Annotated in this window: 88 protein-coding genes and 1 pseudogene (1 of these 89 only partly in view); 18 read left to right on the top strand and 71 right to left on the bottom strand. The window is 39.3% G+C overall.

Translation table 11 applies throughout. The features are described 5' to 3' along the window. From KTHG_RS18830 to KTHG_RS18865, 8 genes are all read right to left on the bottom strand, one after another. Nucleotides 1-109: the 5' end (the start) of a DUF779 domain-containing protein gene (locus KTHG_RS18830; RefSeq protein ID WP_126992002.1), read on the bottom strand. 281 nt of this gene lie to the left of the window's left edge; 109 of the gene's 390 nt are visible here — the first part of the coding sequence; it begins with the start codon at nt 107-109; its stop codon lies beyond the left edge, outside the window. Between the two features lie 19 nt (nt 110-128). Continuing rightward, complete coding sequence (gene exaC / locus KTHG_RS18835; protein ID WP_126992003.1) at nt 129-1646, bottom strand: acetaldehyde dehydrogenase ExaC; 1518 nt, start codon at nt 1644-1646, stop codon at nt 129-131. Between the two features lie 104 nt (nt 1647-1750). Beyond that, entirely contained in the window at nt 1751-2113 is a 363-nt protein-coding gene (locus KTHG_RS18840; protein ID WP_139995871.1) for a DUF779 domain-containing protein, read from the bottom strand. Between the two features lie 69 nt (nt 2114-2182). Next, nucleotides 2183-2890, bottom strand: coding sequence for an ABC transporter ATP-binding protein (locus KTHG_RS18845; protein ID WP_126992005.1), 708 nt, complete (start codon nt 2888-2890; stop codon nt 2183-2185). Continuing rightward, on the bottom strand, nt 2890-3666 hold the full coding sequence (locus KTHG_RS18850; RefSeq protein WP_139995873.1) for an ABC transporter ATP-binding protein: 777 nt from the start codon (nt 3664-3666) through the stop codon (nt 2890-2892). The genes KTHG_RS18845 and KTHG_RS18850 overlap by 1 nt, the downstream gene beginning before the upstream one ends. Further along, a complete protein-coding gene (locus KTHG_RS18855) occupies nt 3659-4600 on the bottom strand; it encodes a branched-chain amino acid ABC transporter permease (protein ID WP_126992056.1) in 942 nt (313 codons plus the stop codon). The genes KTHG_RS18850 and KTHG_RS18855 overlap by 8 nt, the downstream gene beginning before the upstream one ends. Nucleotides 4601-4609: 9 nt before the next feature. Beyond that, nucleotides 4610-5488 (bottom strand): branched-chain amino acid ABC transporter permease, encoded by an 879-nt coding sequence (locus tag KTHG_RS18860; RefSeq protein WP_139995875.1) that lies wholly within the window; start codon nt 5486-5488, stop codon nt 4610-4612. A gap of 69 nt (nt 5489-5557) precedes the next feature. Beyond that, nucleotides 5558-6754, bottom strand: coding sequence for an ABC transporter substrate-binding protein (locus KTHG_RS18865; RefSeq protein WP_139995877.1), 1197 nt, complete (start codon nt 6752-6754; stop codon nt 5558-5560). Between the two features lie 243 nt (nt 6755-6997). Between KTHG_RS18865 and KTHG_RS18870 the strand changes: the two genes are divergently transcribed. Continuing rightward, nucleotides 6998-8386, top strand: coding sequence for a cryptochrome/photolyase family protein (locus KTHG_RS18870; protein WP_139995879.1), 1389 nt, complete (start codon nt 6998-7000; stop codon nt 8384-8386). Nucleotides 8387-8462: 76 nt separating this feature from the next. Here the strand turns inward: KTHG_RS18870 and KTHG_RS18875 are convergent, their stop codons facing one another. The 19 genes from KTHG_RS18875 to KTHG_RS18965 all read right to left on the bottom strand — a co-directional run bounded on the left by KTHG_RS18875 (nt 8463) and on the right by KTHG_RS18965 (nt 28152). Continuing rightward, complete coding sequence (locus KTHG_RS18875; RefSeq protein WP_126992010.1) at nt 8463-8900, bottom strand: MarR family winged helix-turn-helix transcriptional regulator; 438 nt, start codon at nt 8898-8900, stop codon at nt 8463-8465. A gap of 23 nt (nt 8901-8923) precedes the next feature. After that, the gene (locus KTHG_RS18880) at nt 8924-9679 is read right to left on the bottom strand and encodes an SDR family NAD(P)-dependent oxidoreductase (RefSeq protein WP_126992011.1); all 756 of its coding nucleotides are present in this window, start codon (nt 9677-9679) and stop codon (nt 8924-8926) included. A gap of 60 nt (nt 9680-9739) precedes the next feature. Next, nucleotides 9740-10342, bottom strand: coding sequence for a class I SAM-dependent methyltransferase (locus KTHG_RS18885; RefSeq protein ID WP_139995881.1), 603 nt, complete (start codon nt 10340-10342; stop codon nt 9740-9742). Nucleotides 10343-10883: 541 nt separating this feature from the next. Then, nucleotides 10884-11801 carry a peptidylprolyl isomerase gene (locus KTHG_RS18890; RefSeq protein ID WP_139995883.1) on the bottom strand — a complete coding sequence of 306 codons (918 nt, stop codon included), beginning with the start codon at nt 11799-11801 and terminating at the stop codon, nt 10884-10886. A gap of 124 nt (nt 11802-11925) precedes the next feature. Further along, a complete protein-coding gene (locus KTHG_RS18895) occupies nt 11926-13401 on the bottom strand; it encodes a HAMP domain-containing sensor histidine kinase (protein WP_255512510.1) in 1476 nt (491 codons plus the stop codon). After that, nucleotides 13388-14065, bottom strand: coding sequence for a response regulator transcription factor (locus tag KTHG_RS18900; RefSeq protein WP_126992014.1), 678 nt, complete (start codon nt 14063-14065; stop codon nt 13388-13390). Before KTHG_RS18900 ends, KTHG_RS18895 begins: the two co-directional genes overlap by 14 nt. A gap of 112 nt (nt 14066-14177) precedes the next feature. Then, entirely contained in the window at nt 14178-15479 is a 1302-nt protein-coding gene (locus KTHG_RS18905) for a cation:dicarboxylate symporter family transporter (protein ID WP_139995886.1), read from the bottom strand. Between the two features lie 196 nt (nt 15480-15675). Further along, nucleotides 15676-16575 carry a response regulator gene (locus KTHG_RS18910; protein ID WP_139995888.1) on the bottom strand — a complete coding sequence of 300 codons (900 nt, stop codon included), beginning with the start codon at nt 16573-16575 and terminating at the stop codon, nt 15676-15678. 1 nt (nt 16576) lies between these two features. Next, complete coding sequence (locus KTHG_RS18915; RefSeq protein ID WP_139995890.1) at nt 16577-17848, bottom strand: ATP-binding protein; 1272 nt, start codon at nt 17846-17848, stop codon at nt 16577-16579. Nucleotides 17849-18005: 157 nt separating this feature from the next. Beyond that, on the bottom strand, nt 18006-18335 hold the full coding sequence (locus KTHG_RS18920) for an antibiotic biosynthesis monooxygenase (protein ID WP_126992018.1): 330 nt from the start codon (nt 18333-18335) through the stop codon (nt 18006-18008). Further along, nucleotides 18326-18724 carry an ankyrin repeat domain-containing protein gene (locus tag KTHG_RS18925; RefSeq protein WP_139995892.1) on the bottom strand — a complete coding sequence of 133 codons (399 nt, stop codon included), beginning with the start codon at nt 18722-18724 and terminating at the stop codon, nt 18326-18328. Before KTHG_RS18925 ends, KTHG_RS18920 begins: the two co-directional genes overlap by 10 nt. Next, on the bottom strand, nt 18725-19501 hold the full coding sequence (locus tag KTHG_RS18930) for an ABC transporter ATP-binding protein (protein WP_370362826.1): 777 nt from the start codon (nt 19499-19501) through the stop codon (nt 18725-18727). Next, nucleotides 19494-20522, bottom strand: a complete 1029-nt coding sequence (locus KTHG_RS18935) for a FecCD family ABC transporter permease (RefSeq protein ID WP_139995896.1) — start codon at nt 20520-20522, stop codon at nt 19494-19496. The genes KTHG_RS18930 and KTHG_RS18935 overlap by 8 nt, the downstream gene beginning before the upstream one ends. Then, nucleotides 20522-21457, bottom strand: a complete 936-nt coding sequence (locus KTHG_RS18940) for an ABC transporter substrate-binding protein (RefSeq protein ID WP_139995898.1) — start codon at nt 21455-21457, stop codon at nt 20522-20524. The genes KTHG_RS18935 and KTHG_RS18940 overlap by 1 nt, the downstream gene beginning before the upstream one ends. Before the next feature lie 230 nt (nt 21458-21687). Beyond that, nucleotides 21688-22680, bottom strand: a complete 993-nt coding sequence (locus KTHG_RS18945; protein ID WP_139995900.1) for a HAMP domain-containing protein — start codon at nt 22678-22680, stop codon at nt 21688-21690. Nucleotides 22681-22821: 141 nt separating this feature from the next. Beyond that, the gene (locus KTHG_RS18950; protein ID WP_139995902.1) at nt 22822-24246 is read right to left on the bottom strand and encodes a YcdB/YcdC domain-containing protein; all 1425 of its coding nucleotides are present in this window, start codon (nt 24244-24246) and stop codon (nt 22822-22824) included. 118 nt (nt 24247-24364) lie between these two features. Next, nucleotides 24365-25534 carry an L-aspartate--L-methionine ligase LdmS gene (gene ldmS / locus KTHG_RS18955; RefSeq protein ID WP_126992025.1) on the bottom strand — a complete coding sequence of 390 codons (1170 nt, stop codon included), beginning with the start codon at nt 25532-25534 and terminating at the stop codon, nt 24365-24367. A gap of 1 nt (nt 25535) precedes the next feature. After that, complete coding sequence (locus tag KTHG_RS18960; protein WP_126992026.1) at nt 25536-26750, bottom strand: M20 family metallopeptidase; 1215 nt, start codon at nt 26748-26750, stop codon at nt 25536-25538. Nucleotides 26751-26973: 223 nt separating this feature from the next. After that, on the bottom strand, nt 26974-28152 hold the full coding sequence (locus tag KTHG_RS18965; RefSeq protein ID WP_139995904.1) for an MFS transporter: 1179 nt from the start codon (nt 28150-28152) through the stop codon (nt 26974-26976). 131 nt (nt 28153-28283) lie between these two features. Between KTHG_RS18965 and KTHG_RS18970 the strand changes: the two genes are divergently transcribed. From KTHG_RS18970 to KTHG_RS18980, 3 genes are all read left to right on the top strand, one after another. Continuing rightward, nucleotides 28284-29174, top strand: coding sequence for a LysR substrate-binding domain-containing protein (locus KTHG_RS18970; RefSeq protein WP_139995906.1), 891 nt, complete (start codon nt 28284-28286; stop codon nt 29172-29174). Between the two features lie 233 nt (nt 29175-29407). Beyond that, entirely contained in the window at nt 29408-30391 is a 984-nt protein-coding gene (gene guaC / locus KTHG_RS18975) for a GMP reductase (RefSeq protein ID WP_139995907.1), read from the top strand. Between the two features lie 264 nt (nt 30392-30655). Further along, nucleotides 30656-32602 (top strand): methyl-accepting chemotaxis protein, encoded by a 1947-nt coding sequence (locus KTHG_RS18980; protein ID WP_186439692.1) that lies wholly within the window; start codon nt 30656-30658, stop codon nt 32600-32602. Between the two features lie 86 nt (nt 32603-32688). Here the strand turns inward: KTHG_RS18980 and KTHG_RS18985 are convergent, their stop codons facing one another. After that, nucleotides 32689-33051: a hypothetical protein gene (locus tag KTHG_RS18985; protein ID WP_126992031.1), complete on the bottom strand. Its 363-nt coding sequence runs from the start codon at nt 33049-33051 to the stop codon at nt 32689-32691. Nucleotides 33052-33227: 176 nt separating this feature from the next. On the opposite strand from KTHG_RS18985, the gene psiE reads away from it, so the two are divergent. Further along, on the top strand, nt 33228-33686 hold the full coding sequence (gene psiE, locus KTHG_RS18990; RefSeq protein WP_126992032.1) for a phosphate-starvation-inducible protein PsiE: 459 nt from the start codon (nt 33228-33230) through the stop codon (nt 33684-33686). A gap of 24 nt (nt 33687-33710) precedes the next feature. After that, the gene (gene pgeF / locus KTHG_RS18995; protein ID WP_139995911.1) at nt 33711-34469 is read left to right on the top strand and encodes a peptidoglycan editing factor PgeF; all 759 of its coding nucleotides are present in this window, start codon (nt 33711-33713) and stop codon (nt 34467-34469) included. 41 nt (nt 34470-34510) lie between these two features. Here the strand turns inward: pgeF and KTHG_RS19000 are convergent, their stop codons facing one another. The 15 genes from KTHG_RS19000 to KTHG_RS19065 form a co-directional block, all read right to left on the bottom strand. After that, the gene (locus KTHG_RS19000; protein ID WP_139995913.1) at nt 34511-35473 is read right to left on the bottom strand and encodes a sensor domain-containing diguanylate cyclase; all 963 of its coding nucleotides are present in this window, start codon (nt 35471-35473) and stop codon (nt 34511-34513) included. Between the two features lie 3 nt (nt 35474-35476). Beyond that, nucleotides 35477-36274 (bottom strand): alpha/beta fold hydrolase, encoded by a 798-nt coding sequence (locus tag KTHG_RS19005; protein WP_126992035.1) that lies wholly within the window; start codon nt 36272-36274, stop codon nt 35477-35479. Between the two features lie 153 nt (nt 36275-36427). Beyond that, nucleotides 36428-36559: a hypothetical protein gene (locus tag KTHG_RS21985; RefSeq protein WP_255411590.1), complete on the bottom strand. Its 132-nt coding sequence runs from the start codon at nt 36557-36559 to the stop codon at nt 36428-36430. Nucleotides 36560-36914: 355 nt separating this feature from the next. Further along, on the bottom strand, nt 36915-37829 hold the full coding sequence (gene opp4C / locus KTHG_RS19010; protein ID WP_370323637.1) for an oligopeptide ABC transporter permease: 915 nt from the start codon (nt 37827-37829) through the stop codon (nt 36915-36917). Continuing rightward, nucleotides 37829-38800, bottom strand: a complete 972-nt coding sequence (locus KTHG_RS19015) for an ABC transporter permease (protein ID WP_126992036.1) — start codon at nt 38798-38800, stop codon at nt 37829-37831. Before KTHG_RS19015 ends, opp4C begins: the two co-directional genes overlap by 1 nt. 13 nt (nt 38801-38813) lie before the next feature. Next, nucleotides 38814-39641 (bottom strand): ABC transporter ATP-binding protein, encoded by an 828-nt coding sequence (locus KTHG_RS19020; RefSeq protein WP_139995915.1) that lies wholly within the window; start codon nt 39639-39641, stop codon nt 38814-38816. Continuing rightward, nucleotides 39638-40627 carry an ABC transporter ATP-binding protein gene (locus KTHG_RS19025; RefSeq protein ID WP_126992038.1) on the bottom strand — a complete coding sequence of 330 codons (990 nt, stop codon included), beginning with the start codon at nt 40625-40627 and terminating at the stop codon, nt 39638-39640. Before KTHG_RS19025 ends, KTHG_RS19020 begins: the two co-directional genes overlap by 4 nt. 20 nt (nt 40628-40647) lie before the next feature. Next, entirely contained in the window at nt 40648-42252 is a 1605-nt protein-coding gene (locus KTHG_RS19030; RefSeq protein WP_139995917.1) for an ABC transporter substrate-binding protein, read from the bottom strand. A 189-nt stretch (nt 42253-42441) separates the two neighbouring features. Then, on the bottom strand, nt 42442-43206 hold the full coding sequence (locus tag KTHG_RS19035) for a DUF1684 domain-containing protein (RefSeq protein WP_139995919.1): 765 nt from the start codon (nt 43204-43206) through the stop codon (nt 42442-42444). Then, a complete protein-coding gene (locus tag KTHG_RS19040) occupies nt 43206-44069 on the bottom strand; it encodes an alpha/beta fold hydrolase (RefSeq protein WP_139995921.1) in 864 nt (287 codons plus the stop codon). Before KTHG_RS19040 ends, KTHG_RS19035 begins: the two co-directional genes overlap by 1 nt. A 185-nt stretch (nt 44070-44254) precedes the next feature. After that, complete coding sequence (gene mqo / locus KTHG_RS19045) at nt 44255-45751, bottom strand: malate dehydrogenase (quinone) (protein ID WP_126992042.1); 1497 nt, start codon at nt 45749-45751, stop codon at nt 44255-44257. Nucleotides 45752-46201: 450 nt separating this feature from the next. Next, nucleotides 46202-46819, bottom strand: a complete 618-nt coding sequence (locus tag KTHG_RS19050) for an NUDIX hydrolase (RefSeq protein WP_126992044.1) — start codon at nt 46817-46819, stop codon at nt 46202-46204. 61 nt (nt 46820-46880) lie between these two features. Next, complete coding sequence (locus KTHG_RS19055) at nt 46881-47531, bottom strand: ankyrin repeat domain-containing protein (RefSeq protein WP_139995923.1); 651 nt, start codon at nt 47529-47531, stop codon at nt 46881-46883. A 62-nt stretch (nt 47532-47593) separates the two neighbouring features. Further along, nucleotides 47594-47776 carry a hypothetical protein gene (locus tag KTHG_RS19060; protein WP_126992046.1) on the bottom strand — a complete coding sequence of 61 codons (183 nt, stop codon included), beginning with the start codon at nt 47774-47776 and terminating at the stop codon, nt 47594-47596. Between the two features lie 38 nt (nt 47777-47814). Further along, the gene (locus KTHG_RS19065; RefSeq protein WP_139995925.1) at nt 47815-48729 is read right to left on the bottom strand and encodes a Gfo/Idh/MocA family protein; all 915 of its coding nucleotides are present in this window, start codon (nt 48727-48729) and stop codon (nt 47815-47817) included. 102 nt (nt 48730-48831) lie between these two features. On the opposite strand from KTHG_RS19065, the gene KTHG_RS19070 reads away from it, so the two are divergent. The 3 genes from KTHG_RS19070 to KTHG_RS19080 all read left to right on the top strand — a co-directional run bounded on the left by KTHG_RS19070 (nt 48832) and on the right by KTHG_RS19080 (nt 50093). After that, nucleotides 48832-49383, top strand: a complete 552-nt coding sequence (locus KTHG_RS19070) for a hypothetical protein (RefSeq protein ID WP_139995927.1) — start codon at nt 48832-48834, stop codon at nt 49381-49383. Next, nucleotides 49376-49597: a hypothetical protein gene (locus tag KTHG_RS19075; RefSeq protein WP_139995929.1), complete on the top strand. Its 222-nt coding sequence runs from the start codon at nt 49376-49378 to the stop codon at nt 49595-49597. Before KTHG_RS19070 ends, KTHG_RS19075 begins: the two co-directional genes overlap by 8 nt. Nucleotides 49598-49739: 142 nt before the next feature. Further along, nucleotides 49740-50093: a hypothetical protein gene (locus tag KTHG_RS19080; protein ID WP_126992050.1), complete on the top strand. Its 354-nt coding sequence runs from the start codon at nt 49740-49742 to the stop codon at nt 50091-50093. Nucleotides 50094-50192: 99 nt separating this feature from the next. Here KTHG_RS19080 and rlmH read toward each other — a convergent pair whose 3' ends face one another. From rlmH to yycF, 8 genes are all read right to left on the bottom strand, one after another. After that, nucleotides 50193-50672: a 23S rRNA (pseudouridine(1915)-N(3))-methyltransferase RlmH gene (gene rlmH, locus KTHG_RS19085; RefSeq protein WP_139995931.1), complete on the bottom strand. Its 480-nt coding sequence runs from the start codon at nt 50670-50672 to the stop codon at nt 50193-50195. Between the two features lie 93 nt (nt 50673-50765). Next, on the bottom strand, nt 50766-50930 hold the full coding sequence (locus KTHG_RS19090; RefSeq protein WP_126989954.1) for a CxxH/CxxC protein: 165 nt from the start codon (nt 50928-50930) through the stop codon (nt 50766-50768). A 113-nt stretch (nt 50931-51043) separates the two neighbouring features. After that, the gene (locus tag KTHG_RS19095; protein WP_139995933.1) at nt 51044-52315 is read right to left on the bottom strand and encodes a S1C family serine protease; all 1272 of its coding nucleotides are present in this window, start codon (nt 52313-52315) and stop codon (nt 51044-51046) included. 144 nt (nt 52316-52459) lie between these two features. After that, on the bottom strand, nt 52460-53248 hold the full coding sequence (locus KTHG_RS19100) for an MBL fold metallo-hydrolase (protein ID WP_126989952.1): 789 nt from the start codon (nt 53246-53248) through the stop codon (nt 52460-52462). 12 nt (nt 53249-53260) lie between these two features. Continuing rightward, nucleotides 53261-54094 carry a two-component system regulatory protein YycI gene (locus KTHG_RS19105; RefSeq protein WP_139995935.1) on the bottom strand — a complete coding sequence of 278 codons (834 nt, stop codon included), beginning with the start codon at nt 54092-54094 and terminating at the stop codon, nt 53261-53263. Then, nucleotides 54081-55454 carry a YycH family regulatory protein gene (locus KTHG_RS19110; RefSeq protein WP_255512512.1) on the bottom strand — a complete coding sequence of 458 codons (1374 nt, stop codon included), beginning with the start codon at nt 55452-55454 and terminating at the stop codon, nt 54081-54083. Before KTHG_RS19110 ends, KTHG_RS19105 begins: the two co-directional genes overlap by 14 nt. Continuing rightward, nucleotides 55454-57277 carry a cell wall metabolism sensor histidine kinase WalK gene (gene walK, locus KTHG_RS19115; RefSeq protein ID WP_126989949.1) on the bottom strand — a complete coding sequence of 608 codons (1824 nt, stop codon included), beginning with the start codon at nt 57275-57277 and terminating at the stop codon, nt 55454-55456. Before walK ends, KTHG_RS19110 begins: the two co-directional genes overlap by 1 nt. Nucleotides 57278-57283: 6 nt before the next feature. Next, nucleotides 57284-57994, bottom strand: coding sequence for a response regulator YycF (yycF, locus tag KTHG_RS19120; RefSeq protein ID WP_126989948.1), 711 nt, complete (start codon nt 57992-57994; stop codon nt 57284-57286). A gap of 294 nt (nt 57995-58288) precedes the next feature. Between yycF and KTHG_RS19125 the strand changes: the two genes are divergently transcribed. Then, nucleotides 58289-59113 (top strand): YitT family protein, encoded by an 825-nt coding sequence (locus KTHG_RS19125; RefSeq protein ID WP_370362827.1) that lies wholly within the window; start codon nt 58289-58291, stop codon nt 59111-59113. 213 nt (nt 59114-59326) lie between these two features. Here the strand turns inward: KTHG_RS19125 and KTHG_RS19130 are convergent, their stop codons facing one another. The 8 genes from KTHG_RS19130 to rpsF form a co-directional block, all read right to left on the bottom strand. Next, on the bottom strand, nt 59327-60616 hold the full coding sequence (locus KTHG_RS19130; RefSeq protein WP_126989946.1) for an adenylosuccinate synthase: 1290 nt from the start codon (nt 60614-60616) through the stop codon (nt 59327-59329). A gap of 148 nt (nt 60617-60764) precedes the next feature. Then, nucleotides 60765-62117 carry a replicative DNA helicase gene (gene dnaB / locus KTHG_RS19135; protein ID WP_126989945.1) on the bottom strand — a complete coding sequence of 451 codons (1353 nt, stop codon included), beginning with the start codon at nt 62115-62117 and terminating at the stop codon, nt 60765-60767. 15 nt (nt 62118-62132) lie between these two features. Continuing rightward, on the bottom strand, nt 62133-62582 hold the full coding sequence (gene rplI / locus KTHG_RS19140; protein WP_139995941.1) for a 50S ribosomal protein L9: 450 nt from the start codon (nt 62580-62582) through the stop codon (nt 62133-62135). Beyond that, entirely contained in the window at nt 62582-64555 is a 1974-nt protein-coding gene (locus KTHG_RS19145) for a DHH family phosphoesterase (protein ID WP_126989943.1), read from the bottom strand. Before KTHG_RS19145 ends, rplI begins: the two co-directional genes overlap by 1 nt. Before the next feature lie 11 nt (nt 64556-64566). Next, the gene (locus KTHG_RS19150; RefSeq protein ID WP_139995943.1) at nt 64567-65520 is read right to left on the bottom strand and encodes a YybS family protein; all 954 of its coding nucleotides are present in this window, start codon (nt 65518-65520) and stop codon (nt 64567-64569) included. A gap of 201 nt (nt 65521-65721) precedes the next feature. After that, nucleotides 65722-65958, bottom strand: coding sequence for a 30S ribosomal protein S18 (rpsR, locus tag KTHG_RS19155; RefSeq protein WP_126989941.1), 237 nt, complete (start codon nt 65956-65958; stop codon nt 65722-65724). A 24-nt stretch (nt 65959-65982) separates the two neighbouring features. Further along, complete coding sequence (locus KTHG_RS19160; RefSeq protein ID WP_126989940.1) at nt 65983-66561, bottom strand: single-stranded DNA-binding protein; 579 nt, start codon at nt 66559-66561, stop codon at nt 65983-65985. A 37-nt stretch (nt 66562-66598) separates the two neighbouring features. Continuing rightward, nucleotides 66599-66889, bottom strand: a complete 291-nt coding sequence (rpsF, locus tag KTHG_RS19165; protein ID WP_126989939.1) for a 30S ribosomal protein S6 — start codon at nt 66887-66889, stop codon at nt 66599-66601. Nucleotides 66890-67063: 174 nt separating this feature from the next. Between rpsF and KTHG_RS19170 the strand changes: the two genes are divergently transcribed. Then, the gene (locus KTHG_RS19170; RefSeq protein WP_139995945.1) at nt 67064-67648 is read left to right on the top strand and encodes a DUF3267 domain-containing protein; all 585 of its coding nucleotides are present in this window, start codon (nt 67064-67066) and stop codon (nt 67646-67648) included. Between the two features lie 18 nt (nt 67649-67666). Here KTHG_RS19170 and ychF read toward each other — a convergent pair whose 3' ends face one another. The 12 genes and pseudogenes from ychF to rpmH all read right to left on the bottom strand — a co-directional run bounded on the left by ychF (nt 67667) and on the right by rpmH (nt 79214). Further along, complete coding sequence (ychF, locus tag KTHG_RS19175) at nt 67667-68767, bottom strand: redox-regulated ATPase YchF (RefSeq protein ID WP_126989937.1); 1101 nt, start codon at nt 68765-68767, stop codon at nt 67667-67669. A 75-nt stretch (nt 68768-68842) separates the two neighbouring features. Then, entirely contained in the window at nt 68843-69043 is a 201-nt protein-coding gene (locus KTHG_RS19180; protein WP_126989936.1) for a DUF951 domain-containing protein, read from the bottom strand. Then, the gene (locus tag KTHG_RS19185) at nt 69043-69951 is read right to left on the bottom strand and encodes a mechanosensitive ion channel family protein (protein ID WP_139995947.1); all 909 of its coding nucleotides are present in this window, start codon (nt 69949-69951) and stop codon (nt 69043-69045) included. The genes KTHG_RS19180 and KTHG_RS19185 overlap by 1 nt, the downstream gene beginning before the upstream one ends. 117 nt (nt 69952-70068) lie before the next feature. Further along, on the bottom strand, nt 70069-70791 hold the full coding sequence (locus KTHG_RS19190; RefSeq protein WP_126989934.1) for a DUF554 domain-containing protein: 723 nt from the start codon (nt 70789-70791) through the stop codon (nt 70069-70071). A gap of 3 nt (nt 70792-70794) precedes the next feature. Next, entirely contained in the window at nt 70795-71631 is an 837-nt protein-coding gene (locus KTHG_RS19195) for a ParB/RepB/Spo0J family partition protein (protein ID WP_139995949.1), read from the bottom strand. A 721-nt stretch (nt 71632-72352) separates the two neighbouring features. Next, entirely contained in the window at nt 72353-73195 is an 843-nt protein-coding gene (gene noc, locus KTHG_RS19200) for a nucleoid occlusion protein (protein ID WP_139995951.1), read from the bottom strand. Between the two features lie 166 nt (nt 73196-73361). Next, nucleotides 73362-74078 carry a 16S rRNA (guanine(527)-N(7))-methyltransferase RsmG gene (rsmG, locus tag KTHG_RS19205; protein WP_126989931.1) on the bottom strand — a complete coding sequence of 239 codons (717 nt, stop codon included), beginning with the start codon at nt 74076-74078 and terminating at the stop codon, nt 73362-73364. Nucleotides 74079-74133: 55 nt separating this feature from the next. Beyond that, nucleotides 74134-76014, bottom strand: coding sequence for a tRNA uridine-5-carboxymethylaminomethyl(34) synthesis enzyme MnmG (gene mnmG, locus KTHG_RS19210; protein ID WP_126989930.1), 1881 nt, complete (start codon nt 76012-76014; stop codon nt 74134-74136). A 33-nt stretch (nt 76015-76047) separates the two neighbouring features. Then, entirely contained in the window at nt 76048-77433 is a 1386-nt protein-coding gene (gene mnmE / locus KTHG_RS19215) for a tRNA uridine-5-carboxymethylaminomethyl(34) synthesis GTPase MnmE (RefSeq protein WP_126989929.1), read from the bottom strand. 179 nt (nt 77434-77612) lie between these two features. Beyond that, nucleotides 77613-78464: an RNA-binding cell elongation regulator Jag/EloR gene (jag, locus tag KTHG_RS19220; protein ID WP_126989928.1), complete on the bottom strand. Its 852-nt coding sequence runs from the start codon at nt 78462-78464 to the stop codon at nt 77613-77615. Nucleotides 78465-78533: 69 nt separating this feature from the next. Next, nucleotides 78534-78914 carry a ribonuclease P protein component gene (rnpA, locus tag KTHG_RS19225; protein ID WP_139995953.1) on the bottom strand — a complete coding sequence of 127 codons (381 nt, stop codon included), beginning with the start codon at nt 78912-78914 and terminating at the stop codon, nt 78534-78536. 166 nt (nt 78915-79080) lie between these two features. Next, nucleotides 79081-79214, bottom strand: a pseudogene (gene rpmH / locus KTHG_RS19230) (50S ribosomal protein L34). 553 nt (nt 79215-79767) lie between these two features. Here rpmH and dnaA point away from each other — a divergent pair. The 7 genes from dnaA (at nt 79768) to KTHG_RS19265 (ending at nt 89750) form a co-directional block, all read left to right on the top strand. Beyond that, nucleotides 79768-81126: a chromosomal replication initiator protein DnaA gene (dnaA, locus tag KTHG_RS19235; RefSeq protein WP_126989926.1), complete on the top strand. Its 1359-nt coding sequence runs from the start codon at nt 79768-79770 to the stop codon at nt 81124-81126. A 179-nt stretch (nt 81127-81305) separates the two neighbouring features. Further along, nucleotides 81306-82442 carry a DNA polymerase III subunit beta gene (gene dnaN, locus KTHG_RS19240; RefSeq protein WP_126989925.1) on the top strand — a complete coding sequence of 379 codons (1137 nt, stop codon included), beginning with the start codon at nt 81306-81308 and terminating at the stop codon, nt 82440-82442. Nucleotides 82443-82643: 201 nt separating this feature from the next. Continuing rightward, nucleotides 82644-82862 (top strand): S4 domain-containing protein YaaA, encoded by a 219-nt coding sequence (yaaA, locus tag KTHG_RS19245; protein ID WP_126989924.1) that lies wholly within the window; start codon nt 82644-82646, stop codon nt 82860-82862. A 3-nt stretch (nt 82863-82865) separates the two neighbouring features. Then, entirely contained in the window at nt 82866-83975 is a 1110-nt protein-coding gene (gene recF, locus KTHG_RS19250; RefSeq protein WP_126989923.1) for a DNA replication/repair protein RecF, read from the top strand. 74 nt (nt 83976-84049) lie between these two features. Further along, nucleotides 84050-85969 carry a DNA topoisomerase (ATP-hydrolyzing) subunit B gene (gene gyrB, locus KTHG_RS19255; RefSeq protein ID WP_126989922.1) on the top strand — a complete coding sequence of 640 codons (1920 nt, stop codon included), beginning with the start codon at nt 84050-84052 and terminating at the stop codon, nt 85967-85969. A 24-nt stretch (nt 85970-85993) separates the two neighbouring features. After that, complete coding sequence (gene gyrA / locus KTHG_RS19260; RefSeq protein WP_139995956.1) at nt 85994-88471, top strand: DNA gyrase subunit A; 2478 nt, start codon at nt 85994-85996, stop codon at nt 88469-88471. A 187-nt stretch (nt 88472-88658) separates the two neighbouring features. After that, nucleotides 88659-89750, top strand: a complete 1092-nt coding sequence (locus KTHG_RS19265) for an HD-GYP domain-containing protein (RefSeq protein ID WP_139995958.1) — start codon at nt 88659-88661, stop codon at nt 89748-89750. The last annotated feature ends 265 nt before the right edge of the window (nt 89751-90015 follow it).

Raw genomic sequence — 90015 nt, forward strand, 5'->3', positions numbered from 1 at the left:
CTTCACAACAACCACCTGACTGATGAAAAGCTAGTCCTTTTCCATATTTATCTTTCAAAAAATGAATTAATTCAATTGCTTTATCCGTTGCAACAACACGTTCAACCATGTTGCTCTCTCCTTTCGGTTTAGAAGAAACCTTGAGGCTTACGGTTATAGCTAACTAGCAAGTTTTTCGTTTGTTGATAATGATCTAACATCATTTTGTGGTTTTCGCGACCGATACCTGATAGCTTGTAACCACCGAATGCTGCACCTGCTGGATATTGGTGATATGTGTTTGTCCATACGCGACCTGCTTGGATTGCACGACCTGCACGGTAGGCAATGTCACCTGAACGAGACCATACCCCAGCACCTAAGCCGTACTCTGTATCATTCGCAATTTCAATTGCTTCATCGTAATCTTTGAATGTTGTAAGCGATAATACAGGGCCAAAGATTTCTTCTTGGAAAATACGCATTTTGTTGTTTCCTTTGAAGATAGTAGGTTGGATGTAGAAACCATTTTCTAATCCTTCTACACGATTAGCTTCACCACCGACTAACACTTCTGCACCTTCATCTTTACCAATTTGTAAATAAGACTTGATTTTTTCTTGTTGTTCATTTGAGTTTTGTGCACCCATCATTACTTCTGTATCTAATGGATTACCAATTTTGATTGCTTTTACGCGCTCAATTGCACGCTCAATGAATTTATCGTAAATTGATTCTTGGATTAATGCACGTGATGGACAAGTACAAATCTCACCTGAGTTTAGCGCAAACATAACAAGACCTTCAATTGCTTTATCTAAGAATTCATCATCTTCATCCATAACATCTTCAAAGAATACATTAGGTGACTTACCACCTAACTCTAATGTTACAGGAATGATGTTTTCAGTTGCGTATTGCATAATTAAGCGCCCTACTGCTGTAGAACCTGTGAATGCCACTTTCGCAATTTTTTTGTTTGTTGCTAAGGCTTTACCTACTGTTGCACCAAAGCCATTAACGATGTTTACAACACCTGGTGGTAGTAAGTCTTCGATTAATTCCATTACAACCATAATCGATACTGGTGTTTGCTCTGCCGGTTTTAACACGACACAGTTACCAGCTGCTAATGCAGGAGCTAGCTTCCAAACTGCCATTAAAATTGGGAAGTTCCAAGGAATAATTTGACCAACAACGCCTAGAGGCTCTTGGAAGTGATACGCTACTGTATCATCATCTAATTGCGTAAGACTACCCTCTTGGGCACGAATAGCAGAAGCGAAATAACGGAAATGATCTACTGCTAATGGAATATCTGCATTTAATGTTTCTCGAACTGCTTTACCATTATCCCAAGTTTCAGCAACCGCAATTAATTCTAAGTTTTCTTCAATGCGATCAGCAATTTTATTTAGAATATTAGCACGTTCAGTTGCTGAAGTTTTACCCCAAGCTTCTTTCGCTTTATGTGCAGCCTCAAGTGCTAATTCGATATCCTCGGCTGTTGATTTTGCAGCTTTAGTGAAAACTTCACCTGTTACTGGCGTTACATTATCAAAATACTCACCTTTTACTGGTGCTACCCATTCGCCACCAATATAGTTATCGTATTTTTCCTTAAATTGAATTACTGCGCCTTCAGTGTTTGGATTTGCATAGATCATTACACTATCCGCTCCCTTACGATTATTTAAAACGTCAAATTCCCAGAATTTTCTGTTTCGTACATATATTATCTAACAAAAAACATATTTTTTCAAATAATAGGTCAATGGATTTCTGCTAATTCTTTTTCCTCATCTTCTGTAAAAGGTCGACTTCGCGTTAGAAATGCTTTTCCTAATTCTGCTTCAAGTGAAAAGCCACCCATCCCGTTCGTAACATCAACAATAATTTGCGTGTGCTTCATATATTCATATAAGCTTTCATGCATGTAAAATGGAATGTCCTTGTCTAATGTACCAAGCAATAAATCAACGCTTCCTTCTTTAAATTCACCCTGCTCATAGCACATCGGTGCAGTCCCATCACAGCACCCACCAGATAAGTGAAACACTAATGCTCCATGTGATGCTTTTAATTCTTGAATAACAGTCAGTGCTTCCTCAGTTACGATTACACGTTCTACCATTTCCATCACCCCTTATTTATCTTTACCCGCATTAAAAAAGGACAAGCATCATACTTGTCCTTTCTGAGTCTATAAACCACCTAAATATGCTGCACGTACTTCATCACTTTCTTGTAGTTCCTTAGCATCGCCAGATAATACAACTTTACCGGTTTCAATTACATACGCTCGCTGCGCAACTGACAGTGCCATATGTGCGTTTTGTTCAACTAATAAAATCGTTGTACCTGCTTCGTTAATTTCTTTAATAATACTAAAAATCGTTTGAACCATTAAAGGTGCTAGGCCCATCGAAGGTTCATCTAGCAACAATAACTTAGGCTTCGCCATGATCGCGCGGCCCATCGCAAGCATTTGCTGCTCACCACCAGATAATGTTCCTGCAGACTGACTTTTTCGTTCCAGCAATCGTGGAAATAGCTCATAAACTCGTTCCATATCTCTTTTAATACCATCGCGGTCTTTGCGTAAATAAGCACCTAAATCTAAATTTTCCTCTACACTCATGTTTGCAAAAACACGACGACCTTCCGGTACTTGCGAGATGCCACTCTTCACAATTCCTTGCGCTGCTTTTCCTGCGATTGAGTTTCCGAGGTATTCAATTTTGCCTTTTTTCGGTTTTAATAGGCCAGATAACGTCTTAAGTAACGTTGTTTTCCCGGCACCATTTGCACCGATTAATGTAACGATTTCACCCTCATTTACTTCTAGTGATACTTCACGCAATGCTTGAATATTGCCGTAAAATACATCGATATTTTCAACTTTTAGCATTAAACCGTTACCTCCTCACCTAAATACGCCTCGATTACTTTCTTGTTGCTACGAATTTCTTCTGGTGTGCCTGATGCGATAAGTTGCCCATGGTCTAGTACATAAATTCGCTCACAGATTCCCATAACAAGTCCCATATCATGCTCGATTAATAAAATTGTTAAATCAAATTTTTTACGAATCAATGCAATTAAATCCATCAGTGCACTCGTCTCTTTTGGATTCATACCAGCAGCTGGTTCATCTAATAATAAAAGCTTAGGCCCGGCAGCTAATGCACGTGCAATTTCAAGGCGGCGCTGCATCCCATAAGGTAAATTTTTTGCCAGCTCATCTTTATATTTATCTAGCTCGAAAATCTTTAAAAATTCGAGTGATTCCTTCTCCATTTTTGCTTCACCTTTGAAATAAGTTGGTAAACGTAATATTGAGCTTAGTACCGAATGATTTGCTAGAGAATGGTTCGCTACTTTTACATTATCAAGAACAGTTAATTCTTTGAACAGACGAATATTTTGGAATGTACGGCTCATACCACTTTTTGTTACTTGGTGTGGTAACATATTATTGGTCACTTTTCCATCAAACGTAATCTGTCCCTCTGTTGGTTTATATACACCTGTTAGCATATTAAAACTTGTCGTTTTTCCGGCACCATTTGGACCGATTAGACCGATTAGTTCTCCTTCAAATAATTCCATATCAAAGCCTTGTACAGCCTTTAACCCACCAAACTGAATACCGACATTTTCTACTTTTAAAAGAGAGTTACTCATGTGCGTCTCCTCCCTTGCGCTTACGTTTGAATAAATCTGTAATTTCTTTTGTACCCATTAAACCTACTGGGCGATAAAGCATGACAAGAATTAACACAAGGCTGTAAATAATCATTCGTGTTTCTGGGAAGTCTTGTAGGTAAAGTGAAATAATTGTTAATGCAACTGCCGCAATCACTGCACCTGATAGGCTACCAAGACCACCTAGTACAACATAAATTAAAATATCAAATGATTTTAAGAACCCGAATTGAGCTGGTTGAATGATGAAGAAATTGTGAGAGAATAAACCACCTGCAAGCCCTGCAAATAACGAACCAATCGCAAATGCGAGTACTTTATAATACGTGATATTAATTCCCATCGCATCAGCAGCAATTTCATCTTCTCGAATCGCAATACAAGCACGACCATGACGTGAGCGTGTAAAGTTCGAAATGACAATAATCGTAATTAACATGCCGAAGAATGCATACGTCCACGTTGTTTGTTGCATCACTTGCATCCCTGCCGCGCCACCAACATACTCCCAGTTTAAGAAGATAATACGGATGATTTCTGCAAAGCCTAATGTGGCAATGGCTAAGTAATCTCCGCGTAAACGAAGCGTTGGAATCCCAACGATTAATCCTGCAATCGCAGCTACAATAGCACCTGCAAGTAATCCAACGATAAATGGTAAATGTAGCTGCATCGTACAAATCGCTGAAATGTAGGCCCCTACTGCTAAAAACCCTGCATGGCCGATTGAAAACTGTCCTGTAATGCCAATAACTAAGTGAAGACTGACAGCTAACATTACATTAATCGCAATCGTAATAAGTAAATTTGAATAATACATATCTAATTGACCACTTGAAATCATCACTTGAATAATTGCATAGCCAATAATCGCTATAATCGTGTAGATCCAAAATGTTTTTGAAATTTTCATCATGACCACCTACACTTTCTCGCGCGTATTTTTACCAAAAATACCCGCTGGTTTAAAGATTAAAATTAAAATAAGAATGATAAATGCTGCTGCATCGCGCCACATTGAGAAGCCAAGCGCACTAACAACTGTCTCCACAATACCTAGCACCATACCACCTGTCATAGCACCTGGAATACTACCAATACCACCTAGTACAGCTGCAATGAATGCTTTTACGCCAGGGATAATACCCATTAATGGATCAATTTTTGTGTAGTATAAACCGAATACTACGCCAGCAGCACCTGCTAATGCAGAACCAATTGCAAACGTTGCTGAGATTGTAATATTCACATTAATCCCCATTAAGCGAGCAGCTTCCATATCATGAGAAACGGCACGCATTGCTTTACCGATTTTTGTTTTATGCACAATAAATTGTAGTAATAACATTAAAACAATTGTTGTGACTAGTATAATGATTGATTCTGAGCTAATTTGTGTACCAAAAACAGTAAATGTTTTTGAAATGACTGCATTATCAGGGTAAGCTTCCGGCTGTGCGCCGCGGAAGAAAATCGTCGTATATTCAATTAATAACGACATCCCGATAGCTGTAATTAACGCGGCAATACGCGTCGCATTACGTAAGCGTTTATAAGCAAGGCGTTCAATAACAACACCTAAAATAGAACAAATAACCATTGCGGCAAGTAACGACGGAATAAATCCGATATGCCAATGTGTTAAGCCGTAAAATCCAACAAATGCACCAATCATAAAAACATCACCATGTGCGAAGTTAATTAATTTAATGATGCCGTATACCATCGTATATCCAAGTGCAATCAACGCATAAATACTACCAATTGATATACCGTTTACGAGTTGTTGAAGCCACTCCATAATTTTCACTCCTTTTTGTCAAATTAAAAAAAGGAGGACAAGTGCCCCCCTTCATAAAAGACTTGTCACTTAAGGTTCCACTTTTGTTTTGAACACTTGTTTGCCGTCTTTAAATTCAAGAACTGTTGCCGATTTGATTGTGTTATGTTCTTCATCCACAGAAATTTCACCTGTTACAAGACTTAAATCCTTCGTCTCCGCTAATGCTTTTTGAATATCTTCACCTTTTGTTGATCCTGCTCGTTCAATCGCATCTTTTAGCCAATACACTGAGTCATAGCCCAGTGCATTGAAGGCATCCGGTGATTTATCATCATTTGCTTCTTTAAATGATTTTACGAATTTTTGGATTTTTTCATCTGGATCTTCTGCAGAATAGTGGTTTGTAAAGAAGGTGTTATCAAGTGATTTTGCACCCGCAAGCTCAACAATTTTTGGTGAATCCCAGCCATCGCCACCCATCATCGGAGCGTCAATATCAATTGAACGTGCTTGCTTCACAATTAAGCCTACTTCTTCGTAATAACCTGGTACATAAATGAAGTCAGGATTTTTTGATTTTAAGCGTGTAAGTGTTGATTTAAAGTCCGTATCTTTTGCTACATACGATTCTTCAGCCACAACCTTGCCACCATTTGCTTCAATTTGCTTTTTGAATGCTTCAGCTAAGCCTTTTGCATAGTCACTTGAGCTATCCGCAAAAATCGCTACGTTTTTCGCTTTCAAATCATTTGATGCAAAGTCCGCCGCAATTTTCCCTTGGAATGGGTCAATGAAGCATGTACGGAATGCATATTCATTTACAGCACCGTCATCATTTACTGTTACTGTTTGTGAAGTACCTGATGGTGAAATAAGTGGCATTTTATTTTGGTCCGCTACTTGTACAGCCGCCACTGTATTACCAGATGTTGCTGAACCAATTTGCGCTACTACTTTTTCTTGTGTCGCTAATTTTAATGCCGCTGATGTCGCCTCAGAGTTTTCTGATTTGTTATCAATTTTTACTGCCTCGATTTTTTTACCATCGATACCACCTGCATCATTAATTTCTTTAATTGCAAGTTCCGCACCCTTTGAAATTCCCGAACCATATGATGCTACAGCGCCTGACAGCTCTAAGTTCAAGCCTATTTTAATTGTGTTACCATCTGATGACCCACTACCTGAACCTGAATCTTTCGATCCACACGCTGTTAATGTTCCTAACAATAGTGCAGATGAAACAATCAATGCACCGTACTTCTTTAAATTGTTATTCTTCATTAAACTTCATCCCCCTTGCGCCAAATTTTATTTAATAATTCTGACTATTGATAACATAACTTTAAAATATGTTTTCTAATTCCATATTTTATATTCTAAAAACAAATAAGTAAACATAATTTTCTATTAATTCTAAAAATTAAAAAAATAATATATTAGCGTTTTTTAGAGAATTTAACTGTTTTTTCTAGAATTTAACGTTCGAATGATTTATTGCTATAATTAGATAAAGGAGGTTTCACAATGACAAAAGCGTTAATGTGGTTTCGTTATGATTTACGGTTGCATGATAATCTAGCATTACTTGCTGCAAGCGACTTTGATGAAGTCATTCCTGTGTTCATCTATGAAAAAACAAATTCAGCTGCTACTGCCTCTGATTGGTGGCTACATTATTCATTAGAAGCACTAGCAGAATCAATTAAATCATGTGGTGGTTCACTTATTATACGCCAAGGAAATCCACAACTCATTATTGAAGAATTGATGAATACATTCCAAATAGATGCCCTATTTTTCAATCGTAGTCTCCTACCTAAAGATGTACTACTTGAACAAGAACTCGTTGAAAAATATTCTACTAAAACAACATATGTGAAGTGTTTTGATGATCGATTACTATTTTATCATCATAAGATTGTTACGAAGAATCAGACACCATATAAGGTATTCTCGTCTTATTGGAAAATAGCAAAGTTGCAATATATTACTTTTCCACAAAATAAAAATAGTACTTTTTCGAAAGATACATTTGATTCTTTGGCAATAGATGACTTAAAATTAATCGATAATCATCATTGGATGAAAAAATTTGGAGCATATTGGACTCCTGGCGAACAGCAAGCCATTCAAAAATTTGAGGATTTTATCGAACAAGATTTAGCTTCTTATAATAAGCTGAGAGATTTCCCAGGAAAGCAGGGAACGTCTGATATGTCTCCTTATTTAGCTTGGGGGAATATTAGTATTCGCTCGATGTGGTACCGTGTAAAGCGATTTATTGATGAACAGCCCGAACATGCAGATGCTGCTGATAGCTATTTAAGACAACTAGCCTGGCGAGACTTTGCTTATGAACAGTTGGCACAGTTCCCTGACCTTGACCGTATTCCTGTGCGTAAAGCCTTTCAGCATTATCCATGGGCTTTCGATGAGGGTTTATTCACAGCGTGGAAAACTGGTCAAACAGGTTATCCACTGGTGGACGCTGGGATGCGTGAACTGTGGGAGACTGGCATTATACACAACCGTGTTCGAATGGTTGTAGCTTCTTTCCTTGTTAAACATCTACGCATCCCTTGGCAGTACGGCTATGACTGGTTTAAAGAAACGCTCGTCGATTTTGATACCGCAAATAATGCGATGGGATGGCAATGGGTTACCGGTAGTGGTATTGATGCTGCGCCTTATTTCCGCGTTTTCAATCCTACTGGACAAGCTCAAAAATTTGATAGTGGCGCTTTTTACATTAAACGTTGGATTCCAGAGCTAAAAGATGTTCCACTTGATGTTATCCACAGCCCTCAAAAATATGTAGCAGCGCATCAGATAAGTTATCCACAGCCAATTGTGGACCATGCAACAGCACGAAAGCTTGCACTTGAAGGCTTTGAGCATATTAAAAAACATTAAAAAAGCAGGAATCGCTCATCGGCGGTTCCTGCTTTTTTATACGCAGACATACGATTATCTTCGCTGTCTTTATATGTTATTTTTCATTACGTTGAATAGCTGCTGCAAGGAGTTTATCTTGAATATTAACATATTGTTCGATTTCTTCGTCTGTCAGTGCATCGAATAATTCTGTTTGAAACTCACGACCAAATGCTTGAGCTTCATTGAATACTTTCAGGCCTTCTTCCGTAATATCGAGCAATACATGGCGACGATCATCATCGTTATATTTACGAACTGCATAACCTGCTTTTACAAGTTTATTCGAAATATTCGTCATAGCGCCAGGTGTACAGCCAATTTTATCGGCTAATACCGTTTGCTTTTGCGCACCACTATTTCTCAATTCAGCTAATACAAGGACAGGTGTTACACCAATTTTATGAGGGAATCGTTTCATAAAGTAAACGATATTTGAATTGTTGATGATTTCTGTCGCATGAATGAGTTGAAAAATGTTTTTGTTTTTCAAAACTATGCCTCCTTCTCGCATAACTATCGAAGCATAATTGAACCGCCATCCGTCATGATTGTTTGACCAGTAATGTATTGAGAATCTTCAGAAGCTAAGAATACTGCTACGCGACCGATATCTTGTTCAACATCGCCAAAACGACCTAATGGAATTTTGTTTTTTACTGCTTCATAGTATTCAGGTTGAGCTTTAGACCATGCTTCAACGCCTGGTGAATAAGCAATTGGGCTAATCATATTAACGTTGATGCCAAATTGACCCCACTCATTTGCCGCGACACGTGAAATACCACGAATTGCTTCTTTTGCTGCTGCATACGCGCCTTGAGTTGGATCGCCTTTTAACCCTGCACCTGATGCGAAGTTAATAATATTACCTTGTGATTCTTTTAAGTAAGGGAATGCTGCTTGCATTAAATAGAAAGTTGGATAAAAACCTGTACCGAATGAAAGATCGATATCTTCTTGTGTTGTTTCCATTAATGGTTTTTGTTTTGATGCATGTGCATTATTTACTAAGACATCTAGTTTACCATATTTTTTAACAACTGTTTCGACGATGTTTCCTAAGTTATCTCGATCCATTAAGTTTGCTTGCATGAACATAGACTCTGGAGAATATTGTTGTAGTTCTTTCTCCATTGCTTTACCAGTTTCCTCGTTTAAATCGACGATTGTTACGATAGCGCCTTCTTTAACCATTGCTTTCGCCATACCGCTACCGATGCCACCTGCTCCGCCTGTGATGATAACTACTTTATTCTCTAATTTACCCATTCAAAACACTCCTTAATGTTTAATTAATTATATTTTAACATTAAAATATTTCATTTTAAACTAAAAAGCATTTCGCTCATAAATTAACAAGCGATCATTCGGTGACATAATCATTTGTGGTGGCATAAGTAGTTCTTTTACAAACTGAAAAGATGACCAATCCAGTAAATCGATGTATTCAACCATTGGGAAATAAACGATAATTTTCATATTCCGCGGATAACGTTCATAGGACTTATTGATATTTGCTAATACCTTCTCAAAAACCGCAGGGCTAAATGGATTGAAAAAGAAGAAAATAGAATCCGCTTGTTGAATACGATAATTTTGTGCTAATTGATGATGAAAGGTAATCGCTTTTTCGCCATACTTTTTACAATACAAATGTCGATTCATATTTGCTACTTCAACATATAGCTCGTCATATTCAATTCCTGTCACTGGAATACCCCAGCGGTAATTTGCATAAATAGCAACGCGTCCTTTACCACTTCCAAAATCCACAAAACTATCTTCATCTGTTACCTCTATCTCATTTGCCAATAACTCTAACACATTATAGGCAGTTGGTTCATATGAATGATTGTCTGCGAGGTGAATAGCTGCCTGACCATCTGCTGTCGTTTGAATACCCAATATTTTTTCAAATTGATAATCGTTCATGTGATTCACCTACCCTTTTTTTATTGATTATATACGAAAAACCCATCTATACATCGGTGTGCTTTCCGATGTAAGATGGGTTTTTCAAGCGTAAATATAAGTTGGGTGGGTTATTCCTGCTTACTAGCAGGTATGAAAAAATAGGCTACTCGCTGTCCTCGATGACGAGTCGATTTCATTGAGCAATCCTTCAATATTGTGTGGACATACAATATTGAAAGATAGATGAATCGTATACTAAAGTGTGCGGAAGTCATGCTTAGTGGACATTAAGCTGACTAATTTAGTAACGATTCAATGAATAGAATGAAATGTGGCTTCTTCAGTGCTCTGAAAATTTCAGTACACTCACATTTCTATAATCATTACATCGTCAAAGCATAGAATTTATAAGAGTGGACAGTCTTATAATTTGTACACTTTCACTAAGCAAGAAACCTCGTTGTTTCAATGCCGATACATAATGATTATTTTTTCTATATAAGGGCGACACTACTCTTTGTAGCAGGCACTACGTAGATACTAGTAGTCGCCCAGGGAATTATTCTTCAGTTGTTGATTTTGATGTTGTTGCTAATGTGTTATCGATATCATAATCTTTTTCTAAATCTGCTAACCAAGTTGAGTAGTTCGCATTCATTTGCTCATTTACATAAGCTGTACGAACTTCGTCTTTCACATCTGCATATGTTGCTTCCTTAGCTGATTTGATACCTGTCACTTTAATAATATGATAGCCATATGAAGATTTTACTGGATCACTGATTTCTCCTTTTTTCATAGAGAATGCCGCATCAGCAAAGTTCTCATCCATTGATGATTTATCAAAATATCCCAGGTTACCACCATCAGAAGCGTTGCTTGTATCTGTAGAATATTTCTTCGCTAATTTATTCCAATCACCGCCATCAGCAAGTAATTTGGCAACTTTTTTCGCTGTCTTTTTATCTTCAACTAAAATATGACTAGCTTTCACTTGTTTTGCTGTATCGTATGAAGATTTATTTTCTTTGAAGTATGCTTTTAATTTTGCATCTGTAATTTCTAATGTTGGTTCCATTAGTTTTTGTGTTTGAATGTATGTTTTCACGCTTTCTTCAAAATCATTCATTGTCATATTACTTGATTCTAGTGCAGATTCTAATCCTTCAGTGCCACCATATTGTGTTGCCTGAGTTTTTACTTCTGCATCAATTTCTTTTTGTGTAACTGTCACATCTTGTTTCTTCGCTTCTTGTTCAATGACACTATTTGTAATTAAAGTTTGAACGACTGTTGAGCCGTATTGCTTTTGCATCGCCTCATTTAATTCGGTTGTTGTAATCTTCGTATCGCCAACCTTCGCAACGTAATTGTTGCTATTGCCAATTAGTGCATAAACAATTACACCAACTACAATGACTGCCGCGATAATACTTGTTATAACAAGCCCTTTTTTCTTTTTAGGCTGCTTATTCATTTGGTAAAACTCCCTTCACTTCCTGTCTTTCGATACGTTTATTATATGAAGTGAATGTGTCAGGTAAATGTCAGCGAAAAAATAAAAAAAGAGATTCATATTGATTACATAAATCTCTTTACTATTATTCTGTTGTTTCTGAAATCACTTTTGGTAACGTGATTTTAAATGTTGTACCGCTTGTTGTACTTGAAATAAGTTGTAAATCTCCTTGTAAGGACTGGGCCATCATTTTACTTAATGCTAGTCCCAATCCTAATCCACGAACTGCATACTTTTTATTTTCACCGCGGTAAAAACGCTCAAATACAAAAGGTTGTTCTTCTATTGGAATGCCTTTCCCTGTATCTGCAACAAAAATTACAATATCCTTTTCTTCATCTTGCATGGTTAATTGGATATGGCCGCTGCCTTCCATTGCTTGCTTTGCATTCGTTAAAAGATTCGTCAAGATTTGCTGGAAGCGAACACCATCTAATTGTACAGTTCTTTCCTCAGGTAAGATTTCCACATCAACCTGTACGCCTTTTTCTGGCTGTGACATTGCCCATTGTACAACAGACTCTTGTACATAATGATTAATAGCGTATGGCTGAATGTGTACTGGAATAGCATTCACTGCAAATGAATTAAATGCGAGCAAGTCACCTACCATTGTTTTGAGCTTTGTCGTTTCATTCAATGCCATTTTCACAAACTCTTTTTCATCTTCTCCTGTCACAACGCCGTCCTTCACAGCTTGTAATAAGCCACTGATCGATGTGACAGGTGTTTTCAGTTCATGTGTTACACCTGCCAGAAGTTCCGTACGTGTTGCCTCGAGTTGCTTTAAACGTGCTGCCATATCTCGGAAGGATTCAATTAAATCATACACTTCTTTTTCCTTCACATCATTGGCGAGTGCCACATTATAATCACCGCTTTGAATTTGTTGGGCGGCCTGTGCAACATCTTTAATCGGTTTTGATAATCGTCGTGATAATAAATAGATGGCGATTGTTCCAATAAGAGCAAGTGCAATAATGATGGCCGCAAGCTGTGAGTATTCCTGGTCGACATGTGCTAGATTTTTTTTAGATTCTAGTAACACCACATAGCCGACCGTTTTTTTATTACTGTTAATTGCTTTTTTAACTGCATAGTAGCTGTCATTATTTAATTGAACTTTTATAATATCTTTCTTGCTAGCCATAATTGTTTTAGGCAATGTCTGCTCAAATAAAGATTCTGGTGGTGCTGGTAAATTTGGCTGCGCTTCATTCATTTTTTGCGGCGCATTTTTTGGCTCATTACTCGAAATAATATTCCCTGTTGCATTCACTAAATAGATTTTAGGATTAATTCCTAAATTCGCTAAGGGTGTACGCTCCCGAAATATACCAGGCTGTGCTTCTTCACTCGTAATACTTTCTGTAATTCGACTAGCCATTTCATCTGCTACTACTTCTAACATGTCTACGCGGTTTGTCATCGTGTTATGACGTAACCATGTAATGGATAGGATGGATACAACAAGTAAACCAATAATCAGCGCTGCTAAATAACGTAATGTCCAGTAACGTGCCAGTGGAACACGCTTCATTTCTTTATTTTTTGACACTAAATTGATACCCTAATCCACGTAATGTTTTAATTTCACCTTGTTCTTCAGGCCAGTCCTGTAATGATTTACGAAGACGTTTTACCGCTAAATCCACTGCACGGTCACTTCCGTCGTATTCCCAGCCCCACACTTTGTCGATTAGTTGATCGCGTGTAAAGGTTTGGTTTGGGTTTTCTGCTAAAAAGATAAGCACCGATAAATCCCGAGGTGTTAGTTCTACTTTATAACCGTTTAATGTAACATCATGTGATTGTAGATTAATTTCAAGTGCCCCGAATTGTTTTGTTGGCCCACTATCTGCTATTGTTCGGCGTAAAACGGCCTTGACGCGTGCCACAACTTCCTCTGCCTCGAATGGTTTGGCGATATAATCATCCGCACCTCCATTAAGACCATCCAAGCGATAATTCACATCACCAAGTGCTGTCAGCATAATGACGGGGCATTTACTCACTTGTCGAATTTCCTCAAGAATTTGCCAACCATTTTTTTCTGGTAACATGACATCAAGTAACACTAAATCTGGATTCCATGAATGAAATTTTTGCATCGCCTCTGTCCCTGTATAGGCTTGTTCCGTTAAAAATTGCACTTTTGTCAAATACGCTTTGAGTACTTGACTGATGGCAAATTCGTCTTCTACAATTAAGATTTTTTCCATCTATATCCCACCTTTTTTATCGTGCATTTATTCTAGCATCACTTTATGTCCAATGCATGTCAATAAATGCATAAAAAAAGAGCTCAGGCCGAAGCCCAAGCTCTTGGAATTGTTATTTCTGTTTGGCTGCAAGTTCAGCTGCTTCATTTTCAAAGTAATTGTTGTACTTATCCATATCAAGACGGCCTTCCCATTTCGCCATAACGAATGCTGCTAATGTGTTACCACATACGTTAACTACTGTACGCATCATATCTAGTAGACGGTCAACACCAAGAATGAATGCTAAACCTTCTAATGGAATACCTACCGCGCCAAGTGTTGATAAAAGAACAACGAATGATACGCCTGGTACACCCGCGATACCTTTAGAAGTAACCATTAATGTTAAAACTAAAATAATTTGTTCAGTTAATGTTAAATCAATATTATACATTTGAGCAATAAATAATGCTGCAATTGCTTGATATAAAGTAGAACCATCTAGGTTAAATGAATAACCTGTTGGAATAACGAATGAACCAATATCTTTTGGTACACCGGCTTTTTCTGTTTTAATCATAATACGTGGTAATACAGATTCCGAACTTGAAGTTGAGTAAGCTAAAATTAACTCATCTTTCATAATTTTAATAATACGGAACATGCTAACCCCAGCAATTTTCGCTGTAATACCTAATACGACAACAATGAAGAAAATCATTGCGAAGTATACAAGAATCATTAATTTACCTAATGGAATTAATGAAGATAAGCCAAATGTTGCTACTGTATTAGCGATTAATGCAAATACACCGATTGGAGCAAATTTCATAATTGTATTTGTTACCCAGAACATTGCATCTGCTACACCTTGTGCAAATGCTAATACTGGTTTACCTTTATCGCCAATTGCCGCTACTCCAAGACCGAACAACACAGAGAAGAAGATGATTGGTAACATATCTCCATTTGCCATTGATGACACGATGTTTGTTGGTACGATGCTAACAATTGTATCCATAATACCGTGATGCTCTTCAGCCATTTTATGTGATGAATCAACATAAGATGAAATATCACCTTTTGATAACTGACTCATGTCGATGCCTTTACCGAATTTTGTAATATCAGCTAAGAAAATACCTAAGATAATCGCAATTGTCGTAATGATTTCGAAGTAGATTAATGTTTTAAGACCTAACTTACCTACTTTTTCTAAACTACCTTGACCCGCTACACCTACGATTAATGTAGAAACAATGATTGGCACAACGATCATTTTGATCATGCTCATGAAGATTGTTCCTAGTGGGTAAACATATTTCGTAATGTTTTCGTTACCATAAAAAATGGCACCCACGATAATACCTAGGATAAGACCGATTAAAATTTGCCATGCCAGGCCTAATTTTTTACGTTTTTTCTTCTCCATCTATGAAGCCCCCTTTGAGAGTATATAATTATTTTTCATATCTACTTTTAAAACTATAATCTTATTCTATAGTTGACTTATAAAATCCGACATTATCCGACAGTTTTATTAAATAAAATTTTCAAAATAATTATTTCTTCATAGTTTTTTTTGATAATTACCGATGCATATATCTCATTATGCGATGAAATTCATCTCATTTCGAAGGCTTTCTCCTAAATTTATCCATAGAATCCACAAATAGAACTTGAATAAATTTTTTAATATTTACTTTTATCTTTTTCGGCATGGAACCGCTTTCTTGAATTTCTTTCATTGCTACACGAATTTCTGCGAAGTCAAAATAACGTGGTGCATAGTATTCGAATTCAGGATTGGTGTAGTCTACAACACCTAATGTAGCAATGTTATTCATTGCTGCAAGGATGGTACGACGAATCCGTTGCTCGATTGCTTTACTTTCTTTCGCAATCTCTGGTCCACTAAAACGTGTCTTAGAAGCAATTTCTTCATACAATCCTTTTAAAGAAGGAACTTGCATCGTTGCTTCTTCACGTTCTGATAGTAGCATAATGATTCGAACGATATCATCACTCCCTACTTCGCCGACAATTCCCATTTCACTTAGAATAGAAAGCACAACATCTTTCATTGTTAAATGTGTTTCTTCCTTTGTTTCTTCTTCAAAATGAAGAATCGATTTACGAATCGTCATCAGCGATTTTTTCAAAATAAAGCGTTCACTCGTTTTACGTAAGATACTTTGCACTTCTATACGATTGATTGGCTTGTTAATGAAAAACTCTACATCCTTTTCATAGGCTTCTCCAATCATTTCCTTATTAACTACTTGTGAAATCATAATAAAATGACCTTTAAAGCCTTGGCGACGAAGCTGGTCTATTGTTTCAATGCCATCCAAATCTGGCATTAATAAATCAATTAATACAAAATCGGGATCGCTCGAAAGAATGGGCTCTAATGCATTTTCTCCGCTATCGGCTTCTCCTAATACAACACCCATATCGCCTTCTAAAATAATTTGTTTCAACATGCGTCGACTTGCCGCATCATCATCGACAATAAAATAGCGCATTTTACTTTTCCCCCTTTTGCAAAATCATTTGCATTGGAATATCGACAATGAAAATAGTGCCCTTTTCTGGTAGCTCCACTTTAATATGGCCATTTAATGTTTGAATTACTTCTTGTACATGCGAAAGACCAATACCTGTAGCGGCTACTCCTTGTTCATTATATTTTGTCGTAAATCCTGGTTCAAAAATAATATCTAAATCTTCTGGTGGAATTCCTTTGCCATCATCTTGAATAATAAAATAAACGTTATCATTTTTTTCAAAAACTTTTAAGTCAATTGTTCCTTGTCCCTCTAATGCTTCAATTCCATTCGCAACAATATTATTTAAAATAGCGAGTAGTGGAATGTGTTGGTTTGTATAGAAATCAACAGATTGTTCCACATGAAACATTATATTTCGACCAAGCATTGCACCGTACTTTTCGTTGGCTACTTGTACAAGATTCATGACATCTGATAGTGAATAGTACTCTTCCGTTTTATGCATCGTCATTTCTGAAATGCTCGAAAAAATACGCTGGGAATCTTTTTTCACCTCATGAATCTCCTGTGCAATATGTAGTGCTTTTAAGCCTAATTTACGATTTTCATTTTTCTTCAGCTCACGGTATAACTCGTAGCTTTCTGCCATAATTTGCTCAATATGATTCATTGATTTTTGTAAATACAGTGCTTCTACATATAAATCAGACCCCATCGTTAATTGCTCTTGAAGGTGCTTTCGTTGCTCAGATAAAATAACTGTACTATAAATTCCGATAACAAAAAAGCTACGGAAAATCGCGACACATGCCACTAAGACAAAATCAAAAAAACTTAACGATATGTCTGGGATTAATAAAAATCGGAGTACATGCTCAGCACTATTACTAATAAATTCAATAATAGAGGCGAAAACCCCTAATAATAATGGTTGGTTGCTATACATGCGTAAATTGAAAAACTGGAATGCGCATGCAAAGACCACATAATAGAAGAAAGCCGGGTAATTATTAATGAGTACCTCTGATGAAAAGCCATGATTTATTAACTCTAAGCCCATGCGAAAGAGAATCGTGACGATGCCTGTTAGCACGCCAACAAGGATGACAGACTTCACAGGTCGTACTAATAAAAAGAGCAAGAAAACAATACTCCCTAAAGCAAATCGAAAATTTTCTGTACTACTAAAGGGCAGTAATTTAATTTCACCTAATAATGTCGTTACAATGGCAACGATTAAAATCCAAAGCCATTCGGCATTTAAAAAATTGTATTTCGTTTGAAGCATTGTGCGCCATCTCCCTTATTGTATCTTATCTCACTCTGAACGGATGTCACGAAATTATTAGAAATGACGAATGTTCTGCTTAAAAGTATAAAATATTTATATCCTTTTGCATATAAAAAGGCCACGTTATAAGCGTGGCCTTTACTTTAAAAATGCATTATTTTGCTGGTACAGCTGGATAATGTTCATATTTTACTTCGTAAATGCTAACATCATTCCCTAGCATTGGTGAATCTTCTTCTTTTGCGACACGTTTATGTGTATTCACCGCTTCTTCTGATGTGAACCAAGCATTGAAATCTGATTTTGTATCCCAATTCGTGCAAATCTTCACTTCATCGTAGTCATGATTTTTTTCATTAATTAATACTTCCATGCGAATAAAGCCTTGTGCTGATGCGACTGATTTTGGTGTAGCAAAACGTTGTGCTACGGCTTCCCCAAATCCTTTTTTTGTACGAATTGTATTCACTAATTTTACTGGCATTGAAATTTCTCCCTCTCCATTAATTGATTTAAGTATTCAAGCACCGGCTCTGCTTCAAATCCACCACGCTCAGCATGACGAATCAGTGCAATACCATGTGCTCCCTTAGCATGTAGTAGCATGGGATTGTCATCCAACGCCATTTCAACAAAATTTAAATCCCCGAGCATTGCTTGTGAAAATAAGGTTTTCTTTGCGCCTTTTTTAAGTAACAGTTCTGCAATGTCCCTACTTCCTGTATGCGCCGCGGCGGCAAGACCACTTTCAATATCCCCCGCACCCCAGTCCATCTCTACAAAGGCGAGGGACGGTTCAATATTTAAAAGATGCTCTACCATGTCATAATCGCCATGCGCCGCAATGATAAATGGTCGAATCAGTTCTTTCATTTATCCGTTCCTCCTTCTAAGTGGTGTAAAGTAAACACCATCATTATTGCTATGAACCTCTGCGTCGATATTAAAAACAGTTTGAAACATTTCTGTACAAAGCACGCATTGGGGGATGCCATCATAATGAATTTGGCCATTTTTCATAACAATTAGGCGATCGCTATAGGTAGCAGCTTGGTTAATATCATGTAGTACCATCACAACAGTAATGCCGAATTCCTCGTTTAAATATTTCACAAGCTCTAGTACTTCCATCTGATGTGCAATATCTAAATAGGTTGTTGGCTCATCAAGGAGCAATACTTTGGAGCGCTGTGCAACGGCCATTGCAATCCATGCACGCTGACGTTCACCGCCAGATAGACCTGGCAATAAGCGATTTTTCATCTGCGTCAAGCCGGTTACATCCAGAGCCCATTCGACGATTTCTTGATTTTCGTGTGATAACTTCCCGATGCCCCGCTGAAACGGCGCGCGTCCAAATTCAACAAGCTCACCAACTGTTAAATCTAAGAGATGGTCATTCATTTGTGGGAGCATCGCTAGATTTTTAGGGAGTTCCTTTTTAGGTATGGCTTTTACATTCTTGCCATCAATGATGATATTGCCTTCTTCTGGCTTTAATAAATTAGCAATCACACGTAGCAGCGTCGACTTCCCAGAACCATTCGGACCGATTAAACTAATCACTTCGCCTTTTTCAATAGTTAAATTGATGTCCTTTAATGAAAAAGCAGGATTGCGTACGTATTGAATATTTTCTGCTTTAAGCACGTGCATCGCCCTTTCTATTTCGTTGAATTAAATACAAGAAGAATGGCCCACCAATGAAGGCTAATAAAATACCAACCGGCAACTCAATTGGATCAAATACCGTACGTGCAATCATATCTGCAAAGACGACGATAAAAGCGCCGCCAATGGCTGATGCTGGTACTAAGAAGCGGTCATCACTACCGATGATAAGGCGTAGAATATGTGGAATAACTAAGCCAACAAAGCCGATTAAGCCTGAAACACTAACCGCAATACCTGCAAGTAATGCACTAAGTACAATTAATAAAAAGCGTATAACTTCCACGCGTTGCCCTAATAACTTTGCTACATCATCCCCTAGGCGTAGCATCCGAATATATTTCACAGAAAACATCGAAATGATGATGGCACCGATTGCATAATAAACAATCAGTTGAAAATGAGACCAGCCAACGCCGGCAATACCACCTGATAGCCATGGTAGTGCGGCTTGTACACGGTCGCTATAAAGTAGCATTAAAGCATTTGTTCCTGCACCGACAATTGCATTCACTGCGACACCGACTAGCACGATTTTGACGGGTGTTGCACCACCCTTCCATGCTAATAGGTAAATCAGTAATGCGGTAATTAACGCACCTAAAAATGCGGCTAACGGTAATAATGTGATGTATGCAGGAAAAATAATCATAATCGTAATGGCTGCAATACCGGCACCTGATGACACACCGATGATGCCAGGGTCAGCGAGTGGATTTCGCATAATTGCTTGTAAAATCGCACCAGCTATTGCTAAGCAAGCGCCCACTAACATTCCGACCAGCACACGTGGAAAGCGCAGTTCCCAAATGACACGACGCTCTAATGAACTATCTACAACGGTTAGGCCATGCCAAATTTCGGTTAATGAAAAGCGTACGGAGCCAATCATTAAACTAGCGATGGAGACGATGAGCAGTAAAGCCGTTAATACAATAAATGTCCACCGCCGTTTTTTTGCTAATGGATGAACTTTTACTGAAGATTGTATCGCGACCATTAGCGCACCTCATCTAGTTGTTTTTTCATTTCATCCAGTGCTTCCGTAATTTTCGTTCCTGGGTTTTGGCCAAATAATTCTGCGGATAACACAACAACGCGTTTCTCTTTAACGGCATCTAAGTTTTTCCAAGCCGCATTTTGATTCATTTCTTTCTCAAAGGCTTTTTTTACTGCCTCTGGATCGCTATGTGTGATGAGCATGACGATTTCTGGATTTGCTTCAACAATTTTTTCGGTACTCATACTTGCATAGTTTGGATATTGATCTGCTTTCGGGAAATCTGCCGCAATATTTTCGCCACCAGCTTTCGCTAAAATATCACCTGATAGTGAAGATGGTAATGCTGCTAAAAATGTCCCTGGTGCACCGTAAACGAGTAATGCACGTACTTTATCCGTGTTTTTTTCTAGCGTCTCTACGTGCTCTGTGATCTCATCGTTTAAATCACTTGCCTGCTGCTCTTTTTCGAGTACATCCCCAAATAATGTAATATTCTCTTGAATATCATCAATGGAATCAGCTTTCGTATACACTACTTTGGAGCCTTGATTTTCAAGTGTGTTGGCATATTGCTTAAATGATTCCTGTGCGAAGAGAACATCAGGATGTACTTGTGCAATTTGTTCTAGTGAAGGTGAATGAGGATTGCCGATTTCTTGAATGCCTTCAAAGCTGGCTGGTTTTTTACCTGTCATGGTTGGAACGCCCACAACATTCGCCTCTAGTTCCATTAACGTTTCTGCGTCTCCCGGGCTAAGTGCTGCCACAGATGTTGGTGCTTTCGTAAGCTCCACTTTATTATTGAGACGATCGGCTGTTGAAATTTGGACTTTCCCAGCTGCTGTGTTTGTATCGCTTGATGACCCACTACCACAAGCAGCTAATCCGAGCGTCAAACACGCTACGATAGAAAGTCCTATGTATTTACGCATGTTTTTGTTCCTCCTCGCCGCTTATAATTGATAAACATTATCATTTAAAACATGTTGAATTCATCATACAAGCTAATGAGAATCATTGTCAATTAAATTTTCAGAAAAAAATAAAAAGCGATGGATTTTTGCGAAATACGCTAAAAAACCATGCTTTTTCTCGTTAATATCATTTTTTTGTTATCGATGTCACGTCAAGACCTATTTCATTCACTATGTCATTATAGCTTTTAATGCATCGGCTCTACGACAATTGCACACCACTGCTTACCCTTATACGCGTTATATCCTTGCGAGACACTAAACGCAACGAGCTCATTTCGTTCCATTTGATAACCACTTTTTTCGATACCTCTTATAGACTTTTGCACGGTAGCGTAATGTGCTAAGTCTTTTTTCAAAATGTCTGTAGCATCCTTAGAAGCAATGACAATACCATCTTTATTGATTATGTATAAGGATGAATCCTGACCTACATTTGCGCGTTCAATAATTTCCATGACATATTGCCAGTTAAACCTTGTTGATATCACACCAATGGTTTTTCCTGTATCGTCCTGAATTGGACTTGAATAATTCATCGTATGCGCTTGAATGGTTTTTGAATAATAAAGGTCTGTCACATACGGCTGATTTGTTTTTATGACCTGCTCAAACCATTCATGTCCTGATAAATCTTCACCGATTAATTGATGGTTTTTTGCGGTTGCAACGACACACCCAGTTAAATCGACAACGAGTAATTCGAAATATACTTCATAAATTTTTAGTGTATGTGCTAAAAACTGATTTGCAATTCGTTGATTTTCTATTGAATGATTTTGCACAACATTTTTCACAGCTGAAAAAGTTGCCCATGCCTGTGCATCACAATTACGCTCGAATAAGTTGCGTTCAATTTTATCGATCGTATCGTAGGCAACATCGACGGTACGCACCGCAATGATTTCATTCGCTTTATTATGCATGCGCTGAATAATGTCTTCACTCGACTTACTAGCTTCCATGCTCGACGTCGCAAATTTATCGATTTCCTTAGCGACGACCGCAAAACCACGTCCTGCCTCACCTGCTCTAGCAGCTTCAATACCTGAATTAAGTGATAAAATCTTTGATTGCATCGAAATGCTTTGAATTTTTTGCATCACTTTTTGCATTTCATGATTGTCTTCTTTTAACTCTTCAATAAGTGCGGAAATATTTAGCTCAGTCGTTGTTGTCATAAAGTAGCCCCCTTTTCTTCTATTATAAGCAAAGTTATTTGAATTTTGTGACTTTTTTATTATAAAAAATCTGCAGGACCGATACTTTCCTCACAAAAAAAGAAGAACAGCATTTGGATGCTGCTCTTCCCTAGGAGGCGATTAGTCTTCTAAATATAGATCTTCGAAAATGAATTCACCCGTATTGCTTTCAATTTTTTCTAGTATTGATTGACCATCATTAAAGATAATTTCATAAACTAACGTATAAATCGGGAAATCATCCTGACTTTCAATGGCACGTGCTAAACGAAGTTGTAATGCGTCGATATAGCGTTTATTCGCCTCTTCTAATGATACTTCTACATCATCTGTTGAGAAATTCTCAATAACTGCTTCATTTACGCGTGTCACTGTACAGTCTTTAATATGTCCCGTGTACGTGCCAATATCAACATGAATATTGTATTCATCCACTGGGATTCCTTGTACGGTGCGTAGGAATGAGAATGTGCGGAAGGGTTCGAAATCATTATCCTCATCTTCGAAGTCGTCATCAAATTCATCATCTTCAGCCATGGCTTCTTCCATTGCACGGAAATAGGCAAGCTCTTCTTCTGTCAGCTCTGGCTCGTCTTCTTCAAGCTGTTCTTCAAGCTCAAACTTCGTATGAATTTCACCAACAACTAGTTCTAAAAATTGTTTCGCATTATCTTCTAGCTCTGCAATTGAAAGCTCTGGTTGCGTTTCATCCCAAGGTTTCACAGATTCGTACATGGTTTCGTAGACATCACTGCGATCGATGCGCACATAAATGCTGTCATCTGTTGGTGATGTCCATGTTTGTACATCTTCTTCATCAGTAAATACCATGTCTGAGTCAATACCCAATAATTCAGGTAATGATTTTGTGACAGTAACTGCTTCGATTGCTTTTTTCGGTAATTCTTCTTCCGCATCTGGGTCGAATACAGTCGTTACTTTACCATCAACACCTACTGCGGTGAAACGATTTTTAGGCACATAAACAATATGCAGCTTGTCTGGCGTTTCTTCAATTTCACGTTTTAATAACAGTTCATTTGCTAAAGTTGCTTTTGCTTGCTCAGCGGTTACAGTTATTTCTGGATACGTTAATTGGTAATACGTTTGGTTTAGCGTTGCTGACACGATAAAGCCTTGTCGATTGATTTCGACCTGTGCACCAGAGTTTGGCAGTGGCAGATTTAATTGGTGATCAAATTGTTCAAAGGTTACTAAAATCGTATCGCCAATCCATTGTTGTACATTTACATAACGTAAGTCTCCTGAACAAAATTCTTCCGCAAATTCTTCGGCCATTTCTTTTAAGTCTTCGAGTTCAAGTTCTTCGTATTCATCTAATGAAATATCATTATTGTCTGTAATTTCTTCGATATCGATCATAATATTCGTTAGTTTACCTTCATCTGACACTTCAATTTGACCGTATATAATACCACGATTGGCATCAACGATTTCGCCCATGAAATCTTCTTCTTCGCGTTCGATTTTTATAACTGGACGACCAAGCATGTACTCTCTAATTGCCATTTCTAATTCCATCATTATACTTAATCCTCTCATTGCTTGTTCTATAGATTTGTTACTATCATATCATGTTTCTTCTTTATTTTTGCATATGTAATGAAATTGAAAAAAGGAAAGCTTTCGCCTCCCTCTGTCGTTAACGTGCTACTGCACCACTTTTAAATAAACTTTCCTCATAAAGCTCAATATCTTCTAAAGAAAAGGCATGCCAAATGCAGACAAAGGATGATGGGGCACCGCCTTCAACTGCATCGCCGTCATAATAACTAAGCGGTAATAATACGTCTTGTGCAATATAATCTGCCATCAGATTATAGAATGCGTCGTTATGTTCCTTATCTATCGCATCATAGGTATAAAATTTCATACAGTGACTGTCTAATGCCTCAGCATACATGAGCATCGATGTAGAGCCATTTAAACGGAAATTTAAGTCAATGGCTTTTACTTCGCCTTCCTCCGTCCATAACAAATCGAATCCTGCAATGCCTACATAGCCTTTATCCACACCCGCCTGCATAATTTCACGTCCTGCTTGAATGACTGCTTCCGGAACATTGTCGATCATTACATTACCTGCATAAACCCCCTCGTCATCTGTAATTTGTACAGAGGTACCGAGATACTGAAGACCAATATTTTCACTATAGGCATACTGGCACGAATAATTTTCAATTTCTTTAACATATTTTTCAATGATGACATGATCTGCGCCTTCTTGCGTAAAGAGCTTTTTGGCCTCAGCAAGCTGCTCTTCTGTATGACAAATTTGCACACCATAACCACCAGCAGTTGGCGTTTCATCGCCTGGCTTTAAAACAAATGGTAATTCCCAGTGCTCTAGTGCCTTTTCTAAATCTTTACTATCAATTACTTCACGTTCAGGTACATATTTTTCTGGAACGATTTCTCGTAAATAGGCTTTGCTATTTAAATAATTTAACAGTTTTGCATCCATCCAGTAAGCATCGCGGTCAATCGTTTTCTTACCATGAATATATTGTAAAACGACTTCTTTTTTCTCGTCACCCCATTGCTTTAAAATCGCATTGTAATCTTCTTTATTTTTATACGTATAGGGCTGTTCTGGAAATGGAATACTTGCTAAATCGAATAGCTTTTTTGCTTTATCTGTTTGTGTTGCCTCGTGAACAAGTACAGGCACGTCTGCAATTAATGTTTCACGTGCAGATAGGGCATTGAGTTTTTCGTTGCTTGGCATCCAAGGATTGATTTCATGTGCTGGTCGCGCTGAGAAAACAACATCGCCATAAATATCTCTCATCGTATATTTTGGTTTTAGCATATTAAATACTCCAATCTGTAAAGGTTTGTTGTTCCACTACATCTTTATGAGTTGCTTTAATACTTTCTAATAATTCCGCATCCTCCATAAGCGCCAGTCCTGTAAGTGCAAGAGCCTTTGCTGACATAAGAAGCGCCTCATCTGCTTTTGGTGAAGCAGCTGCCTCACAAAATTCTTTTGTATGACCAATTAATGTAGAGGATCCGATTTTGATATGTGGATGAATTGTAGGTACTACTTGACTAACATTCCCTGTATCGGTAGCTCCGAATCCAAAATTATCATCATGGAATTGTTCACCTAAGCTTTCGGCCATTTCTCTAAAGACGCCATCTAACGTTTTATTAATGAAAAAGTCATCGACGCCATTTTGGATAAAGCTAAATTCCATACGAGCACCAGTTTGTAAGGCTGCTCCTTCTGCAATCGCTTTAATACGGCGTGTTAAGTCATTTAAATGACCTCGACTACGTGCGCGGGTAAAAAAGCGCGCCTTCGTATATTCCGGAATAATATTTGGTGCCTGGCCACCTTCTAAAATAACGCCATGTACACGGTCTGTATCGAGCATTTGCTGACGGTATGCATTAATACCAGCATAAAATTGCAGCATTGCGTCGAGTGCATTGATACCGTCATGTGGATTTTCAGAGGCATGTGCTGGCTTACCAAAAAACTCCACTTCAAAAACATCTACCGCAAGCGTCGGAATCGTTTCATAAGAATCATGTCCGGGATGTACCATGAGTGCAACGTCGACATCTGCAAAACGTCCATCTTTTACATAAGCGGCTTTTGCACTGCCATTGACACCACCTTCTTCTGCAGGTGTACCATAAATACGTAATTGCCCGCCCACTTTATCTACGACTTGCTTCAGCGCAATGCCTGCTGCACTAGAAGCGGTACCGATTAAATTGTGCCCACACGCATGACCAAGTCCTGGTAGCGCGTCATACTCTGCTAAAAAGGCAATGGTCGGACCTTCCTTTTCTGCCTTGTAACTTGCGATAAAACCTGTATCATAGCTTGAAATATTTTTTTCAATTTCAAAGCCAAAATCCTCTAATAAATCAATCAATGTTCGCGACGCAAAAAATTCTTCATTGCCGACTTCTGGTCGTGCATGTATTTTATGACTAATATCAATTAAACGGTTAGATAATTGGTCCACCGTCTTTTCAATACGTGTGCGATATTGTGCTGTAACTGTCATACCAAATCCCCCTTGTTACATAAATTGTAATTAGTATATGTATTTGCCACAAACAATAGCTACGTAAACATAATAAAAAATTGAATTTTTTGTTAATTATCGTAAAACTCTTTATTTTTACGTAAAAAAAGAGAGTAGGCTCAAATCCTACTCTCTTTTCCGCTAGTATTTCCATCATTCGAAAATGGAGTTGTAATGCCTATTTGCTGGCAGCGAACAGGCATTATTGTTGATATCGACGTCCTTTCCTTGATACGTACATATATAAGAAGAAAGCAACGACGATAATGATACATGCTGTTAAATACATGGTTGAATAGCTACTCGCACCTGCGATGATGCCCATCACAGCTGCACCAACTGCCATCCCTAAATCCATTGAGTTGAAGAACACAGAACTTGCAACCCCAACGCGTTCTGGTGGAACAGATGACATGACCTCTGTTTGATAAATTGGTGTGATAGAGCCGTAACCAATTCCCATAATCGCACCCGCAACGATTAACATCCAACCTGCAGTCGTCATTTGAAGAACAAATAAACCGATTGCAAAAATCGCGAGGCAACTAAAAACGATATATTTTGGCCCATATTGATCGGCTGCTTTCCCAACAAACGGACGACATAATAACATACAAACCGCATAAACAATAAAGAAATAACTTGCTGCTGTCACTAGATCTAACTCTTTTGCATAAAGTGATAGGAAAGCTGAAATACTTGAATACGCAATTGCTGAAATGAACGTCATTGCCGCGTATGGAACGGTGCGCGGATCAACAATATTGCTAAATGAGAATTTTTCTTTTGCTATGTGTTTGTCTGCGTTATCACCAGGAATCGTAATAATCATTGCTAACAAGACATTAAAGACGGATAGCACTGCACAGATAACAAACATCACATTGTATGAGGATGCACTCGCAAATTGTAGACCGATAACAGGACCAAGCACCATCGCAAGTCCCATTGCCATTGAATAATAACTTAGCCCTTCTGCACGGCGTGTCATCGGAATAAGCTCGGCACTAACGGCACCTTTAACGGTTGTAATAATTCCAAAGATAATCCCGTGAATTGCACGAACAACTAATAATACGGCAAATGAATGTACGAAGAAATAAAATAAACAAGCTACGAAAAACGCAGTAGTTGAATAAATTAAAATTTTCTTTTGAGAGAAACGACTAATCCAATCTCCAGCAACCGGTCGTACAATAATCGCAAAAATTAAAAATACCGTTAATAACCAGCCTGCCTTATCTGCTGAAGTTCCAAGCTTTTCTGTAATAAAAAGTGGCAGCGCCGTTAATAAAATATAGAACACTAAAAAGATAAATAAGCTCATCAACGTAATGTTAATAAAACTTTTTGTCCATAGTGGCTCTTTTTTTGTAGACAATCTATGCATCTCCTTTTTAAGCTCCTCATAAGATGAGCCATCTAACAGAAATAGTATACGCCTACTCAAGGTATGATAAATAATTGTCTTTTGCATATTATCTATGCATACTGTACATATGGAGGTGCGTCATGGAATTTTATCAATTATTATACTTTGAAACACTCGCAAAAGTAGGCAACATTTCGCACGCTGCCGAACGTTTAAATTTATCACAGTCTGCGCTTAGTCGCTCAATACAGAACTTAGAAAAAGAAGTAGGTGCACCACTTTTCACACGAGAAAGTCGCGGCGTGACGTTAAATACTTACGGTGAAGTTTTTTTAGAGCATGCGACAAATGCGATTAATGAAATTCAAACTGCTGAGCATAAAATTCAGGATTTGATTAATCCAATGCATGGCACGATTCGTCTCGCATTTACACAACCCCTTGGCTCTGACTATATCCCAATGTTGATTTCTGCATTCACAGAAAAATACCCTAATATTCAATTTAAATTATCACAAGATACTACTCGAAAGATTTTAAAACAGCTGAACCGAGATGAAATTGACATCGGATTTTGCTCACCCTTTTCTGCAAACACAACAATTGAAAAATATACGATATTAGAGGAAGAGCTAATTATGCTCGTACCCAAAAATCATCCACTTAGCAAACAAAAAGAAGTTCATTTAGATGAATTTGCGCTCGAAAAATTTATCGTCTTTAAAGAAGATACTTCTGTACGCGAAGTAACAGATTATATTTGTCACGAAGCAGGCTTTGAACCGACAATTGTTTTTGAAGGTATTGCTGAGAAGTCGATTATTGACCTAGTCAGTAAAAATTTTGGCGTTGCTATTGTACCTATAGGCATTCCATTATTCGATTTCCCTGTTGTGCCACTGAAGATTTTAAATCAGCCAGTACATCATCGTACACAGCTCACATGGGCAAAAGATCGTTACATTTCTCCTGCAGTACGAAACTTTATTCAATTCACTAAAAAGCTAGTAGACGAACAAAGCAATTTGTAATTTTTTCAAACACCTCATAGTCGCTAGTATTTATAAGACTTAAAATGTCACAAGCTCTTTTCGGAGTTTGTGATATTTTTTTGCTTTTTAGCGTCTTTTTCGTAGCTAATGTTCATTTTTCTCGAAATATCTGAAAAATCATTTGACAGCGCTATCAAAATATTGTAAATTACCAAAGGACGAACAATTTAATTAAAACAAAAAATAATATTCGCTTTTAGGAGTGTTTTTAAATGGATAATGTATTTGACTACGAAGATATTCAATTAATCCCGGCTAAATGTATCGTAAATAGCCGCTCAGAATGTGATACATCAGTAGAATTAGGTGGGTATAAATTCCGCCTTCCTGTTGTACCTGCAAATATGCAAACAATCATCGACGAATCAATCGCGACGAAATTAGCTGAAGGCGGTTACTTCTACATCATGCACCGCTTCAATCCTGAAAAACGCATTGGCTTCATTAAAGATATGCAAAGTAAAGGCTTAATCGCTTCTATTAGTGTTGGTGTAAAAGACGAAGAATATGCTTTCGTTGAGGAATTAGCACAACAAGGCTTAACACCTGAATTCATTACAATTGATATCGCACACGGTCATTCAAATGCCGTTATCTCAATGATTCAACATATTAAAAAATTAGTACCAAACGCTTTCGTTATCGCTGGGAATGTTGGTACACCAGAAGCTGTGCGTGAGCTTGAAAACGCTGGCGCTGATGCAACAAAAGTAGGTATCGGACCTGGTAAAGTATGTATCACAAAAATCAAAACTGGTTTCGGTACGGGTGGCTGGCAATTAGCGGCACTTCGTTGGTGCTCTAAAGCCGCTACAAAACCAATCATTGCTGATGGTGGTATCCGTACAAACGGTGACATCGCGAAATCAGTGCGCTTCGGTGCATCAATGGTAATGATTGGCTCTCTATTCGCTGGACATGAAGAATCACCGGGTGAAACAATCGAAGTTGAAGGTAAAAAAGTAAAAGAATACTTCGGCTCAGCATCTGAATTCCAAAAAGGCGAAAAGAAAAACGTTGAAGGTAAAAAAATGTTTGTAGAACATAAAGGTTCTTTAAAAGATACACTTATTGAAATGGAACAAGATTTACAATCATCGATTTCATACGCTGGTGGTACAAAATTAGAATCAATCCGCAACGTGGATTACGTAATCGTTAAAAACTCAATCTTCAATGGTGACAAGGTTTACTAAAACTTAGGGGTTCTCTATATAAAGAAAGACGCAGCTTGGGGAGGCTGCGTCTTTTTGTATTGCTAAAACATAAATAACTACTATATTTCGTCTGTAGCTTATTAAAATTTTGAGGATACACTTTTGATAACTATTTCATTGATTCCTAAGAACCGAGTCAAAAGTCATTTAAAATACCTTTATTTTGTTAAAATAAATAACAATTAACAACTTTTTATGATACGATTGGTTACGAACTTTAAGACTATAATAAGGAGCATCGCAATGGATAAAGGTACAAAATTAAGGAATAAAATGTTAATTTTCTTACTCCCACTCATTGTTATTCCTATTTTATTAAGCGGAGTATTCTGGTACATCTCAAGTAAAGAACAAATTAAAGAAGAACAGCTCACTGCTGCTTCTTCTAATATGGTGCTACTAAACAATAGCATCAATGATTTAATCGAGCCGAAAATACATGATGTGTCGTATTTATCGAAACGTCTCACATCAAAGGATTTATCGGTTTCAAAATCAAGTAATGCACGCACTGTACTTGAACAATATATTCAGGAGCATCCTGAAGTCGCAATGGCCTATGTTGGCACCATAAAGGGGGACATGATTCGTATGCCCTATCACCTTTATAATAAAGCTGAATACGATCCGCGCGAACGCCCGTGGTATAAGCAAGCAAAGGATAGCGACATTACAATTACAGACCCATACATTTCAAAAACGAGTGGTGATTTAGTCGTTACCTTATCAAAAAAACTTGCTGATAATAGCGGTGTTATTGGCATTGATATGTCGATTTCAAAACTTGGAGATATTGCGAGTAGCGTCAAAATTGGTGACCATGGCTATACCTCTATTATTGATTTATCGAATCGCTACATTGCCGACAAAAAGCATGATGGTGGTGAGGCAGTCTCGAGTACCCTCTCTTCACAGTTAAAAGAAGCGAAGGGGCAATTTGAACAAGAAGAGACAATTACTTTATATGCCACAAACTCTGCGACTGGCTGGAAAGTCATGAGCACCCTATATAAATCCGAAACAACAGAGGCTGCGAAAAGCATTGCGGTAATAAATATTTTCTTTGCAATCGTTGTGATTCTTATTAGCCTTGCCATTATTTTATGGCTTGTTCGCTCGATTACACGCCCACTGCAAACGATGGCACAGAAGGCGGACCAAATGCGACACGGTGATTTAACGGTATCAACCGATGTGACAAGTCGCAATGAAGTAGGTCAACTTGCGATGACATTAAATGAGATGAAGGATAATTTAGCGACGCTTGTACGTAATGTTGGTGAAAATACGCAGCAAGTGACACAATCGAGTGTAGAAATGGAGCAACATATTGCACAAAATATGCTGAGCACAACGGATGTGACGACCGCCATTACACAGGTCAGTGAAACGACAGAGCGTCAGGCGAATGATTTACAAGAAGCCTCTTATTCGATAAATGACGTTGCGAAAGGTGTTACAACAATTGCACAGAGCATAACAGATGTTACCGAATTTTCAACAACTTCACTACAGCATGCTCACTCAGGACAGCAAGCGATTTATGAGGCTGTGTCGACAATGGAAGGCATTAAAGACTCTGTAACGATGTCGAATGCGCAAATTCATACACTGCATACGCATACCGCTGAAATTGGAAAAATGCTTGATATGATTAAGGAAATTGCCGATCAAACGAATTTACTCGCTCTCAATGCTTCCATTGAAGCGGCACGTGCTGGTGAACACGGCAAAGGATTTGCTGTTGTTGCAGATGAAGTTCGTAAGCTTGCTGAAAGCTCACAGCATTCTGCCAATCAAATTGCCGCACTCGTTACGACAATCCAAACAAGTACGAAACAATCTGTTGAGCAAATGGCGACCACGCTACAAAAAGTAGATGAAGGGGTCAGCGTTACACAAACAGCTGAGCAACGCTTCGCTAATATTATGACGCAAATGGAAAGCATGACACCAAAGCTTGAAGGGGTGTCTGCTACAACGGAAGAAATCGCTTCTGTTACCGACCAATTAGCGAATAGTATCGACAATGTCTCAAGCCATGCCCAAACGACGAATGCAATGACGGAGGAAGTGACGGCCTCTGCTCAGAATACACTGCATTCAATGAATGATATGCAGGCTGAAATGAAGCGTCTTGCACTACTTGCCGCATCACTTGAACATTCCATTACACAATTTAAAATCTAACAAAAAAGAGGCTTAGGGTTTTTAGATCCTAGCCTCTTTTGTTCTATTCAAATCTAAATGAAATCGGGGGGATTTCAATTTTTTTATTAACGTGCGACGCGTAAACGATCGCGACGATATAAATCATAATTTAAAATGATGTACATATATTCGCTAATATCTTGGACTTCTAATCCTTGTTTTTCAAGCGATGTCCATAGCTTTTCATCAAGGGCATAAGGGTGCGCATGTTGTAACAATTCCACTTCATTTTTTGATAGTGCAACACGGAATTTCTGTGCACCGTTTGTCACCGACAATGTATACGTTCTCCACGTTTCTACTTCTACAGAGAAGTTTTCATCCCATTCACGTAATTGCGCTTCCATATCTGATGCAACGTGTTTGAAAAATTTGCGTACTGTAAATGTATTCGCTTTTGTGGTACGGAAAAATGTATTCGTATTCATGTCTATCGCTCCCTTTTTGTTAATACCAAGTTATCTTATAAGAATTATAACATCTAAAATTAAAAAGTCAAAATATTTCTTCAAAATTAAAAACGCTTACAAAATATGTATGCTTTGCACATTCTTTTTCTTTATGTGAAAATTATTTTAAGAACAATGAAAGCGAGGCGAAATTTATGAAAAGTACAGAATTTAAAGTTGTCTTCCCAAAAGTATTACAGTGGATTTTAAATGTCTCATTAGTTGGTTTATCAATCTTTTTAGTACTATTAATGGCAAAAGAGATTTTTATTTTTGCAGATATTCTATTGTTTGAGAAAGATTCCAAACATACGCACGAAGAGTTTCTAGCGAACGTTTTAGCATTCTTCTTATACTTTGAGTTCATCACAATGATTGTAAAATACTTTAAGGAAGATTATCATTTCCCTCTTCGTTATTTCATTTACATCGGTATTACGGCTATGATTCGTTTAATTATTATCGACCACTCTAGCGCAATGCATACATTATTGTATGGTGCGGTTGTGCTCCTTCTAATCATTGGCTATTTCATCATTAATATCACGCCGCTTGAACGTCCTAAAAAAGCGCGCTATGAAATTAAAAACGCGAAAATTAGCGATGAATCATAATATAATAGAAGTAGAGGTGATTGGATGACAACGACGATTTATAAAAACGATGCCAAGCTTTTAATGGGCATTTCTTTGCAAGATGATACGCAGCTTGAACAGAATAATATGGCACTTCATGTTTGTGAGAACCCTGAAAATATTATTAAAAACCGCGAAGCACTTGCGGCGACTATTGGGCATTCCTTACAAGATTTTGTCTGCGCAAATCAAACACATAGTGCAACTTACTATAAAGTAACTGCTGAGGATAAAGGACGCGGCACGCTACGCGCAGAGGATGCGATTCCGGAGACGGATGCACTTTATACATTTGAGCCAAATATTGTCCTTAGCTCCTTTACAGCGGACTGTGTGCCTGTACTATTTTATGCGACGGACTCAACACTTGTGGGTGCAATTCATTCCGGCTGGCAAGGTACAGTGAAGGAAATTTCACTCAAGACATTCACGCATTTACGTGAGGCAGAAAATGTAGACTTACAAAATGTGCATGTACATATCGGTACAGCGCTTAGTCAGGAAAAATTTGAGGTTGATGCGGATGTCTATACTAAATTTAAAGCACTTGGATATGCAGATGACTTTATGTACTTCAAAGACGCGACTGAGAAATATCATATCGATAATCAATTAACGGTGAAAAAGCAATGTGAGCTGGCAGGTATTCCTGCAGCGAATATTACGATAGAGGATGTGTGTACTTTCAAAAGTGCGCAGGGCTTCTCTTATCGACAAGATAAAAAAGCCGGACGTCATTTAAGCTTTATCGTCCGTAAATAGCATACAAAAAGGAGGAATCGCGTCAATCGCCATTCCTCCTTTTAGTGTTCAAATACAGTGACGCGGTTACGTCCATTTTCTTTCGATGAATAGAGTGCCTTATCTGCGCGCTCAATAATCGTCTGCTCATTATCGCGCGCTGTGAATTTCGCCATGCCAACACTCACTGTTAAGTCGCCAATTGCTGGCCATTCTTTTTGTTGCACACGCTCAATAATATTATGTGCGATTTGTTCATTATGACCAATCAAAATAATCGTGAACTCCTCACCACCAAATCGACAAACAATGCCTTGCTCACTAACCGTTTCCTTTAAAAGCTTGGCAAGTTGTTCAAGGACAATATCCCCTACTTGATGACCATATGTGTCATTCACACGCTTGAAGTGATCAATATCAATAATAAGTAATGAAAATTGCACAGATTCCATGTCAAAGGCACGAATAAATTCACTCATCTTTTGGCTAAAGTAGCGGCGATTATAGAGTCCTGTCAGCTTATCTGTATTCGATAATTCAATCAGACCTAAATTAATTGCCATGAGCTCATTTTGCTTTTGTTCAATTTCTGCATAGATTTCCTCGAGATGATCAAACGCTTGTGATTTCTTTTCGTACGCTTCTTCTGCTTGGATTTTTAATGATTGCACCTCGCGCTCATATTCCAAGCGATGCTGCATTTTCATCATCATATAATCAATAACCTCTTCACCATCACGAATATAACGTTTGGCATTCATTAAAAGTGGTACGGCTTTTTTGTTTTTATCACGCATCGAAATAAAAAATTCTTCTACAAGATTTTTAAGTTGAATCGCCGGATAGAAGTACGAATGGAACAGTAGCTTATTCGTTGGACTCAGCAAAAACTCGATATGCTTTCCGAGTAGTTGGTGCTCTGTATAATCCGTCCAACGTAAAAATGTCTCATTCACTTCTGTTATTTTGCCTTCATCGTTCGTACTTAAAAAGCCACATGGTGCTTTTTTCAAACGAATATCCATCGCTTATCCCTCTTTTATATAATGTTTCAGACGTTCAATGGTCACCTCTGGATGACTAATATGTGGGTAATGTCCTTTCACATCTAATATCTCAAACGAACTATGCGGCAAATGCTCATGTAAATAATGTCCGATTGGACCTGGCACAATACTATCCTCTGCACATTGTAAAATCACTGATGGCACCGTCATTTCATGTAAACGACTACGACAATCTAAATGAAAGGTCATATCTGCAAATTCACGTGCAATATGTGGATTTTGTGATACAAAAACACGCTCTAGATTTTGAACATTAGGTGTGTTATTTTCTTGTCCAAGTGCAAAAGGTGCCATATAGCTCGCCCAGCCGCTAAAGTTCATTTCCATCGTTTGTAAAAGCTCTTGGATGTCTTCTTCATCGAAGCCACCTTCATAGTCTCCATCATTTAAATAACAAGGAGATGGCCCAATCATGATCACTTTTTTGAATGCTTCTGGACGCTCAATCGCTGCTAACATACCGATCATCGAGCTAACAGAATGACCGATAAAAATAACGTCTTCTAATTGAAACTCATCGATAATATTTAATACATCTTGTACATAGCCATCAGCAGTGCGATAGCTTGCGTTATAAGCTGCTAAATCTGAATTGCCTGCCCCTACATAATCAAATAATACAATTTTATACTCCGACAGAAAAGCAGGAGTAATGTATTGCCACATCGACTGCTCACAACCAAAACCATGGGCAAATATTAACAGTTGATTCCCTTGCCCTACTATATTTACATTGTTTCGTAAACTAATGACATTCATTGGCGCCACCTCTTATTACTTTTTTCTCTATTATATGCTTTTTATAGGATATAATCAGCTAAATTCTACAGCTAATCTCTTTAAACGAGCATAAACGCATTAAAAAAGTAGGTCATGCACTCTAGTTGCGTGGCCTACTTTTAAAAACATACCTTATTTAGCGAAGATTTTTGTTAAGCATTTTTGTGTTTTGGATGGCAACATCTTATAGCCCATTCCTTTTTGTTGAATATCAAGTACGGTTAAAATACCGACAACGAATCCTAGTATATGCATAAATTTCATCTAAAACGCCTCCTATTAACCTTATTATAAAACGAAACGGTTGATTGTGGCTTCTAGTAGCGCTCACTCCCAATTGATTTTTCAAGAAATTTCTTATAGCGCGCTATATCTAAATGGTTCAATCCATTGTGAAAATTGGAAGCATATGTATGTCATGATGAGATTGCTTACCAATACAACTAACAAGCCTACCATGAGTGCTACTGCTACTTTATCCCCGTATTCATTTCCCCTAGCTCTTATTTTATCTATATAAACCGTCACACCTAATAAATCGCCGTTATATTAGGATTAAAATCTTGTTATCTAATAAAAAAGAAGCTAAGACAAATCTGTCTTAGCTTCCTTGAAGGAGCTATTTTACATTACGTGGATCAAGCGCATCACGCAGTGCATCACCGATATAGTTGATCGATAATACTGTGAGTAAAATGAAAATACCTGGTGGAATCCATAGCCATGGTTGGTCGGTCAAAATCGTAATGGATTGTGCACTCGACAACATATTCCCCCAGCTCGCATCGGGTGGCTGTACGCCAAGCCCTAAGAAACTTAATGCGGCTTCATCTAAAATAGCACCCGCCACACCTGACGTCGCATAAATTAAAATCGGTGCGATGGTATTTGGCAGGATGTGCTTAAATAATATACGTGGTGTGCTATAGCCAAGCGCCATGCCTGCTTTCACATAATCAGATTGTTTAATGGCGAGTACATTTCCTCGCACAAGACGCGCGATGCCTGGCCAGCCAAGAATCCCGAGTATAAGAATAATATTTGTCAGTCCAGGTCCTACGATACTTGCAACAACAAGGATAAACATAATATATGGGAATGACATGAAAATGTCGGTAATTCGCATAATAATGCCATCGATAATACCGCCAAAATAACCGGCAATTAAACCGAGTACAGCCCCAATCGCAGAAGAAATAACGACGGCACCGATACCGACAGATAGCGAGACACGTGCTGCATAAAGAACGCGGCTTAAAATATCTCGGCCGATATCATCTGTACCGAGCCAGTGCGCCATTGAAGGCCCCTCACCGAAAGCATCGGTAATTTCATTTGGATTATATGGTGCAAGAAGCGGTGCGAAGATGGCTGCTAATAAAATAATAGCTAAGTAAAAGAAGCCAATGACCGCAAGCTTATGCTTTTTAAAGCGTTTGAAAAACAAACCCTTCGATGGCATATCCTCTGACCATGTCACCGTGTGCGCTGCATCATATTTCTTTTTATTAAAGTAACGCTTAAAGAGACTCACTATTTCGCACCCCCAACATAGCTTTTTCGAATACGTGGGTCAACGAAGGCATACACAATATCTGTTAAAATATTTGCTGCGATAACAACGAAGGCTGCAACAAGGTTTAAGCCCATTAATGTTGAGTAATCACGATTCATAATAGATGAGAGTGTCAATTGACCAATACCTGGCCATGAGAAAATTTGCTCGATGACAACCGCGCCACCGAATAAAATCGGAATTTCTAAACCGATGATTGTAACAATTGGAATTAGCGCATTACGTAGTGCATGGCGATTGACGACGAATACTTCTTTCAATCCTTTCGCACGTGCTGTACGTAAATAATCCTGTCCTAAAATCTCGAGCATACTTGAACGAACATAGCGGATATTACGCCCTGCCACATTCGCTACTAACACGATGATTGGTAAAATCATATGCATAAGTAATGTACCAAATCCTCCATCAGCGCCAACTTCCTTCATACCGCCTGATGGCAACCAGTTCAGTTGAACCGCAAAGACATAAACAAGAATTAAGCCTAAGAAGAAGTTCGGAATTGAAATCCCTAAAAATGACCCTGTGACGAAAATATAATCAAGTTTTGAATATTGTTTTGTGGCACTTAAAATCCCAAGTGGAATGGCAATTAATAAACCAAGTACAAGCGCGGTGCCCATTAAAATTAATGTCGGCCCCATGCGCTCTAAAATCATCGATACAACTGGCTCAGATGTGTACATTGAATAACCAAGGTCGCCGTGCATCACGAGATTTTTCAACCAGTTCCAGTACTGCATATACACTGGGTCATTCAAGCCAAGTTCAATAGCCTTGGCCTCACGCGCCGCATCGGGGAGCTTTGGACTGACAAGCATATCAATCGGATTCCCCGGTGCCATACGCATAATAATAAAATTAATAATCGTTACCCCAAATAGGACAGGGACTGCGATGAGTAAACGACGTAAAATATAACCAAACATGCAAATTCCCCTCCTATGGTTTTGTTAAAATACTACGTTTTTTCGGATCTGGAATTGGATAGGCACCGAGTAATTTTTTCGTATATTCATGTTGAGGATTTTTAAAAATTTCTTCGGTTGTGCCCATTTCAACAATCTTGCCAGCAAACATGACCGCAATGCGATCAGAAATATATTTTACAGCGCCAAGACCATGCGCAATAAATAAATACGTTAGGCCAAGCTCACGCTGTAATTTTTTAAAGAGGTTCATAATTTGAGCTTGAATCGATACATCGAGCGCAGATACCGGCTCGTCACAAATAATTAGTCGTGGGCGAAGCGCTAGTGCTCGTGCAATACCAATACGCTGACGCTGACCACCTGAGAACTCATGTGGATAGCGCGATTTTGCCGAATCCGATAAACCAACAAGCGCTAGTAAACGACTAACCTCTTGCTGGATTTCATGATGCGGCACGATTTTATGCACCGTCAGTGGCTCTGCTAATAAATCCCCAATCGTCAGACGTGGATTCAGTGAAGAATACGGGTCCTGAAAAACGATTTGGATTTGCTTGCTTAGGCTTACGCGGTCCGTACGAAAATTCATCGGCTTTCCGTCGAATAAAATCGTGCCATCTGTTAGTGGTTCTAGGCCGATAATCGTACGTCCTAGCGTCGATTTACCACAGCCTGATTCTCCAACTAATCCGAGTGTCTCCCCTTCATAAACCTCAAAGGATACATCATCAACTGCTCGTACATAACTCTTTTGTAAATTCATAAAGCCCGTTTTTACCGGGTAATACGTTTTGACGTTTTTAACGGTTAATAATGGCGTCTTCGTCTGTTGGCTCATTGTAGATGTCCTCCTTGCTGAAGCTTACGCCATTCAAAGCAGCGTGTTAAATGCCCGTCACCGGTATCCATTAGCTCTGGTTTATTGCTGTGGCAATACTCCGTCGCAAGTGGACAACGATTCGCAAAACGGCAGCCAGGAAGCGCATTATAATTTGAGGGAATGGTTCCTGGAATGGCTTGTAATTCCTTGTCATCGAAATCCATCGATGGAATCGAGTTGAGTAGCCCTACTGTATACGGATGAAGCGGTTGTTCAAATAATGTATAGACATCAGTCGTTTCTACGACTTGCCCTGCATACATGACAACGACGCGGTCAGCCATTTCAGCAACAACACCTAAGTCATGGGTAATGAGCATAACGGCTGTGTCATACTCTTTACATAATGCATGTAGCAGGCGAATAATTTGAGCCTGCACGGTCACATCAAGTGCTGTTGTTGGTTCATCCGCAATTAAAAGCTTGGGCTTACAAACGAGCGCCATCGCAATCATGACGCGCTGGCGCATCCCACCAGATAAAGCGAACGGGAATTGTTTAATCACGCGCTCTGCTTGAGGGATGCCTACCTTTGTAAGCATTTCGATTGCGAGTTTTTTTGCTTCTTTTTTATCGAGTGGCATATGCAGACGAATAGCCTCGACTAATTGATAGCCAATCGTCAGGACTGGGTTTAGTGCCGTCATCGGCTCTTGGAAGATCATCGATACGTCATTACCACGCAGTTTCTGCATGTCTGCATCTGATAATTTTGCTAAATCAACGCCATTTAACCGTACTTCTCCTTCTGCAATATGCCCATTCTTCCCTAAGAGACGCATGATGGAAAGTGCCGTAACGCTTTTACCACTACCCGACTCGCCTACGATAGCGAGCGTTTCACCATGCTTTACATCAAAGCTAACATCAGATGTACTGGTAACTTTCCCATGCTCTGTATCAAAAGCCGTCGTTACATGCTTTACACTTAGTAAACTTTCCATTTTCATACCGCCTATCTTAATTATTTAACTGTCCATTCGTTTACGTTAATGAACATACCAAAGTCGCTAGGAGTTGCGCCTTGAACGCGTTTATTCACTGCACCTAAAGCTTTCGTTGCGTAAATTGATGGCATTGGTACTTCTTGTTGTGTAATTTCTTGTAGCTCGCTATAAAGTTTTTCGATTTTCGCTTCGTCTACTTCTGTTGATAATGCTGCTAAAATTTCATTTACACGTTTGTTGTCATAGCCATTTGGATTGCCTTCACCGATAAAGTACGCAATGTCTGGTAATGGGTTCACTGGTGTAATTGATACCGTTAATACTGCTAAGTCATAATCTTTTTTCACAATATCATCTAGTAATGTGCTTAAATCTGTCATTTGGATTTGTGTTTCAATACCAGCTGCACGTAAGTTTTCAGCCATGATATTCGCTGCCTTTTCTAGCGTTGCATCACCTGACAGTACCGCTAATTTTAATTTCTTCGTTTTATCCCATTTTGATTCTTCTACTAATGATTTTGCTTTCGCTGCATCATATGCAACTGGTTTAATATTTTCATCTAAATACGGACTCATGCTTGTGAAGAAACCATCTGTCACTTCGCCAGCGCCTTTTAATAAACTATCAACGATTTGTTGACGATTCATTGCATAAGAAATTGCTTGGCGCGTTTTTTCGTCGCTCACAACATCTTCATTGATATACATGAATTGCGTTGCAAGTGGTTGACCGTAGTTTGTTGTTAATGTATCTAGACCTTTTACTGTTTCGAAATCGGATACTGGTACAACACCCGCAGATGGAATATTCATATCGATTTCGCCGCTTTTAAGTTGTGCTGCGATTTGGTTACCTTGTAATACTTTGAAATTTAATTGCTCTAATTTAGAAGCGCCTTTGAAGTAATCTTTGTTTGGTACCATTTCTACATAGTGATCTGTATCAATTTTTGATAATTTGAATGGACCGGATGTGACTGTTGGATTTTTCATGAAATCGCTTTTGTTAATTTCTGCAACATCGATTTTTTCAAGCTCTGATTTTGGAAGTGTTAATAGGTAACGACCTACTGTATCTTCAAAAATTGTTAAGGTTGTTGGATTTTTCGTTGTGACTTCAACTGTTTTATCATCGACTTTTTTCACGCCTTTGATAGATTCTTTTCCTTTAGGAAGGAAACCAGCGTCATCTAAGCCATCCACAATCGCAAACATGTATGCGTAGTTTGATGCAACAGTTGGGTTCGCCATTAGTTCCATTGTGAACACCACATCGTCGGCTGTAATATCTTTGCCGTTTGTCCATTTTGCCTCTTTATTTAAGTTGATTGTAAATGTTTTATTGTCTTTTGTTTCGATTGAATCTGCTAGCATTGGTTGGTATTTTAAATCTGAATCTAAATCAACTAATGGTAGGAATAATAAATTGGAAACATACGTTGATACTAAGCCCACCGGTTGTAGTGGATTAATATTACTTGGTGCATACGTTACTCCGACATTAATTACGTTTTTATCACTGCTTTGACCTTGCTCTTGTTTATCGTCTTTACCGCCACAGGCAGCTAAAACGAAGACGATTGTCATCACCGTCATCATTAGCCATACTTTTTTAAACATATCTTTCACTCCTTTTTGATTGTCTCAAAGCGAAAAAGTGGTATTACATTTCTATTAGTAAAAGGATTTGATAATACTTCCTTTCGGCTTCAATTCATACTAACCTACTATACATTATTCGATTTAAAAAATTAACTTAATTATCTCGAATTTTTTGCAATTATTTTTGCGCTGTCACATCTTTTGCTTTCATTTCCAAATGACGTTTTTTTCACCCGCTGTCATCGCCATTTTCAAACGATTTGAAAATGGGGGCATTGGACAATTGAAATGCGGTGAAAATGCACATGGTGGTAAAAATGAATAGTTGAAATCAAGCGTCACGCGACCATTTGCGTCCGGCTTAATTAAAAGCATGCGCCCTGTACCATACGTTTCGCTGCCACTTGTCATATCGCGAAAGACGATAATGGAGTAAGCGCCTGCTGCGAATGGACGTAAGCGATACGTCTGTCCTTCAATCTCTACAACAATTTCACCGATTGACTCATGCTGACGTGTGCCGGCTGAATCACTCGTATGACTGAATGAAAAAGTTTGCTGCTCATCACGCTCAAGCTGTCCTTCAAATACAGCATTTTCGTTATAGGCATACGTATCAATCGCTACATAATTTTGGCGTGCCGCACATGTCATATCCCAAATGGCTAATAAATGATTCGACTCTGGCTGACTTGTGGCCATCATCGTACGACCGTCTGCAGCCTCCACAACCGTTTCATCTGCAATGATTTTATATACACCGTCTACTAGCTCTCCATTTATCTTCAGACCATCCGCTGCTGTCGCCGTTAACGTCAAGCCAGGATTCTCAGAAGTTGGCGCCCATGTACCCGCTACTTCAGCAACAGACATAGCTTCTTTAATGTCATGCATCGCAATCAATGAGACGTCACCTTGCGCGGCAAGTATATCTGCTTGTCGCGATGCCTTCCATTTTTCAAATGCTATCATTATTTTGTACCTGCTAATAAGAAAGTACGTACTGTGTGCAGAAAATCTGCATGCTCTTCGATAAATGGTTGGTGACCTGATTTTTCAAAGATAACAAGCTCAGAACCTTTAATTAAACGATGCATTTCTTCAGCCTGTGTCACGGGTGTAATCCAGTCATGACGACCGACTGTAATCAATGTAGGAATGTCTAGCTCAGCAATCGCCGCGCGCACATCATACTTCGGCATTAAATGTTTGAATGTATAATTACATACATCTAGTGAACCGATTGGACGTGCCCCGGTGTCATTGCCGATTTCTTCTTTAAAGTCGTACCAGTATAGGTCCCAGCACACGCTCCACCATTCTTCTAAATGTTCATCATCACGAATATTTCCTTCGAATAATTCAGGGATTTTTGCATATTGCTCTGGTGTTGCGGTATTTTTCGCAAAGGCTAATGCCTCTTTGTAAAACTCATAGCTTGGTGCTGTATCGATTAATAGTAACTTCTCAACTGAATCTGGATAACGCGTCGCATATTCCTGTGCAATCATACCGCCAAATGAGTGGCCGAGCACACTAATTTTTTCTAAGCCTAAATAGTTACGCAATGCCTCAATATCAGCGGCTAATTGATCGTATGTGCAAGTTGCTGGGTCAACGCGCTCTGATTGACCATTTGAGCGTTGGTCTAAATAAACAATTTGATAGTCTTCTGCTAAAGGTGTTAACCATGGCTTAAAATCTGAATGGTCACTACCTGGTCCACCGTGGACGGCAAATAGCACCGGTTTTTTAATCATGCGTGGGCCAACGGGGATATAGCCTGAGCCTTCAACATCAAAATATATCTTCGTGCCATTAATTGCTGCGAACATAAAATTACCTCCATTTATTAAAAATGAGCTTTTGCTCTAACCTTTATCATACAACGTGGAGCTTTAGACAGAAACATTGTTTTACTAATATTAAAAAATTTTATTTTCCATATACATTTGATGGGAAATTAACAAAAATATAGAAAAAGCCCCTCGTCCAAAAACGAGGGGCTTAATCCACTTAATTAGTCATGTAATTTAAGTGATTTGTTTGAAGCTGCGTGTAATTCTTTGAATAATTCTGGGTTGTCGATTAGTTTTTGACCGTATGAAGGAATCATTTCTTTGATTTTTGGTTCCCATTCTGGCATTTGTTCTGGGAAACATTTGCTCATAACGTCAAGCATAACTTTAACAGCTGTAGAAGCACCTGGAGATGCACCTAGTAATGCTGCAACTGAACCGCCTGCGCCAGTGATTACTTCTGTACCGAATTGAAGCGTACCTTTACCGCCTTTTTCAGTATCTTTAATTACTTGTACACGTTGACCTGCAACTACGATTTCCCATTCAGAATCTTTTGCTTCTGGAACGAATTTACGTAATTCATCTACGCGTTGTTCTTTGTTTAACATAACTTGTTGTACTAAATATTTAGTTAGGCCCATTTCTTTCGCGCCACAAGCAAGTAAAGTTAAGATATTATTTGGTTTAACTGAGTTAATTAAATCCATGTTAGAACCTGTTTTTAAGAACTTAGGTGAGAATCCACCGAAAGGTCCGAATAGTAACGATTTTTTACCGTCGATGTAACGAGTATCTAAGTGAGGTACTGACATTGGAGGAGCACCTACTTCAGCTGTGCTGTAAACTTTACCATGATGTTGATCGATAACTTCTTGGTTGTTACATACTAACCAAAGACCACTTACTGGGAAACCACCAACATGTTTGCTTTCAGGAATACCTGTTTTTTGTAATAGGTGTAAGCTACCGCCACCAGCGCCTAAGAATACGAATTTAGATGTTACATATTCTAGTTTACCGTCTGCAGTTTTTACTTTAACTTCCCAAAGACCATCAGCATTTTGCTTAACGTCTTGAACTGTAGCGTTATAAGTTGCTTCAACGCCTGGTTGTTTTTCGAAGCTATCCATTAAAATACGAGTTAATGAACCGAAGTTTACGTCAGTACCTGATTCGATGCGAGTTGCAGCGATTGGGCTTTGGCTAGTACGGCCATTCATAATTAATGGGAACCATTCTTTTAATGTTTCTGGGTCTTCAGAGAACTCCATACCTTCAAATAGGTGGTTGTCTTTAAGAGCAGCGAAACGTTTTTTCAAGAATTCAACTTTATCAGCGCCTTGTACCATACTGATGTGTGGGATTGGCATGATGAATTCTGTTGGGTCAGCAATACGACCTTGATCTACTAAATAAGACCAGAATTGACGAGAAAGTTGGAATTGTTCGTTTACATTGATTGCTTTTGTTGTATCAATTACACCGTCTTTTTCAGGAGTGTAGTTAAGTTCACATAAAGCTGAGTGACCTGTACCCGCGTTGTTCCATTCGTTTGAGCTTTCAAGACCTGGTTTGTCTAACTTTTCAAATACTTTGATTTTCCAATCAGGTGCTAATTCTTTAAGAAGAGTACCTAATGTCGCACTCATGATACCAGCACCAACTAAGATAACGTCTGTTGTAGTTTGTTTGTTACTCATGTTTACCTTCCTTATACCATAAGATTTGCAGAAAGGATGTTGGCGAGCTATCCATGTTACCGCAACAAGCTAGCCAAAGCGCGACTCAGTCACACACCATTTCTGTATCAATAATTTACCTTACTACAGTGTATCATAATTATTTATTGATTAAAATAAATTGTACGATACCCGGTTTATACACTATTTAATCTAGCAAAAAGTGAGAAATTCGTGCATTTTTCGTACTTTCTAAAAACAGTTAATCATTTAATACGTACGATTTCTACCTATTAAATGACCAAATCCCCTAATCTATTACGTAAAGAGATGACAATCTATCCAACACTTTATTTAACTAGAACGTTAAAATTAAAGCGCTTTCTATCTATTATAGCTTAAGTCGATGTTGAAGTGGCACAAAAAGCTTAGTGTTTGCTTACCGTACATATAAAAACAGCGAACTGCTAAAAAGTCCGCTGTTTTTTATGCTTCGATACGCTCTAAGAAATATTTTAAAATACGCGCCGTAAGACCCCAAATAACATAATCATTGTATTCAAAAAACCATTCATCAATCGCGCGAGCACGCCATTCGTAGTCTTCGCCCTTCATGATTTTATCAAAGGGGAACCCCTCGCTTGGCGTTGGTTTCATCATCACATGGTGAAGCTCTGGGTCACATTCAAGTAGCCAATTAAGTGGCACGGTGAAAACTTCTGCGACCTCATCCCGATTGAATGTATTCACTTCACGTATATCCACCTTCGCAACAAATGGATAAATGACAAAGGTCGGCGAAATAATGAGTGGGCTAAGCTCTGATAATACGTCTACCGATGATGGCGGTACACTTAATTCCTCATATAATTCACGCAGTGCCGCCTCTTGTGGATTAGCATCTGTCGGGTCGATTTTACCACCTGGAAAGCTAATATCCCCCGGTTGCTTACGCATAGTGAGTGAGCGTACCTCAAACAACACATGCAGCTCGTCATTCACTTCAACGAGTGGCACGACAACGGCTGAGCGAAAGGCTGAGTCTTCCCCAATAAATGCCGGCTGAGTCTGTTGAAGCTGGGTTTTAATCGTCGTCAAATTCATATATGTCCCTCTTCTCGATATCATAATTATTCTTATCATAACATCAAGATATTAGACAATGTTACTTTTTAAGCATGGCTTCGATTTCTGTATAGCCTTTTTCCTTCGCATAATCGAGTGCCGTTTTGTCGTTATTATCACGTAGCTCGGTATTGGCATCATGTTTTAACAGCTCTGCGACAATATCTTGATAAAGCGGGGAGCCATCTGTCAGCGCTACTGCTTCAATGAGTGCTGTATAGCCAAAGTTATTTTGATGGTTAATATCGGCACGTCCATCCTCAAGTAATTGCTTCACATTCTCAAGATGTCCCTTCTCAGCAGCAGGGATAAGTGCATTGCCACCATAGCGATTGACAACCGTTTGATCTGGCTCACGATGCGCTAGCATATACGCCAAAATCTCGGTCTTGCCCTGTGCGCCTGCGTATAAATACGGGCTATCCTGAATGGCATCCTGCTTATTAATATCTGCGCCGGCATCGATGAGTGCCTTCGCGATGGCGACATTATTTTGATGCGTCGCAATAAGGAGTGGTGTTTCTCCTTTATCATTTTGGATATCAACCTCGGTAGATTGCGCTAAGAGCTCCTGTACTTGCTGTTCATTTTGCTGTTCTACTGCTTCAATAAGTGACATTGTATTGTCTCCCTTCTGTTGTTGGCACGCGACTAAAAAACATACGGCAATAAGGACTATCCATTTTTTCATATGTATCTATACCCACTTTTGTATATAAAAAAAAGAGTCCCCCGAAGTGGACTCCAAAACGATTATTTATTTAAATCTTGATATTGAGTTTGGTACGTACCGCCATCTGATACTTGTGAGTGGTAAAGTGCTTTTACCGCAAGATGACGTTCTAATCCCATATCTTTCATCAATGATTTTAATTCTTTTTGTAATTCAGGGTGTTTCTTTACTAATTGATTCATCTGATGTGCATCGTATTTCATGTTCTATACCTCCTTGGTTGAACCATTCTAGCGTACACCTATTTGAGTAATTCATCAATCCACTGCTGCACTTTTAAGCCCTCTTCAAAGGTCACCACAAAGCCGTCATTTGCGACTGCTTCTAGTAACTGCTTTTCGGCACCAAGCTCAAGCTGTACTTCAGGCGCATCTGCCTCACTTACCAATACATCGCCCCAATTACGTAATGACAGCATTTTTTTCGTACCAAAGATTTTATAATCAATGCGCTCAATTTGCGCTGCACCCGACATGCCATTGATGACAACTGGAATCCCGGCATCCGTTTTCGCAAGAGCTGCAACACTTGTCTCACAACGTGTGCTGTCCTCTGGATAGGTCGTATCATGCGCAATGATGTTGATGCCACCGAATAAGTGGTTTGTCAGCTGTAGATAATGCGGGAAAATCTCACGAATAAAGCCACCCTGCTCACGCGTCGCAATCCATGGATTTTGTTGCCAAGGACGTGGCCAGTGCGGGAAATGCGTATGAAGCTCAATACGCGTAACTTCACCAAGCTCCTGTGCCTCTAAAATATCACGTATCTTTTGAACAGCCGCGCCGTACATCAGCGGAAAATTCATCGCAGATTTCACACCTGCTGCCTGAACTGCCGCAACCATTTTTTCACCGTCTGATGCATCATGTGCAAGCGGCTTTTCTGACAAAACATGCAGCCCACGCGCAGCGATTTTCTCCGTAAGCGGTGCATGGCTTACTGGTGGTGTGCCGATATAAACCCAGTCCGGTGTGAGATCGAGTAGTGCTTCAAGTGACGCTGCTGTTGGTAAATTATACGTTGCCGCAAGCTCCTCCATACGCGCTGTATTTTCATCAAAAATCCCGACGATGTCATATGTACCGAGCTTCAGCGCCTGATTAATAATGCGCTCCCCTACGACACCGGTACCGATTAGTGCAAGTGTTGTCATGAAATTCTCCTCCCTTTGTTACTAGGATTATAACGAAAATTCGAAAGCACGCCTATTATTCTATATAATGGAGGTCACTAGATTGAAAAAGGAGCATGGATAATGATTCAAACAGCGCAACTAACAGAGATGCCCCTAGCAGGGATGTATGAGGAAAAAGTTTATGAAGGTCCGCATGAAAATGATATATGGACATGGGTAAAATTTGAGGATGAATTTTATAATGATACCTATGGTCAGTTTAGAGGAAAACCAGTTGCGACAGCTCTATCGCCGAATAACGATTACTGCTATGTGCTAACAGATATCCTGCTCTACGAAATCAATCGTCAAAACCCTGACAGCTATGCTATCTGTGACTATTACTCCTTTGGTGGGACAATGCGTGATATTACACTGACACCTGAAGGCATATTACTTATTGCAAGTTACTATCAAATTTACACACTAGAAAAGCCCTTATGTGACATAGAAGGCGAGGTATCTAACGAAGTACAATCCATTTCTAGCACGCTTAATGGCGAGGTAGATTACATTCAATTTAAACATTGGGACAAGCATATTCTTCATATTGAAGCAGTTAACTTTTATTCAAGTGAAAAGAAGGTTTTCCTTACGTATGATGCTGAAACGGGGAGGATAACCTATGACTAAGAAACAATACCTTCGTTCACGTATAAAGTGGATTTTACTGTACTGGCTGTCGATTGTTGCTGGCGTATGGCTGATTAAATTATTTATCACAGCGCCCATTCATTATTTGGTACCGTCCATTACGGTTATGTTCTCTACGCTGCTGATTGAATGGATGACATATAGAAGCTGGGTGAAGGAAAATAAGCTAGGTAAAGGTCAGCAATATCGTTGAATTGAAAAACCCTCCCTTTTGGTGAAAGGGGAGGGTTTTTGTTTAGTGCTTATTTAGATTATTGGTCTAATGACTCTTAGATTTTCCATGAAACTTTTTACCGTTTTATACTGTAAATTAATTAACGGAAGGAGGTTTTAATATGTCTGATATTTATATTACTTTTGGTTACTCTATCGTTGGGTTAATCATTTTAATTCCTACTATTTATCATTTTTTAAAGAAAAAACGTTCTCATAAAGATTTTTATTTTGTAGTAATTTCATGCTCCGCGTTCTTGTTGTTAGCATTCTATTTATTTACTATTAGCGTCATCGATATTTTCAACTTCCATCAGGGGAATTTCTCTATAGCTGAAGGGAATTGCGAAATTCATTACTTTGAACCTAGCGCTAGAGGTGAAGGTCGCTACGACATATCGATTGGTGACCTTCTCTTATCTGCTAATATTGATGACTTCTCTTACTTAAAAGAAGAAACTATTAGTTGTATTTAAACGCAACTTCTACTGTGATTGATATAGAATTTAAATAATATAAAAAGGCACATAAAACAGGAAGTAGCCTGTTTTATGTACCTTTACTAGTAACCGCACTTATTTATGATACGGTTCATTTTTCATAATTCTAAAACTACGGTACACCTGCTCAACTAACACAAGTTTCATTAACTGATGAGGCAGCGTCATTTTACCGAATGATAACAGGTCGTTCGCACGGCTCAGAACATCATCATGTAGTCCGAGTGAGCCGCCGATGACGAAGACGATTTTACTATGGCCGTATGTCATGCAGTTTTCGATGTCTTTTGAGAGCTGCTCAGATGAGCGCATTTTGCCGTTGATTGCGAGTGCAAAAACGTAGGCATCTTGTGGAATTTTCGCTAGGATGCGCTCGCCTTCTTTTTTCTTCACAATCTCCATCTCGGCATCGCTTAATTGTTCGGGTGCTTTTTCATCTGGCACCTCAACTAAATCGATTTTTGTGTAGCCATTTAGACGCTTCACATACTCTTCAATGCCCATCTTTAAATATTTCTCTTTTAATTTCCCAACCGAAATAATGGTCACGCTCAATGCGAGTTCCTCCTTAAATTTACAAAGCAATTATCTGAGTTATCCACAGAATTCTGAAAGTTATCCACAGGCTACACTAGATATTGTAGGGGCTCATTTGTTCGCCACAATATATGTTGCTTTCGCGTCACAATACGCACATTTTTGCGTTTCTTCGTCGTTTTCTTCGAGTTTATCCATAATTGGAAAATCTTTCTCATTCGCTACAAACATGTCAAGCGCGTGGCCTACGTGGTCCTCACAGCTATATGTTTTCATTTAATTACGTCCTTTCACGTCTATCCGTTGTTATGTCCATTTTAACAAACAAAAAGTGGATAGAAAAGCGTTGTGCGACTTTTCTATCCACTGAGTTATCCACATCTTGTGGATTACTTACTTTCGCTCAATGAGCCAGTGAGTGTTAATGTTTTATTAATTATTTCCCCGTTACGATATGCCTTCACTTTCATTTCATCGCCGACTTTTTTATCGTTGTATAAAATTTTGCGAAGACCGATCGCATCGTCTATTTTTTGACCATCAATTTCGACGATGACATCGTATTTTTTAAGACCCGCTTTTGCGGCAGCTGTGCCACTTTGAACACCTGAAATAACGACACCTTTTGTAATATCTGATGGTAATTTTAATTGTCCTTGTTGGTAGTAAGAAGGGACATCTGTTAGATCTGCTAATGTGATCCCCATCGATGGACGTTCCACTTTACCATTTTTCTCAAGCTCATTGATAATTGGTACGGCTGTATCACTTGGAATCGCAAAGCCGATACCTTCTACAGATTCTTGTGTATTTGAGATTTTCATTGAGTTAATACCGATGACTTGGCCTGCCATATTAATTAGTGCGCCGCCTGAGTTCCCTGGGTTAATGGCCGCATCTGTTTGAAGAACATCGGCATTCCAGTCTGCTGTGCCGTCAGAATTTAAATCAACCGGTACAGAACGGTTTAAGCCTGAGATAACACCTGTTGTCACAGAGCCATAGTAATCAAGGCCAAGTGGGTTCCCAATCGCGATAACCGATTCACCTTTTTTCAGTTTTGATGAGTCACCAAATGTTGCGACAGCTTTTACATCCTTACTTGGAATCGAAATAACAGCTAAGTCTGTCCAAATATCAGTACCGACTAATTTAGCCTTGACCTTTGTGCCGTCTGCTAATTTTACTTCTAATTCATCTGCGTCTTCGACAACGTGATTATTTGTAACAACATATGCTTTATCGCCATCTTTTTTATAGATAACGCCTGAGCCTGTGCCCGCTTCTTCTGTAATGGATGATTCGTTATTATCCTGTGTTGTACCACCTTGTTGGCTACCACCGAATGGTGATGAGCCCCATAGGTCCTGCTGTGTTTTTTGCATATTTACAACGCCAACAACCGCGCTATCAACCTTTTCGACAACCTTCGTTGTATCCGTTGAAACGTCCGTTGAAAGTTGAACGGGCTCTGTTGTTTGAACTTGTGTTTCTGAATTGCTCGCTACATTATTTGTCGTATTCATCACATTTGGAATAATCAGCCACACAAGTAATGCGCCGATGAGTACGCCAATAAGCCCTGTAAAGAAATAGCCTGCCTTACTGCCTCCTTTACTGCGTCTTGGCGCTTGATTTGGATCTTGGTCGTAATACCCCATAATCGTTACCTCCTACGTATTTTGTTGTTAGTTATAGTTTAATAGCCGAACATGAAAATTAGATTAAAATCACTTAAAAATTTGTTCAAAATTAATGTGCCCGCTTTCCATTAAAAAAAACCTCCATCTCTGGAGGTTTTTTGTCTAAACAAGCACAAGTGGTGTCGGCTTCTCAGCGTCTGTATCATGTAAGTGCAGAAATTCACCAGCACGAATACCACATGATTCAAGCGTTTGAGAGACACTCATACGTGCGAGCTCTTTCATATTATTATCTTTACTTAAATGGGCTAAGTAAATTTGTGTTTCTTTTTCAGCAACGACTTCACTCATCGCAACCGCTGCATCCTCATTACTCACATGGCCAACATCGCTTAAAATACGACGTTTGATTTTCCACGGGTATGGCCCCATCTGCAGCATGCTCACGTCATGGTTGCTTTCAAACACATACGCATCAGCTGTTGAAATGAACCCTTTCATACGGTCGCTCACATAGCCCGTATCCGTCATCACAACGAGTTTACGGCCATCTTCTTGGAATGTGTAGAACATCGGCTCTGCCGCATCGTGAGACACCGCAAACGACTGGATATCGAGTCCACCGAATGTTTTCACTTCGTCGGTCTTCCATTCAAAGCGTTGGTCAAGGGGGATATTCCCAATCGATGAGTTCATCGCTTCCCATGTTTTAGCATTCGCGAATACAGGGATGTTATGCTTACGTGCAAGCACGCCAACTCCTTTAATATGATCTGAATGCTCATGCGTCACAAGAATGCCGCTTAGCTGTTTTGCCTCACGGTCGATTTGTGCAAGTAGCGCTTCCATCTTTTTACCGGTTAAACCCGCATCGACGATAAACGCGTGCTGACCATTCTCAACATAAATGGAGTTTCCTGTACTCCCACTTGCTAAAACACTAAACTTCATCGCTAAAACCCCTTAATTTGATTCAATTGATTCCTTGTTTTCCTGCATATCGATCACTTGTCCATCGACTGCATTGGCGTTCACGAAGAAATCGGCTTCTCTTATTGTATCATCTTTCTCTTTTAGTTCCACATGGATGCGCCAAGTTGGCGACAATACACGCGTTTCTGTTAGTGGCACAAGCGTTGAGTAGCCAAGCTCTGCAGATTTTACATGTGCATACTCTGGTAAATAGCCTTTTTCAAATAAAGTTTTCACAGCCTGATTCGCACCGATTAGTGTATTTTTCTCACCGAATGTTTTTAAATTTTGAAAGGCCGTTTGTTCGTAACCTGTAATCGCATTGTCTTCATTCCATGTAACTTTAATATACGCGCTTTCATTATAGAAAATCGTATGGTTTTGAATCGTTTGGAAGAAGATAGCGATTCGTTTTTCATTATCAATTGAAAATAGCTTATACTCCTCACCTAGTGGCGCATAGCTTGCAACAAATGCACTTAATGACTGCTCATTAAATTCCTTCACTGGATAAGGTGTAATCAACGCGCTTCGAAGAATTAACCCCGATGTGCTAATCACAAACTTTTGATGCTCTTTATAAGATGCTAAATCCGCTTCTTCAAACGGTCTTGTTTTACCGGAAATATACGAGATCTTTTTGACATCTGTTGGAAGCTGGTCGATTGTAATATGCGATGCTTTTAGCTCATCATCCACATTGATTTGACCAAGTGTTTCGAGTTTTTTTGCCTCATTGTAGCTGTTGACATACATCGAATAAAGAAAGACATTTAAAATCGAAAAGACGATAATAAAAATCGTTTTCGTCTTATTCCAATCCATATTGGTCACCTCCAACAGTCGCTTGTTCTGGCGCGACCGTAATCCAGTCCTCTTTTACTTTATAAAACCATGTTGGCTCAAGCGTAAAGACGACGGCACCATTATCGCGTTCTTTAAACGACATACTGTACCCAAGGCGTAAATCTTCAATTTGATTTCTTTTTACAACCTGTTCTGTCACAAGCATACGATACACTTGACGCGCTGTTTTGAGCATCGTTAAGTTATTGCTTTCATCATCTGGAATCGTTTCAAGCTGATAATAAGGACGTGCATAACGCGCGACTGTGCCATTATTAATTTTCACTTCGATTTCCGTTGATGTCGTTTGCGTCGCTGGCTCTACCGGTAAATCAGACATAAAGAGCTGATACAGTACCTTCTGCTCGCCGTAATTGACGCCTTCATAGCGATAGTCATTCGTGAAGCCACCATGCTCATTGACGAAGCTCATCGTATGATCAATTAAATGTGATTTTGAAATTCGTTCATCGCTTTCAGCAGACATATTCGCAAAGTTCAATGTGTACTGGTTATTGTAAATCGTCATAACAGAGCGGTCATCAGAGTATTTATCAATATTCGTCATGGAGTCCTGACTCGTTTTTACGATTTTAGGATTCGTGAACAAGGCATTTTTAAATTGATCGACCTTCGCACTAACATTACGCGCAAAGTATTGCTGCTTCGCAAATTTTGGCTTATCAGCAAGCACATACATGATACGGCCACTAGATGTTTCAATGACGGTATATTCATCATATTTCTTCGTCATTTTTAACTGTTTCGCAATGAATGCTTCTGATTTTTTAAGATGTAGCTTCGCGCTATAGAGTTCATGTGTTTCTGGTGATGCAAAATAAACGTCTAGCTCATTATCATTAATGCTTTCATTATTTGGTTTCTTTAATGAAATTATCATTTGTGAAAACTCAATGCCTGACACTTTTTTATTCACAGTCGGTAAAATACTTTGGAAAATCGACATCGGTACTTCATCTGAAAACATAAGAGATACCGTATCATTCGCCTTCATTAGCTCATACATTTTTTCGTGTGATAGCTTTTCACTAATCATTGATAAATCCGATAGCTGTGAGTTTTTAAGCACATCGTATAATGCATCGATATCACTTGTCTTCACCGTACCTGAAAATTCATCGTCGTGCTGGGCAATGAGTTTATATGGTTTCACGACTTGTGAGATGGTTTTCTTTTTATCAATTACCACATTTTGTGGGACTGTTTTTTCGATTGTTTGGTAATTTGGGCTGTATGACCAAATTGAAAACGTTAACGTAATACTTAGTAGCACAAGGATGATTAACACAAATGTTTTGATTGGCTCAATATATTTCATCAATCCCATTCATCCTCCTCATCTACAAGACCATATGGCAGTGTAAAGAAGATGGATGTCCCTTTTCCTTCGATACTTTCCGCCCAAATCTTCCCGTTATGGGCAATGATCATTTCGCGTGAAATGGCCAGGCCAAGACCTGTACCACCCATCGAACGAGCACGCGCACGGTCAACACGGTAGAAACGGTCAAAGATGCGGTCCACTTGCTCTTTTGGAATCCCCATCCCTGTATCTTTGATTTCGACAAGAAGCTCGCCGTCATTTGCTGTTACCGTAAAGCGAATGCTCCCACCATCTGGTGAATATTTTTGCGCATTCGAAATAATATTGTCGATTACTTGCGTCACCTTATCCGTATCAATCTCCACATATAATGGCGTCACCGGAAGCTCACGAATAAACGTGATTTCCTTTGATTTCGCCATTTCAAAGCGGTCGATAATCCGATTAAAGAATTTCACAAAATCCACAAAATCAGTATTCAGCTCATATTCGCGGCTATCCATACGTGACAGCTGCAGTAAATCCGTCACAAGACGAATCATACGCTCTGTCTCCGTCTGTGCCACGCTAAGGAATTGCTTCCCAAGCTCTGGCTCATTGATTGCACCGTCAGATAATGCCTCTAGGTAACTACGCATCGTCGTTAGCGGCGTACGTAGCTCATGCGATACATTCGATACGAAATCGCGGCGCTCCATTTCGATTTTTTCTTGCTCTGTAATATCATGCAGCACCGTAATCAGACCGTTAACAAAGCCTGTTTCCTTTTGAATAACTGAAAATGTTGCACGCCAAATATACGGCTGTTCTAATGTGCTAAAGTTGAGGTTAATCGATTCTTGCATATGAATTAAATCCTCAAATGTATATTCCTCATCTAGCCCAAGCACTGCTGTAAGTGAACGACCCATTAACTCGTTTTGCTCACTCTTTAATAGCTTTTGCGCTGGGGCATTAATCAACATAATTTTCCCTTTACGGTCAGTCGCAATCACACCATCTGTCATATTTGTTAATACAGATGCGAGCTTACGCTTTTCCCCTTCCGTCGTCGATTGTGCCTCTTGCAGTCGGTTCGTTAAATGGTTAAACGCTACCGCAAGCTGACCAATCTCGTCATCACCATACACTTTTACTTTACGCGAATAGTTTCCCTTCGCCATTGCCTGTGCTTGGCGACGCATGTCTGAAATTGGCTTCGTAATCGTTTTTGAAATGAAGATTCCGAGCACCATCGTAATTAATAGTGCGAGTGCAGTACCACCAGCAAGAATTTTGTTAATTGTATTCATCTGGTCAAATACCGATTCGATATTTGCCTTCACATATAACGCGCCAATGACCTTGCCACCGGACTGAATCGGCTTCGCCACAACCCAAATACGCTTAGAGGAATCATCGAGTGCGATGTTTTCCATTTGCGTCGCAGAATTGAGCGCTGACTGGACAATAGCCTCACTTGAGCGCTGGCCTATGCTCTTTTGGTTATTCTCATCACTTGTCGCTAAAATACGCGAATGTGTACTGATAATTTGTACTTCTGTAATATCACCCGATGATAGCCCATTAATAATCGATGATAGATTGTCTTCAAGCTGGGTACCATCTTCATTTTGCGTTTTATTCATCTCTTCCTTGACGCTAAACTCTACAATTTTCAGGCGCTCTAAAATTGATGTTTCAAAATTCGTCTTCAACGTAGCTTCTAGTTTATTGGCAAAGTAGAGACCCATAATTTGCATCGCAATGATGATTAAAAGCATATAAATCAGTACAATTTTCATTTGTACTGATTTATAGAATCTCACTTTTTGCATTGGCTCCTACTCCTGTTCAGGGTTTCTTAAATAGTAACCGACACCACGACGTGTCACAATCCATGCAGGATGACTTGGGTTGTCCTCGATTTTTTCACGTAGACGACGAATCGTTACGTCGACTGTACGGACATCACCGAAGTAATCATAGCCCCACACAGTTTGTAGTAAATGCTCACGTGTCATCACTTGACCGATATGACGCGCTAAGTAATGCAGTAATTCAAATTCACGGTGTGTTAATTCAATTGTTTGGTCGCGTTTTAGCACTAAGTAGGCATCTGGTTGAATGGTTAATGAACCAACAACAATGTCATTGTTTTCTTCAACTTCTTCCTCTGGCTGCGCCACGGCTTGGTGACGACGCATATTGGCTTTTACACGCGCGATTAATTCACGTGTACTAAATGGTTTTGTGACATAGTCATCTGCACCTAATTCAAGGCCTAATACTTTATCGATTTCTGAATCCTTCGCTGTTAGCATAATGATTGGAATATCGTATTTTTTACGTACTTCACGACATACTTCCATCCCATCGCGCTTTGGTAGCATAATATCTAACAGCATTAAATCCGGTTGAACTTCCTCTACCTTCTCGAGTGCTTCCTCACCATCATATGCACAAACTACTTTGTAGCCCTCTTTAATTAAGTTAAACTGCAGAATATCTGCAATCGGTTTTTCATCATCTACAACTAAAATTGTTTTTTCCAAACTGTTTCTTCCTTTCGAAATATAATCTATATCAATATATTTTTGACGTTATTTACTAGGGATATCTAAAGATTCCCATTCCCTTATTTTAACGTATCATAAAAGAACTAGCTAGTTTACTGATTTTACACACTTGTAACGAACTTGAAAAATAACCTTCCAATTAAAGACAAACATGACAATTTTATAATAAAATAAAGACAGGTAGTTATTAAAGATGAGGAGGTACTTATGGACAATCCGCTTAAGCATGCGCAGCCTCTCTCGAAACCCGTACCAAAGTCTCGAGTCTTCATGCGCATTATCATGGTCATTATCGGTGCCATTATTATGGCACTTGGCCTCGAACAATTTCTCGTACCGAATAAAATTTTAGATGGTGGTATTGTCGGCATTTCAATCATTGCCTCACATCTTTTTGGCATTCCATTAGGCGTCTTTATTTTTATTTTGAATATTCCTTTTTTCTTTATTGGCTACAAGCAAATCGGTAAAACATTCGCATTATCGACAGCACTCGGTATTACGGTGCTATCGATTGCGACAATCATGCTGCACCCTGTTGCGGCCTTTACAGATGACCTGCTGCTTAGTACCGTCTTTGGTGGCGTCATTCTCGGTACAGGTGTCGGTATCGTCATTCGCTACGGCGGCTCACTCGACGGTACAGAGATTATGGCGATTTTATTCAACCGAAAGTTGCCTTTTTCTGTTGGAGAAATCATTATGTTCTTTAATATTCTCATTTTCATCGTCGCCGGCTTTGTCTTTAATTGGGAGCAAACGATGTATTCAATGCTCGCTTATTTTATCGCCTATAAGACGATTGATATTGTTATTGAAGGGCTTGAAGAGTCCAAGGCGATTTACATTATTAGCGACGAATACGAGGAAATCGGCTCTGCTATTATGAATCGTCTAGGACGTGGTGTAACGTTTTTAAATGGTGCTGGTGGCTATACGGGAGACCCGAAAAATGTCATCTTCACCGTTGTCACACGTCTTGAGGAGTCAAAGCTCATCTCGATTGTTGAAGAGAAGGATCCGACTGCCTTCCTTGCAATTGGCAATATCGCCGAAGTGCGCGGCGGTCGCTTTAAAAAGAAAAACATTCACTAAAATGCAAGAGGCCAGGGATTACTCCTGACCTCTTTTTTGATGAAATAAAAAGACACCCGCCTTTGCCGAGCGGATGCCTTTTCTGCAATTATTTTGTACGTTATTGAAACGCTTCACTATCTAAAAGATAGGGAGCAATAGTACCGTATTTCATTTCTTACTTCTATTATCGATGATAGAGGAAAATTTAAACAATTGCAATGCTTAAATGGATTAGTTATCCCAAACGTCTACTAATACATTTGTTTGGTCACGGTCTGGACCTACAGAGAAAGTCGCAATGCTAATACCAGTTAATTCGCTTACACGTTTCACATAGTTTTGTGCGTTTTCTGGAAGGTCTTCTAGACGGCGTACGCCTGTGATATCCTCTTCCCAACCAGGAAGTTCTTCGTAGATTGGTTTACAATCTTCGATGATGTGGTTGTTTGCAGGATATTCAGTGATGCGTTCACCATTGTAATCATATGCTACACAGATTTTAACTGTATCTAAACCTGTTAATACGTCAATTGAGTTAAGTGCTAAGTCTGTAATACCAGATACACGACGAGAGTGACGTACGACTACTGAGTCAAACCAACCTACACGACGTGGACGGCCCGTAGTTGTACCGTATTCACGGCCTACTTCACGGATTTGGTGACCTACTTCGTCAAATAATTCAGTAGGGAATGGACCATCACCTACACGAGAAGTGTACGCTTTTGAAACGCCGATTACGCGTGTTACAGCAGAAGGTCCGATACCAGTACCAGTTGTAACACCACCCGCTACAGGGTTAGAAGATGTTACGTATGGGTACGTACCATGGTCAACGTCTAATAATACGCCTTGAGCGCCTTCAAATAATACTTTGCCTTCTGAATCGATTACGTCGTTTAATACTTTAGAAGTATCCGTTACGTATTTCGCGATTTGTTGGCCATATTCGTAGAACTGTTCGAACATATCATCGAAGTTTAAAGGTTCTACTTCGTAGAATTTCGTGAATAGACGGTTTTTCATTTCTAGGTTAGAGCGAAGTTTTTGTTCAAATACTTCTTTATCTAAAAGATCAGCTACACGGATACCCATACGTTGTACTTTGTCTGTGTAACATGGTCCGATACCTTTACAAGTCGTACCAATTTTAGCGTCGCCGCGTGATTCTTCATCCACTTTATCTTGGTACACGTGGTAAGGAAGAATTACGTGAGCACGGTTAGAGATACGTAAGTTAGAAGTATCGATACCGCGGTCTTGAAGACCAGTCAATTCTTTAACTAAAGATTGTGGGTTGATAACCATACCGTTACCCATTACTGACGTTTTGTCGCTATAGAAAATACCTGATGGAATCAAGTGTAATTTATACGTTTCGCCTTCGAATTGAATTGTGTGTCCTGCGTTGTCGCCACCTGAGTAACGGGCAATCGCGTCTGCTTGTTTAGATAGGAAATCAGTAATTTTACCTTTACCTTCGTCTCCCCATTGTGTTCCTACTACTACAACTGATGTCATTTAATCAGCACCTCCGTCAGGCAAATTATGTATGCCCTGATTCAAACAGACTTATTGTATCAACCAAATCGATAATAGTCAACCAAAAATGCGAAAAAACACGAACGTGATGCCAAGGTCAGACATCATTGTTCGTGTTTTGAGAAAATTAATAGCTTGACGGTGGCATCTGTTGAGACCAATCCACACTGACAAACTTATTATATTCTTTTTTAAATGCCAGTTTTACCGTATCGGTTGGACCGTTACGTTGTTTTGCTACAATAATTTCAATTGTATTAGCATCTTCAGTTTCTTTATCATAGTAGTCTTCACGATATAGGAAGGCTACGATATCGGCATCTTGCTCGATCGAACCTGATTCACGTAAATCACTCATCATCGGGCGCTTGTCTTGACGTTGCTCAACACCACGAGATAACTGAGATAGCGCGATTACAGGAACTTCTAATTCACGGGCAAGCCCTTTTAATGAACGTGAAATATCCGATACTTCTTGTTGACGGTTTTGACCGGCTTTTCCGGGTCCTTGAATCAATTGAAGATAATCAATCAAAATCATGCCAAGGCCATGCTCTTGTTTCAGACGACGACATTTTGCTCGTATATCATTTATACGAATGCCAGCCGCATCATCAATGTAAATGCCCGCACGCGATAGTGCACCCATCGCAAGCGTCAATTTACCCCAGTCTTCTGTCGTTAGTGCACCCGTACGCAGCACCTGTGCATCAATATTTCCTTCTGCACAAAGCATACGCATAACAAGTTGTTCTGCACCCATCTCTAGTGAGAAGATGGCGACATTTTCATCGGTTTTTGTACCAACCGCCTGTGCTACATTTAGCGCAAACGCCGTTTTACCTACCGATGGACGTGCCGCAACGATAATTAAATCGCCACGCTGAAATCCTGCCGTTAACTTATCTAAATCTCGGAAGCCTGTTGGAATCCCTGTGATATCTCCTTGGCGGTTTTGAAGTTGCTCCACATGGTCATACGTTTCTACAAGAACACCCTTGATGTGCTTGAAGTCAGACGAGTTTTTACGGCTCGCCACTTCCATGATTTGCTTCTCCGCTTCGCCTAAAAGCTCAGTGACTTCATCCTCACGCGTATAGCCATCTTCAACGATTTTTGTAGCGGTACGAATTAAGCGACGTAGTACCGATTTTTCCGCAACAATGCTTGCGTAAAACGCGACGTTTGCTGCAGTTGGTACCGCACTCGCAATTTCCGTAATGTACATGATACCACCGACATCATCCAGCATATTTTTGTTCGATAGCTCTTCTGCTACCGTCACTGTATCAATCGCTGTACGTTGGTCGTTCAATGTGAGCATCGTTTCAAAGATGAGCTTATGTGCAGCATTATAGAAATCCTCTGGCACCAATACCTCCGATGCAGTCACAAGTGCTTGTGGCTCTAAGAAAATAGCACCGATAACAGATTGCTCCGCCTCCTCATTGTGAGGCATGACGCGGTCCATTTCGTTCATACGCGTCTCCCTTTCTTACGCTTCTTCTGCAACATGTACTTTAAGAACAGCCGTTACTTCATGGTGTAATTTTACGTTCACTTTCGTTACACCTAATGTACGGATAGCATCTTTTAAATCCATTTTACGTTTATCGATTTTGATGCCGTGATCTTTTTGCAGTTGTTCAGCAATTTGTTTTGATGTAATTGAACCGAATAAGCGACCATCTTTCCCTGGTTTCGCTGTTAATTCAATTGTTAATTTTTCTAATGTTTCTTTTAATTGTTTTGCATCTTCAAGCTCTTGTGCAGCGTTTTCTTCAGCGCGTTTATTGTTAGCGCGTAATTTCGCCATTTCAGCACTTGTTGCTTCAACTGCTTTTTTTTGTTTTAGTAAAACGTTACGTGCGTATCCATCCGATACTTCTTTCACTTCACCTTTTTTACCTTTACCTTTTACGTCTTCTAAGAAAATAACTTTCATTATTCCGAGCTCCCTTCTATTACATGATCGATTGCTGTTTTTAAGCGTGTCATTGCCTCTTCAATTGTATCCGCTTCAAGCTGACTTGCGGCGTTCGTTAAATGCCCACCGCCGCCAAGCTCTTCCATTACGAGTTGTACATTAATATCCCCTAATGAACGTGCAGAAATACCGATACGGCCATCTGCACGATGCGCGACAACAAAGGATGCGGAAATGCCTTGCATCGACAATAAAATATCCGCTGTTTGTGCAATCAATACTGAGTTATATACTTTTGTCCCTTGCCCACGAGCAATAGCAATCGTCTTGTGATAAATCTCTGCCGTTTCGACAATTTTTGAACGCATAATATACGTATCCATATCTTCCTTCAGTAAGTTCTGCACGAGCACAGTATCTGCGCCGTTTGTACGAAGGTAAGATGCAGCCTCAAATGTACGCGCCCCTGTACGAAGCGTAAAGCTTTTCGTATCAACGATGATTCCCGCAAGAAGAGATGTTGCTTCCAACATAGTTAGTTTATCATTTTTTGGCTGATATTCGAGTAATTCGGTCACAAGTTCCGCTGTTGATGAAGCATATGGCTCCATATAAACAAGCATCGGTCTATTAACGAACTCCTCACCACGTCGGTGATGGTCGATAACGACGACTTTATCGGTACGCTCTAATAAGCGCTCATCAATCGTCATCGACGGCTTATGCGTATCGACAATGACTAATAATGATTTCTCCGTCATACGCTCCATCGCCTGCTCTGGCGTTAAGAATTTATCGAATAAATCCGATTTTTCCTTAATGACACGCATCAGACGTGTTGTACTGTTGTCGATATTATCAAAATCAATGACCACATAGCCGTTTATATTATTCATATCGGCCATTTTACGCACACCAATGGCCGCACCAATCGCGTCCATATCCGGCATTTTATGTCCCATAACAAACACTTGGTCACTATCTTGGATTAAATCACGTAGCGCATGGGAAATGACACGTGCACGCACACGCGTACGTTTTTCAACCGGGTTTGTTTTCCCGCCGTAAAATTTCACCTTACCATCAGGCTGCTTAATCGCCACCTGGTCCCCACCTCGCCCAAGTACTAAATCAAGACTCGACTGCGCAAGCTCACCAAGCTCTGATAGAGAGGGCGAACCCGCACCGATACCAATACTTAGCGTTAGTGGTAGACTTTGCTGCGCTGTTTCTTCGCGAATGTCATCCAAAATCGCAAATTTCTTTTTCTCAAGCTGTTGTAAAATCGACTCATTCATAATCGCAATAAAGCGATCTGTGGAAATACGTTTAATGTAAATATCATGTGCATTTCCCCAGCGATTCACAAGCGATGTCACAAGCGCATTCGTTTGACTCTTATGCTGATCGTCCATATTTTCAGTAATATCATCGTAGTTATCAATAAATAAAATCCCGATAACCGTCCGATCATCATAATACAGTTCTTCAATTTCAACTTGCTCTGTAATATCAAAGAAGTATAAGAGCTTTTCATTGCGTTTATAAAGTGTTTGATACTGACGATTTTTAATTGTAACCGTCGTTTCATTTAAATCCGCATGCTTTACAAGTGCCTGTAGTTCCTCAGAAATCTCTAGTAAATCGATTCCTACAAGTGTATCTACCTGCATGACACGCTTCATAAATGGGTTTGCCCATTCCACCTGGAAATTATCATTTATTAATAACACCCCAAGTGGCATTTCTAATAATGCCTCTTCCCCGACTTCCTTTAGTCTGTAGGATAAGAGTTCGATATGCTTCTCTGTTTGCTCATATGCTTCACTTTCAGCTTTAAATGCAATCGCTAGTACGACAATAATAACGACTCCATAAATGGCACCTATTATCGGGAATTTCATGACGATAACAACGATGCTAATGACCGCAAGCAATGACAAGATGATGAGCGGATATCGAACCGGCCTTTTTCTAAATAGAGTATCCAAAAAATCAACTCCTATTTCTTTGTCTCACCAGTGATAAATCCACGAACATTAAATCCTAAATCCACTAAGCCAATTAGTGAAACAAACTGTAAAAACGGCAGCGCAATAATTGTTGCGATCACTACCACACCTTTTGGCATTCCCTTTTCCAAAATGAAAAAGTGAATCAGTGACAAGCCTTGTAGTGCCAATAGCATTGTCAAAATAGAGGATAAGTTTAAAATTGCCACATAAAGATATGTACCCTCTTCTGGTCTTACAAACAACGAAATAATAAGAACGATGAAGTAATACCAAAGAATCGAACGTGGTAACTGCATATAACGAAACGGTTTAAATTTTGGCACCTCTAGTTTTAAACGTTTTAACAGCGGCAAATTCACTGCAAGAATAATAAATGCGATGCCAAGGACCGCAAATACGAGTAGAGAAGGTACTAAATACGTAGCTGTCTTCTCCATTAACTCAAGCTGTTTTTCAAAGCTTGCCAACTGGTCAGCAGGCACATTCGACGCCTCCATCATTTTACGTGATGTATCAAATGATTGCATCGAGAGGTCGAGTGTTTGCTGGATAATATTAATATTTAAGATTTTTACAAAAGCAAAATAAACGATGGCGAATGTTGCAAGAATCGCGCCACTGGTTGCTAAAAAGATAGTCGCCTTGTTTTTCTTTAGACGAAGCATCGTCCCAAGCACGAGGCCAATCACAGCATACATAAAGGCTACTGGTAGCGCTAAAAAGCCGCCTCCAACGATAAATGACAACATAATCCCAGCAATTGTTACAGCAACTGATGAGCTCATATTATACTTTGCGCTATACCAAGCAATTGGTAATGGTAGCGCCCAAGTAATCAATATCGATGTAAGCGGAATATATGTAGATACCGCAAGAAGCACCGTAAAAATAGCGACCATCATCGCGCCATGTGTAAGGCGACGCGTACGATTTTCTGGCATGTTGTACCTTCCTTTTTTAAGAGAAACTTTTAATATTTCATCTTCCCATTGTACCATGTTTCATAGTACCTAACAAAAAAACGACAGAGGTCATTGGTCCCTAAAATCGTACGATAGGAAGTAAAATTACACCTTATTTCTTTAAAAAAGAGCATAAGAAAAGAGACCAAGCGAATGCCTAGTCTCTCTAAGAACAGTGTCTTATTTTTCTTCAGCTACGAATGGAAGTAAAGCCATTACACGTGCAGTTTTGATAGCTAGAGTTAATTTACGTTGGTATTTAGCGCTAGTACCAGTTACGCGACGTGGTAAGATTTTGCCTCGTTCTGAGATGAATTTTTTTAATAAATCAACATCTTTATAATCGATGTGTTTGATGTTATTAGATGTGAAATAACAAACTTTACGGCGTTTGCGGCCTCCTCGACGTGGTGCCATGTTCAATTTCCCTCCTTCTTAAAATTAGAATGGAAGATCGTCTTCAGACACATCAACTTTTTTGTTGTCAGTTGGTGTTGCAAAAGGATCCTCATTCATGTTTGTGTAGTTTTGATTAGTTGGCTGATTCTGTTGATAAGATGGTTGTTGATAACCGCCTTGTTGAGAATTACCGAACTGGTTGCCACCAAATTGGTTTTGATTGCCGCCATTATAAGGCTGTTGTTGGTATCCACCTTGTTGTTGGAAACCACCTTGACCTTGTTGATAATTGCTGTTAGCGTTTTTCGGTTCTAGGAACTGAACGTTATCAGCGATCACCTCTGTCGTGTAGACACGTTTACCGTCTTGGCCTTCATAGCTACCTGTTTGGATACGTCCTTGAACGCCCGCTAAGCTTCCTTTGTGCAGGAATTGTGCACAGTTTTCCGCTTGTTTGCGCCAAACAACGATGCTAATGAAGTCCGCTTGTTTTTCACCATTTTGGCTAGAAAAAGGACGGTTTACAGCAAGTGTGAAACGAGCTACAGCAACACCAGATTGTGTCTGGCGAAGTTCAGGGTCTTTTGTTAAGCGACCGACTAATACGACATTGTTAATCATCAGAATACAACCTCCTTACTTTATATATTATAACTGATTATTTTTCTTCTTCGCGTACAGCGATGTGACGGATGATGTCTTCGCTGATGTTAGCTAGACGAGTGTATTCGTTGATAGCTTCAGTTGGAGCATTAACTTTCATGATTTGGTAGAAACCTTCACGGAAGTCATTGATTTCGTAAGCAAGACGACGTTTGCCCCAATCTTTAGATTCAACTAATTCAGCACCGTTAGAAGTTAAGATTTCGTTGAAACGTTCAACTAGAGCTTTTTTAGCTTCTTCTTCGATGTTTGGACGAATGATGTACATTAATTCGTATTTGCGCATTTGTATTTGCACCTCCTCATGGTCTTTGGCCTACCTACCGTAGATAGGCAAGGAGAGTTAGTAACGTGTACTACTCACATCTTTAAATACTACCATATTCGACTTTTGTTCGCAACGATTATTATTCGCTATTTTATGAACGTTTTGCAATACTAAAGGTTAGGAGGTGGGGTCATGCGAGAACCAGTAAAATTCGCTGTTATCGAGCTAGATATGCACGAAGTAGGCAAGCAAAATTTATGGGTCACAATCGGTGCATCGGTCATTTTAGTTGGCATCTATGTCTACTTTTTTGGTTTTACCAATCATTTTGAATCATGGCGCTTTTTAGTCGATCTTTTATTATTTGCTGGACTCTATATGCTCTTAATTGTGCTCCATGAGATCTGCCATCTCATCGGCTTTGTACTCTTTGGACGTGTGCCCTTATCATCGCTTAAATACGGCGTTAATTTAAAAATGGGCATTGCCTATGCCACAACGACGGAGTTACTTCCAAACGCTGTGATGCGAAAGGCGCTGTTACTCCCATTTTGGCTAACGGGGGTCGTACCCGTCATTTTAGGCTTCTGGCTTCAAAGTCAGATGCTCGTGCTAGCAGGTGCTTGGCTAATCGCTGGCGCAGTGGGTGACTTTGCGATGTATGCCGGACTGTTAAAATATCCGAAAAACTGCCTTGTAAAAGATGATGAGAAATTTCCACGGCTCCATCTATATACACTTCATCCAGTCGAAAAAAAAGAGGACACCGCCAGCTAAGGCCGTGTCCTTTTTTGATTAAACGTTAAATAAGAATTCCATTACGTCGCCATCTTGTACAACGTATTCTTTCCCTTCAAGACGAAGGCGACCCGCTTCTTTTGCGGCTGGTTTTGAACCGTAAGCAACTAGGTCCTCAAATGAAATCGTTTCGGCACGGATGAACCCGCGTTCGAAATCAGAGTGGATAACGCCGGCACATTGTGGTGCTTTCATGCCTTTACGGAATGTCCATGCGCGTACTTCTTGTACACCTGCAGTGAAGTAAGTAGCTAAACCAAGTAGGCTGTATGCCGCTTTGATTAATTTATCTAAACCTGATTCTTCGATACCAAGCTCTTCTAAGAACATTGCTTTTTCATCGTCATCTAATTGCGCGATTTCTTCTTCAATCTTCGCACAAACAACGATTACTTCAGCGCCTTCTTTTGCAGCGTAGTCACGTACTTGTTGCACGTACTTATTGTTGTCAGCGTCTGCTACTTCATCTTCTGCAACATTTGCTACGTATAATGCTGGTTTTAGCGTTAATAGACTTAAGCCTTTGATGATTTTTTTCTCTTCATCACTTAGGTCAACTGAGCGAGCTGGCATTTCGTTTGCGAATGCTTCTTTTACTTTTTCAAGCACAGCTGCTTCTTCCATTGACTCTTTATCTTTTTGTTTCGCTAATTTACTTACTTTCGCATAGCGTTTGTCAACTGATTCTAAATCGGCAAGAATTAATTCTAAGTTGATTACTTCGATGTCGCTAAGTGGGTCTACTTTACCTGCAACATGTGTGATGTTTTCATCTTCGAAGCAACGTACAACTTGTGTAATCGCATCTACTTCACGAATATGAGATAAGAATTTATTCCCTAAACCTTCACCTTGGCTAGCACCTTGTACAATACCAGCGATGTCAGTGAATTCAAATGAAGTTGCCACTGTTTTCTTTGGTTCTACTAATTCAGTTAATTTATCTAAACGAGCATCTGGCACTTCTACGATTCCTACGTTTGGGTCGATTGTTGCAAACGGATAGTTCGCTGCAAGCGCGCCTGCTTTTGTAATTGCGTTAAATAATGTTGATTTCCCTACGTTAGGTAAACCTACGATACCGGCTGTTAAAGCCATGTTCATCCACAACCTTTCAAATTGTTCCTACGTGTTTAACCTGTCTATTATAATTTTTCAGCACGTAAAAGTCTATTATTGTTCTGGTGCCTCAATAAGCACTTTTTTTAATTTCTTCTCAAACTCGCGACGAGGAATCAGCACACTATGCTGGCAACCTGTACATTTAATGCGGATATCTGCACCTAAGCGAATAATTTTCCATGCATTTGTGCCACATGGATGTTGCTTTTTCATTTCGACGACATCATTTAACTTATACGTTTTCGCTTCCACTACTCTTCGCCCTCCTCTGAAATCGGTGTTGCTTCACGCTCATAAACCATCATTTTCGGATACGGAATGTCAATACCATTTGCATCAAACATCTCCTTCACATCGCGGCGAATCATACGTGAGATACCAAAATGCTGCATCGGCAATGTTTCAACAGAAATTCGTAAAACCACTTCTGCGCCAACGACACTTTGCACACCTAGAAGTGTCGGTTCTCCAACGATATTTTCATCCTTTTGAGGTAATGTACGTAAATAATCTATAATGAGCTCCTCAGCTTTATTAATGTCTGAGCTATACGCCACACTGACATCGATAATTGCTGTTGAGTTATTAATCGAATAGTTGATAACTTCAGTAATTGAACCGTTTGGCACAATATTAATTTCGCCACCCGCTCCTTTAATTTTCGTCGTACGCAGACCAATTTCAAGTACGGTTCCTTCAATATTCGTTAAACGAATATAATCTCCTACACCAAATTGATCCTCGAAAATAATAAAAAATCCTGTAATGACATCTTTCACTAAGCTTTGCGCACCAAAACCGATTGCTAAACCAACAACCCCAGCACCGGCAATTAAACCGGTGATGTTAATGCCAACAACCGATAAACAGGCCACGCCTGCGATAAAGTACACGACATACCCAACAATACTCTTCAATAGACGAAGTACCGTTCGATAACGACGATCTGCATTATACGTTTTATAGCCGCCAACTTGTAGCTTGTCAGTTAGACTCACACGCATCGTAAACGTTTTTGTAATCGCAGCGCGTGCAATACGGACGATAATCATCGCACCAAGAATAATGCTAATAATTTTCAACGAGTTTACGCCAAGTGTAATCCACATTTTTTCATCGATGATATAATTCATCACCGTATCATATGCATTCTGTAACATAAGTCGTCTCCTCTTCTTCATATTGAAAACAGCCATCTACGAAACGTAAATAGCTGTTTTGTCTATCATTCATTATAGTCAAAATACGTCGCAATTTCGATTGATTTTATGCGGAATTTAGAGAACGTACATAATTGCGACAATAATTGCCACAACTGGAATCGCCGGCAACGTATTCGCTACGCGTATTTTCGTTAAGCCAAGCATATTCAATCCAATGGCCGCAATCATAATCCCACCTGTCGCTGTTAATTGCTTTAAAAATAAATCAAGTGCCTCCTGCGGAATAAATGCACTAATGAAGCCTGCAAAAATCGCAATAAGCCCTTCATATAGCACAGTTGGTATTGCCGCTATCAACACACCAACACCCATTGTTGACGCTAATATCATCGCTGTAAAACCATCGATGATTCCCTTTGTAATTAATACTGAATGGTCGTTACGTAAACCACCATCAAGCGCTCCAATAATACTCATCGAACCAATAACAAAAATCAAGGTTCCTGTCACAAAGCCCTGCGCAAGACTTCCTTTATTCGCCTCTTTATTTGATAGCTTACCACCATCGAGCTTGCCTTCCATCCATTGACCAAGTCGGTTCAGCATTCCATCAATGTCAATTAACTCGCCGATAATGGTCCCAAACACGAGACTTACCATGACAATAATAAAATTATCGCTCTGAATCCCCATTTGCACACCAAGCACAACAATTGCTAGTGCAATGACAAGCATGACCGTCTCTTTGACGCGATCTGGAATATTTTGCAGCAGACGACCAATAAACCCTCCAAGTAAAATGAGTGCGCCATTAATTAATGAACCTAGTAAAATCACTCTCTATTCCCCGCGTTCTTTTAATAAATTGATAATACGCTCCAAATCTTCGTCTGAGAAAAAGTCGATTTCAATTTTCCCTTTATTTTTTGATGACTTAATCGATACGCTTGTACCTAGATAATCGCGCAGTTCTGTCGCCGCCTCGTCCAAGTACAAGTTTTTAACCGATTTCTTTTTAGTTACACGTGAAACATCTTTATTTAGCGCATGTACATAACTCTCTAGCTGACGGACATTCATCTGCTGGTCGACAACTTTTTTCGCCACAATCGGAATAATATTTTTTCGCTTAATACCGATTAATGCGCGACCATGCCCCATCGACAATTCGCCGCGATCTACCATCTTTTGAATATCCTCTGGTAGCGTTAATAGGCGCACATGATTAGCAATGTATGAACGACTCTTACCGAGTCTCTCTGCAAGTACTTCCTGCGTCATATTTAGCGCATCCATCAGCTTACGATACGATTCCGCCTCTTCAATCGGCGTCAAATCTTCACGCTGTAAATTTTCAAGCGTCGCAAGCTCCATCATTTCGCGGTCATCGTAGTTACGCACAACCGCTGGAATTTCAGGAATCAAAGCTTTTTTCGTTGCACGAAAGCGTCGTTCCCCTGCAACAATCTCATAGAAGTTACCGGTTTTTCGTAAGATAATCGGCTGCAAAATCCCGTGCTCTTTAATCGATTGTGATAATTCTTCAAGCGCCTCCTCATTAAAAATACGACGAGGCTGAAACGGATTTGGTCGGATTTTTCGCACCGCTATATTTTCCACAATATCGCCATCTGCTACATCAATAAATGTCTCCTCCACAATGATTCCCCCTTTCATGCATTTCCTTTAGTGTAACAGATATCCTAAAATTTCTTATTTCAGAACATAAAAAATGTCACGAAATCGTTTATCAGAAATAGCCCCTCACCTTAGAAAGCGTGTTTTGACTACAACATAGTTTAAAATAAGTGCCAAAGCAAGCCATTTCACTTACGAAAAAAGGACAGATTAATAAGTATCCCGCAAAAGTCTGTCAATGAAAATTTTTATTCACTATTTTTCCTCATATCGTTACTATTTTTAATTATAAAATATGTCCTCAACTACCCCAAAATAAGTGAAAAATCGCCCTTTCGGCTTCTCCGAGGGGTGTTTTTTGCACAAATAGTTTGTACAATCGCGCTGCACTGTCATTTATTCAGTTTTTATAAAAAGCGACAAATACAAACTCCGATTTGATGTTACAAAGGCAAAAAGGTTCCCGAAATAACGCAAAACGGGTTCAAAATCGGCCCGTATGGGGTGTTTTTTGCCCGTTTTTATTCATCATCTGTACAAAGTTATCGTAACTATCACCACAGAATTAATAAATATATTTGAAAAAGGGCGTTCTGGCAAAATAATCACTAGATTTACAGCCCTATATACATAGCTCTGACGCATATCCAAAAATATGTCGTATCTAAAACCCGCTTCCTGAGGTTATCGTGAATGCAGGAGAAAAATGCGCAAAAAAAATAGCGATGACAAAACCATTTCTGGCATCATCGCTACGTTGTTATTTTGATTTCTTTTTCGCGATGCGTACCGTTACTTGGAAGTAATCATCGTTCTCTTCTTCCTGCGTATCAATCGCAATGCCGTTATCATGAATAACCGACACCGATTCACGAATCGTATTAAGCGCGATGCGTACGTCTTTATTAACGATACGACGCACACGCTTTTTCTTCGGCTTTTTATCTGCTTTAGTCAGTTGTTCAATACGTTGCTCCAACTGACGCACATTATAATCTTTTTCTAATGTTTCATTGAAAAGTAGTAGACGCTGCGCTTCATCTTTCAACGGAATAAGGGCGCGTGCATGACGCTCAGAAATTTGGCGATTTAAAATCGCGTCTTGGATTTCCTGCGGCAACTTCAACAGGCGCAGTTTATTCGCAATCGTTGATTGACCTTTTCCTAGTTTTTCTGCAAGCGCACCTTGTGTCAGCTCATGCATTTCAAGTAATGATTGATATGCATGGGCCTCCTCAATCGCCGTCAATTCTTCGCGCTGTAAGTTTTCAATCAACGCAATCGATGCCGTTTCACGTTCGCTCATTTCACGAATAATTGCAGGTGCCTCTGTCCAATTTAAGGATTGCATCGCACGATAACGACGCTCTCCTGCGATAATTTCAAAAATCCCGTCCTCTACCTCACGCACAACAATCGGCTGAATCACGCCATGGGACTCAATTGTTTGCGCAAGCTCTGCTAATTTGCCACTATCAAAAATCGTTCGCGGTTGATAGCGATTCGGTTGAATTTTATCCATTGGAAGCTGTACTACTGATTCATGATTTTTAGTTGGCGTCTGGTCGCTACTACCAAAAAATCGTGAAAAAGCACTTCTCATTTACGAGCACCACCTTTTTCGATATTTGCTACTTACCATTATAGTGAATTTCCCTCAAAAATACATGACTAAGTGTGGAAAAAAGAAAGTCCGACTCCCATTTGCTCGTTTTCATGACGTAACACACAAAAAAAGAATCGTACCATTGTACGATTCTTTTTAAGGCTTATTGAATAGGTGATTTATTCGGTACACCCGGTTTACGAGGGTACTTTTTCGGTGTTGCTTTCACTTTATTAAACGTGAAAATCACACGATCACTTTCTTCTACTGGTAATAAGAAATGATGCTCTTCATCAAGTTTTACACCAAGTGTTGTTAATGCTTTTTTCGCATCCTTCACTTCATCTTCGCCACTAGCAGCTTTCATTGCGACAAATTGGCCGCCTTCTTTGACAAGTGGTACACAAAGCTCTGATAGCACAGACATACGCGCAACGGCACGTGCTGTCACTAAGTCAAATTGCTCGCGATATTGTGGATTACGACCGAAATCTTCAGCGCGTGAATGCACAAAATTCACATGAGATAAGCCTAGCTCTTTGCTTAGGTGATTGAGGAACTGGATACGTTTATTTAATGAATCCACAATCGTGATGTGAAGATGTGGGAAACAAATTTTAATTGGGATACTTGGGAAGCCAGCGCCAGCGCCAACGTCACAAAGAGTCGTTACTTTTGCGAAATCAACGTAGAATGCTGCGCTGATTGAATCATAAAAGTGTTTTAAATAAACCGATTCTAAATCAGTGATAGCAGTTAGATTCATTTTTTCGTTCCATTCTACTAATGTTTCGAAATATGTTTTAAACTGCTGAAGTTGTTCTGTGGATAACTCAATGCCTTTTTCTTTTAATGCATCGAAAAATTGCTGTTCGTTCATCGTTTTCTCCTTTTATCCACAAAATAATCCACAGGCTGTGGATTATTTTGGTTGATTAATGAATTTTCGCGATTTTACCTTGTTCAATATACACAAGTAAAATTGAAATATCGGCAGGGTTTACACCTGAAATACGAGATGCTTGTGCAACCGATAATGGGCGAACTTCTTTTAATTTTTCTTTTGCTTCTGAAGCAATACCGCTGATGGCATCGTAGTCAATGTTTTCTGGAATACGTTTTGTTTCCATTTTTTTCATTTTCTCTACTTGTTGCATTGCTTTTTCGATATAGCCTTCATATTTCACTTGAATTTCAACTTGTTCAGTTACTTCTTCATCAAGCTCTGGTGCATCTGTTACTTCTGCAACGAAGCTATAATCAAGCTCAGGACGTTTTAATAAATCCGTACCGTGAATACCATCTTTTAATGGGCTACTACCTAGTGCTGTCAGTTGTTCGTTTACAAGACGTGGTTTAATACCAAACTCGCGTAAACGTTTTATTTCGGCATCTACTAGCGCTTTTTTCGCTTCAAATTTTTCGAAGCGCTCTGCTGATACAAGACCCGCTTTATACGCTTTTTCAGTTAGACGCATATCCGCATTATCATGACGTAATAATAGGCGGTACTCGGCGCGAGAAGTTAGTAGGCGGTAAGGTTCATTTGTTCCTTTTGTCACAAGGTCATCGATTAATACACCGATGTATGCTTCTGAACGGTTTAAAATGATTTCCTCTTTACCTAGGGCGCGAGCTGCTGCGTTGATACCAGCCATCATCCCTTGACCAGCCGCTTCTTCATAACCTGAAGTACCATTAATTTGTCCAGCTGTGTATAAGTTTTGGATACGTTTTGTTTCAAGTGTTGGCCATAATTGAGTCGGTACAATCGCATCGTACTCGATTGCGTAACCAGCACGCATCATTTCTGCTTTTTCTAAGCCAGGAATTGATTCAAGCATTTTACGTTGTACGTGCTCTGGTAGGCTTGTTGATAACCCTTGTACATAAACTTCTTCCGTATTACGACCTTCTGGTTCTAGGAATAGTTGGTGACGAGGTTTGTCAGCAAAACGAACGATTTTTGTTTCAATTGATGGGCAATAACGAGGACCTGTACCTACAATCACACCTGTATACATTGGTGATTGATCTAGGTTATCGTTAATGATTTTATGTGTTTCTTCGCTAGTATAAGTTAACCAGCAAGGGATTTGGTCTGTAATGAATTCAGTTGTTTCAAAGCTGAATGCACGTGGTTCTGGATCCCCTGGTTGAATTTCTGTTTTTGAGTAATCAATCGTTTTACTATTGACGCGAGGTGGTGTACCTGTTTTAAAGCGTACTAAGTCAAAGCCTAATTCTTTTAAGTTGTCGGCTAATTTGATTGATGGTTGTTGGTTGTTTGGACCTGAAGAATATTTTAAATCCCCAATAATGATTTCACCACGTAGGAATGTACCCGTTGTAATCACGACGGTTTTCGCACGGTAAATGTCACCTGTTTGCGTAATGACACCGACTACTTTTCCATCTTCAACCATTAACTCCTCAACCATACCTTGGCGGATCATTAAATCATCTTGTTGTTCAAGTAGCTGTTTCATTGCGTGTTGGTATTGGAATTTATCTGCTTGCGCACGTAATGCACGCACAGCAGGGCCTTTACCAGTGTTTAGCATACGCATTTGAATGTGCGTTTTATCGATGATTTTACCCATCGCTCCGCCCATCGCATCGATTTCACGTACGACAATCCCTTTTGCAGGACCCCCGACAGATGGATTACATGGCATAAAGGCGATCATATCTAAATTAATTGTTAGCATTAATGTTTTTGCGCCCATACGTGCTGAAGCGTATGCAGATTCTACACCTGCGTGACCAGCACCGACAACGATAACATCAAACGTTCCTGCTTCATGAGTTTGCATGACTCATATACTTCCTCTCTATTTTCGAATTTATTATTTACCTAAACAGAATTGAGAGAACAGCTGATTGATTAATTCATCTTGTACTGTTTCCCCAATAATTTCACCGAGAATTTCCCAAGAGCGTGTTAAATCCATTTGAATCATATCCACAGGAACACCTGCTTCAGCAGCATCGATGGCATCGCGAATGCGGTCCTTCGCTTGGTGAAGTAGGGCGATGTGGCGCGCATTTGACACATAAGTTGGGTCTTCCGCTTCCACTTGACCAGAGAAGAATAGACGCGCGATGGCTTCCTCGAGTTGCTCGATGCCCTCGTCTTGTAAAATCGACGTCGTAATTACTTCATGACCGGCCGCGAGTTCTTTAATACGGTCTAAATCAATATTTTGTTCAAGGTCTGTTTTATTCACGACGACGATATAGTTCATATCTTGTACCGTTTCAAACAAGCGCTCATCCTCTGGAGATAGCACTTCATTATAGTTCATTAACAATAAAGTTAAATCGGCATCGCGCAGTGCTTCACGCGAACGCTCTACACCGATTCGTTCAACGATATCTTCCGTTTCACGAATACCAGCCGTATCGACAAGACGAAGTGGTACGCCGCGAACATTGACGTATTCCTCAATAATATCACGAGTTGTCCCCGCAACATCTGTCACGATTGCTTTATTTTCTTGCACTAAATTATTTAAAAGGGATGATTTACCGACATTTGGACGGCCTAAAATGACCGTTGATAAACCTTCACGTAAAATTTTACCTTGTGAAGATGTATTTAAAAGTTTCGTAATTTCCGATTCTACCCAACCGCAGTTTTCAAGCATTAACGGAATCGTCACTTCTTCGACGTCGTCATACTCTGGGTAGTCGATATTTACCTCAACTTGAGCTAAAACTTCTAAAATCTTTTGGCGGAGTGATTTCACTAAGCGTGATAATTTACCGTCCATTTGACCAAGTGCGACATTCATCGCGCGGTCTGTTTTTGCACGAATTAAATCCATTACAGCTTCTGCTTGAGAAAGGTCAATACGGCCATTTAAAAAGGCACGTTTCGTAAATTCTCCTGGATCTGCCATGCGCGCACCATTACGAAGGACTAACTGTAGTACGCGATTAACTGTTACAAGCCCACCGTGACAGTTAATTTCGACAACATCTTCACGCGTAAATGTTTTAGGACCCTTCATTAATGACAACATCACTTCCTCGACGATTTCTCCTGTGTCGACTTCCTTTAAATGGCCATAATGAATTGTATGCGACGCTTGGTCCACTAATTTTTTGCCACTTGGTGAATGAAAGATTTTATCGGCAATTGCAACTGCCTCATCACCACTTAAGCGTACGATAGCAATCGCACCTTCACCCATAGGGGTTGAAATCGCAGCAATTGTATCAAACTCCATAAAAGATTCCCTCCTAAATAGTTATCCACATGTGAATAAGTAATTTCCTAACTGTTGATTCTAACATATTCTACGCTCACGTTATAGCGAGCTGTTTGAAGGAAAAATTTTCCTCCATACAATAATAAAAGCCCTTCTCAAAAATATGAGAAGGACTCTTTCACAATCCTTATTAAACGTTATAAAACTGGTTCGATCACTAAGTGACGGCGATTATTTTCGCCTTCTGAAAATGTATCAACGTCCAAACGTTTTGACAACGCATGATGGACGACTTTTCGCTCCGCCGATGGCATAGGTTCAAGCACGACTGCCTTGCGCGTACGCACTGCTTTATCCGCCATATTATTCGCAAAATCAACAAGTGATTCTTCGCGGCGATTACGATAATTTTCCACATCCAATTCTACCATAAGAAAATGATTTGTGTGTTTATAAATGACTAATTGCGTTAATTGTTGTAAAGAATTTAATGTTTGTCCACGCTTGCCAATTAATAGAGCTGCTTTTTCGCTTTTCAAATTAATTAACAACAGTTTGCCTTTTTTTTCTTCCACATCCATCGTCAAATCATCGATGCCCATACCAGCAGCTACTGTGTATAAGTACTCTTGTACTGCAGCAATTGTTTTAGAATTATCGCGGCGCTTTGGCGTTTTTTCGATAATTTCTGGCGCTGGTTGTGAGTTATCCACCGAGTTATCCACTGGTTGTGGAAAACTTTCAGACTTTTCTGAAGTGTTATCCACATTATCCACTGAGTTATCCACTGTATCCACAATATCTGTGGATATGTCGGCCTGGTTATCCACACTCTCCACAACATCCTGTGGTTTGTCCACAGTTGGGGTAGGGGATAACTCTTTTTCAGTGACAAGTACACGCGCTTTTTTCGCGCCAAGTCCTAAAAAACCTTTTTTCGGTTGTTGCAGGATTGAGATATCCACCTGTGCATAACTTAAATTTAATTCTTTAAGCGCCAAGTCGATTGCCTCATCCACAGTCTTGCCGATTTGAGTTGCTTGTTTCATGTTAAAGCCCCCCTAAATTCCAGGTCATCATCCAGTTATCCACAAAGTTATCCACTTTGTGGGAAAATCTTAATTTATTTTAGCATGGTTTACGTGTTTTGCTCTACCCGTTCTTTTTAAAACTTTCGCAACTTTTAATACATGTTCCAGACTTTTCTTTGTTTCGAAAAAGTCCATAGTGGCCGCCGGTTTTCTGGCGATAATGACATAATCCATTGACTGGGCCAATTCTTGATCCAGTTCATGGAACGCTTGACGGATATGGCGTTTGATTTGGTTACGCACTACGGCATTGCCTAGCTTTTTATTCACTGACAGCCCGATGCGAAATTCTGTTTGCTGTGGCTTTTCCAAACAGTAAACAACAAATTGACGGTTAGCGAACGATTTCCCTTTTTTAAACACCTTTTGGAAATCGCCGTTTTTCTTCACTCTGCGTTCTTTTTTCATTCTTGCACCTGCTTTATCCTCTATTGTATATAGAAGAAATTTGTCGTAATAGTACGGAAAGACGTTCCCATTCAGACCACTGGGAACGCCTTTCATCTTCTTCCTCTTTTTAACTTGTTCGATCAAGCTCTTTAAAGAAAAAAGACCACTGAATTGGTCAGTGGACTTATGCTGATAAAACTTTACGGCCTTTACGACGGCGAGCTGCTAATACGCGGCGACCGTTTTTAGTAGACATACGTGCGCGGAATCCGTGCACTTTGCTGTGTTTACGTTTTTTGGTTGGTATGTGCGTTTCATTATATACACCTCCTACTACATGAAAGTCTATTAAAAAAAATTCATTACAGACAGTCCTTGCTATTATAGTGGTTTCTCCTATCTATTGTCAAGTTTGTTTATTAAAATGTTTCTGAAAATAGGGGAGTGCAATGCATTATTTTCTGTGGTAAAGTTAGTCACATTCCGTCTCACTTTTCCACAAGAACAGTGGATAACTCTGTGGATAATATTTTTCAGTAAAAAAGTTATACACAGCACTTATCCACAGGTTATCCACAAATCCACAGGGTGTGCATAACTTGCTTGTGTATAAATATACATTCTGTGGATAAGTACTTCAAACTATTGATTTAATAACGATTTCTTGGTATGCTATCTGTGCATAACCTTGTGGATAACTTTTTATATACAAAACTTATCCACACTATCCACAGGCTGTGGATAACTTTCATCCACAGGGTGTGGATAGTTTTTTTTTTGCTTGTGGATAGTGTGGATAACATACATGCACTGAACCATATTGTGTGGTATTTTCTCACACAATATTTTTTTAAGAAAGGGAGAAGCCAGCTTGGATCACTTAGATGAACTATGGGAAAAGGTTTTATCTGAAGCGAAAGAAAAAATCTCTAAACCAAGCTTTGAAACTTGGCTTAAATCTACAAAGCTTCTTGCTTATACTGGTGATGCTGTAACCGTTGTTGCACCGAACTCATTCGGTCGTGAATGGTTAGAGAATCACTATGTAACGTTGATTTCATCTATATTAGAGGAATTAACGGGCGAATCATTACAAATTCGCTTTATCGTGCAGCAAGATGCCGACCTAGAGGATTTTGAATCGAAACCAATGAAACCTAAACCTAAAGAGAAAAAAGAGGAAGAAGAGCCGATATTTGACCAGGCAACGATGTTAAATACGAAAAATACATTCGATACATTCGTTATTGGTTCGGGTAATCGCTTTGCACATGCAGCATCACTTGCTGTAGCTGAAGCACCTGCAAAGGCCTACAACCCCCTATTTATTTACGGCGGCGTTGGACTTGGGAAAACGCATTTAATGCATGCTATCGGGCATTACGTATTAGAGCATAACCCAAGTGCAAAGGTCGTTTACTTATCTTCTGAGAAATTCACAAACGAGTTTATTAACTCGATTCGTGACAATAAAACCGAAGAATTCCGCAACAAATACCGCAAAGTAGATGTGCTATTAATTGATGATATTCAGTTCCTAGCGGGGAAAGAATCTACACAGGAAGAGTTTTTCCACACCTTTAATACCCTTCACGAAGAATCAAAACAAATCGTTATTTCAAGTGATCGACAACCAAAGGAAATTCCTACATTAGAAGACCGCTTACGCTCACGCTTTGAATGGGGTTTGATTACGGATATTGCGCCTCCTGATTTAGAGACGCGTATTGCGATTTTACGCAAAAAAGCCATTGCAGATAAACTGACAGTGCCAAATGAGGTCATGCTATATATTGCGAATCAAATTGATTCAAATATTCGTGAACTTGAAGGTGCTTTAACGCGTGTTGTCGCCTACTCTTCATTAGTAGGGGAGACCATCACACCTGATGTGGCGGCACGTGCGCTGAAAAGTATCATTCAGGAGGGGGCACCAAGCTCACTTAATATTGGGGATATTAAACGCTCTGTTGGCGAACATTATCATATTGAAATCGATGAATTTGCGTCTAAAAAACGTACGAAAACTATCGCATTTCCTCGTCAAGTTGCGATGTATTTATCGCGTGAATTGACCGATAATTCACTGCCGAAAATTGGTGATGAATTTGGTGGTCGAGATCACACGACAGTTTTACACGCACATGAAAAAATCAGTTCACTCTTAAAAGAAGATATTCTTTTACAAGAAGATGTGAAACAGATTAAGATTACATTAGGCCAGTCATAAGCTGTTTTTAACCTGTGGATAAGTCACTAAGTTATCCACAGAGTTATCCACAGTTTATCCACAGGTGGATTGTTGATATACCAGTGCTTGAAGGCACTTATCCACAGTATCCACAGGCCCTACTATTATTTCTTCTTTAAATACTAAATATATATATAATATAAGAGAGGTCTTATTACATGAAATTTGATATCCAACGTGACCATTTATTAAATGGTGTAAATGACGTTTTAAAAGCTGTAAGTTCAAAAACAACGATTCCTATTTTGACTGGGATTAAATTAGATGCCACTAAAGATGGACTAGCTTTAACAGGGAGTGATGCAGATATTACAATCCAGGCATTCATTCCAGCTGAAAAAGATGGTGAAGAGTTAATCCATGTAACAGAACCAGGTTCAATCGTGTTACAGGCACGCATGTTTAATGAAATCGTTCGTAAGCTTCCTACAAACGATGTTGAGATTGAAGTAGCAGATAGCTATGAAACACGTATTCGTTCAGGAAAATCAGATTTCCATTTAATCGGCTTAGATGCTTCTGAATATCCAATGACACCAGATGTAACGAATGATAGCCAATTCACTTTAGCAGCGGATTTATTAAAACAAATTATTCGTGAAACTGTATTTGCGGTATCAGCAAGTGAATCTCGTCCCGTATTAACAGGCGTAAACTGGCAAGTAAAAGACAAAGATTTAGTTTGCGTTGCAACAGATAGTCACCGTCTTGCTCGTCGTAAAGTAGCTTTAGATAATTTACCAACGAATATGACAGGCGTTGCAATTCCAGGGAAAAGCTTAAATGAACTAAGTAAAGTCCTACCAGATGATCAAACATCTGTGGATATTTATTTAAATGCACAGCAAGTTGTCTTTAAAACAAATGATGTTGTGTTCTATTCTCGTTTATTAGAAGGCAACTACCCTGACACATCTCGTTTAATTCCAGAAGAATACCAAACAACAATTAAACTAAACGGTAAAGAATTATTACAAGCGATCGACCGTGCGTCATTACTTGCACGTGGCGACCGTAACAATGTGGTCCGTTTATCAATTGTGGATAACCAAACAATCGAAATTTCTTCTAACTCACCTGAAGTAGGTAAAGTAGAAGAACAAATTCCAGTTGAAGTATTTGAAGGCGATGATTTACGCATTTCATTTAGTGCGAAATTTATGATGGACGCGCTAAAAGCCATTGATGGCCAAGAAGTAGTGATTCAATTCACAGGTGCAATGCGTCCGTTCATTTTACGTTCTGTCCATGACGATGCTATTTTACAATTAATCTTACCAGTTCGAACTTATTAACAGCCTTATCCACAATATGTGGATAACTTTAACAAAAACGAGGACTCTACTCCCCCTCCGACAAGAATGGATGGGAGTCTGAGTCCTCGTTTTTTCAATAGAGAAAAAGGCACGCTGTGAATAACTTCAGCTTCTTTTACTTCTAGCCAAAATTTCGGTACAATATAGTAATAATGAGCAAAATTGAAGAGGATGAAAAAATTGAATCAAATTAAAATCAAAGATGAGTTTATTACGCTAGGACAATTTTTAAAATTAGCGGATATTATTAGTTCAGGCGGTCAAGCAAAATGGTTTTTACAAGAATATGAAGTGTATGTCAACGAGGAATTAGAAGACCGTCGAGGACGTAAATTGTATATTGGCGATGAAGTTGATATTCCTGGAGAAGGCCGCTTCGAAATTGTTACTGGAGAGTAGCCAATGTACATTGAACGTCTGAAGTTAACAAATTATCGAAATTACGATACAGAAGAACTAACATTTTCTAAAGAAATCAATGTTTTCATCGGGCAAAATGCGCAAGGTAAAACGAATGTCATGGAAGCCATCTATGTGCTTGCGATGGCAAAATCTCATCGAACATCAAACGAGAAAGAATTGATACGATGGGACACAGACTATGGTAAAATAGAAGGTGACATTCAAAAGAAATATGGTCGCCTTCCGCTTGAATTTATCATCTCGAAAAAAGGTAAAAAAGCGAAGGTCAATCACTTAGAGCAAAGTCGTCTAAGCGACTATATCGGACAAATGAATGTTGTCATGTTTGCACCTGAAGATTTAACGGTCGTAAAAGGCAGTCCACAAGTTAGAAGACGTTTTTTAGATATGGAGATTGGGCAAATTTCTCCGGTCTATTTACACGATCTTGTGACGTTTCAAAAAATATTAAAGCAGCGTAATCATTTATTAAAAGATAGTCGCGGTAAAAAGTTGGATGAAACACTGTTCTCGATTTATACGGAGCAGTATGTAGCGGCGGCTGTGAAAGTGATTCGTAAACGCTTTGAATTTATGGAGCTTTTGCAACAATGGGCAGATCCGATTCATTTCGGTATATCACGAGAACTTGAAAAGCTCGAGATTAAATATCGTCCTGTTAGCGGATTGGAGCGAGATTTTACAGAGCAGCAAATGTGCGAACATTTATTGCAAAAGTTAGACGAACAAAAACAACGAGAACTTGAGCGCGGTGTGACGCTCGTTGGTCCCCACCGTGATGACTTAGCATTTTTTGTAAATGGCTATGATGTACAAACATACGGCTCACAAGGGCAACAGCGTACAACCGCTTTATCATTAAAGCTTGCGGAGATTGAATTAATTCAGCAAGAGACTGGCGAAGCGCCGATTTTACTGCTCGATGATGTTTTGTCTGAGCTAGACGACTATCGCCAATCGCATTTATTAAACACAATACGTGGGAAAGTGCAGACGTTTGTGACAACGACAAGTGTTGATGGAATTGAGCACGAAACAATACGTGAAGCGAAGATGTTTCATGTGAAACAAGGTTCTGTAGACGTGTAATACATCGCGTTTTCAGAGCCTTGTCAGGTTCGATAACAAAAATGGAACGCCATGAAAGAGTAGGTGGAGTAATAATGGCAGAAGAAACAAAGCCGGCTGCATATGATGCCGATCAGATACAAGTATTAGAAGGTCTAGAAGCTGTCCGAAAACGTCCAGGGATGTACATCGGTTCAACAAGCTCTAAAGGTCTTCACCATTTAGTATGGGAAATCGTCGATAACAGTATCGATGAAGCATTAGCAGGTTATGCGACTGATATCGTTGTAGCCATCGAGAAAGACAACTGGATTCGCGTTGAGGATAACGGTCGTGGGATTCCTGTTGATACACAAGAAAAAATGGGGAAACCAGCCGTAGAGGTTATTATGACTGTGTTACATGCCGGCGGTAAATTCGGCGGCGGCGGATATAAAGTATCAGGCGGTCTGCATGGTGTAGGGGCATCGGTTGTAAATGCGTTATCAACAACCACAATCGTTCAAGTACACCGCGACGGTCATATCCACGAAATTATTTTTGAACGTGGTCAAACAGTACAGCCTCTTAAAGTAATCGGGGATACAGACCATAATGGTACGACAACTCGCTTTAAAGCGGACCCTGAAATCTTTAAAGAAACAACTGTTTATGAATACGATATTTTAGCGCACCGCGTACGTGAGCTTGCTTACTTAAACCGTGGGATTCGCATTTCAATCGTTGATGAGCGTGAAGGACAAGAACGTCGTAATGATTATCATTACGAAGGCGGGATTAAATCTTATGTTGAACATATCAACGAGAAAAAAGAACCGCTTCATGAAGCAATTGACTTAAAAGGTGAAAAAGATGGAATCTCAATTGAAATTGCGATGCAATACAATTCAGGCTTCGCATCAAACATCTTCTCATTTGCGAACAACATTAATACGTATGAAGGTGGTACACATGAGTCTGGTTTCAAAACAGCACTTACACGTGTTATCAACGATTACGCACGTAAAAACAATCTATTAAAAGCTGCGGATGCGAATCTTTCAGGTGAAGATGTTCGTGAAGGCTTAGTAGCGATTGTGTCAATTAAGCACCCAGACCCTCAATTTGAAGGTCAAACGAAAACAAAACTAGGAAACTCAGAAGTGAGCACGATTACAAACTCATTGTTCTCTGAGCACTTTGAACGTTTCTTATTAGAGAATCCAACGGTTGCTCGTACAATCGTTGATAAAGGGTTAGTCGCTTCTCGCGCACGTGTTGCAGCGAAGAAGGCACGTGAAATGACACGTCGTAAATCGGCGCTTGAAGTTTCAAGCTTACCTGGTAAACTAGCAGACTGTTCTTCTCGTCATCCTGAAGAATGTGAAATCTACATTGTAGAAGGGGACTCTGCAGGTGGTTCAGCAAAATCTGGTCGTGACCGTCACTTCCAAGCTATCTTGCCACTACGCGGTAAAATCTTAAACGTTGAAAAAGCACGTTTAGATCGTATTTTATCGAATGCAGAGATTCGTATGATGATTACCGCAATCGGTACAGGTATCGGTGAAGAATTTAATTTAGAAAAAGCACGTTATCACAAAATCGTTATCATGACCGATGCCGATGTCGATGGCGCGCATATTCGTACCCTACTATTAACATTCTTCTTCCGCTTCATGCGTCCGTTAATCGAAGCAGGCTACGTGTACATTGCACAGCCACCACTTTATCAAGTGAAACAAGGCAAGCACGTTGAATATTGCTACTCAGATGCAGAGCTACAAGAAATTTTAACGCGTCTTCCACAACAACCAAAACCACTTGTACAACGTTACAAAGGTTTAGGGGAAATGAACGCTGACCAATTATGGGATACAACAATGGACCCTGCGCACCGCGTACTATTACAAGTAGAGTTAGATGATGCGCTTGAAGCAGATCGCGCATTTGAAGATTTAATGGGTGATGACGTAGAACCACGTCGTCAATTCATTCACGAAAACGCAGTATATGTTGAAAACTTAGATATTTAGGTGAGCGAAGGGAGGTCACATACGTTGACTGAAGCAAATAACTCCGGTGTAAAGGGAGTAAATATTACAAAGACAATTAAAACGGCATTCTTAGATTATGCGATGAGTGTTATCGTATCACGTGCCCTACCAGACGTACGTGACGGCTTAAAGCCAGTACAACGTCGTATTTTATACGGAATGCAAGAACTAGGTAGTACATCTGATAAACCATACAAAAAGTCAGCACGTATCGTCGGGGATGTAATGGGTAAGTATCACCCTCATGGTGACTCTTCTATTTACGAAGCGATGGTCCGCATGGCTCAAGATTTCAGCTACCGCTATATGCTCGTTGATGGTCATGGTAACTTCGGTTCTGTCGATGGTGACGGCGCCGCTGCGATGCGTTATACGGAATCTCGTATGTCAAAAATCGCAATGGAAATGCTACGTGATATTAACAAAAACACAATCGATTATAAAGACAACTACGATGGCAATGAAAAAGAGCCAGCTGTATTACCAGCGCGTTACCCGAACCTTTTAGTAAATGGTGCTTCTGGTATCGCAGTAGGTATGGCAACAAATATTCCACCTCACCAATTAGGTGAAATCATCAACGGTGTATTAGCGCTTTCTGAAAATCCAGCGATTACAACCGAAGAACTAATGGAAATTATTCCAGGACCCGATTTCCCAACTGGCGGTATTATTTTAGGCCGTAGCGGTATTCGTCAAGCGTACGAAACAGGTCGAGGCTCAATTATGATTCGTGCAAAAGTTGAAATTGAAGAAAAAGCGAGTGGCAAAGAAGTAATCGTCATTCATGAACTTCCTTACCAAGTCAATAAAGCGAAATTAATCGAAAAAATTGCAGAACTTGTACGTGATAAAAAAATCGATGGTATCACAAGTTTACGTGATGAATCTGACCGTACTGGTATGCGTGTCACAATCGATGTGCGTAAAGATTCGAATGCGAATGTCGTATTGAACAACCTTTACAAACAAACAGCGATGCAATCAAGTTTCGGTATTAATACATTAGCTTTAGTCAATGGCCAACCAAAAACATTAAGCCTAAAAGAATGTTTATACCATTACTTAGAGCACCAAAAAGAAGTCATTCGTCGTCGTACAGAGTTTGAACTTAAAAAAGCAGAAGACCGCGCACATATCTTGGAAGGTTTACGTATTGCACTTGATCATATCGATGCAATCATCGCGCTAATTCGTGGTTCACAAACATCAGATGTTGCGAAACGTGGTTTAATTGAGGAATTCAAATTATCTGAACGCCAAGCACAAGCAATTTTAGATATGCGTCTACAACGTTTAACAGGTTTAGAGCGCGATAAAATTGAAGCAGAATACAATGAGCTTCAAGCGTTAATCCACCGATTACGTGATATCTTAGCGAATGAGGAAAAAATTATTGAAATCATTCATACCGAATTAAACGAAATTCGTGAAAAATTCAATGATGCTCGTCGTACAGAAATTATCGCAGGTGGCGCTGGTATGATCGAGGATGAAGATTTAATCCCTCGTGAAAACTCAGTACTTACATTAACGCATAATGGCTATATCAAACGTCTACCTGCTAATACTTACCGTAGTCAGCGACGTGGTGGTCGTGGTGTACAAGGTATGAATACGCATGAAGATGACTTTGTAGAACATCTATTGTATACATCAACGCATGATACGATTTTATTCTTCACATCAAAAGGGAAAGTATTCAAAGCAAAAGGCTATGAAATCCCTGAATACGGTCGTACTGCGAAAGGCTTACCAATCGTCAACTTATTAAACGTTGATAAGGGTGAGTATGTCACTGCGATGATTCGTGTTCCTTCATACGAAGAAGATGCGTACTTTATCTTTACAACACGTACAGGTGTAACAAAACGTACTTCATTATCGCAATTCGCCAACATTCGTACGAACGGCTTAATCGCTATTTCATTACGTGAGGACGATGAGTTAATTTCAGTACGTCTAACAGATGGCACGAAAGAAATCGTTATCGGTACACATAACGGGATGCTTGTCCGCTTCAAAGAAGAAGACATTCGCCCAATGGGACGTACTGCCGGCGGTGTCCGTGGTGTTCGTTTGAAAAATGATGACTTCGTAGTCGGCATGGAAATTCTAGAGCCGGGTCAAGAAGTATTAGTTGTTACAGCGAATGGTTACGGTAAACGTACGTCAGAAGATGAGTATCGTCTACAAACTCGTGGTGGTGTCGGTATTAAAACCATCCAAGTAACAGATAAAAATGGTCCAATGGCTGCTGTGAAAACAGTAACTGGTGAAGAAGATATTATGCTGATTACGGATAATGGCATGTTGATCCGTATGGACGTTGAAGATATTTCTGTAATTGGACGTAGTACACAAGGTGTTCGTTTAATCCGTTTATCAGATGGCGAACATGTTGCGACTGTTGCAAAAGTAGAAAAAGAAGTACCTGAAGATGATATCGATAGCGATGAAGCGTCTGAATCAGAAGAATAATTTATAACTATAAGAGACTAGGATGTATTCCTGGTCTCTTTTTTTATGTAAATTAAATAATGTTAATCATATTTAAAGTATGATAAGATACTATTGACCTATTATTGGAGTGAAAAAATAATACTAATGCTATATAAAAGTAAAATTAATGAAGCATTTGAATCAAATTAAAAGAAGAGGTGTTCATATGGAAGGTGTATTAACGAAAATACCAGAAGTTCGCTTAGGAAGTATTGTGTGTGAAGATATTATGGGAAGTACTCAGTCACCAATTATTAAAAAAGGGACAAAGGTAACGCGTGAAGTGATTCAAGTATTTAATGCATTTCAGGTGAAGACGGCATATGTTACGGGACCTGTTATATCTACGGATGTTATTGAGCAGCAGACCATGATTACAACACCGCTCAATTTTGATGAACCATTAACGCCATTTAAGAAGCGCTATCGTAATGCCGTTGAAAAATTTAAAAATGAATTTTTAAGCTGGGAGTCAGGTGCGAAGATTTCAATTCCAAATGTACGAGAAATCATTCTACCTCTTATTAATGATACGCTGCGCTACCGTCTACGGATTTTTACACTGAACGAATATTCAAATCCACGTGACTATATTTACAATCATGCCATTTCAACAGCACTTATTACAGCGGTAATCGCGCAAAAAATGAATTACACGAAAGGTGAGGTGATTCAGTTGGCACTTGCTTCTATGATTGCAGACAGTGGAATGGCTAAAATACCGAAAAAAATTCGTGAAAAGGCTGGCCCTCTTTCACAGTATGAATTTCAGATGATTAAAGAGCATCCTCGCGACAGTCTTCTTATGGTAAAAGAACTTCCATTAGTTAAAACAGAAATGAAGATTGCGATTTTTCAGCATCATGAACGTTTAGATGGTAGTGGCTATCCATGTAACTCTGTTGGTAATACGATTACTGTGTGCGCACATATTTTAGCTGTTGCAGATGTATTTCATGCCATGACTTGTGAGCGTATATATAAGAAAGCAACGTCTTCCTTTAATGTAATTGAAATGATTCAAAAAGAAGAGTTCGGTAAATTCCATATTGAACCTGTGCAAGCGTTATTAGATTGTGTGACAGATGTTGGCTTAGGAACGAGTGTTATGTTATCCAATCATTCAATAGGACAAATTGTTTTTACGAATAAGAATAATCCAACACGTCCAGTTGTAAAGATTGTAGGTTCTGATGAAACGATTGATCTTTCAAAAAGCAAAGATTTATATATAGAGAAAGTTTTAGTGAAAGATTAATAATAGAAGAATGAACTTATAGGGGCTTTGTATTGTATATAATGCGTACGTAATACGCTTTCATACGTTATTTTCATTCAAATAGTTTTCTTTAAAATTATTTCACAAAAGTTGTTGACTTCAATGGGGAATCTCTATATAATAAATTATGTTGAGTCGCCAAGAGCGTGACCGACAAAAACATAATAAAATTTCTTTTGAAAAAGTTGTTGACAACTTTAAAAAGATGTGTTATTATATATAAGTCGTTAAGATAACGACAGCG

Origin of the sequence: Kurthia sp. Dielmo (assembly GCF_000307285.2) — a bacterium.
Taxonomy (GTDB): Bacteria; Bacillota; Bacilli; order Bacillales_A; family Planococcaceae; genus Kurthia; species Kurthia populi.

Excerpts from the sequence above, each read along its gene's own strand:
- exaC (WP_126992003.1), bottom strand. The coding sequence starts at position 1,646 with ATGATCTATGCAAATCCAAACACTGAAGGCGCAGTAATTCAATTTAAG.
- KTHG_RS18840 (WP_139995871.1), bottom strand. The coding sequence starts at position 2,113 with ATGGTAGAACGTGTAATCGTAACTGAGGAAGCACTGACTGTTATTCAA.
- KTHG_RS18845 (WP_126992005.1), bottom strand. The coding sequence starts at position 2,890 with ATGCTAAAAGTTGAAAATATCGATGTATTTTACGGCAATATTCAAGCA.
- KTHG_RS18850 (WP_139995873.1), bottom strand. The coding sequence starts at position 3,666 with ATGAGTAACTCTCTTTTAAAAGTAGAAAATGTCGGTATTCAGTTTGGT.
- KTHG_RS18855 (WP_126992056.1), bottom strand. The coding sequence starts at position 4,600 with ATGAAAATTTCAAAAACATTTTGGATCTACACGATTATAGCGATTATT.
- KTHG_RS18860 (WP_139995875.1), bottom strand. The coding sequence starts at position 5,488 with ATGGAGTGGCTTCAACAACTCGTAAACGGTATATCAATTGGTAGTATT.
- KTHG_RS18865 (WP_139995877.1), bottom strand. The coding sequence starts at position 6,754 with ATGAAGAATAACAATTTAAAGAAGTACGGTGCATTGATTGTTTCATCT.
- KTHG_RS18870 (WP_139995879.1), top strand. The coding sequence starts at position 6,998 with ATGACAAAAGCGTTAATGTGGTTTCGTTATGATTTACGGTTGCATGAT.
- KTHG_RS18880 (WP_126992011.1), bottom strand. The coding sequence starts at position 9,679 with ATGGGTAAATTAGAGAATAAAGTAGTTATCATCACAGGCGGAGCAGGT.
- KTHG_RS18885 (WP_139995881.1), bottom strand. The coding sequence starts at position 10,342 with ATGAACGATTATCAATTTGAAAAAATATTGGGTATTCAAACGACAGCA.
- KTHG_RS18890 (WP_139995883.1), bottom strand. The coding sequence starts at position 11,801 with ATGAATAAGCAGCCTAAAAAGAAAAAAGGGCTTGTTATAACAAGTATT.
- KTHG_RS18900 (WP_126992014.1), bottom strand. The coding sequence starts at position 14,065 with ATGGAAAAAATCTTAATTGTAGAAGACGAATTTGCCATCAGTCAAGTA.
- KTHG_RS18905 (WP_139995886.1), bottom strand. The coding sequence starts at position 15,479 with ATGGAGAAGAAAAAACGTAAAAAATTAGGCCTGGCATGGCAAATTTTA.
- KTHG_RS18910 (WP_139995888.1), bottom strand. The coding sequence starts at position 16,575 with ATGCGCTATTTTATTGTCGATGATGATGCGGCAAGTCGACGCATGTTG.
- KTHG_RS18915 (WP_139995890.1), bottom strand. The coding sequence starts at position 17,848 with ATGCTTCAAACGAAATACAATTTTTTAAATGCCGAATGGCTTTGGATT.
- KTHG_RS18920 (WP_126992018.1), bottom strand. The coding sequence starts at position 18,335 with ATGCCAGTAAAATTAGTGAATACAATTCGTACAAAAAAAGGATTTGGG.
- KTHG_RS18925 (WP_139995892.1), bottom strand. The coding sequence starts at position 18,724 with ATGAAAGAACTGATTCGACCATTTATCATTGCGGCGCATGGCGATTAT.
- KTHG_RS18935 (WP_139995896.1), bottom strand. The coding sequence starts at position 20,522 with ATGGTCGCGATACAATCTTCAGTAAAAGTTCATCCATTAGCAAAAAAA.
- KTHG_RS18940 (WP_139995898.1), bottom strand. The coding sequence starts at position 21,457 with ATGCGTAAATACATAGGACTTTCTATCGTAGCGTGTTTGACGCTCGGA.
- KTHG_RS18945 (WP_139995900.1), bottom strand. The coding sequence starts at position 22,680 with ATGACAACAACGACTGAGCTAAATATTTCCGCACTTATTGAAGAGTTA.
- KTHG_RS18950 (WP_139995902.1), bottom strand. The coding sequence starts at position 24,246 with ATGATGGAATTAGAAATGGCAATTAGAGAGTACATGCTTGGTCGTCCA.
- ldmS (WP_126992025.1), bottom strand. The coding sequence starts at position 25,534 with ATGCTAAAACCAAAATATACGATGAGAGATATTTATGGCGATGTTGTT.
- KTHG_RS18960 (WP_126992026.1), bottom strand. The coding sequence starts at position 26,750 with ATGACAGTTACAGCACAATATCGCACACGTATTGAAAAGACGGTGGAC.
- KTHG_RS18970 (WP_139995906.1), top strand. The coding sequence starts at position 28,284 with ATGGAATTTTATCAATTATTATACTTTGAAACACTCGCAAAAGTAGGC.
- guaC (WP_139995907.1), top strand. The coding sequence starts at position 29,408 with ATGGATAATGTATTTGACTACGAAGATATTCAATTAATCCCGGCTAAA.
- KTHG_RS18980 (WP_186439692.1), top strand. The coding sequence starts at position 30,656 with ATGGATAAAGGTACAAAATTAAGGAATAAAATGTTAATTTTCTTACTC.
- KTHG_RS18985 (WP_126992031.1), bottom strand. The coding sequence starts at position 33,051 with ATGAATACGAATACATTTTTCCGTACCACAAAAGCGAATACATTTACA.
- psiE (WP_126992032.1), top strand. The coding sequence starts at position 33,228 with ATGAAAAGTACAGAATTTAAAGTTGTCTTCCCAAAAGTATTACAGTGG.
- pgeF (WP_139995911.1), top strand. The coding sequence starts at position 33,711 with ATGACAACGACGATTTATAAAAACGATGCCAAGCTTTTAATGGGCATT.
- KTHG_RS19000 (WP_139995913.1), bottom strand. The coding sequence starts at position 35,473 with ATGGATATTCGTTTGAAAAAAGCACCATGTGGCTTTTTAAGTACGAAC.
- KTHG_RS19005 (WP_126992035.1), bottom strand. The coding sequence starts at position 36,274 with ATGAATGTCATTAGTTTACGAAACAATGTAAATATAGTAGGGCAAGGG.
- KTHG_RS21985 (WP_255411590.1), bottom strand. The coding sequence starts at position 36,559 with ATGAAATTTATGCATATACTAGGATTCGTTGTCGGTATTTTAACCGTA.
- KTHG_RS19015 (WP_126992036.1), bottom strand. The coding sequence starts at position 38,800 with ATGTTTGGTTATATTTTACGTCGTTTACTCATCGCAGTCCCTGTCCTA.
- KTHG_RS19020 (WP_139995915.1), bottom strand. The coding sequence starts at position 39,641 with ATGAGCCAACAGACGAAGACGCCATTATTAACCGTTAAAAACGTCAAA.
- KTHG_RS19025 (WP_126992038.1), bottom strand. The coding sequence starts at position 40,627 with ATGGAAAGTTTACTAAGTGTAAAGCATGTAACGACGGCTTTTGATACA.
- KTHG_RS19030 (WP_139995917.1), bottom strand. The coding sequence starts at position 42,252 with ATGTTTAAAAAAGTATGGCTAATGATGACGGTGATGACAATCGTCTTC.
- KTHG_RS19035 (WP_139995919.1), bottom strand. The coding sequence starts at position 43,206 with ATGATAGCATTTGAAAAATGGAAGGCATCGCGACAAGCAGATATACTT.
- KTHG_RS19040 (WP_139995921.1), bottom strand. The coding sequence starts at position 44,069 with ATGTTCGCAGCAATTAATGGCACGAAGATATATTTTGATGTTGAAGGC.
- KTHG_RS19050 (WP_126992044.1), bottom strand. The coding sequence starts at position 46,819 with ATGAATTTGACGACGATTAAAACCCAGCTTCAACAGACTCAGCCGGCA.
- KTHG_RS19055 (WP_139995923.1), bottom strand. The coding sequence starts at position 47,531 with ATGAAAAAATGGATAGTCCTTATTGCCGTATGTTTTTTAGTCGCGTGC.
- KTHG_RS19060 (WP_126992046.1), bottom strand. The coding sequence starts at position 47,776 with ATGAAATACGATGCACATCAGATGAATCAATTAGTAAAGAAACACCCT.
- KTHG_RS19065 (WP_139995925.1), bottom strand. The coding sequence starts at position 48,729 with ATGACAACACTTGCACTAATCGGTACCGGTGTCGTAGGGGAGCGCATT.
- KTHG_RS19070 (WP_139995927.1), top strand. The coding sequence starts at position 48,832 with ATGATTCAAACAGCGCAACTAACAGAGATGCCCCTAGCAGGGATGTAT.
- KTHG_RS19075 (WP_139995929.1), top strand. The coding sequence starts at position 49,376 with ATGACTAAGAAACAATACCTTCGTTCACGTATAAAGTGGATTTTACTG.
- KTHG_RS19080 (WP_126992050.1), top strand. The coding sequence starts at position 49,740 with ATGTCTGATATTTATATTACTTTTGGTTACTCTATCGTTGGGTTAATC.
- KTHG_RS19090 (WP_126989954.1), bottom strand. The coding sequence starts at position 50,930 with ATGAAAACATATAGCTGTGAGGACCACGTAGGCCACGCGCTTGACATG.
- KTHG_RS19095 (WP_139995933.1), bottom strand. The coding sequence starts at position 52,315 with ATGGGGTATTACGACCAAGATCCAAATCAAGCGCCAAGACGCAGTAAA.
- KTHG_RS19100 (WP_126989952.1), bottom strand. The coding sequence starts at position 53,248 with ATGAAGTTTAGTGTTTTAGCAAGTGGGAGTACAGGAAACTCCATTTAT.
- KTHG_RS19105 (WP_139995935.1), bottom strand. The coding sequence starts at position 54,094 with ATGGATTGGAATAAGACGAAAACGATTTTTATTATCGTCTTTTCGATT.
- KTHG_RS19110 (WP_255512512.1), bottom strand. The coding sequence starts at position 55,454 with ATGAAATATATTGAGCCAATCAAAACATTTGTGTTAATCATCCTTGTG.
- walK (WP_126989949.1), bottom strand. The coding sequence starts at position 57,277 with ATGCAAAAAGTGAGATTCTATAAATCAGTACAAATGAAAATTGTACTG.
- KTHG_RS19125 (WP_370362827.1), top strand. The coding sequence starts at position 58,289 with ATGCGCATTATCATGGTCATTATCGGTGCCATTATTATGGCACTTGGC.
- KTHG_RS19130 (WP_126989946.1), bottom strand. The coding sequence starts at position 60,616 with ATGACATCAGTTGTAGTAGTAGGAACACAATGGGGAGACGAAGGTAAA.
- dnaB (WP_126989945.1), bottom strand. The coding sequence starts at position 62,117 with ATGAACGAAATGGACCGCGTCATGCCTCACAATGAGGAGGCGGAGCAA.
- rplI (WP_139995941.1), bottom strand. The coding sequence starts at position 62,582 with ATGAAAGTTATTTTCTTAGAAGACGTAAAAGGTAAAGGTAAAAAAGGT.
- KTHG_RS19150 (WP_139995943.1), bottom strand. The coding sequence starts at position 65,520 with ATGCCAGAAAATCGTACGCGTCGCCTTACACATGGCGCGATGATGGTC.
- rpsR (WP_126989941.1), bottom strand. The coding sequence starts at position 65,958 with ATGGCACCACGTCGAGGAGGCCGCAAACGCCGTAAAGTTTGTTATTTC.
- KTHG_RS19160 (WP_126989940.1), bottom strand. The coding sequence starts at position 66,561 with ATGATTAACAATGTCGTATTAGTCGGTCGCTTAACAAAAGACCCTGAA.
- rpsF (WP_126989939.1), bottom strand. The coding sequence starts at position 66,889 with ATGCGCAAATACGAATTAATGTACATCATTCGTCCAAACATCGAAGAA.
- KTHG_RS19170 (WP_139995945.1), top strand. The coding sequence starts at position 67,064 with ATGCGAGAACCAGTAAAATTCGCTGTTATCGAGCTAGATATGCACGAA.
- ychF (WP_126989937.1), bottom strand. The coding sequence starts at position 68,767 with ATGGCTTTAACAGCCGGTATCGTAGGTTTACCTAACGTAGGGAAATCA.
- KTHG_RS19185 (WP_139995947.1), bottom strand. The coding sequence starts at position 69,951 with ATGTTACAGAATGCATATGATACGGTGATGAATTATATCATCGATGAA.
- KTHG_RS19195 (WP_139995949.1), bottom strand. The coding sequence starts at position 71,631 with ATGAAAGGGGGAATCATTGTGGAGGAGACATTTATTGATGTAGCAGAT.
- noc (WP_139995951.1), bottom strand. The coding sequence starts at position 73,195 with ATGAGAAGTGCTTTTTCACGATTTTTTGGTAGTAGCGACCAGACGCCA.
- rsmG (WP_126989931.1), bottom strand. The coding sequence starts at position 74,078 with ATGAACGAACAGCAATTTTTCGATGCATTAAAAGAAAAAGGCATTGAG.
- mnmG (WP_126989930.1), bottom strand. The coding sequence starts at position 76,014 with ATGCAAACTCATGAAGCAGGAACGTTTGATGTTATCGTTGTCGGTGCT.
- mnmE (WP_126989929.1), bottom strand. The coding sequence starts at position 77,433 with ATGGAGTTTGATACAATTGCTGCGATTTCAACCCCTATGGGTGAAGGT.
- jag (WP_126989928.1), bottom strand. The coding sequence starts at position 78,464 with ATGAAACAAGCAACTCAAATCGGCAAGACTGTGGATGAGGCAATCGAC.
- rnpA (WP_139995953.1), bottom strand. The coding sequence starts at position 78,914 with ATGAAAAAAGAACGCAGAGTGAAGAAAAACGGCGATTTCCAAAAGGTG.
- dnaN (WP_126989925.1), top strand. The coding sequence starts at position 81,306 with ATGAAATTTGATATCCAACGTGACCATTTATTAAATGGTGTAAATGAC.
- recF (WP_126989923.1), top strand. The coding sequence starts at position 82,866 with ATGTACATTGAACGTCTGAAGTTAACAAATTATCGAAATTACGATACA.
- gyrB (WP_126989922.1), top strand. The coding sequence starts at position 84,050 with ATGGCAGAAGAAACAAAGCCGGCTGCATATGATGCCGATCAGATACAA.
- KTHG_RS19265 (WP_139995958.1), top strand. The coding sequence starts at position 88,659 with ATGGAAGGTGTATTAACGAAAATACCAGAAGTTCGCTTAGGAAGTATT.